Genomic DNA, 115,343 nt, shown 5'->3' with positions numbered 1-115,343 from the left:
CGAGCGCGACTCCCGCCCTGATCTCATCGCGGGCACCGTCCTGCCCAAGATCCCCGTGCTGAGCAAGCGGGCCCAGGAGGCCGACGCCCAGCTGCGCCGCCAGGACTGGGGCGAGCTGGTGTCCAAGGTCGAGAAGCCTGCCCTCTACTCCCCAGCCCGACTGGGCCCGCTGGACAAGCGCATGAACACCGCCGAGTTCTTCGTCCACCACGAGGACGTGCGCCGAGCCCAGGAGACCTGGCACCGCCGTCAGCTGCTGCAGGAGGAGGAGCGGGACCTCTGGGCCGCCCTCAAGCTCATGGGCAAGGCTCTGCTGCGTCCCGAGCAGGATTCCGTCCTGCTGGTGGCCAACGGCTACGGCTCCGTGACCGGGGGCAAGGCCAAGACCACGACGGTGCGCATCGTGCGCGGCACCCCGTCCGAGCTGCTGCTGTGGGCCTTCGGCCGCCGCGAGCAGGCGGAGGTCGCGATCACCGACGAGTGATCCCGCCTCGATCCCCAGCGGCCCCCGACCGGATGGTCGGGGGCCGCTTCCGTGCTGTGCGGCACCTCAGCGCCGGAACGCCGCCCCGGGGTGGGTGCTCGGCAGGTGATCGGCGCCGGTGAGCCTCCCGCGCAGCGTCGAGCCTGGCCGGGCGCCCCCGGGCAGGTGCCCGCGGCGGCGCAGCTCGGGGCTCACGTGCTCAGCGAAGGCCGTCATATCCACGTCGCGCAGGCCGTAGTCGATGTTGAAGCCGTCCACGCCGGCCTCGGCCATCCAGCGCTCGAGCTCCTCGGCGACCGTGGCGCCCGAGCCGATCACGACGGGGCCGCGAGCGCCCAGGCACATGTGCGCAGCCACTTCCCCCACCGTCCAGTCCCGGTCAGGGTCCAGCTCCAGGAAGGACTGCAGCGCTGAGCGGTTGCCCTCGATGGCGCCGTCGCCAGTCAGCTGCGCGACCGCCTGCGCCAAGGGGGTCTGCGGGTCGAACGGCGCCAGGTCGAGCCCGGTCCAGCCCGCGAACAGCGCCAGGGCAGCCTGCCGGTCGGCGAACTGGGCGTAGGATGCCGCGCGCTCGGCCGCCTCCGCGTCGGTGCTGTCGGCGATCACCGTGATCGACATCAGCATGTGCGCAGCATCCGCCCCGCGGCCCTCCCGCTCCAACCCGGCTCGCGCGGCGTCCGTGAGTCGACGGACGGATGCTGTCGAGGTCCCGGAGAAGAACATGGCCTCGGCATGCCGGGCGGCGAAGGCCATCCCGCGCGGCGAGGAGCCCGCCTGGAAGAGGTATGGAGTGCGCTGCGGGCCCGGCGCCACGAGCGCGGGTCCGGGGACGCTGAAGTGCTCGCCCTCATGACCCGCCCCGTGGACGAGGTCCGGGTCGAGATAGATCCCGGACTCGGCGTCGGCGCGCAGCACCCCCGGCTCGAACGTGCCCTCCCACAGCGCGCAGACCACGTCCATGAACTCATCGGCCCGGTCGTAGCGGGCGTCATGGGGCAGCTGGCCTCCGGCGCCGAGGTTGCGCATGGCGGATTCCTGATAGCCGGTCACGATGTTCCAGCCGATGCGCCCGTCCGTGAGGTGGTCCAGGCTCGCGAAGCGGCGCGCCAGCAGATACGGCTGCTCGTAGCTCACCGAGGCCGTCACGCCGAAGCCGAGGGTGGTGGTGGCTGCGGCGAGCGCGCTGACGGCCGTCAGGGGATCCAGCGCCGGGTACTGCATCCCGGAGCGGATGGCGGTGCGCCCGGAGCCGTCGAAGACGTCGTAGACCCCGGCGGCATCGGCCAGGAACAGGGCGTCGAAGCCGGCGCGCTCGAGCATCTGTGCGTGGGCGGTCCAGAACCTCAGGTCCCGGTACTGCTCCGGCTGAGCGCGAGGATGGCGCCACAGCCCCGTGCTCTGGTGGGTGGGGACCATCATGTCCAGCGCTGCCAGGATCATGAGCCACATGCTGGCACAAGCGGAGCCCCCTGTCGGAATCGAACCGACGACCTGCTGTTTACAAGGCAGCTGCTCTGCCGACTGAGCTAAGGAGGCGCGTCCTCTGCTGAAGGACCCTGCCATCCTAGCGGGGAGCACCCGGATGACACGACGGCGCCCGTCGAGCCCTGGGCTCGACGGGCGCCGTGGTCGCGCGGTCCGAGGGGGAATCAGCCTTCGGTGGGCTCCGCCGAGGCAGTCGAGGAGCCCGACGCGGAGGCGGACGCCGACTCCGTGGCCCTGGCCGAAGCCGAGTCCGAGGCCTCGCCGCCGGCGTCGTTCGGGTCCTTGCCCTCGGCGGCGGCCTTGACGGCCTCGGAGAGGCTCGAGCCCTGCTCCCAGACCACGCCGTCGACCATGGCGGTGGGGGTGCCGTTCACGCCGTCGGCCTGCGCCGTGGCGGAGGTGTAGTCGACCATCGGGCGCCAGTCCTGATCGTCCATGGCCTGCTCGATGTCGGCGCCGTGCTTGGAGGCGATCTCGACGATCTCGTCGTCGTCGAGCCCGCCGGTGCCCTGGTGCGTGAACATCTCCTCCTGGAAGGCGAGCGCCTCGTCGGTGCCCACCTGGTTCGCGACCTCGTAGAAGGCGGCCGCGGAGCGGGAGGAGTAGTACGTGGCGTTGTCCAGGTAGTTCACCGTGCGGTACTCGACGGTGGCCTCGCCCGAGTCCACGACCTTCGCGAGGTCCTCCGCGTGGGCCTCCTCGAACTCCGCGCAGTGCACGCAGTCGAAGTCTTGCCAGATCACGATCTGCACGGGCTCATCGGACTCGGCGGCCGTTCCCGGCTCGACGATGCCCTCGGCCTCCGGGGTCTCCGGCGGGGTCTCGGGCGGGTCGCCGGCATCGTCGGCGGAGACCTCGTCCGATTCGGCGGAGTCCTTCGTGATGCCGTCGGCGGTCATCTCGATCCCGCCCCACTGGTTGGCGCTGGCGGGAACGGGCCCGGAATCGGGGATGCGCTGGGAGCGCACCTGCCAGACCACGAGCGCTGCGATCACCAGGATCGCGACCACGAGCAGCGCGATGCCGCCCTGGAGGAGGCGCTTCTGCCGCTGGTCGGCCTGGGCGTGCTTCTCGGCGATCCCCCGGGCCTGAGCCCGGAAGTCGTCCTTGTCCTGGTGGGAGGCCATGGATCCTCTTCTGCGTGAAGGTCGGGGGTGACGGCACCGCGGTGCCCGGGGCGTTTCGCGGGCTCGAGTGGTCTCACGCGCCAGGATAGCGGTGACCGCGCCCGCCTCCGCGATCAGGGACCGTCCAGCCGACGTGCAGACGCCCCGGGGCCGGGCCAGGCGCGGCGACCTAGACTGGATCCAGCAGATCACCCGATGGAGGAGAGTGCACCGTGAGCCAGTCCGCATCCGCGAGCACCGATCAGACATCCACTGGGGACGGGCAGGGCCGGGACTTCATCGTCGTCGCCAACCGCCTGCCGGTGGACCGCGCCGTCGACGAGAACGGCAGCAGCTCCTGGCACCGCTCCCCTGGCGGGCTGGTCTCCGCGCTCGCCCCGGTCATGGCCAGCAACGACGGCGCCTGGGTCGGCTGGGCCGGCAGCCCGGACGAGCAGCTCGAGCCCTTCGACCACGACGTCTTCCACCTGGTCCCGGTCGAGCTCTCCGCCCGGGAGGTCGAGCGCTACTACGAGGGCTTCTCCAACGGCACCCTGTGGCCGCTGTACCACGACGTCATCGCCCCGCCGAGCTACCACCGCACCTGGTGGAACGCGTACAAGGACGTGAACCGGCGCTTCGCCGAGGCCGCCGCAACGGCTGCCTCTGAGGGCGCGACCGTGTGGGTGCAGGACTACCAGCTGCAGCTCGTGCCCAGGATGCTGCGGCAGATGCGTCCCGATCTGACCATCGGGTTCTTCGATCACATCCCGTTCCCGCCGGTCGAGATCTTCGCCCAGCTGCCCTGGCGGCGCTCGGTGCTCGAGGGCCTCACCGGTGCGGATCTGGTCGGCTTCCAGCGCCCCGGCGACGCCCAGAACTTCCAGAACTGCGTCCGCCGGTTCATGGGAGTCTCTTTCCGCCGCGGCGAGGCCGAGATCACCGCGCAGACCACCTCCACCGCCTTCGACTTCACGGGCGCGGACGCCGCGGCCGGTCCGTCGTGGACCCTGAAGGCCGGTCCGTACCCGATCTCGATCGACGTCGAGGGCATCAGGGAGATGGCCGCCCGGAAGGAGACGAAGGAGCGCGCGCGGCAGATCCGCCGCGAGCTCGGCGATCCCGAGACGGTGTTCCTGGGCGTGGACCGCCTGGACTACACCAAGGGCATCCGCCATCGGATCAAGGCCTACGGCGAGCTGCTGGCAGACGGCGATCTCGACGTCGATCACGACATCCTGGTCCAGGTCGCCTCCCCGTCGCGCGAGCGCGTGGAGTCCTACAAGGTGCTGCGCGAGCAGGTCGAGGGCATGGTCGGGCACCTCAACGGCCAGTACGACACCATGGGCCACACCGCGATCCGCTACCTCCACCACGGCTATCCGTTCGAGGAGATGGTCGCGCTCTACCTGGCCACCGACGTCATGCTCGTGACCTCCCTGCGCGATGGGATGAACCTGGTGGCCAAGGAGTTCGTGGCGGCCAAGGCCGACGGCAGCGGACGGCTCGTGCTCTCCGAGTTCACGGGGGCGGCGGATCAGCTCAAGCAGGCGATCCTGGTCAACCCGCACGACATCGACGACCTCAAGCTGCTCATGCTCGCGGCCAAGGCCATGCCGGACGACGAGGCCCGCAAGCGCATGCGCGCCATGCGCCGGCAGGTGCTGACCCACGACGTCGACGCCTGGCAGGAGGCGTTCCTCAACGACCTCGCCGCCCTCCGCCGCCGCAACGACGATGCCCAGGAGTCCTGAGCCCATGTCCTCTCCCGACGACGCCCTCTCTCCTGAGCTTCTCGAGGCCCTGCGGCGTCTGGCGAAGGCGCCCGTCCTGCTGGCCGCCTTCGACTTCGACGGCACCCTGGCCCCCTTCACCGTGGACCCGCAGGACTCCCGGGCGCTGCCCGAGTCCCAGGAGGCGCTCGACCGGCTGGCGGCCATGGAGCGCACTCACGTGGGCATCATCTCCGGGCGGGACCTCGGCTTCCTGCGCTCCGTCGTGAACAAGGACCGCACCAAGCTGCTCAGCGGGTCCCACGGGGCCGAGCTGGACCTGCATCCGCTCGGGCCCGACGCCGGCGACACGGCCATCCGCCTGTCCGGGGAGCAGCTCGTGGCACTCGACCGCGCCGTCGACGCCGTGCGCGAGGTCGTGGACCGGTATCCCGGGGCCAAGGCCGAGCTCAAGCCGGCCGGGGTCTGTCTGCACACCCGTCCCATGGAGGACCAGTCCCTGTCGGATCAGGCGCTGGCCGAGATGCTCGGGCGCTTCGAGGCCCTGGACGGGCTGCGCATCACCCCGGGCCAGCAGGTCATGGAGTGCTCGGTGCTCTCGGCGACCAAGGGCGAGGGCGTCGAGGCGCTGATCCGGGCCACGGGCGCGGATGCGGCGCTGTTCGTGGGCGACGACGTCACCGACGAGGACGGCATGCGGGCGCTGCGCCCCCAGGACGTCGGCCTGAAGGTCGGCGACAAGGAGACGGTCGCGCCGTTCCGCGTGGCCTCCCCCGAGGCCCTGGGGCGGCTGCTGACGCAGTTCGCGCAGCTGCGGGCGGACGCCCTGGGCTGAGCGGATCCGAGATCTGCTCAGCCCTTGACGGCCCCGCCGGTGAGTCCGGCCACGATGTAGCGCTGCAGGAAGAGGAACAGCAGCACGACTGGCAGCGCCGAGAGCACGGCTCCTGCTGTGAAGACTCCCCAGTCCGCCCCGAACTCGACCGAGACGAACTGGTAGAGACCCACCGCGAGCGTGTATTGGCGAGGATCCTGCAGGACGATCTGCGCCAGCAGGAAGTCCGAGAACGACGCGATGAAGGAGAGCATGCCGACGACCACGATGATCGGCGTCACGAGCGGCAGGATCATCCGCCAGTAGATCTGGGCATGGCTCGCCCCATCCAGCGTCGCGGCTTCGTCGAGGTCCCGCGGGATGGTGTTGAAGAACCCGAACATCAGGAACGTGTTCGCTCCCAGAGCCCCGCCCAGGTACACAGCGATCAGGCCGAATCGGGAGTTCAGTCCCAGGACCGGATAGACCTCGGAGATCGCGAACAGGAGCAGGAAGATCGCCACGAAGGCCAGCAGCTGAGGGAACATCTGGATGATGAGCAGGGCCATGAGCCCCTGGCGTCTGCCCCGGAAGCGGAACCGGGAGAACGCATAGGCCGCCGCCGCCCCCATGAGCACCGTGCCGATCGCTGTGATCGTGGAGACCATCATGGAATTGAGGAACCAGCGCGGGAACGGATTCTGCGGATCGGAGAACAGCTGCCTGTAGTTCGCATCGGTGACGGTGGCGAACAGCTGATTCGAGCCCACCAGCGACCCCGAAGCCGACAGCGAGGCGGACAGGGCGTAGACGAGCGGGAACAGCGCGAACACGCACATGACCACGGCGGCGAGATGGCGCCACCAGGCATTCGAGCGTGCACGGGCGCTGCGACGACGACGAGGGGTGCGAGACCCTGCGGTGCTGGCCATGTCAGTTGATCTCCTCGAGAGCCTGGGAGCGACGGAAGGTCAGCAGCGAGATGAGCGCGACCATGAGGAAGATCAGGATCGACAGGGCCGCCGCCAGACCGTAGTCATTGGTGCCGCCCGCGAACGCGATCTTGTAGACGAACGTGATCAGGATGTCCGTCCCGCCGACCCCCGTTGTGGATTCGAGGTCCACGGGCCCGCCGCCGGTGAGCAGGTAGATCACGTTGAAGTTGTTGAAGTTCATGGCGAAGGAGGCGATCAGCAGCGGGCCCACCGCCACCATGAGCATCGGCAGCGTGATCGAGCGGAAGCGACGCACCGGGCCCGCACCGTCGGTCGACGCCGATTCGTAGATCTCGGAGGGGATCGCCTGAAGGGCACCGGAGCAGATCAGGAACATGTACGGGAAGCCCAGCCACAGGTTCACCAGCAGGACCGAGCCTCGCGCCAGCCAGGCGTTCTCCAGCCAGGGCACCCCTGCGCCCCCGAGCAGCACCTGGTTGATCCATCCGTAGTCGGTGTTCAGCAGTCCGGCCCAGATCAGTGCCGAGAGGAACATGGGGAACGCATAGGGAAGGAAGAGGATCGCCCGGTAGAAGCCGCGTCCGCGCAGCTGGGGGTCGTTGAGCAGCATCGCCAGCAGCAGCCCCAGGAAGAAGGTGAGCGCGACCGACAGGATGGCGAAGGCGAAGGTCCACAGCGTCACGGATACGAACGGCCCGCCCAGGATCTCGGGGTCGAAGATCGCCGCGAAGTTCGCGAATCCCACGAACTCCCGCCAGCCCGGACGCAGCTCCTCGCCCGCCTCCGAGACGAACGAGCCCTCACCGGAGTCGCTGTACACCGTGCCGTCCTCGGCGACCATGGAGCCTGTGTCCTCGTCATAGCTCAGCGTCGGCTCCCAGGCATAGGCGGTCCGCCCGTCCTCGGTCCGCAGCGAGCCGTCATCCGGATCACCCGAGACCGGGACGCGAAGCTGCTCCAGGTCCTCCGAGGCCGAGACGACGCCCGCGTAGTCCAGCACCTCGTAGCCATCCGCAGCTGTGACCCTATCCCCGTCCGTCTGGGCAGAGTCCTCAGCAGCCAGCGGCTGATCGGCCGTGCCGATCAGCACCTCCTCGTCCTCGACAGCCGCCAGGGCGAGGTCGCCGTCGTCGCTGCGCAGCACGGTCACAGCACGTTCGGGCGAGCCCTCCACACGCTGCTCGTAGGTGCGGGTCAGCTGTGCGATCGCCTCGTCCTTGGTGCCGTTGTGCCCGTCGCCGTAGTTCGTGAACGCAGTCATGCCCGTGTAGAGGATGACGAAGACCTGGAAGACCACGAGCATCAGCAGCCCGGGGAACAGGTACTTGCCCGGGAGCATCCGCCGGGAGGGGACGAAGTAGATCAGGTCGGCGATGACCAGCGCGAGAACCAGGAAGAGGCAGATCGCCCAGCTGCCGACCGTGGCCGAGGCCACGATCCCATAGAGGCCGAACGCGTTGACCAGCCCCATCAGGGCGAGCTTGACCAGGAATCCGGCGCCGAAGCCCCGGGTGTGGGAGCGTCGCGGGGGCTTCGAATCCAGCTCGGAGCCCATCTCCGGAGCCTTCACCTGCTCAGTCATCAGATCTGCCCCTCGATGCTCTCGATCATGGACTGCCACTGGGGCCCGGGCTCCGCGCGTCCGTCCAGGATGGCGTTCTCCGTGGTGCCCCAGAAGCTCCACACCGCTCCCATGGCCGGGATCGACGGCATGGGCAGCGCCAGCTCGTCGGCGATCCTGGCGTACTCGGTGCGCAGGGGATCGTCGTCCATCGCCTCCACGGCGGTGATGGAGGCAGGAGGCCGCCCTGTGGATTCGTAGAGGGCGGTCTGCGCCTCGGTGGTGGGCAGCCAGTTGGTCACGAAGTCATGTGCGGCGACCGGATTCGCCGCGTGGGCGTTGACGAACAGCGCCTGGACTCCGGCGAACGGCCGAGCGGGCTGGTCACCGGCTGGCGGCACGGGGAGCACGGTGCACCTCATCCCGGCCGCCTCGATCGCCGCGAGCTCCCACGGCCCTCCGATCAGGAAGGGCGACTCTCCGTTGAGGAACGCCTCAGAGGCGATGTCGGGAGTCATCGAGGTCTGCACATCGCCCGCCTCCCCGAGCTCGGCCAGGTAGTCGGCGAAGGCCTCGCCCTCCGAGCCGCCCATGGCCAGTTCGGGCAGGTATTCGCCGTCCTCGGTCCGGAGGAAGACCTCCGCGCCGAATGAGGTCTGCAGCGGGTAGAGGTGGTACGGATCTCCCGAGGTGGGCGATTGGGAGACCGCCAGCGGATAGCTCAGCCCCTGCTCCTGCATCAGCTGCCGGCCGATCCGCCGCAGCTCGTCGAAGGACTCCGGCTGCGCGTCGGTGATCTGATCGTTGCGGATCAGCGCCACGCACTCCACGGCATAGGGCACCCCGTAGGACACCCCGTCGAAGACGACGGCGGTCAGAGCGTTGTCCGTGAAGTCCTGCGCTCGGTCGCCCAGCTCGACCGATGCCACGACGCCGTTCGTGGCCAGCTGTCCGAGACTGTCATGCGGGGAGATGATGATGTCCGGCGCCTGGCCCATGGGCGACTGCGCGATGAAGTCCGAGATCGAGTCGGCGTTGATCTCACGCTGGATGTACTCGACGTTCACGCCCGTCTGCTGCATAAATCCCTCGGCGATGCGCCTCAGGCCGGGGATCTCGTCGTCACCTGCCTGGATCTTCAGCGTTCCTGCACCGAGTCCCAGACCGGCGCCCGATTCGGTGCAGGCGCTCAGCGCCCCGAGAGCACCCAGACCCAGGCCTCCGCCCAGCAGGGCCCGGCGCGTCAGATGTCGGTCAGGACGCTGTCCAGTCGCAGCCCGGTGTCTCGGGTACGGCGTTCGCTCCACAGTGATCTCCGGTCCGATCTGGGACGTTGCATACCCGAATCCAGGCTGCAGGAGCCCCAGGCTAAATGCTCAGCCCACTATGTGACGCGCGACACGCTCAGACCAGGTGATGTGCGCAGCGCCGGCGTCATCTCACCGGCTGCCGCTTGACCAGTAGGCTTTTGTCCCATGACGGAGTCCCCCACCGCCCCGCCCGAGACGCATCGCCACGGGCGCCGCGTATCCATCCAGACCGGCTTCCCCCAGCCCGAGCTGCTGGATCTGCCGTGGCAGGTACCGCTGGCCGAGTGGCCCGAGGACGTCCTGGTGGCCTACCCCCGGGGCATCTCCCGTCACGTCGTGCGCTTCGCCCGGGTGGGCGAGCGCGTCCTGGCCGCCAAGGAGACCACGGCCCGCAATGCCTCGCGGGAGTACGAGGTCCTGCGCCAACTGCGGCACATGGGCACGCCGTCGGTCGTGCCGGTCGCCGTGGTCACCGATCGACGTGCGCCGGACGGCACCGAGCTGCCTGCGGTGCTGCTCACGGAGCATCTGGCCTTCTCCCTGCCCTACCGGGTGCTGTTCTCGGACAATCCGGACGCCGAGATCGCGGACAAGCTCGTGGATGCCCTGGCGCTGCTGCTGGTCCAGCTGCACCTGGCCGGCTTCTACTGGGGGGACGCCTCCCTGTCGAACACCCTCTTCCTGCGCGACGCCGGGGCGTTCGCCGCCTACCTGGTGGATGCCGAGACCGGCGAGCTGCACCCCCGCCTGACCGACGGGCAGCGCCACTACGACCTGGAGCTGGCCACGACCAACGTGGCCGGGGAGCTCATGGACCTGCTGGCGGCCTTCGAGCAGGACCAGGACCCCGCAGACATCCATGAGGACCTGCGCGGCGACGATCAGATCGACCCCGAGGACCGCGGCACGCACTCCGGGCCCGGCTACGAGCCGGCGGCCGCCACCCAGGCGCTGTCGGTGCTGCCCGCGGAGGCCACGGCCTCAGTCCCGGTGGACCCTTTCACCACGGCGCGACGGCTCTCGGAGACCTACGACTCCTTGTGGGAGGAGCTCACCGGAGAGGAGCGCTTCCCTCACGAGCAGAAGTGGCGCGTGGCGGAGCGCGTGCAGCGCCTCCAGGACCTCGGCTTCGATGTGGAGGAGGCCTCCCTGGACACCGACGACGACGGCGTGGTGCGCCTGATCCCCCGCGTGGTCGAGCCGGGGCACCACACCCGGGAGCTGCTGAACCTGACCGGTCTGCACGCCCGGGAGAACCAGGCGCGGCGCATCCTCACGGACATCCGCCAGTTCGGCCGTGCCCTGTACCCGGGGCTTCCCGACGACATGACCGCCAGCCTGTGGAAGCAGGAGGTCTTCTCGCCCATGATGCAGGCGGTCCCCGCGGAGCTGCGCGCCAAGCGCGAGCCCGCCGAGATCGTCCACGAGGTGCTCGAGCACCGCTGGTTCATGTCCGAGCGGCAGAAGTCCGACGTCCCGACCGAGGTCGCCACGAAGGACTACCTGGAGTCGCAGCTGCGGCGCAGGCCCGATGAGCAGATGAGGCTCTGAGGCCTCCCGGATCCGCGGGTGCTCAGTCCTGTCCGAGCTGGCCCAGTAGCGCATCGCGCACCCGCTGCGCCCAGTCGGCGCCGAGCTCCCCTTCCCGCGCCAGACGCGCATAGGCGGAGCCCAGCACGAAGTCGATCACGACCTCCAGATCGAGATCGGAGCGCAGCCGCCCCGCCTCGACCTGCAGCTGCAGCAGCCGGTGCAGCTGCTCGATCCTGGGCCGCACCAGGTGCAATCGCAGGATCCGGGCCACCTCGGAGGTCGGCTGGGACAGCAGTGCGACTGCCGTGCCCGTCCCGAGATCGAGGACCAGCGATCGCACCGCGGCATCGAGAGCCTCGGTCCACTGGCGCTGGGTCCACTGCCCGTCCTGGGGGATCTCCAGGGGCCGCGGTGCGAGGCTGTCGCCGCTGCGCTCCAGGACGTCCTCGACCATGGCCTCGGTATTGGCGTAGCGGCGGTAGATCGAGGTCTTGGCCACCCCGGACTCGGCCGCGACCGATTCGATGGAGACCCGTCCCGGGCCCTCATGCACGAGCAGCGACAGGACTGCCGCGACGATCTTGCGATCCGTCGTGGCAGCGCGCCCCCGCGCCGGCCCTGCCGAGGCCTCCTGCCGCTGCGAGCTCATGCGACCTGCCGCTGGACAGACTCCGCCTCGCCGGGCCCGGCGGTCTCCTGATCTGCGGGCTCGGCATGCCCGATGACATTCTGGAACAGGGTGAGCCCCTCCATGCCCGGCAGGCGGGCGATGTTGGCGTCGAGCTTGCGCATCTCCGCACGCCCCTCCTCGCCCGCGAAGAGGTGGCCCATCACGTGGCGGACCTCCTCATCGCTCATCACGCCGGAGCCCACCGGGCGCCAGGCGCTGCGCAGCGCGAGCCGGGTGATGCGCTGGGCCTTGACGGAGTCACCCAGGCGCTGCCGGGCCTGCGTGGAGTAGAAGGCCACGTGGCGCGACTCCTGACGGGCGATGCGCACGAGCAGCTCCGAGAGCACGGGGTGCTTCTCGATCGCTGCCATCCGCTTGTAGGCCGCCACCGCCGAATACTCGTTCGCCGCTCCCCAGGTCATGTGCGTGGCCACGAAATCATGGCCGATCAGCGTGGACAGCAGCGACTGCTTCAGCGGCTTGAGCGCCTCCGCCCAGCCCAGCTTCACGCGCTTGGCCTTGATCTCGTCGTAGTCCACGACGATTCCGTGCAGCCCCAGCACCTCCGCCAGCGCCTCGCCGTGCCAGAACTCCTCGCGGTTCCACATGGTCATGAACGCGGAGACGTCCTCGTCGTGGTGCGACGGGGTGATCAGCAGATCGCGCAGGTAGCAGACGGTGTGGAACTCGACATCGCACATGTAGCGCAGCACCCGCAGCGACGACTCCGGCAGGGGGTCCCTGCGGAAGCTGTCCATGTCGAGGTCCTCCCACGCGACGCGGTGGGAGGTCTCGGCGAAGCGGTCGATGTCGAATGCCATGCGATCAGTGCCTCTTCCAGTCTTCGATCGGCCAGTGGGAGCGCTTGGCCAGGCGATACAGGGGGATGTCCGGATTCACGGCGGCCGGGTGCCCGACCAGACCGAGCCACGCCGCATCGGCCACGGAGTCGCCGTAGCCGAAGGAGCGGGACAGGTCCAGGCCGTGATCCTGCGCGTAGCGCTTGAGCCACTGGGCCCGGGCCTCATCGACCAGAGGCGGGGTGTCGAGGTAGCCGGTCAGCACGCCGGCACGCACACCCATCCGGGAGGCGACGACCTCGTCGAACAGATCCGCGACCGGTGAGACGAGCAACTCCGGGCTGCCCGTCACGAGCACCGTGCGGTGCCCTGCTGCGCGGTGCTCCTCGAGGCGGGCCAGGGCACCCGGGTTCAGCCGCTCGAGCATCTGCTCGCCCAGGGGGCCGTCGACCGCCTCGCGGATCGAGGACTCCGGGAGGCCTTCATAGCGGCGAAGGAACGAGCGCAGGAACTCGCCGCGATCGCGCCGCTCGGCCTTGAGATAGGTGGGCACGGTGCGCACCATGCCCAGGATGTCGCTCGGAATGCGCGACGGTGCGACCCTGCGCTGCACGGCCAGGTACTGGGAGACCACGGTCGAGTCGAGCACGGTGCCCTCGAGGTCGAACAGCGCCAGGACGTCGGTGCCCGGCTTGAGCTCCCGGCGCGGGCGCTCGGTGCGCTTTCGCCGGGCTGCCGAGGCCCGCGAGTACGCCTTGGTCATCTCCGTGAGGGCAGGCAGGTGGATCTGCTGCCAGTAGGTGCGCCACTCGATGTCGCGGGGGTCGAAGGACGAGTCCTCCGGCGCATCCTGCGGCCGCTGGGCGTTGAGCGCACGCGTGTTGGTGTCGTCGAAGATCATCTCGGTGCGCGTGTAGTTCTGGTAGAGATCCACGTAGGTGCGCAGCGAGCCCAGCCCGGACTGGGCCTTGTGCAGCTGATTCGCCCACTGCAGGGTGCGCTTGGTCGAGGGCAGCAGCTCGTTGAGCCGCCCGCCCAGATCGACCAGCCGCTCGCGCACGGCCAGGGAGCTCTCCACGCCGTTGTTGGCCGGGAACTTCCATTCCGGGACGACCACGGGCTTGCCGTCGGGTCCCTCGACCGGGTGCTCGAGGAAGTACTCGCGGACGTACTCGTACATCTTGTGGAACGGCAGCGGGTTCGAGGCGCCCGTGCAGATCTGGTAGTACCCGGCCCGGGAGCGCTCCCCCTCGGCCTCCCCTCGGTGGCCCTGCAGGGCGAGGGTCACGATCGCGTTGACCACGAAGTCCACCGGGGTCACGTCCAGCACGGAGTCCGGCAGGCCCGGGAACTCGGGCAGCGCGCCCTTGGCGTAGGCCATGATCAGCGGATCGGCGACCTTGTAGCCGTCGATCCAGCCCGGGAAGGGGTGGCGCAGGGAGGACTCGATGATGGCCGGGCGCACGACCGAGAGGCGGTGCCCGTCACCGGCCCACAGGTCCTCGGCCACGCGCTCGCCCATGGCCTTGGTGAAGGTGTAGACGTCGGTCCAGCCCAGCGACTGCGCGCGGGTGCGGCCCAGATCCACCAGGCGCTGGGTGATCCAGCCGGTGCGGCTGGCCTCCGCCGAGCCGGCCACCGACTTGGGGCCCTGCTTGCCCTCGGTGCGGGTCGCGGACTCCACGAACGCGTGCAGCTGCTCCGGGGTCCGAGAGGCCGCCTCGGCCTCGGCGCGCGAGGCGATCGCGTGGTCGAGCTCCAGGCGCCAGTCGACGTCGTGGTCCACGGCCGTCTCCGGGCGCAGGCCCTTGGCGATGCCGCCCACGTAGCAGGTCGAGACGTGGATGACGTGGGGGTCCTGGCCCGAGGCGCGCAGGGCCTCGTAGAGGCTCAGCGCACCGCCCACGTTGGTCTTGAAGGCGTCGTCGATCGGCGGATCGAACGAGACGGTCGAGGCCGAGTGGATCACGACGTCGAACGGCTCGCGGATCTCGCTCAGTGCGGAGAGATCGCCGGAGAGCACATCGGTGCGCTCCTCGAAGATCCGACGGGCCTCGTCGTCGCCGACGGCAGCGCGCCAGTTCTTGAAGACGGGCTTGCGGAAGAGCTGCCCGAGCCGGGTCTGTGCGGTGATCTCGCCCTTGGGTCGGATGACGGCGGTGACGTGCACGTCCGCTCCGGAGGAGAGCAGGCGCTCGAGGACCGCCTGGCCGAGGAAGCCGGTGGCTCCGGTCAGCAGCACGCGCTTGGTGGTGGTCTCGCTCAAGAGGACTCCTTGTGCAGGGGCGGCCTGTCGGCCGCCTCGAGGGGCGCGGCGCCTGCCGCGCGATGTCAGGGACGGGGCTTGGGAGCTACCAGTGTGCCGGACGACGGGGACGTCACAGGCACAGTCGCGGGCCTCGTGATGGGCATCTCAGCTCGGCACGCAGGCCGCCGAGGGCTCACCGGCCGCTGCGCAGCGCCGCCGCCAGCGGCTCGGGCCCGCGCAGGCCGGGGAGGGAGTGGACCGGGGCATCGGCCCGGCTGCTCAGCTGCCGGCGCTCGCGCACCCCCGGGGCCAGGACCTCGAGGGCGCGTCGAGCCCGGCGGGCCGACATCCGCGGCGCCACCAGCGGCGAGTAGCCGATTCCGAGCGCGCGCCTGGCGGGCGCTGCGGCCGAGGCGTCTGCCAGCAGCCGGGTCCGGGCCTCCTCGCGGAAGAACGCGATGTAGTCGTCGGTGCGCTCGAGGGACTCCCGGCACAGCCGGTCGATGACCGGGTGATCGGCCACCTCGCCCAGGCGCTGCAGCAGTGCTGCCGCCGTGGACTCCCGGGACAGCTCGCGGGCCATCTGCCCTGCCACGATCCGCTCGCCGCGCAGGTTCGTCCACACGGAGTCGGTCATCGGATAGACGTGGTCCAGGAGCCGACCCAGGCGGCCGCGGAGGTCGTCGTCCGGCTCGACCTCGGGCGGAGTGGGGGCTCCGTGGGCACGCAGCACGCGCTTGAGGGCATCGGCGATCCAGAACTTCTCGTAGGCCCAGGTGGTCAGGAAGGCGTCGATCCGAGCCTCCTTGGAGGTCCACCCGGCGAACAGGTCGCGCAGCCGGCCGGTGGTCGAGCGCTGCAGGTCCCACAGGTGGCGCACGGCTTCCAGGACGTCGTCATCCAGTCGACGCTGCTCGAACTCCTCCAGCCCGAGATCCGAGGAGAAGGCTCCGCGCTCGCGCCGGAAGAACTCCCGCACGGAGAAGTCCGTGGACAGGACCCCCTGCTGCCCGGGGGTGCTGTAGAGCCTGCCGGAACGGTGCTGGGCCAGGTATCCGAGCGGGGGCTGGGCTGCGGCTGCTGCCAAGGGGACTGCCTCGTCTCTTCTGAATCGCTACGCTCACCGTAGTGTAGCCTGTCCACCATGATGACTGCTCTGATCACCGGCGGAACCTCCGGCATCGGATCTGCGTTCGCGGAGGCGCTGGCGCGCCGCGGATTCAGCCTCGTCCTGGTCGCCCGCGGCGCCGAGCGCCTCGAGTCCACCGCCTCGCGGCTGAGCGCGGAGTACGCGGTCGAGGTCGAGACCCTCGAGGCCGATCTCAGCGACGCCGACGACGTCGCCCGCGTCGCCGAGCGCATCGAGGACCCGCGCGCACCGATCGACATGCTGGTCAACAACGCCGGCTTCTCGGTCAAGCGCACCTACCAGGCCGAGGGCCTGGACCTGCACCACCGCGGCATCGACGTCATGGCCAAGGCCGTCCTGGATCTCTCCTCGGCCGCCGCCCGCGCCATGACCGCCCGCGGCGAGGGGTGGATCCTCAACGTCTCCTCGACCTCCGGCGAGGTCACCATGGGCCCCTACTCCGCGCTCAAGGCCTGGTGCACCACCTACACCGAGTCCCTGGCCGTGGAGCTGGAGGGCACGGGCGTGCGCGTGATGGCGCTGCTGCCCGGCTGGGTGCGCACCGAGTTCCACGCCCGGGCGGGCATCAGCGGCTCCTCCATACCCGACTTCCTCTGGCTGCAGGCCGACGACCTGGTCGAGGAGGCCCTCAAGGACCTGGCCCGCGGCCGCGTGGTGTCGATCCCCACGCTGCGCTACAAGGCGATCATGCTCGGAGCCAAGCTCGCCCCGCGCGCTGTGGTGCGCAAGTGCTCGGGCATGCTGATGGGCTCTCGCGCCAATGAGACTCCGCTGGCCGAGCCCGCGGCCTCCGGCTCCACCTCCCGACGCCGCGCTGGACAGGGGAAGCACGCATGAGCACTCAGGACCACGACCGGCGCGCATCAGAGTCCGAGGCAGGCCAGGCGGCCGAGGAGCCGCAGCATCCCGCCGAGGCCGGGCAGCGCAGCACCCCGTGGGGCGCCGCGCAGGAGCGCGCCAGCCGGGAGGCGCGCGAGCTGCGCCAGCGCCTGGACGGCTGGACGCATCCGGAGCACGAGCCGGTCCTGGAGAGCATCGACTCCCACGGTCAGCGCGAGGAGCGCAGCGACCCCGATCCCGTGGCTCCCCCGGCGGCCTCGGCGCACATCAGCCTCGCCGACTTCACCGGGCAGTCCCGTCGGCGGGCGCGCACGATCGCGCAGACCATCTTCTTCCGGGGTCTGGTCGACCGTGTGGTCCGTCGTCGAGTGGTGCGCGCCCCGGGAGCGGAGCAGCTGAGCGGCGGGTGCGTGGTGGTGTGCAACCACTCGAGCCACCTCGACGCCCCCATGATCATGAGCTCGCTGCCGCCCAACCTGCGCCACGAGGTCGCCACCGGCGTGGCAGCCGACTACTTCTTCACCGCCTGGCACAAGCGGCTGTTCACGCAGCTGGTCTTCAACGCATTCCCCGTCGACCGCAAGGGCAGCGGGGCCAACCGCGGGCTGACCAAGAAGCTGATCGCCGCCGGGATCCCCGTGCTGATCTTCCCCGAGGGCACCCGCTCCAAGGACGGGCGCATGCGCGACTTCAAGATGGGCGCGGCCGCGCTGTCCCAGTCCCTCGAGGTCCCCGTCCTGCCGGTCGCCCTGATCGGCGCCCACGAGGCCATGCCCAAGGGCTCCTCGTGGCCGCGCTGGGGCCGCCCGCCGGTCGTCGTGGCCCTGGGCGAGCCCATGCGGCACCGCCCGAACGAGTCCGTTCCGTCGTTCAACGAGCGGATCCAGGCCACGGTCCGGTCGCTGTACGCGCAGAACCGGCCCCTGATCGACGATCCCGACGCCGCCTGAGCCCGGCAGCAGGGCCCGCCGCGCGCCGCCCCTGACGGACGCGGCAGCGCCCGACGGAGGATGATAGGCACCACACGAGCAGAAGGAGCACGAGCAGCGATGCCGAACGTCAAGCACATGAAGTGGTGGGGCTGGGGAGAAGAGGGCGTCTTCTTCAACTGGCAGAACAAGCCGGCCTTCGCCCCGATCGTGCGCCGGGCCGTGGGCGTCGACCTTCGCCCGCGCGAGGTCGACACGGTCGACTTCGCCACCGCCCGGGTCCCCGAGTCCCGCCTGCCGGACGATCTGCGCTCCGAGCTCATCGCGATCCTCGGCGCCGAGCACACGGTGACCGACGACCACGACCGCGTCGTGCACTGGGCCGGCAAGGCCGTCATGGACATCGTCAAGACGCTGCAGAACCGCTTCGAGCGCCTGCCCGACGTCGTCGTCTACCCGGCGGACGAGCAGCAGGTCGCCGCGGTGACCCGACTGGCCGTCGAGCGCGACCTGGTGCTGATCCCGTTCGGCGGAGGCACCAGCATCTCGCGCAGCCTGCAGCCCCGCCCGGAGGAGACCCGGACGGTCGTCTCCGTGGACCTGGGCCGCATGAACAGGGTCCTCGAGATCGACGAGACCTCCTGCATCGCCCGCATCCAGGCCGGCACGCTGGGCCCGGACATGGAGGAGCAGCTCAACGCCCGCGGCTGGACCCTGGGCCACTTCCCGGACTCCTTCACCCACTCGACCGTCGGCGGCTGGGCGGCCACGCGCTCGTCGGGCATGCAGTCGGACAAGTACGGCGACATCGCGGACATCATCCGCGGCATGGACGTCGTGCGCCCCGGCGGCACCGTGCGGCTGCGCCCGCTGCCCTCCACCTCGACCGGGCCGTCCCTGCGGGAGATGTTCATCGGCTCCGAGGGCCGGCTGGGCATCATCACCGAGCTGTGGGTCCAGGTCCACCGCATCGCCCCCGAGCGCCAGGTCATCGCCTACATGTTCCCCACGTGGGAGCAGGGGCTGACCGGGATCCGGCAGATCAAGGAGGCGGAGATCCCCACGACCTTCGCCCGCATCTCGGATGCCGGCGAGACCGAGTTCTCCCTGGCCACGCAGAAGGCGCCCACCTCCCGGAAGTCGGAGATCGCCGCCAAGGGCCAGGAGGCGCTGTGGGCGTTCATGCGCAAGCGCGGCTGGGACACCCAGGCCATGTGCATCGCCTACGTCTGCTTCGAGGGCGCCAAGGCGGACGTCGCCCGCCACCGCAAGGCGGTCGCCGGCATCGCCAAGTCGAACGGCGCGATCGTGCTGGGCTCCGGACCCGGAGCGCTCTACGACCAGAAGAAGTTCGACACCCCGTACCTGCGCGACTTCCTGCTCGAGCAGCAGATCATCGGCGACGTCTCCGAGACGGCCGCGCCCTGGTCGCGGCTGATCTCGGTGCACAAGGCCGCATACCAGGCCGCCCAGTCCGCCTTCGACGAGCTCGGCGTCAAGGGCTGGATCATGAGCCACATGTCGCACTCGTACCACACGGGGGCCTGCCTCTACTTCACGTTCGCGTTCCCCTTCACCGACGAGAACGTCGACTACGAGTACGCCCTGGTCAAGACGCGGATCCAGCAGGCCTTCATCGACGCCGGCGGCACTCTGTCGCATCACCACGGCGTCGGTGCGGAGCACAGCCCCTGGATGGACCAGGACGTCTCCGAAGAGGGCGTCGAGGTCCTGCGCGGGCTGTTCCGCTCGGCCGATCCCGGCGAGAACTTCAACCCCGGCAAGGTCATCGACTCCCCCGACACCCAGACCCGGGTGCTGGAGCAGCACCGTCAGCAGCAGGGCTGAGCCTCCTGATCGGCTCGCACGGCCCCCGTCGGCAGGCTCTGCCGACGGGGGCCGTTCTGCGTCCGGGCCGCAGCCTCCTCCCGTCGCCGCCGCGCCGCCATCGGAATAAGCCCCGGGCCCTGAGGTGCTGAGACGGGTGGAACCTCTTTCGGGCCCTCGAAGAATCCTGCGGCCCGGATCCTCGATCAAGGAGCACCCCATGGCAGCATCCGCACGCATCCCCGGCATCGACACGCAGTTCCTCCCGCTGAACCTCGGCGGCAACACCTTCGGCTGGACGTCGGACGAGCAGACCTCCTTCGAGGTCCTGGACGGCTTCGTCGCGGCCGGCGGCACCTTCATCGACACCGCAGACATGTACTCGGTCTGGGCCGACGGCCACACCGGCGGCGAGTCCGAGACCGTCCTGGGCCGCTGGCTGGCCGCCCGCGGCAACCGCGAGGACATGCTGATCGCGACCAAGACCGGTCGGCACCCGGAGTTCACCGGCCTGGCCGACGAGACCGTCAAGGCCTCCCTCGAGGCCTCCCTGCAGCGGCTGCAGACCGACCGGATCGACCTGTACTACGCGCACTACGACGACGAGGCGATCGCGATCGCCGACCAGGTCCGCACCTTCCACGATCTCGTGCAGTCCGGCAAGGTCACGGCCTACGGGCTGTCCAACTACTCGCCGCAGCGCATGCGCGAGTTCTTCGAGACCGCCCGCCGCGAGGGCCTCACCGCCCCGGTGGCGATCCAGCCGCAGTACAGCCTGGTCTTCCGCAGGGAGTACGAGCAGGACTACTCCCCCATCGCCCGGGAGTACGGCGCGGCCGTGTTCCCGTACTTCTCGCTGGCCGCGGGCTTCCTCACCGGCAAGTACCGCACGAAGGCCGATCTCGAGGGTGCCCAGCGCGGCGGGATGGCCGAAGGCTACTTCTCCGAGGACGGCCTGCGCGTGGTCGAGGCCGTGGAGCGCATCGCCGCTGCTCGCGGCGTCGAGATGCCCACCGTGGCCCTGGCCTGGCTGCTGGCCCGCGGCATCACCGCCCCGATCGCCTCGGCCTCCCGGGTCGAGCAGCTCCCGGCGCTGATCGCAGCCGCCGAGCTCGAGCTCACGGATGCGGAGGTCACGGCGCTGAACGAGGCCTCCCAGCCCTTCGCCTGATCCCCACCCCTGACCCGCTCCTCGTCCGCGCGGCGTCGGAGCAGGTCAGGGGCTCCAGCACCCTGCACCGACGGCCGGGTGCCGGGCGCGCCCTCACCGGCAGCGATCGGCACCCGGCCGTCGGCATCTCGCCCTCGCGCTGCGCGCTCATCGGGCTTTCATTCCGGTGGGCCATAGTCGAGGGACATCGCGGTCCAGGGACAGCAGGTCCCGCGCATCCTGCGGATCGCCACCGGAGGTGAGAGGCATGACCGCCCATCGGCACAGCAGCAACGCTGCGCCGCGCGCCGTTGTCGTGGGCTCGGGGCCCAACGGCCTCACGGCCGCCGCACTGCTCGCCCGTGAGAGCTGGGAGGTCGACGTCTACGAGGGCGGCGAGCATCCCGGCGGCGCGGCGGTCTCCGCCCCGCTGCTCGGCGAGGGCACGATCGTTGATCTGGGCGCCGCCGGGCACCCCTTCGGCGTCGCCAGCCCGGTGTTCCGGGACCTGCGCCTGGAGCAGCACGGCCTTCAGTGGGTCCGCAGCGCCTATCCCATGGCGCATCCGGCTGAAGGCGCTCCGGCCGCGCTGCTCCACCAGGACCTCGCCTCCACGGCTGAGGGCCTGGGACGCGACGCCCGCGCCTGGCGCGCTCTGCACGCCCCCGTCGTCGAGGGCCTCGACGCCCACCTGAAGAACATCCTGGGGCCCATGCTGCGCTGGCCGAAGCACCCGCTGGCTATGGCGCGCTTCGGGCTGCGCTCTGCGCCCCCTGCCGCTGCGATGGCACGCGCGCTGTTCCGCGACGACGCCGCGCGCACCCTCTTCCTGGGCTCGGCCGCTCATGCGATCACGCCGCTGGGACAGCCGCTCACCGGTGCGTTCGGGACCCTGTTCGGGGCGCTGGGCATGACGCGCGGCTGGCCGGTGGCACGCGGAGGCACCGGCTCGATCGTCGCGGCGCTGCTCAGCGTTCTGGAAGCGCACGGCGGCCGCGTGCATACCGGTCACTGGGTCACCGATCTGCGCGAGCTGCCGCAGTCCGATGCCGTCCTGTTGAACCTCACGCCCTCGCAGGTGCTGCGCCTGAGCGGGCCGGGCGCCGAGGAGATCCCGCCGCGTGTGCGGAATCAGCTGGGCCGGTGGCGCTACGGGGCGGCCGCCCACAAGGTCGACTTCCTCCTCGACGGGCCAGTGCCGTGGAGCGATCCGCGCGTCGCGGAGGCCACCACCGTCCACGTCGCGGGCACCGCTCAGGAGCTGGTGCGCGCGGAGTCCGAGGTCTTCCGGGAACGGCTACCAGAACGACCGTTCGTATTGGTGTGCCAGCAGCAGGCGGCCGATCCGTCGCGCGCGCACGGCCCAGCCGAGGGACGCGTGGTCCTGTGGGCCTATGCCCATGTGCCGGCGGGATACGTGGAGCGGCGCCCCGGTGAGGTCGCCGAGCGCATCGCGTCCCAGATCGAGCGCTTCGCCCCCGGGTTCCGCGACCGCATCCTCGAACGCCGCAGCACGCACCCCGCAGCCCTCGAGCGGTGGAACCCCAACCTCATCGGCGGCGACGTGGCCGGCGGTGCCATGACGGGACTGCAGTCGGTGCTGCGACCGCGCCCGAGCCTCGACCCGTATCGGCTCGCACCGCGGGGACTGTACCTGGCCTCCTCCTCCGCCCCTCCGGGTGCCGGCGTCCACGGCATGCCAGGCGCCTGGGCCGCCCGCGCGGCCATGGCGGATCTCGCACTCTGACCTGCTGCCCTTCCGCCTACATCGCTAGTGAGCCCGAAGAGCCGGCAGACAGAGCCAGGAGGGGCTCTGCAGTGATAACCGCCCTCTCCCTTTGCGCGAGTGGATCCCCAGTTGCGTTGAGGACCCCCATAGCGCAATCAACTATCCACTCGGCGCGGGGAGGAAGAGCCCCGTAGGCCGAGTGGATCCCCAATTGCGCTAAAGGCCCTCATAGTGCAACCAGGTATCCACTCAGCAGGAGGGGGCAAAAAGCATCTGGGCATGCGAAAAGAGGCCGACCGCGACTCGACCCATCCTCACCCTCACGGTGAAGACGAGGAGTCAGCGATCAGCCTCTCTCCGTACAAATAATTGCGGCGGCGACCTACTCTCCCACACCCATCAGAGTGCAGTACCATCGGCGCTGTGAGCCTTAGCTTCCGGGTTCGGGATGGGACCGGGCGTTTCCCTCACGCTATAACCACCGCAAACCTGCCACCACCACACACCGCAGTGCGCGTGGAAACCTGTTCACGAACCTACCACCCACCACCGCCAACCCCGCTAACGGGAACCAGATGGTTGTGGGACAGTGTTGTTCCAAAACCGTACAGTGGACGCGAAACACGCTGCTATTCACACCCCCAAAAGGGCTGCAAGACATGTTGTGTGTGTGAAGATCATCGGCTTATTAGTACTGGTCAGCTCCACGAGTCGTCAGTCCTCGCTACCACATCCAGCCTATCAACCCAGTAGTCTCCTGGGAGCCTCACCCCCACAAAGGAGGAAGGAAATCTCATCTCGAAGCAAGCTTCCCGCTTAGATGCTTTCAGCGGTTATCTCTCCCGAACGTAGCCAATCAGCCATGCACCTGGCGGTACAACTGACATACCAGAGGTTCGTCCGTCCCGGTCCTCTCGTACTAAGGACAGACCTTCTCAAATTTCCAACGCGCGCAGCGGATAGGGACCGAACTGTCTCACGACGTTCTGAACCCAGCTCGCGTGCCGCTTTAATGGGCGAACAGCCCAACCCTTGGGACCAACTCCAGCCCCAGGATGCGACGAGCCGACATCGAGGTGCCAAACCATGCCGTCGATATGGACTCTTGGGCAAGATCAGCCTGTTATCCCCGAGGTACCTTTTATCCGTTGAGCGACGGCCATTCCACAATGTACCGCCGGATCACTAGTCCCGACTTTCGTCCCTGCTCGAGCCGTCACTCTCACAGTCAAGCTCCCTTGTGCACTTGCACTCAACACCTGATTGCCAACCAGGCTGAGGGAACCTTTGGGCGCCTCCGTTACTCTTTAGGAGGCAACCGCCCCAGTTAAACTACCCATCAGGCACTGTCCCTGACCCGGATCACGGGCCGAAGTTAGATATCCAGAGCGACCAGAGTGGTATTTCAACAACGACTCCACGAACACTGGCGTGTCCGCTTCACAGTCTCCCACCTATCCTACACAAGCCGCACCGAACACCAATACCAAACTATAGTAAAGGTCTCGGGGTCTTTCCGTCCTGCTGCGCGTAACGAGCATCTTTACTCGTACTGCAATTTCGCCGAGTTCATGGTTGAGACAGCGGGGAAGTCGTTACTCCATTCGTGCAGGTCGGAACTTACCCGACAAGGAATTTCGCTACCTTAGGATGGTTATAGTTACCACCGCCGTTTACTGGGGCTTAAATTCTCCGCTTCGACTTGCGTCTAACAGGTCCTCTTAACCTTCCAGCACCGGGCAGGAGTCAGTCCGTATACATCGTCTTACGACTTCGCACGGACCTGTGTTTTTGATAAACAGTCGCTTCCCCCTGGTCTCTGCGACCCTTACCCCCTCCACACCGCAAGGGCATGTCAGGGTCCGGGCCCCCCTTCTCCCGAAGTTACGGGGGCATTTTGCCGAGTTCCTTAACCATGATTCTCTCGAACGCCTTAGTATTCTCTACCTGATCACCTGTGTCGGTTTGGGGTACGGGCGGCTAGAACCTCACGTCGATGCTTTTCTCGGCAGCATAGGATCACCGAATCCCCCACCAAAGGGGTCCCATCACGTCTCAAGCTATATGAGCCACGGATTTACCAATGACTCGCCCTACACGCTTAGACCAGGACTACCATCGCCTGGCTCGGCTACCTTCCTGCGTCACACCTGTTAACACGCTTACCTCCCTGGATCAGGTCCCACGCATCCCACCACAACCACACACCACAAAGTGGCGCATGAGAAACGGGTGGAACCGGTGGTTAGTATCCCCAGTTCAGTATGGGCGGTTCTTCGCCGGTACGGGAATATCAACCCGTTGTCCATCGACTACGCCTGTCGGCCTCGCCTTAGGTCCCGACTCACCCGGGGCAGATTAGCTTGACCCCGGAACCCTTGATCATTCGGCGGACGGGTTTCTCACCCGTCATTCGCTACTCATGCCTGCATTCTCACTCGAACAGGCTCCACCACTCGGTCACCCGGCAGCTTCACCACCCGCTCGACGCTCCCCTACCCAACACACACAAAACCATTACAGTCACCACACAGCACCCGAACCACAACACCAAAGGTGTCCCGGCCACGAGTGGTGCACGGAAATGTGCATTGCCACGACTTCGGCGGTGTACTTGAGCCCCGCTACATTATCGGCGCGGAATCACTTGACCAGTGAGCTATTACGCACTCTTTCAAGGATGGCTGCTTCTAAGCCAACCTCCTGGTTGTCTGAGCAACTCCACATCCTTTCCCACTTAGCACACGCTTAGGGGCCTTAGTCGGTGGTCTGGGCTGTTTCCCTTTCGACTATGAAGCTTATCCCCCACAGTCTCACTGCCGTGCTCTCACTTACCAGCATTCGGAGTTTGGTTGACGTCAGTAACCCGTTGGGGCCCATCAGCCATCCAGTAGCTCTACCTCTGGCAAGAAACACACGACGCTGCACCTAAATGCATTTCGGGGAGAACCAGCTATCACGAAGTTTGATTGGCCTTTCACCCCTACCCACAGCTCATCCCCTCCATTTTCAACTGAAGTGGGTTCGGTCCTCCACGCGCTCTTACACGCGCTTCAACCTGGCCATGGGTAGATCACTTCGCTTCGGGTCTAGATCACGCCACTCAACGCCCTATTCAGACTCGCTTTCGCTACGACTACCCCACACGGGTTAACCTCGCGACATGACACTAACTCGCAGGCTCATTCTTCAAAAGGCACGCCGTCACCCCAAAAGGCTCCGACGGCTTGTAGGCACACGGTTTCAGGTACTATTTCACTCCCCTCCCGGGGTGCTTTTCACCTTTCCCTCACGGTACTGGTCCGCTATCGGTCATCAGGTAGTATTCAGGCTTACCAGGTGGTCCTGGCAGATTCACACGAAGTTTCACGGGCTCCGTGCTACTCGGGAAACACCACGCGCGGCAGCAATGATTTCGTCTACGGGACTCACACCCTCTACGGCACACCACTCAAGATGATTCGACTATCACGCTGCACTCACACGACCCAGCCGGCAGACCGGGCACTGATGCTCCCACAACCCCGCCCATGCAACCCCTGCCGGGTATCACACACAGACGGTTTAGCCACTTCCGCTTTCGCTCGCCACTACTCACGGAATCACTGTTGTTTTCTCTTCCTGCGGGTACTGAGATGTTTCACTTCCCCGCGTTCCCCCCTGCACCCTATGTATTCAGATACAGGTCATCGCCCTCACAGACGACGGGGTTTCCCCATTCGGAAATCCTCGGATCACAGCCCGCTTATCGGCTCCCCGAGGCATATCGCAGATTGCCACGTCCTTCATCGGCTCCTGATGCCAAGGCATCCACCGTGCGCCCTTAGTAATCTTCAAACAGACACACAAAAATATTCTCACATAAAGAATAAGATGCTCGCGTCCACTATACAGTTCTCAAACAACACCAGCCGCCCCCCTCACCACACACACCGTGCGCAACTACCTGAAGCAAGCCACAGAACACACACCCAACCACCACACCCCCACCCACAAAGGGACAGGGACCACGGTGACGGGGCCTGTTGTTCCAGGACCCGACAGTGCACCAAACCACCAACCGTCAACAGCACCCACGCACCAAGCAAGCACGCAGACACCAGACAGTGATCAGACACCCACCACAACCCGAAGGTCGCACCGGCTGCCTCGTCCGCTGATATTCCACCCATGAGCACGAACCCACCACCCAGCCCTCGAAACGGGCCAGGTGCAGCGGGTCTCACCAAAACAACCCCCACACCAAGTAAGCGGTGTGCGGGCGGGCCGCCACACGGCGACCAAAGTGAAGCTCCTTAGAAAGGAGGTGATCCAGCCGCACCTTCCGGTACGGCTACCTTGTTACGACTTAGTCCCAATCGCCAGTCCCACCTTCGACGGCTCCCTCCACAAGGGTTGGGCCACCGGCTTCGGGTGTTACCGACTTTCGTGACTTGACGGGCGGTGTGTACAAGGCCCGGGAACGTATTCACCGCAGCGTTGCTGATCTGCGATTACTAGCGACTCCGACTTCATGAGGTCGAGTTGCAGACCTCAATCCGAACTGAGACCGGCTTTTTGGGATTAGCTCCACCTCACAGTATCGCAACCCTTTGTACCGGCCATTGTAGCATGCGTGAAGCCCAAGACATAAGGGGCATGATGATTTGACGTCATCCCCACCTTCCTCCGAGTTGACCCCGGCAGTCTCCCATGAGTCCCCACCATCACGTGCTGGCAACATGGAACGAGGGTTGCGCTCGTTGCGGGACTTAACCCAACATCTCACGACACGAGCTGACGACAACCATGCACCACCTGTATACCGACCCCAAAGGGGAAGAACCATCTCTGGAACGATCCGGTATATGTCAAGCCTTGGTAAGGTTCTTCGCGTTGCATCGAATTAATCCGCATGCTCCGCCGCTTGTGCGGGCCCCCGTCAATTCCTTTGAGTTTTAGCCTTGCGGCCGTACTCCCCAGGCGGGGCACTTAATGCGTTAGCTACGGCGCGGAAAACGTGGAATGTCCCCCACACCTAGTGCCCAACGTTTACGGCATGGACTACCAGGGTATCTAATCCTGTTCGCTCCCCATGCTTTCGCTCCTCAGCGTCAGTAACAGCCCAGAGACCTGCCTTCGCCATCGGTGTTCCTCCTGATATCTGCGCATTCCACCGCTACACCAGGAATTCCAGTCTCCCCTACTGCACTCTAGTCTGCCCGTACCCACTGCACACCCGGGGTTAAGCCCCGGGCTTTCACAGCAGACGCGACAAACCGCCTACGAGCTCTTTACGCCCAATAATTCCGGACAACGCTTGCGCCCTACGTATTACCGCGGCTGCTGGCACGTAGTTAGCCGGCGCTTCTTCTGCAGGTACCGTCACTTGTGGCTTCTTCCCTGCTGAAAGAGGTTTACAACCCGAAGGCCGTCATCCCTCACGCGGCGTCGCTGCATCAGGCTTTCGCCCATTGTGCAATATTCCCCACTGCTGCCTCCCGTAGGAGTCTGGGCCGTGTCTCAGTCCCAGTGTGGCCGGTCACCCTCTCAGGCCGGCTACCCGTCGTCGCCTTGGTGAGCCATTACCTCACCAACAAGCTGATAGGCCGTGAGCCCATCCAAGACCAGTAAACCCTTTCCACACACCACCATGCGGTGACATGTAGCATCCAGTATTAGACCCAGTTTCCCGGGCTTATCCCAGAGTCAAGGGCAGGTTACTCACGTATTACTCACCCGTTCGCCACTCATCCACACCAGCAAGCTGGTGCTTCAGCGTTCGACTTGCATGTGTTAAGCACGCCGCCAGCGTTCGTCCTGAGCCAGGATCAAACTCTCCGTTGAAAAACGAAAAACCATACCTGGCTGGAATCAAAATAAGATCGCCAGCACGTCACGGGAACGAGACGCACTGACGCATCAGCTGATCCAACCAAACAAAAAATTGCTTGAACTGGTATCAACAGACAATTTGGCACACTATCGAGTTCTCAAACAACAGACGATCAACCAGCCCGTTTCACCAGGCCCGCGAAGATCAGTTCCTTGCTGGACCGTGCCGCTGCGTCATCCGCAGCTTCAGCACCCGTCCGAAGCACTCCGCTACATTACCCGTCGCCCTCCCTCAGGTCAACTCGCCGTCTCCGGCGGTTGAACTCTCAGAAATCCTGCGACGCGTTGCATGCAGTCCGTGACAGGAGGCCTTCCGGCTGCTCCGTGCCGTCCGGACTGCCGGAGCGACGAAGAAGAACACTACACACGTCCCCCGCTGCGCGCAAACGAGAAGGGGCCCGCCCCCGCGTTGCGTGCGCGAGGACGGGCTCCTTCCCTGCTCAGTCGGCTGCTGTCTCCGGCACCGAGCCTGCGACGGCCTGTCGCCACTGCGAGCTGCGCGCCCGCCGCCGGCCAGTCAGTTCGTCGGCCGGAGCCAGACCGCACCCAGCGGCGGCAGGTCCAGCACCGCGTGGGCCGGCTGCGCGTACTGGGGCTCATCCACGGCCGTGACCGATCCGTTCACCACGCCCGAGCCGCCGAAGCGGAGGTCGTCCGTGTTCAGGACCTCCTCCCACTGCCCGCCGCGAGGCAGCGGCAGATGGAAGCCGTTGTGGGGCATGCCCGCGAAGTTGACCGCGCAGACCAGCGGCTCGCCGGCGGTGTCCCATCGCACGAACGACATGGTGCAGCCCTGGCTGTCGTTGGCATCCAGCCAGGTGAAGCCCTCCGGCGCGTTGTCCTGCGCCCACAGCGCCGGAGTCTGCTTGTAGATCTCGTTCAGCTCCACGACCAGGCGCTGGATGCCCTGGTGCGGCTCCGTCTCCGCGAGCCACCAGTCCAGCGACTTGTCGTTGTCCCACTCGGCGTCCTGCGCGAACTCGGTGCCCATGAAGATCAGCTGCTTGCCGGGATGCGCCCACATGTACGCGAGGTAGGCCCGGACGTTGGCGAGCTGCTGCCAGCGGTCTCCCGGCATCTTGCGCAGCAGGGAGCCCTTGCCGTAGACGACCTCGTCGTGCGAGATCGGGAGGATGAAGTTCTCGGAGTACGCGTACACCATGGAGAACGTCAGCTTGCCGTGGTGGTAGCTGCGGTTCACAGGGTCCTCGCCCATGTACTCGAGCGAGTCGTGCATCCAGCCCATGTTCCACTTGATGCCGAAGCCCAGACCGTTGCCGCTGGTGGGACGAGTGACTCCCGGGAATGCCGTGGACTCCTCGGCGATCATCACCGTGCCGGGGCTGCGGCGGTAGGCCGTGGCGGTGGCCTCCTGCAGGAACGAGATGGCCTCCAGGTTCTCCCGCCCTCCGAACTGGTTCGGCTCCCACTCGCCGTGCTCGCGCGAGTAGTCCAGGTAGAGCATCGAAGCCACGGCGTCCACGCGCAGGCCGTCGACGTGGAACTCCTCGAGCCAGTACAGGGCGTTGGCCACGAGGAAGTTGCGGACCTCGGTGCGCCCGTAGTCGAAGATCAGAGTGCCCCAGTCCTTGTGCTCGCCGCGGCGGGGATCCGGGTGCTCGTAGAGCGGTGCACCGTCGAAGCGGGCCAGGGCGAAGTCGTCCTTGGGGAAGTGCCCGGGGACCCAGTCGACGAGCACGCCGATGCCGGCCTGGTGGAGGGCGTCGACGAGGTGCTTGAAGTCATCGGGATCGCCGAAGCGCGACGTGGGGGCGTAGTAGCCCGTGACCTGGTAGCCCCACGAGCCGCCGAACGGGTGCTCGGCCACCGGCATGAACTCCACGTGGGTGAACCCGTGGGCCTTGACGTAGTCGACGAGCTCGGTGGCCAGGTCCCGGTAGCTCAGCCCCTGGCGCCACGAGCCGATGTGGACCTCGTAGACGCTCATGGGACCGCTGTGCGGGTCCGTCTGCGCGCGGCGCTCCATCCACTCGTCGTCGCCGAACGTGTATTCGCTGTCGAGGACGCGGGAGCCGGTCAGCGGCGGCACCTCGCTCCAGCGGGCCATGGGGTCCGCCTTGTCCTTCCACTGCCCGCCCGGGCCCATGATGCGGAACTTGTAGATGGCACCGTGGCCGACGCCCGGGACGAAGAGCTCCCAGACGCCGCTGCCGCCGAGCGAGCGCATGGCGTGCTCGGTGCCGTCCCAGCCGTTGAAGTCGCCGATGACGCGCACGGCTCGGGCATTGGGGGCCCAGACGGCGAAGCTCGTGCCGCGGGTCTCGCCGAAGCTCGAGGGCCAGCTGCGCACACGGGCGCCCAGGACCTTCCAGAGCTCCTCGTGCCGGCCCTCGCCGATCAGATGCAGGTCCATCTCGCCCACGGTCGGAGTGCTGCGGTACGGATCGTCGACCTCGAGGCTGTGTCCGCCGTCCCAGGTCACGCGCAGGCGGTAGTCGGGGATGCCGCCGTCCGAGGTCGCGGGGATGCGACCGGTGAAGATGCCGCCCCACTCGTGGCTGAGCAGGTGCACGGAGCCGTCTCCGGTGATCGCCTCGACCTTCTGGGCGAAGCGCCGCAGGGTGCGGACCACGACGGTGCCGTCGTCCTGCGGATGCGCGCCGAGCACGCAGTGCGGATCGTAGTACCGGCCCTCGGCGACAGCCGCCAGGACATCCTCGGAGATGGTGTGGGACACGTGGTGCTCGCTTCCGCTGGTCTCGTCCGTCTCCGCCTGCGGTGCTGCGGCGGGGGGCTCCGGGGCGGAGCCTTCCTGCTGGTCGGGGGTCGGCTCCGCGCCGCCCCGGATGGCCTGATCGGCCTGGTACTGCGAGGGTACGCCCGCAGCAGCCGCGCTCGGGCCCGGCACGACGGCCGAGGTCTCGACCGGTGCACCAGAAGCCTCCGACGCGGTGCCCCCCGTCCCCCGGACATCCGAGGGCTCGTCGGCCGTCTCCTGGTCGCCAGAGAGCGCACCGGCCGCGGCACCGGCTGCGGGGTCGACGGCGGCCGAAGACTGGGAGCCGCCGAGCGCGCTGAGCACGGCCCTGAGCGGGACGTCGACCCAGTCGGGGCGATTGCGCGACTCGTAGACGACCTCGTACATGGCCTTGTCCAGCCACAGCGCCTGGAACAGGGGATCACGGCGCTCCACGATCGTGTGGGTCACGGCGGTCCAGCCCTCGAGCAGCGCCTCGGCGGCCGCCTGACCCCACTGCTCGGTGTCGCGCCCGGACTCGCGCTGCCCGAACGCTGCGGCGTAGTCCAGCGAGCGCAGCATCCCCACGACGTCGCGCAGGGGAAGGTCTGCGGCCGAGCGCTCCGACATCTCGCGCAGCGGCTCGCCCTCGAAATCAAGGATGCGGAAGGCACCGTCGGGACCGCGCAGCACCTGGCCCAGGTGGTAGTCGCCGTGGATGCGCTGCAGCTCGGGCAGCTGCTCGACCTCGCGGGCGCGGGCGATGACCGAGTCCAGCTCCTGCTCCAGCCCGCCCGGACGGTCGCCCATCTGATCGCGGGCCCATTCCAGACGCCCGGACAGCGACTCCAGCAGCGCCTCGCGCCGGGGCCCGAGGGTCTCCTGCGTGCCGAAGGCGGAGGCGAGGTCGCGGTGCATGCGCGCCGTGGCACGGCCGAGCTCGCGGGCCTCCGCGGCGAAGGAGCGGCCTTCGGCGGCGGCCTCGACGGCCAGGCGCCAGGCATCCTGGGCGCCGTCGACGAACTCCGCGGCCACGACCGACTGCCCGACGGCCTGGCGCTGGCCGTCGTCGTCGCCGGTCTCCGGCCAGGTGATCTCGGCCCAGCCCCAGGTCCGTGCCACCACGGAGCAGCCGAGGTCGGTCAGCTCGCGTCCGACCTCGACGTCCGGGTTCTCCCCCTCGCCGAGGATGCGGAAGAACTTGAGGATCAGCGCGTCCTCGCCGGGCTCGACGGGGCGCAGCACCACCGAGGTGTTCGACTGCTCGCCGGCGATCACCTGCACCTGCTCGGCGGCCTTCACGCCCGAGACCGGGGTCAGCGAGTCGTTGGCCGCCCCCGTCATGGCCGCGCGGCGCCCGCCGATCTGCGAGCCCTTGCGCAGCAGGCCCAGCACGGCGTCCAGGAACTCCGGCTGATCGACGGCCTCCCGGACGTGGCGCGTCCCTGCGGAGGTCTCGAAGGAGCCGATCTGCTGGTCGAAGGCCGAGGCGGAGGTCTCCAGCGGCACCTGGACGATGCGCGTCCCGGACGGGGTGCCCGCCCGCAGGAGGTGGATCGCCAGGCCCTCGTCCTCGGGCGAGGCGCCGGCCGGGGACTCGGACAGCGGGATCACCGCGGCCGTCTCGAGGCTCAGCTGCTCGGCATCGCCGTCGAAGGGGAACCAGCGCCGCGAGGGCAGCCAGCCGCGCAGCACCTCCTCGAGGCTGCGCGCCGGGTGCGACGACGGGTTCACGGCGGACATGTCAGGTCTCCTGTGCAGGTGGTGCGGGTGAACGGGCGAGGACGAGCTCAGCCGAGGCTGGTGATGATCGGCATGGACTGCGTGGGCGGCTGAACTCCCGAGGCGTCGGGCGCGCTGCGGACCCTCAGCCAGAAGAAGTCCTGGGAGCCCAGCGTCACCCGGTAGGTGCCGTCGTCGTCGACCTTGCCGAACGGCTCGCCGCCGAAGACCTCGCGCAGGCCGCGCCCGGCGAACTCCGGCAGATCGATCGTGCTGGCGGCCGGGGTGTGCGACAGGTTGAAGATGCACACCAGCGTCTCCGCCTGCTCCTCGTGCCGCTCGTCCTGGGGATGGAACTCCCGGACGAAGGCGAAGACCGACTCGTGCCCGGAGTCCACGGAGCGGAACTCGCCCATGCCGAAGGCCGGGTGCTCGCGGCGCACCAGCAGCATGCGGCGCAGCCAGTGCAGCAGCGACGACGACGAGGCCAGCTGCGCCTCGACGTTCGTCTGCGTGTAGTGGTGCACGAGCGACTGGATCACCGGCAGGTACAGCTTGCCCGGATCCGCCTCCGAGAAGCCGGCATTGCGGTCCGGGGTCCACTGCATGGGCGTTCGGGAGGCGTCGCGGTCATCGAGCCAGATGTTGTCGCCCATGCCGATCTCGTCGCCGTAGTACAGGAATGGGCTGCCCGGCAGCGCGAGCAGCAGCGCATGGATCAGCTCGATCTCGGCCCGCGAGTTGTCCAGCAGCGGGGCGAGACGGCGACGGATGCCGACATTGGCGCGCATGCGCGGATCCGGGGCGTACCAGCCGAGCATCGCCTGGCGCTCCTCCGGGGTGACCATCTCGAGCGTGAGCTCGTCGTGGTTGCGCAGGAACGTGCCCCACTGCGTGCCCTCGGGGATCCGCGGGGTGGTCGCCATGGTGTCGATCAGCGGCTGAGCCCGCTGGTCGCGCAGGGCGTAGAAGATCCGCGGCATGATCGGGAAGTGGAAGCACATGTGGCACTCCGGGGCCTCCGCCGAGCCGAAGTACTCGACGACCTCCTCCGGGGGCTGGTTCGCCTCGGCGATGATCACGCGGCCGGGGTACTCGCGGTCGACCATCTCGCGAAGGGCCACCAGGAAGTCATGGGTGCCGGGGAGGTTCTCGCAGTTGGTGCCCTCCTCCTCCACCAGATACGGGATGGCATCGGCCCGGAAGCCGTCGATGCCCATGTCGAGCCAGAAGCGCACCACATCGTAGACGGCCTCGACGACCTTGGGGTTCTCGAAGTTCAGATCCGGCTGATGCGAGAAGAAGCGGTGCCAGAAGAACTGCCGGCGCACCGGGTCGAAGGTCCAGTTCGACTCCTCGGTGTCCACGAAGATGATCCGCGCCTCGGAGTACAGCTCATCCGTGTCCGACCAGACGTAGAAGTCGCCGTACGGGCCCTCGGGGTCCTCGCGGGAGGCCTGGAACCACTCGTGCTGATCCGAGGTGTGGTTCAGAGGCAGATCCGTGATGACGCGCAGACCGCGGGCGTGGGCCTCGGCGACCAGGCGCTTGAAGTCGGAGACGGTGCCGAACTCGTCGAGCACCGAGTAGTAGTCCGAGATGTCGTAGCCGCCGTCGCGCAGGGGCGATTCGTAGAACGGCGGGATCCAGAGGCAGTCGATGCCGAGCCACTGGAGGTAGTCCAGCCTCTCGATCAGACCCGAGAAGTCTCCCGAGCCGTCGCCGTTGGCATCCGAGAAGGCGCGCACGAGGACCTCGTAGAACACTGCCTTGCGGAACCAGTCCGGATCGTGCGAGATCCCCGGGGCGTTGACTCCGAAGCTGGCCGGGTTGATGGCATTCACGTGCGGTGCATCTCCTGCTGCTGGTTTCGTGCTGCGGAACGGGCCGGGCGCCGCGGCGGGCGCCCGGCCCGGGTAGTGCTCGCGGATCGTCCGCGCTCAGCGCCGGCGACGCACGCTGACGATGTGGACGGGCTCGTAGAACGGGTCCAGGCGGACCCACACGCGATCGCCCCAGGACCAGGACTCTCCCGTGAGCAGCTCATCGGCTGCGAAGGTCCCGTCCTCGGCGCGATCCTGCGGGGCCAGGCGCAGGGCCTCCAGGTCGAGCTCGATGTTCGCGGTGCGCACCGAATGCGGATCGGTGTTCGCCACGACGATCAGCGTGTCCTCGTGCTCCCCGTCCGGCCCCTGGACCGTCTTGGTCTTGGAGAAGCACAGGATGGCGTCGTCGTCGGTGGGGTGCAGGGTCAGGTTCTGCAGGTCCCCGAGGGCCGGGTGCTCGTGGCGCAGCTGGTTGAGGCGGCGCACGTAGGGCGCCAGCGAATCGCCGCGGACCTCCGCGTCCTTGAAGTCGCGCGGGCGGTACTCGAACTTCTCGGAGTCGATCGACTCCTCGGCGCCCGGGCGCTGGACGTTCTCGTAGAGCTCGTAGCCGGCGTACATGCCCCACAGGGGCGAGGCCGTGGCCGCGATCGCCGCGCGGATCTTGAACGCCGGGCGCCCGCCCTCCACGAAATAGGACGTGAGGATGTCCGGGGTGTTCACGAAGAAGTTCGGACGGTACTGGGCGGCGGTCTCCCGGGCGACCTCCTCCAGGTACTCCTCGAGCTCCCACTTGGCGTTGCGCCAGGTGAAGTACGAGTACGACTGCTGGAAGCCGGCCTTGGCCAGGCCCTGCATCATGGCCGGGCGGGTGAAGGCCTCGGCCAGGAAGACGACGCCGTCGTCGATCTTCCGGACCCGATCGAGCAGCCACTCCCAGAACCAGAGCGGCTTGGTGTGCGGATTGTCCACGCGGAAGATCCGCACGCCGTGGGAGATCCACAGCTGCACGATCCGCAGGACCTCCCGGCACAGCCCCTCGGGGTCGTTGTCGAAGTTGATCGGATAGATGTCCTGGTACTTCTTGGGCGGGTTCTCCGCATACGCGATCGTGCCGTCGGCGCGCGTGGTGAACCACTCCGGGTGCTGCTGGACCCAGGGGTGATCCGGGGAGGCCTGCAGCGCGAGGTCCAGGGCGACCTCGAGACCCAGCTCCCGGGCGCGGGCGACGAAGTCGTCGAAGTCCTCGAAGGTCCCCAGATCAGGATGGATGGCGTCGTGGCCGCCGTCCTCGCTGCCGATCGCCCAGGGCGAGCCCGGATCGTTCGGACCCGCGTGCAGGGTGTTGTTCGGCCCCTTGCGGTGCGCGTGCCCGATCGGGTGGATCGGCGGCATGTAGAGGACGTCGAAGCCCATGTCCGCGACGGCGGGCAGGCGCTCGGCCGCGGTGCGGAAGGTGCCCGAGCGGAAGCCGCCCGTGGTCTCATCGCGCACGGCGCCCTCGGAGCGGGGGAAGAACTCGTACCAGGCGCCGCGACCGGCGGCATCGCGCTCGACGCGCAGCGGCAGGGGCTCGGAGCTGGTCACGAGGCTGCGGATCGGCGAGGCGGCGACGATCTCCAGGACCGAGCGGTCCGCGGCGCGGGCGAATCGCTGGCTGGCGGGGATCGAACGATCCTTCAGCTGCTCGGCGATCTCGCCCAGCAGGCGGCGCTGCGACTCGGGGCGCTCGGCCTCCGAGGCGGCGCGCTCGAAGACGACCACGCCCTCGTCCATCATCAACTCGACGTCCTGCCCGACACCGAGCTTGATCTCGGCGGCGTGGCGCCAGGTCTCGTACAGATCGCCCCAGCCCTCGACGGTGAAGCTCCACTCGCCCTCGGCATCGGGGCGGACCCAGCCCTCGTAGCGATCGGTGCCCGGGGCGCTGAGGCTCATGGCAGTGCGCTGGTGCTCCCGGCCCTGCGGGTCACGCAGCACGGCGGTCACGCCGAGGGCGTCGTGGCCCTCGCGGTAGACGGTCGCGGCGATGCGGATGTCCTCGCCGGGCAGGGCGGTGGCGGGACGGCGCCCGCACAGCACGGACGGGGACACGTTCTCGATGGGAATGCGTCCGTAGACGAGACCGGACAGATCGACGGGCTCGACGGCGGCAGCCGGGGCAGCAGGGGCCCCCGCGGCGGACGGCGCGCTCGAGCTGGGCTCGGGAGCGGAGGCGGAGTCTCGGGGCGGCTTGGGCATGCTCTTGGAGGTCACCCCCACACCGTAGTCAGTCCGGCGGTCCATGGTGAAGCAAGTCACGAGCGATTTTCCGGGCGACGGCCCGTATCGCTGCGCAGACAGGGCCGTGGAATCCGAGGGGGCCTCGTCCGGAGCCCTCTGCGGCGCTAGGCTCCGGAGGTGTGAAGGCCATCAGAAGGTTCACCGTCCGGACGTCCCTCCCCGAGTCGATCAGTGCGCTGAGCCGACTGGCCGCCAATCTGCGCTGGTCCTGGCACCGGCCCACCGAGCAGCTCTTCCGGGATCTCGGCCCGGAGGACTGGGAGGCCTCCGGCGGGGATCCCGTCCAGGTCCTGGGCTCGCTGACCCGCGAGGAGATCCAGCAGATCGCCGAGGACGACGAGCTCGTCCGGCGCATCGACGCCCTGGGCCGCGACCTCGAGACCTACCTGAGCGAGCCGCTGTGGTACCAGCGCGAGCACGGTCGCGACGGCGCGCGCTCGATCGCCTACTTCTCCGCCGAGTACGGCATCACCTCCGTGCTGCCGCAGTACTCGGGCGGTCTCGGCATCCTGGCCGGCGATCACCTCAAGACCGCCTCCGACATGGGCGTGCCCGTGGTGGGCGTGGGCCTGCTGTACCAGAACGGCTACTTCAACCAGTCGCTGTCGCGCGACGGGTGGCAGCTCGAGGACTACCCCGTCCTGGACCCGCAGGGCCTGCCCCTCACGCTGCTGCGCGAACCCGACGGCTCCCCTGCGAGGATCTGGTTGCCCATGCCTGACGGCGGGCGGCTGGGCGCCCAGATCTGGCGTGCCGACGTGGGGCGCGTCCCGCTGCTGCTGCTCGACTCCCTAATCACCGAGAACGACGACGTCTTCCGCGCCGTCACGGACCGCCTCTACGGCGGCGGGGGCGAGCACCGCCTCCAGCAGGAGCTGCTGCTGGGCATGGGCGGCATTCGCGCGCTGCGCGAGTTCTCACGGCTCACCGGCGCCCCCGACCCGGAGGTCTTCCACTGCAACGAGGGCCACGCGGGCTTCGCCGGAATCGAGCGCATCGCCGAGCTGATGAGCCCCGGCACCGACGGCGGCGCGGGCATGTCCTGGCTCGAGGCCCTCACCGCGGTGCGCGCCTCGACTGTGTTCACCACGCACACCCCGGTCCCGGCCGGCATCGACCGCTTCGAGCGCGAGATGATCGAGCGCTTCTTCTCCACCGAGCTGGCCGGGCCCGCCCCTCTCGAGGAGATCCTGGCTCTGGGGCGCGAGGACCACGACGGCGGCGACGGCAGCCGGTTCAACATGGCCGTCATGGGCCTGCGCCTGGCCCAGCGGGCCAACGGCGTGGCCAAGCTGCACGGCGCGGTGTCGCGGCAGATGTTCTCCGGGCTGTGGAACGGCTTCGACACCGACGAGGTCCCCATCTCGTCGGTGACCAACGGCGTGCACGTGCCGACCTGGATCGATCCGCGCATGGAGGCCCTGGCCGTGGACCGGTCGCAGCCGGATCTGCGCGCGCGCTGGCGGGCTGTGGCCGAGGTCCCGGACGAGCAGCTGTGGCGCGTGCGCGCCGAGATGCGCGCGGATCTGGTGGCCGATGTCCGTCGTCGCCTGCGCGCGTCGTGGAAGCAGCGCGGCGCCGCTGATGCCGAGCTGAGCTGGACCGACTCGGTGCTCGATCCGGAGGTCCTCACGATCGGCTTCGCCCGACGGGTGCCCACCTACAAGCGCCTGACCCTGATGCTGCGCGATCCGCAGCGCCTCAAGCGCCTGCTGCTGGACCCCGTGCGCCCCGTCCAGCTCGTGATCGCCGGCAAGTCCCACCCTGCCGACGAGATGGGCAAGCGCATGATCCAGGACCTGGTGCGCTTCACCGACGACCCCGAGGTCCGCCACCGCATCGTGTTCCTGCCGAACTACGACATGTCGATGGCGCGCACCCTGTTCCCGGGCTGCGACGTCTGGCTCAACAACCCCCTGCGACCGCTCGAGGCCTGCGGCACCTCCGGGATGAAGGCCGCGATCAACGGCGGGCTCAATCTCTCGGTGCTCGACGGCTGGTGGGACGAGCTCTACGACGGCCAGAACGGCTGGGCGATCCCGACCGCCGACAACCGGGCCTCCGACGATGAGCGGGACAGCATCGAGGCCGCAGCGCTCTACGAGCTGATCGAGAACCACGTGGCGCCCCGGTTCTACAGCGAGATCCACGACGCCGGGGCGGAGCGCGTCCCCCATCAGTGGCTGGCCATGGTGCGCCACACGCTCACCACCCTGGGGCCCAGCGTCTCGGCCACTCGCATGGTCGCGGACTACGTCGAGCAGCTCTACCTGCCGGCCGCCCGGGCCGGCCGCGCCGCCTCCGCGGCCGATCACGCCCAGGCCCGCTCCACGGCGGCCTGGGTCGCCCGGGTCCGCCAGGGCTGGGCGGGCGTGCGGATCGAGCATGTGCGCACCGGGGGGCTGCACTCCGAGCCGCAGATCGGCGATGCCATCGAGGTCACCGCCTACGTCCGTCTCGGCGAGCTGAGCCCCGAGGACGTCCGCGTCGAGGTCGGCTTCGGCCGGGTCTCGGGCAACGATCACATCCACGAGCGCAAGCACCAGGATCTGAGTGAGGTCCAGCGCACCGATTCCGGGGACTGGGCCTTCACCGGATCCTTCACGATCGACCGATCGGGTCCGTTCGGCTACACGGTGCGCGTGCTTCCCGACGGGGACGGGCTGACCACCAGCGCCGAGCTGGGCCTGGTGGTCAGCGCCTGAGACGCTGAGAGCGGCTGAGCACGAGGCGTCCTCGGCTCCGGTGCCGAGGTCTTCAGTCGAGCGACAGCGCGCCCACCGTCATGGCCGGCAGCGCGAGCGCGTCTCCCCCGCGCAGGATGCGCCCGTAGGAGCTGCGCAGCTCGGCGTCGGTCGAGAAGACGAACTCGACGGCGCGCTCAGCAGCCTCCGCCTCTCCCTGCGGCGCATCGGGGCCCTCCGCCTCGGGGTTCGGCGTCTCCAGACGCGCCGCGACCGCGTGGGGGTCGTCCTCGGTGAAGAGGGACTCGGACAGGTGCGGGATCCGGAACTCGATGTCGCGCAAGGTCCCGTTGAGCACCACGAGCCCGGCCACGCCCCCATGGCGGGCGCGCACCAGCATCTGCACGGGGCGGGCTCCCTCCGCCTCCCAGTCCTCGGCCCGCATGAGCCTGCCCTCAGGGGTGAACCACAGGACCCGGATGTCCTCCGGGCGCATCATGTAGTCCTCGGCCTGCAGGGACATGAACCGGCGCCGGACCTGCAGCGCCTCCTTGGTGGCCGCCAGCATGGCCCGCTCTGCGGGAGTGTGCCGCCAGCTCACGTAGCCGATCGGCCCGTCCTGGCAGTACGCGTTGTTGTTGCCGCCCTGGCTGCGCAGCATCTCGTCACCGGCGGTGATCATGGGCACCCCCTGCGAGAGCACCAGCGTGGCCATCAGGTTGCGCGTCGTGCGCGCCCGGGCGCTGCGCACGGTGCCTGAGCGGCTGGGCCCCTCTTCGCCGTGGTTCCACGAGTGGTTGTCGTTCGTGCCGTCACGATTGTCCTCGCGATTGGCCTCGTTGTGCTTGTGGTCGTACGTCGTCAGGTCGTGCAGCGTGAAGCCGTCGTGGGCCGTCACGAAGTTCACCGACGACAGCGGCGTGCGTCCGGAGGCCGCGAAGCGCCCCGGCGAGCCCACGAGCACGTCTGCCATGCGCGAGAGCCCGCCCCCGGGGGCTCCGGCGGACATGGCGCGCTGCTCGGTGAGCCAGAAGTCGCGCACGGTGTCGCGGTAGATGTCGTTCCAGTCGGCCCAGCCGGGAGGGAAGTGCCCCGTCTGCCAGCCGCCCATGCCCACGTCCCAGGGCTCCGAGATCAGCTTGGAGCCGCCGATCGCGGGATCCGCCACGGCGGCGACCAGGAACGGGTGACGGGCGGTGAAGCCGTGCGAGGAGTCCCGGCCCAGCGCAGGTGCCAGATCGAAGCGGAAGCCGTCGACGTGGCAGACCTCGACCCAGTAGCGCAGGGAGTCCAGCGCCATGCGCACGACCTCGGAGCGGGAGAAGTCCAGCGTGTTGCCGCAGCCCGTGACGTCGAGGTAGTTGCCGCTGTCGTCGTGGCGGTACCACTGCCGGTCCCCCAGCCCGCGCCAGCAGTAGGGCTGCTCGCCCATGCCCGCCTCTGCGGTGTGGTTGTAGACGACGTCCAGGATGACCTCGATGCCCGCTGCGTGCAGGTCCTTGACCATCTGCTTGAACTCGTCGATGACCCCCTGCGGTCCGCGCTCCTGCGAGGCGCGGGAGGCGTAGGCCCCGTGCGGGGCGAAGAAGGAGAGCGTGTTGTAGCCCCAGTGGTTGCTCAGCCCGCTGGCCGTGAGATGAGGCTCGTCCAGATGGGCGTGCACCGGCAGCAGCTCGACGGCGGAGATGCCCAGCGAGCTCAGGTGCTCGATCATCACGGGGTGGGCGAGGCCTGCGTACGTTCCGCGCAGCTCCTCCGGAATGCCCGGGTGGTGGATCGTCAGGCCCTTGACATGGGCCTCGTAGATCACGGTGTCGCGCCAGGGGATGTCCGGGGCGAGGTCCCCGGCCCAGTCGAAGGCGTCGTCGATGATCTCGGAGACGTAGCGGCTGCCGTAGGTGTCCGGCTGGGTGACCCCGCGCTGTCCGGGTGCGCGATGGACCTGCCGCAGCCCCCGACCGTGGGGGTCCAGCAGGATCTGCTCGTCCAGCGGGGTGGAGCCGTCGTCGAGCAGCGACGAATCCGCCGCCACGAAGCCGTAGAGGGTCCCCAAGGGCATGGCGGAGCCGCCGCCGACGGCTCCCGGCACCAGGTCGAAGTGGATCCCGCCCTCGATCCGACGCAGCGTGTGGCGGCGCCAGCGGCCACCGGGCACCTGCCAGACCAGATCGAGGCGATCGACTCCGGGCGCCCAGACGGCCACGTTCGTGGCGTTCTCTCCGCCCAGTGCCTGGGAGATCCCGAGCGGACGGGGCCGTGAGCGCGCCGGCCCCGGCGCGGTCGGGCGCCTATGCAGAGTGTGCGGCACGACGGCACGAGGTCTCGTAGAGGGCGATGCCGACCGCCATGGACGCGTTCAGCGACTCCATCTCCGACTGGATCGGGATGGAGACGATCTGATCGCAGTGCTCCGTCATCAGCCGGGAGAGGCCCTTGCCCTCCGAGCCCACGACGATGACCAGGGGCTCCGTGGCCAGGGACAGCCCCGGCAGATCGACCGAGCCGCCGCCGTCGAGCCCGACGACGAAGTACCCGCGGGACTTGGCGTACTCGACCGTGCGGTTGAGGTTGGTGGCCTGGGCCGCGGGGACACGGGCTGCGGCGCCGGCGCTGGTCTTCCAGGCGGTGGCGTTCAGCCCGGTCGAGCGGCGCTCGGGCAGCAGGACGCCGTCGCCGCCGAAGGCCGAGACGCTGCGCATGATCGCACCCAGGTTGCGGGGATCGGTGATGCCGTCCAGGGCGACGAACAGCGGAGCGCGCTCCGCCTCGCGATCGCGCTTCCAGCGCCGCATGGCCTCGTCCAGCAGGTCGTCGGCGGCGCGGTACTCATAGGGCGGCACCTGCAGGGCGATGCCCTGGTGCACGGCGTCCTCGGTCAGGCGGTCGAGCTCGGGGCGGGTGGCCTCCAGCACCGGGATGCCGCGACGGCTGCACAGCGTGAGGATCTCGCGGATGCGGTCATCCGCCTCGATCCGCACCATGATGTAGGCCGCCTTGGCGGGGATCTCGGCGCGCAGGGACTCCAGCACGGAGTTGCGCCCCGTCACGAGGTCCTCGGTCTTGCCCGGTCCGCGGCGGTTGGGACCGCGGCGCTGCCCGCGCTCGCCGGCGCCGGTGGCCGCGCGGTGCTCCGCGGCCTTCTTCTGCTTGTAGGCCTTGTGGTACGGGCGATCCTCCGCGCGCGGGGTGGGGCCCTTGCCCTCGAGCTTCTTGCGGCCGTGGCCGCCGGTGCCCACGGAGGGCCCCTTCTTCTTGGAGCTTCCGCTGCTCCGTCGGGGTGCTGACATGCTGTGCCGCCCATTCATCTCGTGACCGGTCGTGCCGGTCGTGGTCCAGTGCGCAGGCGCTGCGGGCCCATGGGCCGCGCGCCCGCTTCGGTCTTCGGCCGGGAAGCCTCAGCCCAGCGTCCAGGTGGAGCCGCCGGCTCCGTCGGCCACGACGATCCCGGCCTCCGCCAGGGTGTCGCGCAGCCGGTCGGCCTCGGCCCAGTCCTTCTCGGCGCGAGCCGCGGCGCGGCGCTCGAGCAGGTCCTGCACCAGCTGGTCGAGGGCCTCGTGCTCCTGGGCTCCGGCCCCCGCCTCGCCCAGGGCCATCAGTGCGCGCAGACCCAGGATCTCGGTCATCCCGGACACGGCGCGAGCGGCCGCGGCCAGCTCCGAGGCCTGCTCGGTACCCGCGTGCAGAGCGGTGTTGCCGGCCCGCACGCGGTCGTGCAGCACGCCCAGCGCTCGTGGGACGTTGAGGTCGTCGTCCATGACGGCGACGAAGTCCGCGGGGATGTCCGCAGGCTCCCAGTCCAGGTCCGCGCCCGCCGCCGAGGCCGCGACCAGGAAGGCCTCGATGCGCTCCACGGCTGCGGCCGCCTCCTCGAGCGAGGTGGGGCGGTAGTCCAGCACCGAGCGGTAGTGGGCCTGCCCGAGCATGTAGCGCACCACCAGGGGACGGTTCTCGGCGAGCATCTGCTGCGGATCCACGGTGTTGCCCAGGGACTTGGACATCTTCTCGCCCTGGTAGGCCACCAGCCCGTTGTGCAGCCAGAAGTTCGCGAAGCCCCGCCCTGCCGCCGCCGACTGGGCCAGCTCGTTCTCGTGGTGCGGGAAGCGCAGGTCCAGACCGCCGCCGTGGAAGTCGAAGCGATCGCCCAGGTAGCGCCCGGCCATGGCCGAGCACTCCAGGTGCCAGCCGGGGCGGCCGCGGCCCCACGGCGAGTCCCAGGACGCCGTGAGCGGGTCCTGGTCCTTGTGGCCCTTCCACAGCGCGAAGTCCCGGGGATCGCGCTTGCCGCGCGGGTCCGCGTCTGCGGCGTCCTGCATCTCGTCCAGGCGCTGATGGGTCAGCTCCCCGTAGCGGGGCCAGGAGCGGACGTCGAAGTAGACGTCCCCGGAGCCGTCCTGGGCCGGGTAGGCGTGGCCGCGCTCGATCAGCTCGGCGATCAGCTCGTGCATCTGCGGGATGTGCCCGGTGGCGCGCGGCTCGTACGTGGGGCGCCCGATGCCCAGGGCGTCGTAGGCCTGGTGGAAGACGCCCTCGAAGCGATAGGCCAGGGCCCACCAGGGCTCGTTCGGATGGTCTCCGTCGAAACCCGGCTGCTCGGAGGCACGGGCCTTCTCCAGGATCTTGTCGTCGATGTCCGTCACGTTGCGCACGGCCGTGACCTTCAGACCGCGGAAGCGCAGCCAGCGGACGAGGATGTCGAAGACCAGCCCGGAGCGCACGTGCCCGATGTGCGGCCCGCTCTGCACGGTGGCGCCGCAGTAGTACAGGCTCGCCTCCCCCGGCACGACAGGTTCGAAGTCGCGGACGGAGGCTGAGGCGGTGTCGTAGAAGCGCAGTGTCACGCCCGGAAGTCTACCGAGGCCCGGCAGACGGCACGACGAGAGCCGTGGCCATGGCAGCGAGCCCCTCGTCACGTCCGGTGAAGCCCAGCCGGTCCGACGTGGTCGCCGCGACCGAGACGGGGCAGCCTGCGGCGCGGCTGAGCGCCTCCTCAGCCTCCTGTCGTCGCGGCGAGAAGCGCGGCCGCTGCCCGATCAGCTGCACGGCCACGTTGCCCGGCTCGAAGCCGACAGCGCGCACGATCGCCGCGGCCTCCGACAGGATCCGCACGCCCGAGGCTCCGGCCATCTCCGGGCGGTCGGTGCCGAAGTTGGAGCCGAGGTCGCCGCACCCGGCGGCGCTGAAGAGGGCGTCGGCCGCGGCGTGGGCCACGACGTCGCCGTCCGAGTGCCCGGACAGGCCCCGCTCGCCCTCCCACAGCAGGCCGGCCAGGTGCAGCGGCACCAGTCCGTCCGGGCGCTCGGCGCACTCCTGATCGGAGGCGAAGGCGTGGACGTCCACCGAGATGCCGGTGCGCGGGATCATGGTCACGGGCGCTGCTCCTGCTCTGCGTGCTCTGCCTCCGGCCGGGCCTCGAGGCGCTGCCGGCGCTCGGCGAGCACGGCCTCGGCCAGCAGCAGGTCGAGCGGTCGGGTGATCTTGAACGACTCCTCGTGGCCCTGCACGGCGATGACCCGCTCCTGGGACCAGCGCTCGACCAGCGAGGCGTCATCGGTCAGGGAGAGCTCATCCGCGCCCTCGGCGACGGCCTGCTCGTTGACGCGGCGCAGCAGCCTCCAGTCGAAGCCCTGGGGCGTCTGGATGGCGCGCAGCCGAGTGCGGTCCACGGTGCCCGAGAGCCTGTCCTGGGCGTCGATCCGGCGCATGGTGTCCACGACCGGCAGCACGGGGATGACGGCGCGATGCTCGCGCAGCGCAGCGGCCACGTCCCGGAAGACCTGGGCGGGGGTCAGGCAGCGCGCGGCGTCATGGACGAGCACACTGGCCGGGGCGGGGCCCTGGGCCAGGAGATCGAGGGCGGCGCGCACGCTGGCGGCGCGGGTCTGCGCCCCCGTGACGGGCTGCGCGCCCAGCTCGCGGCACACGGCGCTGAGCTGCTCGTCCCCGGCGGGCACGGTCACGACGATCCGCCCGCCCTCGGCGCATACTCCGGAGTCGAGCACCGCCCGCAGGCTGTGCTCGAGGATGGTGCGCCCGGCGAGCTCCACCAGGGCCTTGGGGATGCCGCGGCCCAGGCGCTGCCCCGAGCCCGCTGCGACGACGACGACGGCGCACCCCGTCCCAGAGGAGGGGTGCGCCGTCGTGGGGGCCGTGCGGCCCGAGGACTCCACGGGCTGAGCCTTCAGCCGGCCAGGATGTCGTCGAGGCGCTTCTCGGCCTCTTCCTCGTCGATGTCCTTGGCCAGGGCCAGCTCGGAGGTGAGGATGTGGCGGGCCTTGGTCAGCATGCGCTTCTCACCGGCGGACAGGCCGCGGTCCTTGTCCCGGCGCCAGAGATCGCGCACGACCTCGGCGACCTTCAGGACGTCACCCGATGCCAGCTTCTCCACGTTGGCCTTGTAGCGGCGCGACCAGTTGCTGGCCTCCTCCACGTCATCGGCCTGCAGGACGGCGAAGACCTTCTTGAGGCCCTCCTCATCCACGACGTCTCGCACGCCGACCAGGTCGACGTTCTCCGCCGGTACCTCGATCACGAGGTCACCCTGGGTGACCTTGAGCTTCAGGTACATCTTCTCCTCCCCCTTGATGGTGCGGGTCTTGATCTCCTCGATCAGTGCCGCGCCATGGTGGGGATAGACGACCGTCTCGCCAACCTCGAAAACCATGTATGGTGCCCCTTTCCGCCGGTCGATTCTAGCACGAGGCCCACAGCAGCCTGATCGCCTCCTTCGAGAACCCTTGGAGCGGATGCGGACGATCCGTGCCCAAGCGGATACCATGGCCGGAGCATCACCGACCTGTCTGAGGAGTTCGCGCCGTGACCACTGCCGCCCGCAAGAGGCTTCGCACCATCGGCCTGGGTGCCGCCTTCGCTGCCGCCGCACTGACCACGTCCGGGTGCGCTGCGCTGACCAACGACCAGGAGACGGCATCGCAGTACTCCCCCGCTGACGGCATCGTGGAGCAGCTCGGCGACCTGAGCATCAACAACCTCCTCATCGTCGCCGATTCCGCCGACTCGGACGGCCGCCTGCTGGGCACCCTGGTCAACGAGTCGGACGAGGAGATGTCGGTCGACATCGCCGTCGAGGGCGCCGATCCGATCACCGTGGACGTCCCCCCGAAGGATGAGGTCCGCTTCGAGGACGACGAGAACGAGCAGCTCGTGGTCCCCGCCGGCGCCGAGCCCGGCCTGATGGTGCCCGTGACCATCACCGTCGACGGCGAGACCCTGGAGCACGAGCTGCCCGTGCTCGATCACACCTTCCCGCGCTACGCCGAGTACATCCCCGGCGGTGCGCCGTCGACCCCGGCCAACCCCTCCAACACCCCGGCTCCCGAGGACGAGGAGGAGGGCGGCCACCACTGAGGCCCCCGCACCGGGCCCTGACCGGTCCGGCGCAGCGCAGGCATCGCACACGACGGCGGGGCGGCGACCATCAGGTCGCCGCCCCGCCGTCGCTCTGCCCGCCGCGATGGAGCCGCGGCGGGGGCCTCAGACCTCGAACTTGTAGCCGAGCCCTCGCACCGTCACCAGGTGGCGCGGATCCGAGGGGTCGGGCTCGATCTTGGAGCGCAGCCGCTTGACGTGCACGTCGAGGGTCTTGGTGTCGCCCACGTAGTCGGAGCCCCACACGCGGTCGATGAGCTGTCCTCGGGTCAGCACGCGGCCGGCATTGCGCAGCAGCATCTCCAGAAGCTCGAACTCCTTGAGCGGCATGTTCACCGTCTCGCCCTCGACCGTGACGACGTGGCGCTCGATGTCCATGCGCACGGGTCCGGCCTGCACGGTCGCCGAGACCAGCTCCTCGGGCTCGGAGCGGCGGCGCAGCACGGCGCGGATGCGCGCCACGAGCTCGCGCGACGAGTACGGCTTGGTCACGTAGTCGTCGGCGCCCAGCTCGAGGCCGAGGACCTTGTCGATCTCGGCGTCCTTGGCCGTGAGCATGATGATCGGGACGTTCGAGCGCTGGCGCAGCGCCTTGCAGACCTCGGTGCCGGACAGGCCCGGCAGCATGAGATCGAGCAGGACGAGGTCCGCGCCGGCGCGATCGAACTCCTCCAGCGAGGCCTGGCCGTCGGCCACGACCTCGGGGTCGAATCCCTCCTTGCCCAGGAGGTAGGCCAGGGGCTCGGACAGCGACTCCTCGTCCTCCACGATCAAGATCCGGGTCATGCGGACTCTCCTCCTTCTCGTCGGGCCGTCCCGGCGCGCACGGGGCGACGGCCCCGGCGGCCGGAAGCGGCCTGCTCTGCATCGTTCGCCGCAGCGCCCTCGGCGCCGTCGGCCTGGTCCTCCTGGCCCTGCTTCCCGCCGCCCTGCTCGCTCATCAGCGGGATGCAGAGCGTGAAGGTTGAGCCCTGGCCCTCCTCGGACCAGATGTCCACCCTGCCTCCGTGCTGCTGCATCACGTGCTTGACGATGCTCAGCCCCAGACCGGTGCCTCCGGTCTGACGGGAGCGCGCCGAGTCCACGCGGTAGAACCGCTCGAAGATCCGATCCTGCTCGCTCTGCTGGATGCCCGGGCCCTGGTCCGTCACCGCGATCAGGGCCATGCCGTCTCGCTGGCGCAGCCCCACGCCCACCCGCGTGCCCGGAGGCGAGTAGCGGATGGCGTTGTCGATCAGGTTGCGCACTGCGGTGGTCAGCATGTCGGCGTCGCCGAAGGCCGGAGCATCGACGGAGCCGCCGATCACCAGGCTGATGTCCCGGGACTCCGCCGTCATGCGGTTGCGGTCCACGGCCTCGGCCACCACGCGCCCGAGCTCCACGGGCCCGCCGGAGGTCACGACGTTCTGGCCCTGCAGGCGCGAGAGCTCGATGATGTCCTGCACCAGCAGGGTCAGCCGCTCCGACTCGCGATGCAGCCGGGACGTGAAGTGACGCACGGCGTCCTCGTCCTCGGCGGCGTCCTCGATGGCCTCGGCGAGCAGCCGGATGGCGCCCACCGGGGTCTTCAGCTCATGGGACACGTTGGCCACGAAGTCGCTGCGCACCGACTGGGCCCGGACGATCTCGGTCTGGTCCTCGGCCAGCAGCAGCACGAACTCATCGCCCAGAACGGCCACGCGCACGTCGAGCACGATCACGCCGGTGTTCTCCGCCCCGCGGCCGATCTCGACGCGGCGCTCCTCCGTCACGCCGGAGGCCCGGGCCGCCCGGATCATGCCCAGCAGCTCGTCGCGCACGATCGAATGCCCGCGCACCAGGCCGAAGGCGTAGGCGGCCGGTGAGGCGCGCACGACTCCGTCGACCCCGTCCACGACCACGTAGGCGGGGCCCATGACCGACAGGACGTCCGCGGCGCCGTGCGGCAGCTGGGGCTCGCCGATCTCCGCCGCCTCGATCCTGCGCCGGGAGGTCCCGCGCAGGGCGAAGAGACCGCTGAGTCCGAGCAGCAGTCCGGTCAGCCCCGACAGGAGCGCGAGAAGCAGGGGTTGCACCCTCCCAGAGTAGGGCCACCCCGGGCGCCGACGCGTGCGCCTCGAGGCTGTCGGACGGGCCGACGCCTGGGCGCCACAAGGAGATCACCGGACGTTCTCCCGCCGTTCACCGCAGGCCCGGCAGCGCTGCAGCCGCCGCGCGTAGCCTCGACTCTTCGATCATTGCAGTGAGGCGGGCGTCCTATCCGGGCGCAGGGGCCGCCCGAGGGGAGGCGCAGGATGCGCACGGTGTTCCAGGCGGAGCTCAAGCAGGTGGGCGATGAGCTCGTGGCGATCGCCAGGCTCGTGCGTCAGGCGCTGTCCGAGGCCCGCTCAGCCTTTCTGGAGACCGAGCTCGAGACCGCCCAGGGCGTCATCTCCAACGACGCCCGGATCGACCTGCTGCAGGACGAGCTCGATGAGCGCTCGATCGACATCCTGGCCCGCCAGTCCCCCGTGGCCTCCGACCTGCGCACCCTCGTGGCCGCGCTGCGGATGAGCACCTCGCTCGAGCGCATGGGCGACCTGGCTCGGCACCTGGCTCAGGATGCCCGCCGCCGCTTCCCGGAGGCCGTGATCCCCGAGCGTCTGGCCGACGACTACGCGCGGCTCTTCGAGCTTGACCTGGCCATCCTGGATGGGGTCATCGAGATGCTCGAGACGCGCGACATCTCCCTCTACGAGCGGATCGCCGAGCAGAAGGCGCAGGTCAGCGCCATGCACCGCGGGATCCTCGATGCCATGGGCCGACCGGACTGGGACGCCCCGGTGCACACGACCGTGGATGTCACGCTCTCGGCCCGCTATCTCGAGCGCATGAGCGATCACGGGATCGCCGTGGCCCGCAAGGTCTCGTACCTGGTGACCGGGCAGTGGGGGCCCCCGGCCTGAGCCGGACGGTGCGAGCAGCACCGCACCCAGCGACGACGGGGCCCGGATGCCTGATGGCATCCGGGCCCCGTGCGCTGAAGCGCTGCTGCCGGCCTGCGCCCCGGTGGTCGGGACGCAGGCCTCACCTCACTTCTTGCCCTGGTTCGCGACCGCCTTGATGGACTCGGCCGCAGCCTCCGGGTCCAGGTACTCGCCGCCGGGGGTGATCGGCTTGAAGTTGGCGTCGAGCTCGTAGACCAACGGGATGCCGGTGGGGATGTTCAGGCCGGTGATCTCATCGTCCGAGATGCCGTCCAGGTGCTTGACGAGCGCGCGCAGCGAGTTGCCGTGCGCGGCCAGCAGGACCGTGCGCCCTGCCTTGAGGTCCGGCGTGACCTGGTCCTCCCAGTACGGGAGGAAGCGCTCGAGAACGTCCTTGAGGCACTCGGTGCGCGGGAGGTTCTGGACGTCCTCATAGCGGGGATCGCCGGCCTGCGAGTACTCGTCGCCGTCCTCGATGGGGGGCGGCGGGACGTCGTAGGAGCGGCGCCAGGTCATGAACTGCTCCTCGCCGTACTTCTCGCGGATCTCCGCCTTGTCCTTGCCCTGCAGGGCGCCGTAGTGGCGCTCGTTGAGGCGCCAGGAGCGCTTGACGGGGATCCAGTGGCGATCCGCAGCATCCAGGGCCAGGTTGGCCGTCATGATCGCGCGGCGCAGCAGGGAGGTGTGCACGATGTCCGGGAGCAGACCGCGCTCCTTGAGCAGCTCGCCGCCCCGAGTCGCCTCGCCGCGGCCCTTCTCCGTGAGAGGCACATCCACCCAGCCCGTGAAGAGGTTCTTCTCGTTCCAGTCGGACTGCCCGTGACGGAGCAGGATCAGGTTGTACTTCGCTTCAGTAGCCATGCCCCGAGTATCGCACCTGAGGGACCGACGGGCGAGTGCCGAGCTGACCCGCGACCGGCGTCGTCACCAGGCCGAAGGCCCCGAGGACTCGACGTTGACAGCGGGCTTGACATCCGCCAGGTACACGCCGGAGGCGGTTGCCGCGACCAGCACGAAGATCAGCTGCCCCATCTGCGGGATGCCGCCGGTGAGCAGCGCGATCACCGCGGGAACGGTCATCAGCAGGCTGAAGAGCAGGCAGGCGCCCGTCACCAGCATCCAGAAGGTCCGGGTGCGCTTGAACGCGCGCTGGAACTGGATGGGCTTGGCGGACAGGCAGTGGAGGAACGCCATGGCTGCCAGGACGGTCACCAGCACCATGACGGCGACGTCGACCACCCCGACGGCCAGGAGGATGAGGGAGGTGAGGGACATGGCCACGATCCTACCGGGCGGCGGGCTCGACCACTGCGGCCAGCGCCCGCTCGAGGTCCTCCCAGAGGTCCTCGACGTCCTCGATGCCCACGGACAGGCGCACCAGCGACTCCGGGACCGTGCGCGGCTCCTCGGGGTGGCGGCGACGGCGCTCGACGAGCGACTCGACGCCGCCCAGCGAGGTCGCCGGCACCCACAGGCGCAGGGCCTCGACGACACGATCGGCCGCTGCTGCGTCGCCGTCGACCTCCAGTCCCACGATCGCCCCGAAGCCGCCCTGCAGCTGCTGAGCGGCCCGCTCGTGGCCGGGGTCCTCCGTCAGGCCCGGGTAGCGCACGGCGCGCACGCCGGGCTGCTCGAGCAGGCGACGGGCGATCTCGGCGGCGCTGGCACCCGCGCGCTCGACGCGCAGGGACAGCGTGCGGATCCCCCGCAGGGCCAACCAGGTCTCGAACGGGCCGGGAATGGCGCCGTGGCGGGAGCGATGGGCGTGCAGGCGCTGGCGGAGCTCGGGATCCACGGCGGTGGCCGCTCCCAGGACGACGTCCGAGTGCCCCGCCAGGTACTTGGTGGCCGAGTGCACGACGAGGTCGGCACCCCAGGCCAGCGGACGCTGCAGCAGGGGCGTGGTGAAGGTGCTGTCCACGCAGCTGAGCACACCCAGGCGACGAGTGCCCGCCAGGATCTCCGGGAGGTCGGCGACCTCGAGCATGGGATTGGTGGGCGACTCCAGCAGCACCAGATCTGCGCCCTCGGCGGCGGCCAGCACGGCGTCGGTGTCGGTCACCTCCACGGCATCGACGCGGATCCGACCCTCCTGCTCGGCCTCGCGCACGAGCGTCATGGTGCCCATGTAGACGTGCACCGGCACGACGACCCGGCCGCCCAGCGGCACGAGCGAGAGCACGGCCGAGATCGAGGCCACCCCGGAGGCGAAGGCCAGCGACGGCAGCGGCGAGCCCTCGAGCTGACCCAGCACGGATTCGAAGTCGTCCCAGGTCGGGTTGCTGGCGCGGCCGTACATGCGCTCGCCCGGCACGGGCTCCCCCGCGCCGCGGTAGGTCGAGCTCAGCACGATCGACGGGCCGACGGGAGCATCGCGCTCCGGGGCCGGGCGACCGCCGGCGACCGCGATCGTAGCCGGACGCAGCCGCCCGTGGAGGGTCTCCCCCGAGGGCTGCTGCTCGGCGTTCGGGCGGGGCGCGGCGGAATCCGGAGAAGTCATGGCCTCACCCTATGACGGCCGCGCCCACACGCTTCATGGGGACGGCGCCGATGTCTGCCGCGGCCCCTACAGTGTCCGTGTGACGTTCCAGACCAGCCCAGCGAGCACGCCTGCCGCTCTCATCGCCTTCGAGGGCGGCGACGGCGCCGGCAAGTCCACGCAGCTGCGCCTGCTGGCCGAGTCCCTGCGGGAGCGCGGCGTGCCGGTGCTGCTCACCCGCGAGCCCGGCGGATCGGCCCTGGGCGAGCAGATCCGCTCCCTGGTCCTGGACCCCGAGCACGCGCCGGTGGATCCGCGCACGGAGGCGCTACTGTTCGCCGCTTCGCGCAGCGCCCACGTCCAGCGCACCCTTCTTCCTGCGCTGCGCGAGGGCAGCACGGTCCTGACCGATCGCTACCTCGACTCCTCGGTGGCCTATCAGGGAGCGGCGCGCGAGCTCGGCACGCAGACCGTGCGGGATCTGAACCTGTGGGCGGTCGACGGCCTGCTGCCGGATCTGACCGTGCTGCTCGACGTCCCCGAGGAGACGGGGCGGGCTCGCCGGGCCGAGCGCGCCGCGGATCGCATGGAGCAGGAGCCCGCCCCCTTCCACGAGGAGGTCCGCCAGGCCTTCCTGGAGCTGGCCCGGCAGGCGCCGCAGCGCTATCTCGTGCTGCAGGCCGACGCCCCCGTGGAGGAGCTGGCGGCGCAGATCCGCGAGCGCGTGCTCGACCTGCTGGCCCAGAGGGCCTCCGGAGGGCAGCGATCGTGAGCGTCTGGGACGACCTGGTGGGGCAGGACGCCGTCGTGGATCAGCTCGCCCGGGCTGCTCGTGATGAACAGCCCCCGCACGCCTGGCTCGTGACCGGGCCGCCCGGATCGGGGCGCTCCCACGCCGCTCTCGCGCTGGCGGCCGCGCTGCTGTGCGAGCAGCCGGATCCCGCCGATCGCGGCTGCGGCGAGTGCTCCGCCTGCCGCACCGTCCGCGCCGGCTCGCACGCCGATCTCACACACTTCCGCACCGAGCACAGCGAGATCCGCATCGACGAGGCCCGCGAGCTCGTGGTCAGGGCTCAGGACCGCCCGTCGGTGGGGCGCTGGCGGGTCATGGTGATCGAGGACGCCGACCGCATGGCCGAGCGGACCTCCAACGTCATGCTCAAGGCCATCGAGGAGCCGCCGCCGGGGACCATCTGGCTGCTGTGCGCGCCGAGCCCCAGCGACGTCCTGGTCACCATCCGCTCGCGCTGCCGCCCCGTCACCCTGCGGGTGCCGCCCGTGGAGGCCGTGGCCGAGCTGCTCGAGCGCCGCGACGGCGTGCCGGCGGCCCGCGCACTGGAATGCGCCCGCCTGGCCCAGTCCCACGTGGGCGTGGCGCGCCGGCTGGCCCTGTACGACGACGCCCGCGAGCGCCGTCGTCGGGTCGTCGAGATGCCTCTGCGGCTGGGCGGCGTCTCGGATGCCGTGCGCGAGGCAGGGCGGCTGACGCGCCTGGCCGAGGAGGAGGCGACCGCCGAGTCGGAGGCCCGGGACGAGGAGGAGCGCGCGCACCTGCTGACCTCCATGGGCGCCGCGGAGTCCGGGAAGATGCCGCCCAACGTGCGCAGCGCCCTGCGGCGCCTGGAGGAGGACCAGAAGCGCCGCTCCAAGCGCGTGCGCACGGACACCCTGGACCGCTTCCTGATCGATCTGACCACGTTCTACCGCGATGCCCTCACGCTGCAGCTGCAGACCGGGTCGGAGCTGGTCAACCAGCACATCGCGGACTCGCTGCGCGATCACGCGCTGAACTCCACGCCCGAGGAGTCCCTCGAGCGCATCGACACGATCGCCCGCACGCGCACCAGGATCCGCACCAGCGCCGCCGCCGGACTGGCCTTCGAGGCCATGGCCGTCTCCCTGCTCTGAGGCCCGCCCGTCGGCGCGTCCCGTGCGCGCCGGGCCGGACCACGAACCCGCACCACAGATGGGATGCCCCCCGGATGAGCCACCGCCCCCGCCGCCGGATGCGGCTGGCCGCTGCCCTGGCCGTGTGCGCCCTGGCGCTGAGCGCCTGCACCGATGACGACTCCCCCGCCGGGGGCCAGTCGGCACCCGAGGGCGCTGCGCAGGGCATGGACGAGTTCTACGCCCAGGAGCTCGACTGGGGATCGTGCGAGGACTCCGGCGGGATCTCCGGGTTCTTCGGCGGCGACGACCAGCAGTGCGCGCAGCTCACCGTGCCGGTGGACTACTCCGATCCCGAGGGCGAGACCACCACGGTGGCCATGGCGCGGCTTCCCTCGACCGGGGATGCCCCGGAGGGTGCGCTGGTCGTGAACCCCGGCGGACCGGGCGGCTCCGGGGTGGACCTGATCTCCCAGTCCGGTCCGCTGTTCGGCGACGATCTGCGCGAGGACTACGACATCGTCTCCTTCGACCCTCGCGGCGTCTCCCGCTCGGACGAGATCCAGTGCTTCGACGACGACGCCGCCCTCGACGCATGGCGCTCCCAGCCCTCGCTCACGGGCCAGGACATCACGGCAGAGGATCTGCGCGAGGAGTACAGGGAGCTCGGCGAGGGCTGTGCAGAGCACTCGGGACCTGTGCTGGAGCACATGGACACGGCCTCCGTGGCCAAGGACCTGGACGTCATGCGCGCAGCCCTGGGCCAGGACCGGACCGACTACCTGGGCTTCTCCTACGGCACGCGCATCGGCGCCGAGTACGCCCGGCAGTTCCCGGATCGCGTGGGGCGGTTCGTCCTCGATGGTGCCGTCGATCCGCAGGCCTCGAACTCCGAGGTGGCCATGGGCCAGGCAGTGGGATTCGAGAGCGCGCTGCGGGACTTCATGGAGGACTGCACGCAGAACTCCGCCGACTGCTTCACGGACGGCTCCGCGGACGACGGCATGGAGGAGGTCCAGCAGATCCTGGCCCGCTCCGCGGACGAGGAGATCACCGGGCCCGACGGCCGACGCCTGACCCCCGTCCAGGTGGCCGAGGGCATCATCACGCCGCTGTACAGCACCGCCACCTACCCCAGGCTCAACCAGGCCCTGCGGGACGCCTCGGACGGCGACTACGACGCCCTCCAGGAGCTCTCCGACCTCAACCACGGGCGCCAGGAGGACGGGACGTACCACGGGAACTCGACCGTCGCCTTCAGCGCGGTCAACTGCCTGGACTCGACCGACGACTCGGTCACCGACCAGGACATGGCGGCCCAGCAGCAGGAGCTCACCGAGCGGGCGCCGACCTTCGGCCCCTACCTCGGCTACGCGGAGGCGGCCTGCCAGGGCTGGCCGTACGGACCGGTCGAGGAGGATCCGGACGAGCCGGCGGAGTACTCGGGCGACTCCGAGATCCTGGTCGTGGGCGGGACCGAGGACCCGGCGACCCCGTATGCCTGGTCCGAGGCCCTGACCGAGCAGCTGGGACGGGCCACCCTGCTCACCCGGGAGGGCATGGGCCACGTCTCCTACTCCTCGGGCAACGGGTGCATCGTCGAGGCGGTCGACGCCTATCTCCTCGAGGGCATCCTCCCGGAGGAGGGCACGGTCTGCCGGGACGCCGGCATCTGAGCGGAGGCCGCGCTCAGGAGGCGTGCGAGCGCAGCGGCAGCTCGAGCAGGCCGGGGATGTCGCGGATGGAGTCCACGACCGCGTCGGCACCCGAGGTGCGCAGGGAGTCCTCGCGGTGGGCTCCGGTCAGCACGCCCACGTTGGCGCGGGATCCCGCCCGGCGCCCGGAGAGCATGTCCGCGGCGGTGTCGCCCACGACCATGACCTCGCGGACGTCGGCGAGGTCCAGGGCCAACAGCGCCGTGAGGATCATGTCCGGGTAGGGGCGGCCGCGGCCGGCGTCGGAGGGGCACAGGCTCAGATCGGCCAGACCCATCCAGTCCAGGTGCTCCAGGATCTGGTTCTGGCTGTGGCGGTTGTAGCCGGTGGCCAGCACGACCTTCAGCCCGGACTCCCGCAGCCCCAGGATGACGTCCTCGGCGCCCGGGACGGCAGTGACGGCGTCGGTGCGCAGCAGCTCGTCGAACTGGCGCTCGAACTCGCGGCTGGCCTCGGCGGCGACGGCAGGCTCGTCCTCGAAGAGGTGCTGGAAGACGCGGACCTTGGACTGGCCCAGGGTGTCGCGCACGAAGCCGAGCATGCCCGTGAAGCGCGGCGAGTCCGCGGCGATGCCCAGCTTCTCGAGCGTGCGGGTGAAGGCGCGCTCCATGATCCCGTTGTCCTCGAAGGACGTCCCCGACATGTCGATGAACGCCAGGCGGAGATTGCGGACGATGTCTGGGCGGAGGGTCATCTGCGGTCCTTCAGCGATCGATGCCTGCTCAGCGCGCCGTGCAGCGGCGGTCTCGGAGCAGGAGGGGCCTCGCTCAGCACGAGGGGCTGCAGCGACCATGCTCTCCCCCGGTCCGAGCGCGGTCGCGGATTCGCACCGACGTGAGGGTGAACACACGACGAACACTCATGCATCTCGACCCGGATTCGACGTCCGCACGGATGTGACCGGCCCGCTCGACGGTGCTATGGTGTCATCCGCGCTGTGGCCCGCCGCGGTCCGGTCGCGCCGCCTTAGCTCAGTCGGTAGAGCGATTCACTCGTAATGAATAGGTCGCCGGTTCGATTCCGGCAGGCGGCTCCAGCAGAACCCCCAGGTCCGATCCCGTGAGAACGGGACGGCCTGGGGGTTCTCTCACGACACGAGCCAGCCCGGAGCTCGCGGCAGATCCGATCTCCGAGGCAGCCCCCTGATCACCCCGTCGATCGCAGAGACGAGGGACAGAGCTGCGATGTCTGATGGACATCAACCTGCAAAGACATGCAACACCGGCAACCGAATCCTGGGCATCATCACACTTCAGGCCTAAGTTGAACCCTGGCGCGCCCTGCCCATCACGCGTCTCGCTCTGTCAGACGGACGGAGCTTCTCCCCCCGGAAGCCCGCCACGTCGACAGCTGAGCCCTAGGACGGCAATGATTCTCAGCTCTCCCTCTGCCACGACATCCACGCACAAGGCCTATGACTCCGTCTGGGTCGAGTTCGATTCCATCTGGCTGAAGCCCCGACTCGTCTTCGATGAGCGCACGCGCGACGCGTTCGATGCCTGCGCAGAGATCTGCAACACGGTGATGTGCGAGAGCATGGGAACCGCGCCGTCCGCGCAGCGCCCCCTGGTGCGCTGCGCGCTGCGCACGGACGGACCGGGGTCCTATCTCCTGAGCTTCGAGATCCCGGAAGAAGGCCCTGCGCTTCCGGAGCCGGACACCACCTCGCCCGCAAGGGGTCGCTGGAAGGCCAGAAAGCGCACCCAGGAAGCTCGGACCGCAAGCCAGCAGGACCCTGACCTGCAGCTCAGGCTCCTGTCGGCCACTCGCATCCTCGTGGAGATGCTGCTGGCGGTCGACACCATCTGCTCCACGCCCGCAGGCCAGCTCAGCGTGAACGAGCGGCGATGCAACCACGGGCACTTCGTGGAATTCGTCAACGGCGTCAGGGTCCTGAGGCATATACACCGGAATTCCTGGATGATGCTGTCGCAGCCGAGGATCCAGAAGCTGCTGAGCCGAGCCTTCGCTCCGTTCCAGGATGCCGAGCTCCACACCATGAGCGTGCGAGAGATCCCCCAGGAGGGGAGCCTCGGCGCCAGCTGGGTGGTCACAGCCAACCGTCGCCTGCAAGCTTTCGCGAATGGGGCACTGCTCGAGATGCCCGCTCTTCAGGGCACGATGCTCGGCGCCCAGCAGTTATCGGCCGAGCGCTCCTGAGCGACCCAACCCCGATTCACCCCGCCGTGAGCCGCCCGTCGACCAAGGTCAGCCGGCGGTCGTCGTCCTCCAGCAGCTCGGCCTCGTGCGTGACCAGCACCGTGGCGGTGCCGAAGCGCCGCGTCGCGTCTCGCAGCATCTGCATGACGGAGATCGAGCGCTCGTGATCCAGCGCGGCCGTGGGCTCGTCGACGAGCATCACCGACGGGCTCGACATCAGCGCCCGGCCGATGTTGACCCGCTGCTGCTGACCGCCCGAGAGCTGGTGGGGCCTGCGACCGGCGGCGGCCTCCAGCCCGAGCAGCTCGAACAGCTCGTCGGCGCGCCTGGCCGCCTCCCGGCGCCGGCGCCGATCCTGTCCGCCGATGTGCGCGGTGAGCAGCAGCTGCTCCCGAGCGGTCAGCGAGGCCAGCAGATTGGGCTGCTGGAACACGACGCCCACCCGGGTCCGGCGCATCTCGGCGCGCTGCTCTGGGGTCATCTGCACGACGTCGCGGCCGTCGATCAGCACCTGCCCCGAGCTCGCTCCGACCAGACCGGCCACGACGGACAGCAGGGAGGACTTGCCCGAGCCCGACGGCCCCGTGACCGCGGTGAGGACCCCGGCGGGTGCCTCCATGGAGACGCCGTCGAGGGCGTGGACCAGTTGGGGGCGCCCGTCGTCGCCCTGGCCGTCGGGCCAGCTGAGGCGGACGTCGCGCAGCCGCAGCGCGGCTGAGGAATCGACGCGCTCAGCAGCCTCGGCGGACTGCCAGGGGGCGGGGACGGTGGACAGCACAGTCATGTCGGGCTCCTTCGGAAGCAGAGGGCGGAAAGCAGGCAGGGGCTCAGGCCGCGGACAGCGCGATCTGCGGGTCCACGCGAGCGACCCGGCGCACGGCCAGCAGCGCGGCGGCCAAGCCGAGCAGCAGGATCCCCAGGGCGGGCACCAGGGTGGTGGTCGGCGTGAGGCTGAACGGCACCGCTCCTGTCACCAGGGCGCCGCCGAGGCCGCCGAGCACCAGTCCGAGCGCGGTTCCGCCCAGCAGGACGGCCGCCGACTGGGCCAGCGCATCGCGCAGCACCCAGCCGCGAGAGGCCCCCAGGGCGCGCAGGATCGCGACCTCACGGGTGCGCTGGATGCTCCACACGGTCAGGAACGCGATCACCACGAGCGCGCCGATGCCGTAGAGGAAGGCCTGCATCATCAGCAGGGAGCCGCGCTCCGAGCTGTAGGCGGGCAGTGCCGCGAAGGAGTCGCGCGTGCCGGCGCTCCAGGTGCCTGCGGCCTCGTCCTGATCGGTCATCCGATCCTCGAGCTCGTTGCCGTTCAGGCCGTCGGCGGGGAAGACGGCCAGCGCGCTGCTCTGGCCGTCGCCCATGCGCAGCAGCTGCGCGGAGTCCTCGGTCGAGGTCCACACCACCGGGGAGTGCGAGTACCACTCATCGGCCGCGATGCCGATGACCGTCAGCTTCAGCGCACCCGCGTCCAGCTCGTCGCCGACACCGACGCCCAGCGACTGGGCCGTCTCCTGCGACAGGACGGTCTGCCCGGCCCCCGGACGGGGCCGTCCTTCGAGGATCTCGAGGTCCGGGGCCAGCTCGGTGCCCGGCTGCAGGGCGAGCACGGCAGCCGAAGCCGAGGCGCCGTCGTGCTCGAGCTGAGCGCGCCCGACGTCGAAGCGCTCGGCGGACTCGACGCCCTCGGCGCGGGCCCACGACCCGGCCTGCTGGGCGTCGATGCGGGAATCGCTGTAGGAGGGATCCTCGCCGTCGCTGCCCGCGGCCAGGACGATGCGCAGGGCCTCGAGCGCCTCGAGGGCGGAGGTGGACTGGCGGCCCAGACCGTCGGTCAGGCCGGTGAGCATGACGACGAGCAGCGTGATCATGGCGACCACGGAGCCGATCAGGGCGAAGCGACCGCGCGCGAAGCGCAGATCGCGCAGGGAGAGGAACATGCTGGTCACTCCTGGCGGATGGTTCGAGGGGCCGGGTGGCTTCCCGGCGTTGTGCGATGGCTCCACTGTCCGCCGTGGCAGGTCTCGGGCGCATCGGACGGCGGTGGGGTCCTGAGCACACCGAACGGCGCACCCCGAGATCAGCCGATCGGCTGATGCCCCGTCCGGCAGGATCCGTAGGCTGGAGCGATGACCACCTCCGCCGCCGACCGAGCCCTCGGCCCGGACTCCGACGAGGCCGCTGCGACTCCCGCCGTGCTGCGGGCCATGCGCGTGATCCTGCACGTGAGCTTCGCCGGGCTGCTGGGGCTGGCAGTGGGCCGGTTCCTGATCGGCGCCTCCTGGCCCGGCGCCCTGTGGCCGCTGGCCCTGTCCGTGCTGCTGGGCCTCGCCTATCTGAGCGGCACCGTCACGGAGCATCGGGCCTTCCTCGGCGTCCGTCCCCGTGCGCGCCCGGCCAGCGCGGGCGTGTGGCTGGCGGCGGTGCTCGTGCTGTGGTGCCTGCTTGCTCTGCGCGCACCGGACTTCTCCTGGGTGGTCTTCCCGCTGTTCTTCGTCGTCCAGGCTGTGCTGCCGACGGTGCCGAGCCTGATTGCGGTCGCCGGGCTCACCGCGGTGGTGATCGCCACCCAGGCTCTGCACGCAGGCACGGGGGGCTTCGGCACCGGGCAGGTCATCGGCCCGGTCCTCGGCGCGGTGTTCGCCGTGATCGCGGCCTGGGCCTACCGGGCCCTGTGGCGAGATGCCCAGCGCCACCGCCGTACCGTCGTCGCGCTGCAGGCCGCCAGGGAGGAGCTCGCCCACCGCGAGCACCGCGCGGGGGTGCTCGCCGAGCGCGACCGGCTCTCCCGCGAGATCCACGACACCCTGGCCCAGGGCCTCGCCTCGATCGTGCTGTTCTCCCGCGCCGCCCAGGACTCCTTGGCGCAGGATCGCCCGGACGCCGCCGCCGAGCAGCTGCGAGTCCTGGAGTCGACGGCTTCGGCCGATCTCGCGGAGGCCCGTCGCTTCGTCCAGGGCCTGGCCTCGCCGCGCCTGGCCGCCGGGCTCGAATCGGCCCTGCGCGATCTGGTCGACGGCCTGCAGGGGCGTGCCGAGTCCGCAGGCACCGGCCTGAGCGTCTCCCTGCGGGTCGAGGGAGAGCCCCGGGACCTGGAGCAGGAGACCGAGGCCGTGCTCCTGCGCGCGGCCCAGACCTGCCTGAGCAACGTCGAAACCCATGCTCGCGCCTCCCGCGCGGCCGTCACCCTGGCCTACTGGCCGGAGACAGTGACCCTGGACGTCGTCGACGACGGCGTGGGATTCGACGCCGCAGCGCCGCACAGGCCCGGGCGCGACGGCGGCTACGGCCTGCCCCACCTGCGCCGACGTGCGCGCGAGCTCGGCGGGCAGCTGTCGATCGAGTCACGCCCGGGAGCCGGCACGGCAGCGGCTCTGCAGCTGCCCGCGCGCGTCGCCCGGCCGAGCACACCGCAGCAGCCCTCGGAGGATCGAGACCGGACATGACCCACCCCGCCCCGACGACCGAGACCCCTCTGGGCCTGCTGCTCGTGGACGACCACCCCGTCGTGCGCGCCGGGCTGAAGGCACTGCTCGAGGCCGACGGCACGCTCGCGGTCCTCGCGGAGGCAGGCGACGGGGCCCAAGCCCTGGCCGCCCTCGACGACCAGCCCGTGGACGTCGTGATCATGGACCTGCAGATGCCGACCATGGATGGGCCCACGGCCATCCGCAGGCTCCGCGACCGCGGCGGGCCTCCCGTCCTGGTCCTGACCACCTACGAGACGCAGGCGGACATCGTCTCCGCGCTGGAGGCCGGAGCCACCGGCTATCTGCTCAAGGACTCCCCCGCCGAGCAGCTGCGAGAGGCCGTGCGCCAGACCGCGCAGGGTCGCTCCGTGCTGGCGCCGTCGGTGACCCAGCAGCTCGTGCAGCGGGCGGCTCGCCCGGCGCAGAGCCTCAGCGCACGGGAGATTGAGATTCTGCAGGGACTGGCCACGGGAGCAAGCAACCGCGAGCTGGCAGCGCAGCTCGTGATCTCCGAGGCCACCGTCAAGACGCACCTGCTGCACGTCTACGACAAGCTCGGCGTGGACAACCGGACCGCCGCCGTGCACCGGGCCAGGGAGCAGCGGCTCATCTGAGCCCGAGGGCGCGGGCTGCGGATCAGCACGCAGCCGCTGCAGCTGCATCAGAGCGATGCGTCCGGGCAGCTCGCCTTCGGCGACGGCGCTGCGGCCGTTCGCCTCAGACCGCCCCGTGCTCCTGCACCAGCGTCTCGCCGCGCACGATATGCGCGCCGACGGCCTCGGTGCGCCGCCGCACGGCCTCCAGGCGCTGGGCGCGGGCCGTCTCCGGGTCGACGCCCGGCGTGCGGAAGCGGGCCAGCGCCAGCGCTTCGGCCGCCTGGGCCATGTCATTGCCCGCCCTTGACAGCTCCCGATGGAGGTCATTGAGCCAGCCGCCCTCGGAGCCGGGGATGTCCTGGTCGTTCGTGGGCGCCATCGCCTGCGCGGCCGTGCACAGCGCGCGCACCCGGGGGAGCAGATCGGCCAGCTCGTTGGCCGCGGGGACGGCCGCGGCCTGCAGGCCGGCGTCCTGGATCTGCTCGAGCACCTGGTGAAAGCGATCGAGCCCGCGCCGGAACCGGTCATGGGCGCGACGCCACACGCCCAGACCCAACTGCTTCTCATCGCGGCGCTGTGCCCGATGCTCGCTGAGGAATCCCATAGACCTCCATGATGACACGTCGTCACCATCCGGGACGATGCGATTCCGGCGCCCCACGAACCAGTGGCCCCGCGGTGTGCTTCTCGAGCTCGAGACGCACACCACAGGGCCACTGGAGGCAGAACCTGGCGCCCCGCTTCAGCAGCAGCGGCCCTCCGGGTGGCGCTCCTGCCAGTCCTGCCAGCTGCGCCAGAACTCGCGCTCGGTCATGGGCTTCTCCCCCTCGCACCCGTGGGCGCGGTGGTGCTCCAGATAGCGCTGGTACTTGTCGGCGCCCAGCACACCGTCGGCGAACCGCTTCAACGAGGACACCGCCTCGAGGATCGACGTCATCTGGTCCTCTCCTCCTCTCGTCGTGCCGTGCGATGGCCGCGCTCGTCGTCGGGGTCGTCTCCCGACGACGAGCGCCGCCTCAGTGCCCGTGCCCCGACAGTCCGCCGGGAGTGCGCTGCTCGATCGGGATCTGCTCCCAGCGCTGGGCCAGCTGCTTCTCCGACGGCGTCATGATGAAGCCGGCCGGAGCATAGAACCGTGACTCGACGTACGGGTCCTCGTGCCCGACGGCCTGCCCGCTGAGATCCTGCATGCCGATCTTCCCGTGCGCGCGGTAGTGCTGGATGGTGCGGATGACGGCCATGACCACGACCGTGATCGTCAGCACCACGAACAGGATGGACAGGGTGCCCTGCACGGTCGTGTTGCGCACGACCGCCTCCATCGCCTCCGTCGTCTGCGCGGTGCCGTGGCTCGTCTCGCCATCGGCCAGCGCCTTGCGGAAGGCCGCGTTGTTCGCCCAGTAGCCGATCGCGGGGTTCGAGGAGAAGATCTTCTGCCACGAGCCCGTGACCGTCACGGCGAAGTCGAAGGCCAGCGGGACGATGATGATCCACAGGTAGCCGAAGCGGCCCCGGGAGGCGGCGATCGTCAGGCAGACCGCCAGCGCGATCGCGGCCAGCAGCTGATTGGCGATGCCGAACAGCGGGTAGAAGGTGTTGATGCCGCCCAGCGGGTCGGTGACGCCGAGGATCAGGATCGATCCCCAGCCGGCCACCATGAGCGCCGTGGTCAGCCACGCTCCCAGCCGCCAGTCCGGGTCGCGGAAGCGCGGGATGAAGTTGCCGAGCGAATCGCTGAGCATGAAGCGGGCCACACGGGTGCCGGCGTCGACGGCGGTGAGGATGAACAGCGCCTCGAACATGATCGCGAAGTGGTACCAGAAGCTCATCATGGAGGCTCCGCCGAACCACTGGTTCATGATCCCGGCCAGGCCCACAGCGAGGGTGGGCGCGCCGCCGGTGCGCGAGACGATCGACTCCTCGCCCACGGCGTCTGCCGTGCCCTGGATCTGCTCCGGTGTGACGTCCACACCGGCCAGTCCCAGCGAGTTCACCCAGGCCACGGCACCCTCGACCGTGCCGCCGGTGGCGGCGGGCGAGGAGTTCATGGCGAAGTAGATGCCCCGGTCGATCGAGATCGCAGCGACCAGCGCCATGATCGCCACGAAGGACTCCATGAGCATGCCGCCGTAGCCGATCAGGCGCGTCTGGCGCTCCTTCTCGATCATCTTGGGGGTGGTGCCCGAGGCGATCAGCGCGTGGAACCCGGACAGGGCGCCGCAGGCGATCGTGACGAACAGGAACGGGAACAGCGCGCCGGAGAACACGGGGCCGTCGGTGCGCCCGGCGAACTCCGAGACCGCCGGCACCGAGATCTCCGGACGGACGACGACGATGGCCACCGCCAGCAGGAGGATGGTGCCGACCTTCATGAAGGTCGAGAGGTAGTCGCGCGGGCTCAGCAGCAGCCACACGGGCAGCACGGCTGCCACGAAGCCGTAGATGATCACGAACCACGCCAGCGTCACGCGGTCCAGGGTGAACAGCGCGACGCCCCAGTCGGTGTCGGCGACCCAGCCGCCGCCCACGATCGCGAGCATCAGCAGCGCGAAGCCGACGATGGAGATCTCCAGGACTTTGCCCGGGCGGATGTAGCGCAGGTAGAGGCCCATGAACAGGGCGATCGGGATGGTCATGCCCACCGAGAAGACGCCCCACGGGGACTCGCCCAGAGCGTTGACGACCACCAGGGCCAGGATGGCCACGATGATGATCATGATCACGAGGGTCGCGATGATCGCCGCCCAGCCGCCGACCGGTCCGAGCTCGTCCTTGGCCATCTGGCCCAGGGAGCGGCCGCCGCGGCGCATGGAGAAGAACAGCACCAGGTAGTCCTGGACCGCACCGGCGAGGATCACGCCGACGATAATCCAGATGGTCCCGGGCAGGTAGCCCATCTGGGCGGCCAGCACGGGGCCGACCAGCGGGCCGGCGCCTGCGATCGCGGCGAAGTGGTGGCCGTAGAGCACGCGGCGGTCCGTGGCCAGGTAGTCGCGGCCGTTGGCCTTGTACTCCGCCGGGGTGGCGCGGAAGTCGTCGGGCTGGGCGAGCTTGCGCTCGATGAACTTGGAGTAGAACCGGTAGGCGATGAAGTAGCTGCAGACCGCTGCCAGCACGAACCAGATCGCGTTGACGGTCTCGCCGCGCACGATCGCCAGCATGACCCAGGCCAGTCCGCCCACCAGGGCGATGGCGACCCACAGGGCGATCTTGGCCGGGGTCCACTTGGCCTGCTCGGCCTCGAGGACCTCGGGTTCGACGGCGGCCGGAGGAAGGTCGGTGCGCGGATCCGGGGTGCCGGATCCGCCGGATCCGGGCGGTGTGACGGTGGTGCTCATGGAAGGCTCCTGGTGAGGGAGAGGGGAAGGCGCGGCCTCGACTGGAGGGCCGGGGCCGCGCACTTGTCACCGGGAGTCTAAGCCGAGGTGATCCGCTTCACGGGGCGGGTGCCGCGGGCGGGCCGCCGCCCCGCAGGCGCATCGAGTGGCCGATTTCCCACTGCCAGCTCATCCGGAGGCCAATTCCTCACCGCTAGCCGACGGAAGTGGTGAGGATCCGGCCGCTCGATGAAGGTGCGGTGGGGAATCGGCTTCTCGATGGCCTCGCCGGTCCTCGATCACGGGGTCAGCAGGATCTTGCCGATGTGCGTCCCCGAGTCGAAGTGCTCATGCGCCTGCGCGGCCTGATCGAGCGGGAACTCCCTGTCGACCACAGCGCGGATCTGGCCGGAGGCCACGAGCGGCCAGACGTGCTCGTGGACCTGCGCCATGATCCGAGCCTTCTGATCCGCCGGCCGAGCACGCAGCGTGGTGGCCACGAGATGCTGGCGCTTCACCATGAAGGAGCCCAGATCGATCTCGGCCTTCCGACCGCCCTGCAGCCCGATGATGATCAGCGTCCCGTCCACCGCCAGCGCCTTGAGGTTCGGCTCGAGGTACTTGGCGCCGACGACGTCGAAGATGATCTCCGGTCCGCGGCCATCGGTCAGCTCCTTCACCCGGCCCACGAAGTCCTCCTGGTCGTAGCGGATGGCCTCCGCGCCGAGCTCGCGGACGAACTCGGCCTTGGCCTCGGAGCTCACGGTGGTGATCACGCGCATGCCGATCGAACGTGCGATCTGGATGGCCGCCGTGCCGACGCCGCCCGTGCCGCCGTGCAGCAGCAGCGTCTGCCCGGACCGAGCACCGGCCTCCATCACGAGATTCGACCAGACGGTGGCCAGCACCTCGGGCAGCGCGGCGGCATCCGTCATGGACAGGGCATCCGGCACTGGCAGGACGTTCGCCGCCGGGGCGACGACCTCCTCGGCGTAGCCTCCCGAGTCCACCAGGGCGCAGACTCGGGCCCCGGGCACCAGGACGTCTCCGGACAGAGCGTGCTGCGGGACCTCGCCTCCGACTTCGAGCACGCGGCCGGAGATCTCGAGTCCGTAGATCGCGGAGCCGCCGTCGGGAACCTTGTAATGACCGGTTCTCTGGAGGACGTCGGCCCGGTTGATCCCGGCATGCTCCACGCGGATGCGGATCCCGTCGGCGGTGAGCTCGGGGACGGGCTGATCGGTCACGGTCAGGACCTCGGGTCCTCCGTGGTCGGCTTCGGCGACTGCGCGCATGGTGGGCCTCCTGCTGATCGTCGGGGTGTGTCGTGCCCAGGCTACGGAGGCGGGCAGACGCCCGCCGCGTCGATTCGGCTCCCAGCGCATGCCAGTGGAAGAATGAGCCGATGTGCGGGCGGTGCATGCCGACCCGTCACGGGAAGGTTGTCCGAGCGGCCGAAGGAGACGGTCTTGAAAACCGTTGTGCAGCGACCCTGCACCAAGGGTTCGAATCCCTTACCTTCCGCGCAGAGCAGCTGAGAGCCCCGACCCCCACGGTCGGGGCTCTCGCCGCATCACCTGCGGTAGTTTCATCGCCATGGACCAGACGACGCCCGCCCCCGCCGACAGCCGCTCCCGACGCCACGAGGTGACACTTCGCTTCCTGGCATCGCCCACCGATGAGGGGCATTCCGGGACCGTCGACGCCGGCCGAGTCCTGGAGTGGGTGGACAAGGCCGCCTTCGCCGCGGCCGCCGCCTGGTCGGGCTCCTACTGCGTGACTGCCTACGTGGGCAACATCCACTTCGAGTACCCCGTGCAGGTCGGCGAGATGGTCGAGGTGACCGGCACGGTGCTGACCACGGGCCGGTCCTCCATGCACATCAACACCGTGGTGCGCTCGGGCGATCCCAAGACGGGCGAGCTCGAGGAGCGGGCCCGGTGCCTGACGATCTTCGTGGCCGTCGACGGCAGCGGGAAGTCCACGCCCGTGCCGAGCTTCGAGCCGCGGGGCCTGGAGCAGGAGCTGGCCCGTGACTACGCGCTCTCGCGCATCCCGATCCGCGAGGAGATCACCGCCGAGATCGCCCGCCAGGACTTCAGCGCGGAGGGCACCGGCGAGCGCGAGGTCCTGCGCTTCCTGGCCGCCCCCACCGATGTGAACTGGGGCGGCAAGGTCCACGGCGGCATCGTCATGGAATGGATCGACGAGGCCGCCTACCTCTGCGCGACCCGCTACTGCGGCCGGGACACCGTGGCCGTGTTCTCCGGCGGCATCCGCTTCATGCGCCCCCTGCACATCGGGGATCTGGTCGAGGTCGACGCCCGCCTGATCTACACCGGGACCAAGGGCATGCACATCGCCGTGGAGGTCCGCTCCGGGGATCCGAAGTCCCGCGAGCTGGAGGTCACCACCAACTGCCTGACAGTCATGGTGGCCCGCGACGAGGAGGGCACCTCCGTGCCCGTCCCCGCCTGGGAGCCGGTGACCGAGGCGGATAAGCGGCTGTGGCAGCACGCACGCACGCTGCTCGAGATCCGCAGCCGCGCCCAGGGCAATCGGCTGCCGAATCACCTGCTGGAGGAGTCCGGCGAGTCGACGACGCCCGCCTGAGGCCACGCGGCGCCGGGAGGCTCAGCGCCGCGGCACGACCAGCCGCACGGCCCCGGAGACCAGCGACTCGAGCGGTCCAGGCCCCTCCCCGCCGGCCCGCCACAGCGCGGCGAGCCCCAGCAGCAGGAGCACATGCAGAACGTACAGGTCGGTGAGCTCGGACAGGATCACGTGCAGCGTGTACATGCTCAGCGGCATGGAGCCGGCCGCGAGCACGGGCATCAGCAGGCGGGTGCGCTCCCCTATCGCCAGGCAGATCAGAACGCACACGGCGATGACCGCCGCCGCGATGCCCGAGGTGAAGACCAGGTCGAAGGTCGTCGACGAGTGCGGACCGACCGTGATCAGCCACCACCACGTGGTCGTGGGCGTGGTCCCGTGGCTGCCGATGGTCTGTGCGGCATACGGCGAGCCCCAGGCCAGCGGCGACAGACCGGAGCCGGCACGCTCGAGGGCCTCGTGCCCGCCTGCGGCCAGCAGCAGCTGCGAGCTCACCCAGGCCGCAGCGGCCAGCAGGGCGCCGACGGCCCCTGCCCAGGCGGCCGTGGCGGCGCTGCGCCAGTCGAGCCTGGCCAGGAGCAGCCCCACGAGGAGGTAGCCCATCCACTGCAGCACCGGGTAGTAGCCGGTGAGCAGCACGCCGATGACCAGCTCACCCGGCTGAGCCAGGTGGGAGAGCTCGGGCGCTTCGGCGGCGCGCTGGAGGCCGAGCCCGCCGCGGATCAGGTGGGACGCCACCGGTGAGACCGCCAGCCAGATCACGGTCGTGGCCGCCAGCCATCGGGCCGGAAGCCGCAGGACCAGCGGGGCGAGCAGGAACAGCACCCCGTAGTTCACCAGGACCACCGCGATCGAGCTCGACAGCGATCCCAGCACGAGTCCGAGGATCGCGATCAGCACGCCGCGCACCGCCAGTGAGGCAGCCGCGTCGCGCCAGCGCCCATAGCGCCGCGTGGACAGCTCGACGGAGAACCCAGCCAGCACCGCGAACAGGGCTGCCGCCTTGCCCGCGATCAGACCGACGGGCTGCGGATCACCAGCCGCATCCACCAGGTCCATCGTGTGGGTGGCCATCATCCCGAGCAGGGCGACGGCCCGCGCCAGATCGATGCCGAGCATGCGGGCTCCCGGGTCCGGGCGCGTCGGGGAGCTCGAGGGCTCGGAGGCGATGAGGGGCACGCCCTCACTGTGCCTCACATGCTCGGGTCTCGGCCACGCGAGCCCGTCGCACCGCTAGGATCGACGGTGCGGCGCGCAGGTCGTGGGACCTGCACCGCTGAATGACCCCACACGGGAGCCCGGGCACGGGCTGAGAGGAAGCTGACGCGGCTTCGACCGTCGAACCTGCTCCGGTTCATACCGGCGAAGGAAGTGAGAGCTCGATGCCTTCTGCACCCCTGTCCGCCCCCGCGACCGCATCCTCCGACGGGCGCCCTCCCGCACCGACTCGCCGCGCGATCCGCGGCGGGATCATGGGCAACTACGTCGACCAGTTCGACATCTTCCTGCCCGTGATCGCCCTGGCTCCGGTGTCGGCGCAGCTGTTCGGCGATCATGACATCGTGCGCAATGCCGGCCTGATCTTCGTGGCCACCCTGCTGGGCCGCCCGCTCGGGGCCATGATCTTCGGTCCGATCGCCGACCGCGCGGGCCGGGTGCTCATCACCCAGGTCGCCCTCGCCGGCATCTGCCTCACGACCCTGCTGATCGCCCTGGTCCCCGGGCACGAGGTGCTCGGCGCGGGCACGTTCCTGGCGGTGCTGGCGCTGCGCCTCCTGGGCGGGATCTTCCTGGGCGGGGAGTACACCTCGGCGATCCCGCTGGCCATGGAGTGGGCGCGCCCGCGCTCACGCGGTCGTCTCAGCGGGATGATCATGGCGATGTCGCCGCTGGCCAACGCCAGCATCGCCGCCGTCACCTTCCTCCTCCTGCTGCTGCTGGACGACAGCGAGTACGCCGCCTGGGGCTGGCGGCTGCCGTTCCTGCTCGGCGCCGCCCTGGCCGCTGCCATGCTGATCTACTACCGCCTCATGGTCGAGGAGGCTCCGCAGCGCCGGCGCCCGGCCCGTTCGGCGCACCCGCTGGCGCAGCTCGTCAGGGGCAGCAGCCGCCGGTCGCTGTGGCAGGTCCTCGTGCTGATGACCGGGCTGTGGCTGCTCACCTACATGGCAGTGCCCACCCTGACCGCCCAGCTCTCGCGCATGCCGCAGCTCGAGCCGCAGACCGTCTCCCTCGTCATGCTGGGCGCGACGGCCGTGTCCGCGCTGGCCATGGCCGGGGCGGGGGCGCTGTCCAGTCGGATCGGGCGACGCCGGTTCTTCGTGGGCTTCGGGCTGCTCTGCGCAGCGGTCTCCCCCGTCATCCTCCTGGCGCTGCTGTCCGGGGCCCTCGGAGCCGGCATCGGCACGGTGCTGCTGCTGGCAGCCGCGCTGCAGGTCACGACGGTGACCGGCTACGGGCCGGTGGGCGCCTATCTGACGGAGCGCTTCCCCGACGAGATCCGGGCCAGCGGATACGGGGTGGCCTACAGCATCTCGATCGTGCTGCCCGCGCTCTACCCCTACTACCTGCCGCCGCTGCAGCAGCTGCTCGGGCCGCACGCGGCGATCGCCGCGGTGCTCGCGGTGGGCGGGCTCCTGGTGGCCTTCGGCGGGCTGCTCGGCCCCGAGCCAGATCGGTCGGGTCCGCTGCCCGACTGATCGGCAGATCGCGGCTCACAGGCAACTGCCAGCCGCCTGAGGCCCTCGGCGGCGGGGCCGTGAGCGGGACAGGCGCATGATGTACGCCGTGATCGCACCGCCCTCCCGCGCCGCCGCCTGGCTGCTGGCCGGATCCCCCTCCGCCTCCTACGGCGCCCCGCATCGTCGCCCCGATCGCGACGAGAAGACCCATCCCTGGTGGAAGGTCATGTGCCTGTCCGGCGTGGACTACTTCTCCACCCTGGGCTATCAGCCCGGCATCGCGATCCTGGCCGCCGGGCTGATCTCTCCGCTGGCCACCCTGGTGCTGGTGGCCGTCACACTCTTCGGCGCGCTGCCGGTCTACCGGTGGGTGTCGGTGGCCTCCCCGCACGGCGCCGGCTCCATCCGGATGCTCGAGACGCTGCTGCCGCGCTGGAGCGGCAAGGTGCTGGTCCTGTGCCTGCTCGGCTTCGCGATCACGGACTTCGTCATCACCATGACCCTGTCCTCGGCCGATGCCGCCGTGCACATCGTCGAGAATCCGCACGTGCCAGCCGAGGCGCATCACTGGCAGTTCTGGGTGACCGTCGGGCTGCTCCTGCTGCTGGGCGCGGTGTTCATGGCCGGGTTCTCGGAGGCCATCAGCGTGGCCGTCGTCCTGGTCCCCGTGTACCTGAGCCTCAACGCCGTGGTGCTGGCGGTGGGCTGGTGGCAGATCGCCCGCTCGCAGGAGATCGGATTCGCGCAGTGGTGGCATGCGGCGCTGAGCCAGCACTCCTCGCCCTGGGCGGCGGTCGCCGTGGCTGCACTGGTGTTCCCCAAGCTGGCGCTGGGCCTGTCCGGCTTCGAGACCGGGGTCTCCGTGATGCCCCTGGTGCGCACCTCGCGGGGCCTGCGGGGCCGCGTGGAGGGCACCCGACGACTGCTCACGACCGCTGCGCTGATCATGGCCGGGTTCCTGCTGACCTCGTCGCTGGTGTGCACGATCCTGATCCCGGCCGGGGACTTCGAGCCCGGCGGCGCTGCCAACGGGCGGGCCCTGGCCTACCTGGCGCACAGCCTGCTGGGCGAGACCTTCGGGTCGGTCTACGACCTGTCGACGGTGCTGATCCTGTGGTTCGCGGGCGCCTCGGCGATGGCCGGTCTGCTCAACCTCATCCCGCGCTACCTGCCGCGCTACGGCATGGCGCCCGAGTGGACCCGCGCTCCGCGGCCGCTGGTGCTCACGATCCTGGCTGCCGCCCTGGTCGTCACGGCGGTCTTCCGCGCCGACGTGGATGCGCAGGGCGGGGCCTACGCGACCGGGGTGCTGGTACTGATGCTCTCGGCCTCCTTCGCCTCGACCCTGTCGGCCGGAAAGCGGGGGCACCGACGCGCCGCCCTGGGATTCGCGGCGATCACCGTGGTGATCGCCTACACGACCGCCGACAACATGATCAGCCGCCCCGATGGCCTCCACGTGGCCCTCGTGTTCATCGCGGCCCTGCTGGCGGCGTCGTTCGCCTCCCGGGTCTGGCGGGCCTCGGAGCTGCGGATCCGCAGCATCGATTTCGACGAGACCTCCCAGGACTGGCTGCGCAGCTGCCGCGGCCGCACGGTGCGGCTGATCGCGCACCGGCCGCGCACCCAGCTGGGCGCAGCAGGGGCCCAGGCCCAGCAGCTCCTGCTCAGCGACCCCGACCTGGCCGAAAAGCTGCGCGACGAGCGCGAATGGCATCGCCTTCCCTCGGCCGACGGCGTCCTGTTCGTGGAGGTGACCCTGCGCGATCCATCGGACTTCGAGGACCGGCTGCGCGTGAGCGCCCACGAGATCGACGGCCACCGCGTCCTGCGCGCCGAGGGCTCGTCGGTGCCCACCTGCCTGGCCGGCGTGGCCCTGGCCGTCCGGGACCGGACGGGGCAGCCGTCGCACCTCTACCTCGAGTGGTCCGACGGCTCACCGCTGGTGAACTCCCTGCGCTTCCTGCTCCTCGGTCGCGGTCAGACGGCGACGGCCGTGCACGAGGTCCTGCGCCGGGCTGTGCCGCGCAAGCAGGACCGCCCGTTCGTGCACGTGACGTGAGGCACCGCGCAGAGCCGCTGACACAACTCTCGGAACCTGAAATTTAAAATTCCGGACGCATGCTTCGGCCCTGCATCACTGCCATAGCAGGGAAGTCGTGGCGACACTCTTAAACTCTCAGAGGGGCGCGGTAAAATTTCGCGCATGCAGCCGATCGTCTTCCCCGATGTCCCGTTCGACCATGAGCTGGTCACAGACCTGATCCAGGTGGAGCGGGTCCGCGTGGACTTCCGCACGGAGCACTCCCTGGACCCGCTCACCCTGGAGCTTCGGGGGCTGTTCCAGCACCTGACCAGCATGATGTCCGCACGGATCGAGGGGAATCGGACCACCGTGGCCGAGGCGATCCAGGGCACCCGAACCGCTCGCGTCACTGGCCAGCGAGCAGACGACGCCATCCAGGAGATCCTCCAGCTCGAGGATGCAACGGATCACATCGACAAGCTGGCGCGCGAAGGTCGACTGCGTCTCAACCACCAGCTTGTTCGAGACCTCCATCATCTGGCAGTCGCAGATCTCCAGCGGGAGGGCGATCGGACGCCCGGCGCATACCGGAGGATCCCTGTCGCGATCTCAGGCGCTGAGCATCAGCCTCCCGGCCCGGAAGCCGTTCAAGCAGACATGGACCAGCTCCTGGACTTCGCGCAGTGCGAAGTGCCACCGCAGCAGCAACTCCTGCAGATCGCGCTGGTGCATCACAGGTTCGCCTGGATCCACCCCTTCAGCAATGGGAACGGGCGAGTCTCTCGTCTGCTCACCTACGCCATGCTGGTGAACCAGGGGTACACATCCTCCGCCAGTGCACGTCCCGTGAACCCCACCGCCGTCTTCGGAGCGGATCGGCAGTCGTACTACGAGCATCTCGCTCGCGCCGACAGCCTGGAGCCCGATGATCTCTTTGCCTGGTGCGCCTATGTCATCCACGGCCTGCGCGCTGATCTCAGCACCGTCGTCCAACTGGCCGACCTGGCATTCGTCGTGGACGGAATCATCGTGCCTGCGCTGAGAGCCGCGGTCTCCGCCGCGGTGATCACCTCAGAAGAGGCCGACATCATCGAATACGCCGCGCGCAGAGGGACCTGTCGCGCCGGCGACTTCTCGGAGGTGATCCCCGGAAGCTCTTCGACGCGCAGTCAGCGCCTGCGCAGACTCGTCAGCACCGGACACCTTCAGATCCTCTCGAATCCGCGGCGCTACGCCGTGGACCTGCGCCGGAGCCCGATCACGATCCACGTCGTACGCCGGCTGGACGAGCTCGGGATGCTCCCAGCGATCCTCCGCGATCATGACTGAGGCCCCTCCTTAGCGAAGGGCCCCTGATGGACATCCAGAAGATGCTCGCCAGGGGCCCTCTATCTGCCGGCCTGCTCAGCTCTGCGACAGATCCCGCGACGGGGTGTCCGCCGTGGACGGCCTGCCCACGTAGGCCCCGCGGTACTTGGCCGCCGGGTGGGTGTCGAGCACCTTGGTCTGCCCGGCGCCGTAGACGTTCTCGCGCAGGGTGGGCCCGTCGTAGTCCGTGCGGTAGCGGCCGCGCTTCTGCAGCTCCGGGACCACGTGCTCCACGAAGTCCTCGAACGAGCCCGGGGACACGTGGTAGGCCAGGTTGATCCCGTCCAGCCCGCCCTCGTCGATCCAGGTCTCGAGCTGATCGGCCACGGTCTGCGGCGAGCCCACGACCACATCGCCCATGCCGCCGATCGCGCAGTGGCGGGCGATCTCCTCGCGGGTCCACTGCTTGGCCCCGTCCTGCATGGTGAACGGAGTGAGGAAGGACTGGATGGCCTCGGTCTTGACGTAGTTCAGGACCTCGTCCTCCTGGAACTTGGACAGATCCAGCCCGGACCAGCCGCCGATGATGGCCTGCGAGGCCTCCAGGTTGGCATAGCTCTGGTACTCGCGGTACTTGGCCTGGGCCTTCTCGTCGGTCTCGTCGACCACGACGGAGAGCATCGCGTAGATCTTCACGTCGTTCCGATCGCGCCCCTCGGCCTCGACCTTGTCGCGGATCCGGTCGGTCATGTACCGGGTGAGGTCCGGGCGCAGGGCGCCGATGAACACGGCCTCTGCGTGCTTGCCGGCGAAGGCCTGACCGCGCGAGGACGCCCCGGCCTGGAAGATCAGCGGCGTGCGCTGCGGGCTGGGCTCGGTGAGCGCCGCACCCGGCACCGAGAAGTGCTTGCCCTGGTGCTGGATCGGGTGGACCTTGGCCGGATCGGCGTAGATCCCGCGCTCCACGTCCTTCACGACGGCGTCGTCCTCCCAGGAGCCCTCCCACAGCTTGTAGCAGACGTCGAGGAACTCCTCGGCGAGCTCGTAGCGCTCGTCGTGCTCGATCTGCGTGGGCAGACCCTGGTTCTCGGCGGCCGAGGGCAGGTAGGAGGTCACCACGTTGAAGCCCACGCGCCCGCGGGTCAGATGATCCAGCGTCGCGTACTTGCGGGCCAGCGTGTACGGCTGCTCGTAAGTGACCGCGCTGGTCACGCCGAAGCCGAGGTTCTGGGTCACCGCGGCCATGGCGGAGATCTGCATGAACGGATCGTTGACCGGGACCTGCGCGCCGTCGGCGATCGAGGGGGCGGCCGAGTTGCGGTAGATGTCGTAGATGCCAACCACATCGGCCAGGAACAGGGCGTCGAAGCGGCCCCGCTCGAGCACCTGGGCCAGGTGCGTCCAGTACTCGATCGTGTTGTACTCCGTGGCCCGCGAGCGCGGGTGGCGCCACAGCCCGAAGCTCTGGTGATCCACGCAGGTCATGTCGAAGGCGTTCAGGGAGATCCGCTTGGCCATAGAAGGCTGCTCCTGAGAAGTACAGACCCACGCCCCGTGCGCCGCTCATACCGCGGCCAACCTGCGGGTCCAGCGCGTGCGTGCGCCGTACTTGCCGCACGCGGTCTAGCGAGCGGCCCGATCCTCACCTGGGGCACCCCGCTACGGGAGAGGGTTGCCGTCCGGCCAGCCAGGGCTGTGGGCCGGAACTCTTGATCGTGTGAGCGTCATCACATGCACACCTGAGGCGACAGTGCGAAGCCCGTGCCGCGCGTTGCCCCGCTCGTCCTCCGATTTGCTGTCTCCCCGGACCAGGGCATTGAATGACCCCCGGTTCCCATCCGGAGCGGCCGAGAGACCTGGCTCGTCGACGCCGCAGCAACCAGTGCCGTCCATCCGCGGCACAAGGTGCTAATGCCAGGACCGATGGAGTGATGTGATGATCTCTGCACCCCCGTCCGCCCTGAGCACGGTCGATGCCGCCTCCCTGACCTTCGACCGGGTCGGCAAGTCCTTCCCGTCTTCCGGGGGCCGCCGGCGCGACGTCCTGGCCGATGTCAGCTTCGAGGTCCGCCCCGGGGAGATCGTCTCCGTGCTGGGCCCGTCGGGCTGCGGCAAGTCCACCCTGCTGCGCGCGGTGGCCGGTCTCGGCACCGCCACGGCCGGCCGGGTCCTGATCGACGACGCGCCCGTGCGCGGCCTGGACCCCCGCTGCGCGGTGGGCTTCCAGGAGCCGCGGCTGCTGCCGTGGCGCACCGTGGCCCGCAACGTGGCGCTCGGACTGCCGCGCGGCGTGCGCGGCCTCGAGGCCGAGCAGCGGGTGGCCCACCTGCTCGAGCTGGTCGGGCTGTCCAGGCATGCGGAGGATCGCCCGTCGGAGATCTCCGGAGGCATGGCGCAGCGGGCCTCGCTGGCTCGGGCGCTGGCGCGCAACCCGCAGGTGCTGCTGCTCGACGAGCCGTTCGGCGCGCTCGACGCACTGACGCGCCTGAAGATGCAGGACCTGCTGCTGGAGATCCACGCCGCCGATCCCACGACGGTCCTGCTGGTCACCCACGACGTCGAGGAGGCCCTGGTGCTCTCCGACCGCGTGGTCGTGCTCGGGACGCCGCCGGAGGGCGGGCCGGCGGGCATCCAGGAGATCCTCACGGTCGACTCGCCGCGCCCGCGCCATCGCGATGATCCCGAGCTGACGGGTGCCCGCAGGCACCTGCTCGGCCTGCTGGGCGTGGAGGCATGAGCGGGCTGACGCGTCGTCGCCTGCTGGGCCTGGCCGCCGTCGGGGCCGCCGCCGCGCCCCTGTCCGGGTGCGTCATGGAGGGCGAGGGCCCGGGCCGCGGCATGGCCGCCGGCTCGGACACCGAGATCTACCTGGACTACGCGACCTACAACCCGCTGTCGCTGATCATCCGCGAGAAGGGCTGGCTGGAGACCGTCGCCGCCGAGGGCGGCCAGGAGGTCCACTGGACGTTCTCGGCCGGGTCCAACAAGGCCAACGAGTTCCTGCGCGGCGGGGCGATCGACATCGGCTCGACCGCGGGCTCGGCCGCGCTGCTGGCGCGCACCAACCGCTCCCCCATCCGCGCGATCGACATCTGCTCCCAGCCGGAGTGGGCAGCACTCGTGCGCACCGCGGACTCGCCCCTGCGCTCGGTCGAGGATCTGCGCGGCAGGTCGGTGGCGGCCACCAAGGGCACGGATCCCTACTTCTTCCTGCTGCAGGCGCTATCAGCGGCGGATATGGGCTTCGACGAGACCACCGTGGTCAACCTCCAGCACGCCGACGGCCGCTCCGCCCTGACCAGCGGGCAGGTGGACGCCTGGTCCGGGCTCGACCCGATCATGGCCGGCGCCGAGCAGGACGGGGCGGTGCTGTTCCAGCGCGACCTGGCCTTCAACACCTATTGCTTCCTCAACGCCCGCGAGCTGTTCCTGGAGATCAACCCGCGCGGGGCCCAGATGGTCGTGGACGTCTACGCCCACGCCCGCGCCTGGGCGCTGGAGAACCCCCAGGAGGGCATCGCGATCCTGGCCGAGGCCTCCGAGATCGAGACGACGACGGCCGAGCGGGTCTGGGAGCGCACGCACCTTGACATCGACCCGGTCCCCGGCGACGACCAGCTCGAGGTCCTCGAGCGCATCGCCCCGATCCTCGTGGAGACCGGTGACGTCCCCGACCTGGAGACCGTCCAGAAGGCCATCGACACCATCCTCGACGCGCGGTTCGCGCAGGAGGCCAGCGCCCATCGCGCGGCCGAGATCATCGAAGGGCACAGCGCATGAGCGTCACGACCACCTCCGCACCAGCCTCCGAGGCTCCGGAGCCCGCGGGCTCCGACCGTCCCGGCTCCCAGCGTCCGGACTCGCAGCGCTCGGTCCGCACCCCCGCCCCGCGGGGCTCCATCCTGCGCAGCCCCTGGGCCCGGGTCGGCCTGGGCCTGCTGCTGCCGGTGGCACTGCTCGCGCTGTGGCAGCTGCTGTCCACGAACGGCACGTTCTCCCCGGTGCAGCTGCCGCGTCCCCTGGCGGTCCTGCAGGCCGGTGGCGAGCTGCTGGCCGACGGGGCGCTGTGGACCCACATCGGGATCTCGACCCAGCGCGTGGTCGTCGGATTCGTGATCGGCTCGCTGCTCGGGCTGGCCGTGGGCGCCCTGATCGGGCTCTCCCCCTGGGCCAGCGCCCTGGGCTCGCCGCTGATCGGGGCGCTGCGCGCTGTGCCGTCGCTGGCGTGGGTGCCGCTGCTGCTGCTGTGGATCGGGATCGGCGAGAACTCCAAGGTGACCCTGGTGGCCATCGGCGCGTTCTTCCCCGTGTTCACCACGGTCTCGGCCGCTCTGCGGGAGGTCGACCGCCATCTCGTGGAGGCCGCCCGATCCTTCGGCTTCTCCGGTCTGCGCCTGCTGCTGACCGTCCAGCTGCCGGCGGTCATGCCCTCTGTGATCTCCGGCCTGCGCCTGGCCCTGGCCCAGGCCTGGCTGTTCCTGGTGGCCGCCGAGCTGCTCGGCTCCTCGATGGGCCTGGGCTTCCTGCTCACCGACTCCCAGAACAACGGGCGCACCGACCGCCTGCTGCTGGCCATCGTCCTGCTGGCGATCCTGGGCAAGCTCACCGACGCCCTGCTCGGGCTGTTCGAGCGCTGGGTCCAGGCCCGCTGGGGCGCAGTGCGCCGGACCTGAGACCCTGGAAGCCGTCCTCGACCCGTTCCGAGAACCCGCCCGCAGCCGCGGGCACCCCGCAAGGAGCACCCGTATGAGCGCAACGCAGTCCTACTCCGATCCCCTGGCCCCCACGCCGAATCCCGCGCGGATCTCCGATGAGGCGCGCGTGGCCTTCTGGGCCGAGCAGGCCTCCCGCCTGGACTGGGCGCAGCCGTGGCACACGACGCACCGCTTCGACAAGCCGCAGCGGATCGGCACCGACGACGACGGCAGCCCCACCTACTCGGTACCCGAGATCGCCTGGTTCGAGGGCGGCAAGCTCAACGTCGCCGTCAACTGCGTGGACCGCCATGTGGAGGCCGGGCGCGGCTCGCACGTGGCCCTGCACTTCGAGGGCGAGCCCGGCGACCGCCAGACCTGGACCTACGCCGACCTGCAGAAGGCCGTGGCCCGGGCTGCGAACGCGCTGGAGTCGCTGGGCGTGGTCCAGGGCGACCGCGTGGTGATCTACCTGCCGGTGATCCCGGAGACCGTGATCATCACGCTGGCCTGCGCCCGGATCGGGGCGGTGCACTCACTGGTCTTCGGAGGCTTCTCCGCCGAGGCGCTGCGCTTCCGCGTCGAGGACACCGGCGCCAAGGTCCTGGTCACCACCGACGGGCAGAACCGCCGCGGCAAGGTGGTGCCGGTCAAGGCCCAGGCAGATGAAGCGTGTGCCGGCACCAACGCGATCGAGCACGTGCTCGTGGTGCGCCGGACCTCCCGGCCCGGCAACGCGAAGCTGCCGGCCGGCAAGCGCGGGGCGCGCTCCAAGGACCAGATGGAGCTGCCCTGGACCCAGGGCCGGGACCTGTGGTGGCACGAGCTGCTCGAGTCGGTCTCCGACGTCCACGAGGCGCAGGCCTTCGACGCCGAGACGCCGCTGTTCATCATCTACACCTCCGGGACCACCGGCAGGCCCAAGGGCCTGGTGCACACCATGAGCGGCTACCTGGTCCAGGCCGCCTACACGCACGCGCTGCTCTTCGACCTGCTGCCGGATGCCCCGGACGACCACGGCGTGCTGCGCCCGCAGGAGCTCTCCGCTGTCAACGACCCCGCCAAGGTGGATTCGGCGGTCCACTGGTGCACCGCCGATCTGGCCTGGGTCACCGCGCACACCTACGAGATCTACGGCCCGCTGGTCAACGGCGTCACCGAGGTCATCTACGAGGGCACTCCGAGCACCCCGGACTTCGGCCGGCACTTCGACATCATCGAGCGCTACGGCGTGACGACCTACTACACCGCCCCCACGCTGATCCGCTCGCTCATGGGCGCGTTCCCCAAGGGCCTGCCCAAGGTCTGGAACCTGTCCTCGATCCGCCTGCTGGGCTCGGTGGGCGAGTCCATCAATCCCGAGGCCTGGCGGTGGCTGCGCGAGCAGGTGGGCCGCGGCGAGGTCCCGTTCGTGGACACCTGGTGGCAGTCCGAGACCGGCTCCTGCGTGGCCTCGCCCCGGCCCCACGATCCGCAGTTCGCCCCTTCCGGGACGTTCCCCGAGGGCACCCCGCACACCGCGGCCAAGCCGGGCTGCGCGGTGCGCCCCGTTCCCGGGGTCTCGACCCGCGTGGTGGACGCGGCCGGCGAGGAGGTCGCTGCGGGCGAGCAGGGCCTCGTCGTGGTGGATGCGATCGGGCCGTCCATGGCCCGGACCGTGTGGGGAGACCCGCAGCGCTACCTGAGCTCGTACTGGGCGGAGTACGGCGAGCGCGGCTGGTTCCTGGCCGGCGACGGCGCCCGGCTCGACGAGGAGGGCGATCTCTACATCCTCGGCAGGGTCGACGACGTCATCAACATCTCGGGGCACCGGCTGTCCACGATCGAGATCGAGTCGGCGCTGGTCACGCATCCGCTGGTCGTCGAGGCCGGGACCGCTCCGGTGGCCGATGCGCTGACCGGCCATGCCGTTCTGGCCTGCGTGGTGCTCACCTCGGAAGGCCGTGCCCTGCCCGAGGCCGAGGTCCGCGAGACCCTGCGCGCCCATGTGGCGCAGGAGATCGGCCCGATCGCCAAGCCGCGCGAGGTGATCCCCGTGCCCGATCTGCCCAAGACCCGCTCCGGGAAGATCACCCGGCGCCTGCTCGCCCAGCTCTACGAGGGGCGGCCGCTGGGCGATCGCTCGTCGCTGCAGAACGAGGGGTCGCTCGAGGCGATCGAGCAGATCTTCTCGGCGCGCGGCTGACCCGCACCCACCATCGCCGCCGCGTCGCCCTGCTTGCGGGGCCCCACCCGGCGGCACAGACTCTCCAGCAGGACCCACACCAGGGGCGCGCCCCACGAGGAGGACACATGGCCGAGCACCAGTTCGGATTCCGCACCCGTGCGCTGCACGCAGGCGGGACTCCCGATGCCCAGCACGGGGCCCGCTCCGTGCCGATCTACCAGACCAGCTCGTTCGTGTTCAAGGACGCCGATGACGCCGCCAACCTGTTCGCCCTGCAGAAGTACGGCAACATCTACTCGCGCATCGGCAACCCCACGGTCGCGGCCTTCGAGGAGCGCGTGGCCTCCCTGGAGGGCGGCATCGGCGCCGTGGCCACCGCCTCGGGCATGGCCGCCGAGTTCATCACCTTCGCCGCGCTGTGCGGGCAGGGCGATCACATCGTGGCCTCGTCCCAGCTCTACGGCGGCACGGTCACCCAGCTCGACGTCACCCTGCGCCGCTTCGGCGTGGAGACCACGTTCGTGCAGGGCACCGACCCCGCCGACTTCCGGGCCGCCCTCACGCCGCAGACCAAGGCCGTGTACACCGAGCTGATCGCGAACCCGTCGGGCGAGATCGCCGATCTGGAGGGGCTGGCGGCCGTGGCCCACGAGGCCGGGATCCCGCTGGTCGTGGACGCCACGCTGAACACCCCGTACCTGAACCGGCCCTTCGAGCACGGTGCGGACATCGTGATCCACTCGGCCACCAAGTTCCTGGGCGGGCACGGCTCCACGCTGGGCGGCGTCGTCGTCGAGTCCGGGCGCTTCGACTGGGGCAGCGGGAAGTTCCCTTCCATGACGGAGCCGGTGCCGTCCTACAACGGCGTGAGCTGGTGGGGGAACTTCGGCGAGTACGGCTTCCTGACCAAGCTGCGCTCCGAGCAGCTGCGCGACATCGGCCCGGCCCTGTCCCCGCAGTCGGCCTGGAACCTGCTCCAGGGCGTGGAGACGCTGCCGCAGCGCATCGACGCCCACGTGGCCAACGCCCAGGCCGTCTCCGAGTGGCTGGAATCGGACCCGCGCATCTCCTACGTGAACTACGCGGGGCTGCCCGGGCACCCGCATCACGAGCGCGCGCAGAAGTACCTGCCGCAGGGCCCCGGCTCGGTCTTCGCCTTCGGCGTGGCCGCCACCGCCGAGCTCGACGCCCGCGAGGTGGGCGGCCGGTTCATCGAGGGCCTGCAGCTGGCCTCCCATCTGGCCAACATCGGCGACGCCCGCACCCTGGTGCTGCACCCGGCCTCCACCACGCATCAGCAGCTCACCGCCGAGCAGCTCGTCTCAGGAGGCGTGGGCCCGGACCTCATCCGCATCTCCGTGGGTCTCGAGGACGCCGACGACATCCTGTGGGACCTCGATCAGGCCCTCACCACCGCCACGGGCATCACCCGCGAAGGAGCCTCCGCATGAGCAGCCAGAACCGCACCTGGGTGGGCCCCAGCGCCCCCGAGCGCCTGAACATCCTGCGCTCCACGAAGTCCATCGCGATCGTCGGGATGTCGAACAAGCCCTCGCGCGCGTCATACTTCGTGGCGACTTACCTGCTGTCATCGTCGCCGTACGACGTCTACTTCGTGAACCCCGTGCTCGACGAGGTGCTGGGGCAGAAGGTCTACCCCTCGCTGGCCGACCTGCCCGTGGTCCCGGACCTGGTGGAGGTCTTCCGCAAGGACGCCGACCTGCCCGGCGTGGCCCGGGAGGCCGTGGACATCGGCGCCAAGACGGTGTGGATGCAGCTGGGCTCCTGGAACGAGGAAGCCGCGCGGATCGCCGAGGACGCCGGGCTCAACGCCGTGATGGACCGCTGCGTGAAGATCGAGCACGCCCGCTTCCACGGCGGGCTGCACCTGGCCGGCTTCAACACGGGCGTCATCTCGTCCAAGCGACAGGTCACCGCCTAAGCTGACGCTCCTTCCCCGCCGCGCGCCAGCGTGCCTCCGCGCGCTCTTCGCCTGCGAGAGCGAGGACAAGCACACAGGCGCGCGGCGGCGCTGCTGCAGAATGGGCTCGAGATGAGCGGGATCCTCTCGGCGATCGCGCCGATCTTCCTGATCGTGGGCCTGGGCTATGCGCTGACCCGCGCGGGCGTCTTCCAGCGCGAGCACATGAGCGTGCTGGCCGCCTACGTGGTCAAGGCCGCTCTGCCCGCGCTCGTGTTCGTCAACGTCCACGAGCGCTCGCTGGGCGAGATCCTGAACCCCACGTACCTGCTGGTCTATGCGCTCGCGGGCATGGTCATGGTGGTGCTGGCGCGCGCGTGGTCGCGCTCGCGCTCCATGCCGCCCCAGCGGGCGGCGTCGATGTCCCTGTCCGCCAGCGGCACCAACAACGGGTTCGTGGGCGCTCCCCTGTTCCTGCTGCTGATCCCGGAGTCTGCGGGCCTGGCCATCGGCATGTCCATGCTCGTGGACAACGTGGTGATCATCCCTGTGGCGCTGATCCTGTTCGAGGCCGCCTCCGGCCGCGGCGCTCCCCTAGGGCGCCGGATCGGCGGCATCGTGCGCAGCGTGCTCACGCACCCGCTGATCATCGCGATCGCCGTGGCCCTGGTGATGACCGGTCTGGGCGTGAGCCTGCCCGCCATGCTCGACGACGCCGTCCAGCTGGTCGCGCAGTCGTCGTCCGCGGTAGCGCTGCTGTCCATCGGCGGCATGCTCGTGGGCCTGCAGCTGCGCGGTCAGCTCGCGGATCTCTCGGCCACGGTGATCGCGAAGCTGCTGGTCATGCCGGCGACCGCACTCGGCCTGATCCTGCTGCTTCCCGCGCTCGGGCTGCCCGAGCTGGCCCCGGACCTGGCGGCGGCCGCGCTGCTGACCTGCGCGCTGCCGTCGATGTCGATCGCCGCAGCCCTGGCCGAGCAGCACGGGGAGGGCGAGTTCGGAGCCGCGGCGCTTCTGCTCTCCACGGTGGCCTCGTTCACGACGCTGACCGCCTGGCTCTTCGTGGTCGGCGCCCTGGGCTGGCTGCCCTTCTGACGCGGCGGCAGCCTGAGCCCTGCCGCCGGCCCCTGCCCGATCGCCGTCAGCTCGCGGGCGCGTCCTCGGTGGACTCCGGCGCGGCCTTGTCCTTGGTATCGCCCGAGATCAGGCTCATGCCCAGCGCGATGGCCATTCCGGCGGCGCCCGCGACCTGGAGCTCGATGAGATCCATGAGCACCAGGATCACTGCCGTCGCCGCGCTGACGAGCAGCTGCCGCGACTTCAAGACCGCCACCTGGCGGGTCCACACCTCGCGCGACAGGGTGAGCACCGATCCATAGGGCTTGCGCAGCATCGAGGTCGGCATGCACCACACGCCGGCAGCCAGCATGGGCGCCATGATCACGGAGGGGATGACCAGCTCGTTCCCGAGCAGGGGAGGCAGCAGAGCCACGGCGAGCACGGCGAGCACGGCGATGCAGCCTTGCACTCAGTCCCGCGAGCGCTCCCCAGATCCGGCGGCGCCGGTGCCGAGCGCCAGGGCGATGACGACGACGACAGCAACCCCCGGGTCGAAGACGTTCAGGAGGACCAGACCGAGCGTTGCCGCGCCCGCCACGTACAGCTGCAGCGCCTTGAGCCGCGCGGTCTGCTGGCTCGGTGCCGCTGTGCTCATCCTCTGGGGAGGGCTCAGCACCGTGACCGCCCAGCTCGTGCTCGCCGGGGCCATCCAGCCGGACGGCGGCTTCGACCGCAGCTCGATGCTGGGCCATGCCTGGCTGTGGGATCCCTGGTTCGACGCGTGGGGAATCGTCCTGGTCATCGGCCTGGTCCGCTCCCGTCGGGGCCCGTCCCGGCACCGCTCGACGACGGCGCCGGGGGCGACAGATGAGCTCGCGCGCGATTGACTGGCCCCATGGAGATCCTCAAGCAGTACCCGGTGCTGGACACCGACGACGTCGACGCCGAGGCCGACTTCTGGGCCGCAGTGCTCGGCGGAACTGCCGAGCCGGACTTCCAGAGCGCGGCCGGCGGGTGGCGCACGATCGTGGTGGACGGCCGCGAGGTGCTGGGCATCCAGCTGGCCCCCGATCACGTCCGCCCGCAGTGGCCCGACGGCCCCCAGCACCAGCAGATGCACCTGGACCTCTACATCGCCGACCTCGAGGACGCCCACGCGGAGATCACGGGGCTGGGCGCCGAACTGCTGCAGCCGGCCGAGGATCCCGCCGCCGCGCGCGGATTCCAGGTCTACGCCGATCCCGCCGGCCACCCGTTCTGCCTCTGCTGGGGCTGACACAGCCGTAAGGGAGGCTTGAGCCCCCTCCCGCGCCTACGTACCTAGATGCGCCACGTGATACTCAGGGCGCATTAAGGCACGTAGGCGCGGACAGAAGAGGGCACTACTCGGCGAGAGTGCCGAGTGTCAGTGAGTGTGGTGCGCGTGCCGGGCGATGTGGGACGCGCTTCCGGGTCCCGTCGAGCCCGCACCGGGAACCGCAGAATCCGAGGCGGCGGCTCCGGACGAGGCCCCGGTGAAGGCGCCGATCGCCAGGGCGACCCCGATGCCGAACATGGCCGCCATGGCCGCACTCAGCAGCTCGAGGCCCACGAGTCCCACCAGCACGCCGCCGGCCACCACGAGCTGCAGGGTCTTGAGGCGAGCGAGCCGCTGGGTCCAGACGTCCTGGCCGACCGTCAGCAGCGAGCCGATCTCGCCCTGCGTGTAGGTCGCCGGCACGCACCAGGCGCCGATGACGGCGATCAGCCCGGCCACGATGCTGACCGAGACGAACTCGCTGCTCACCAGCGGCACCATGACAGCGACGACCACCACGATGGCCGGGGTCGCGATCAGCGGTGCTCGAAGCATGAATACATTCAATCGCACACAGATCGCTGCGCCATCCGGATGACCGGTCATGTCAGCTCCCACATAGGGGGACGGCCGACAGCGGGTGCTGTCGGCCGTCCTGAGGCGCTGCGGGAGTCGTTGCAGGTCAGCCCACAGGGACCGGCGCCTTGACCAGGGAGTACAGGTCCTTGGGGTCATCGGGATCGGCGATCAGGTCGATGTGCTGCTGCAGATCGGTGTCCGCCGTGGCGTCGCGGACGCAGCGCAGCGCGGAGAAGTCAGAGATCGCGAAGCCCACGGAGTCGTAGAGCGTGATCTCGTCGTCCGATCTGCGGCCCGGAGCAGCACCGGTGAGGACCTGCCAGAACTCGACGACCGGGAAGTCGGGCTCCATCTGCTGGATCTCGCCCTCGATGCGGGTCTGTGGCGTGAACTCCACGAACACGCTGGCCCGGCGCAGGATGTCCGCCTCGAGCTCCGTCTTGCCGGGGCAGTCGCCGCCCACCGCGTTCAGGTGCACGCCGGGGCGCACCTGATGATCCGAGAGCACCTTGTTCTGCGCCTTGTCGGCGGTGCAGGTGGTGATGATGTCGGCACCCTCGACGGCCTCGTCGACCGAATCGGCCAGGGTGATCCGGAAGCCGAGCGGCTCCAGGTTGCGGCGAAGCTTCTCCATGGCGGCTGGATCGACGTCGTAGACCCGCAGGTCCTCGATGCCGAGCACCGAGCGGAAGCCCAGGGCCTGGAACTCGGACTGGCTTCCGGCGCCGATCAGCGCCATCACCTTGGAGTCCTTGCGCGCCAGCTGACGGGCGAACATGACCGAGTTCGCCGCGGTGCGCAGCGCGGTCAGCAGGGTCATCTCGGCGAAGAACGTGGGGTAGCCGTTGTCGACATCCGAGAGCATCCCGTAGGCGGTCACCGTCTGGTACCCGCGGGCGGGATTCGACGGGTGCCCGTTGACGTACTTGAAGCTGTACGTCTCGAAGTCGGAGGTGGGCATGAGCTCGATGACGCCCACCGGGGTGTGCGTGGCCACGCGCGGGATCTTGTCGAAGCGCTCCCACTTGCGGAAGTCCTCCTCGATGTAGCCGACCATCCTCTCGATGATCGATCCGACGCCCTCGCGCTGGATCCACTGCGCCATAGACGGAACATCCACGAGCTGCGGCATACGGCCTCCTTCTGACGTGTTGAGGAACTGCTGCTGACGAGCTGCTGCACGGTTCGTCGGGTAACCCTTTCCACAGTATGCGCAGAGAAGTGCGCGGATAAGCCGCAATCTGTGTGCAATCTGCTCACTTGAGCCGCAGTCTGCACAGCGACGCGTAGCATTCTGCGCATGACGGAGATCACCGAGCTGGAGCGGCGCCTGATCGCCGAGCTGCGCGCCGACGGCCGAGCCCCCATCGCCGCGCTCGCCGAGCGGCTGGGGGTCTCGCGCACCACGATCAGCCGCAGCATCGAGCGCCTGACGGCCCGCGACGTGATCATCGGCTTCACCGTGCGCACTCGCTCGGCGTCCGACGACGAGGTCCGGGCCATCTCGTTCATCGAGGTCCAGGGCTTCACCACGGACCAGGTCATCGGCTCGCTGCGCGGGCTGCCCGAGATCATGGGCCTGCACACCACGAACGGCGGCTGGGACCTGGTCGCGGAGATCTCCTGCCGGAACCTGCGCGCCTTCGACGACCTGCTGCGCCGGATGCGCTCGATCAAGGGCGTCGTGAACTCGGAGACCTCCCTGCTGCTCAGCTCGGTCGTGCGCTGAGCGGAGCACGCGGCCGCCGGGCGTGGCCGGCATGTCCCGGCTCCGCCCGGCAGCGGCTGGATGCTGAAGCGCTGAGGGTCAGCGGGACCCGTCGGGGTCCCCCGAGGCACCCCCGCGCGGATCCTCCGGCCGGTGCGAGCGCTGGGTGAGCAGCTCCTGACCGGGGCTGGTGCCCACCACGGGATAAGTGCCGGTGTAGCCGTCGCGGGCCGCGGCGATCTCGCGGACGCGATCGCGCACCACGAACCAGCCGATGACCAGGAACGGGATGACGGCCACCATAGCGACCAGCGTGTAGGTGCCCACGGGGTAGTCGAAGGCGATCAGCACCATCACGGCTGCGATGAACGCGATCACGAGCCAGTCGGCGAAGCGGCCGCCCGGGGCCTGGTAGCCAGGGCGGGTGTACTGCCCGAGCTTCACGAGCTGCAGGAACTTCTGGTGCGACATCGCGATCGCGGCCCATGAGGCCATGGTGCCGATCGCGGCGATGTTCAGCACGATCTCGAAGGCCTGGGCGGGGACCCAGAAGTTCAGGGCCACGCCGAACAGCGCCACCACCGCGGTGAGGAGGATGCCGCCCACCGGCACACCGGCCTTGTTCATGGTCCCGGCGAACTTCGGCGCGGAGCCCGCCACCGACATGGAGTGCAGGATGCGACCGGTCGAGTAGATGCCGGCGTTCATGGAGGACATGGCCGCGGTGATCACCACGAGCTGCATGAGCGGACCTGCGGCCTCCACGCCGATCGAGGAGAAGAAGGTCACGAACGGGGACTCGTCGGCGGAGTATGCCGTGTACGGCATGAGCATGCACAGCAGGACCACGGAGCCCACGTAGAAGACCGCGATGCGCAGGATCACGGAGTTGATCGCCCGCGGGATGACCTTCTCTGGATCCTTGGTCTCGCCGGCGGTGGTGCCCACGAGCTCGATGCCGGCGTAGGCGAACACGACGCCCTGCGTGACGATGATGGCCGGGAGGAAGCCGTTCGGGAACAGGCCGCCCTCGCTCGTGATCAGGGAGAAGCCCACCTCGCTGCCCGTGGGGGTCCCGAAGATCACGAAGATGATGCCGATGACCAGGAACAGCAGCAGCGCCCCGACCTTGACCAGGGAGAACCAGAACTCCATCTCGCCGAAGACCTTGACCGAGACGAGGTTCAGAGAGACCACCGCGACGACCACGATCAGCGCCACGACCCACTGCGGGATCTCCCCCAGGAAGGCCATGGACTCGTACTGCCCGAACCAGGCGATGTAGATCGCCAGCGCCGTGGCATCGGCGACCGCCGTCATGGCCCAGTTCAGCCAGTAGAGCCAGCCGGAGACGAAGGCCGAGCGCTCCCCGTAGAACTCGCGGGTGTAGGAGACGAACGAGCCCGAGGACGGACGGTGCAGCACCAGCTCGCCCAGGGCGCGCAGGATCAGATAGCCGAAGAAGCCGCAGACCGCGTACAGGATGAACAGCGACGGGCCGGCGGTCTCGAGCCGCCCGCCGGCGCCCAGGAACAGGCCGGTGCCGATGGCCGAGCCGATCGCGATCATCTGGAGCTGACGCGCCCCGAGGCCCTTGTGGAAACCCTCCTGCTCATAGGCGAAGGGATCATCCGGCTGCTGCACCGGGGCATTGCTCTCGTGCGACATGACTGCCTTCTTCTGCTCAGGCGCCATCGGCCCCAGGCGCCGACAAGCACCACGGGGACGCGGCGGGAGGGCCGGACGGAACAACCGGTGCAGCAGCGACCGTCATCAGCCGAGATATAGCGTACATCACAGCTGAGAACGCGCTGCTCCATGAAGGACAGCCCCTCCCCCGCACGCCGTGCAGGCGCGCTGGAGAGGGGCTGTCGTCGTCGCGGAGGATCAGCGGCCGTCGCCGTCCGGGCCCTCCAGCGGGCGCGGCGCGAGCTCGTCGTCGCGCATGGCCAGCGTGCCGATCGGGATGAGATCGGTGTAGCTGTCTCGGGTCCGGGAGATCTCCATGACGCGATCGCGCACGACGAACCAGCCGATCACCAGGCCGGGCACGACCACGACGACCGCCAGGCCGAGCGTCCAGCTGCCCACGGGGTAGTCGATCGCCATGAGGAAGAGTACCACGACGACGAACCCGACCACGAGCCAGTCGCCGAAGACCCCCAGCGGGCTGCGGAACGACGGGCGCTGGTACAGGCCCTGCTCGGAGAGCTTCACGAACTTCCGGTGCGACATCACGATGGTGACCCAGGCGGCCATCACGCCGACCGCGCCGATGTTCATGACGATCTCGAAGGCCTGCTCCGGCACGAAGATATTCAGGGCCACGCCGATGAACGCCATGACGGCGGTCAGCAGGATGCCGCCGACCGGGACGCCCTGGGCGTTGAGCTTGCCGGCCAGCTTGGGCGCGGAGCCCGCCACGGACATGGAGTGCAGGATGCGACCGGTCGAGTAGATGCCGGCGTTCATGGACGACATGGCCGCGGTGATCACCACGAGCTGCATGAGCGGGCCGGCCGCGCCAACGTTGATCGAGGAGAAGAACGTCACGAACGGGGACTCGTCGCCGGAGTATGCCGTGTACGGCAGCAGCAGGCACAGCAGCAGCACCGAGCCGCAGTAGAAGACGGCGATGCGGAAGACCACCGAGTTCACCGCGCGCGGGATCTCCTTGTGCGGGTCGGCAGCCTCCCCGGCGGTGGTGCCCACGAGCTCGATGCCCGCGTAGGCGAAGACCACGCCGCCGATCATGACCGCAGCCGGCACGACGCCGCTGGGGAGGATGCCGCCGTTCTCGGCGATGAGGGAGAACCCGACGGGCGCCCCGGTCGGCGTTCCGAAGATGACGAAGAAGAGGCCCACCACGAGGAAGAGCACGATGGCCCCGACCTTGATCAGCGAGAACCAGAACTCCATCTCGCCGAAGACCTTCACGGAGACGAGATTCAAGGACACGACCAGGATCACGACCGCGAAGGCGATGGCCCACTGCGGGATCGCGGAGATCCACTCCAGCGGCATGTAGCGGCTGAACCAGCGGAAGTAGAGGGCCAGGGCGGTGGCGTCGGCCACGGCTGTGAAGGACCAGAACATCCAGTAGAGCCAGCCGGAGACGTAGGCCGCCTTCTCGCCGTAGAACTCGCGGGCGTAGGAGACGAACGAGCCGGAGGACGGGCGGTGCAGCACCAGCTCGCCCAGGGAGCGCAGCATGAGGTAGCCGAAGAACCCGCACAGCGCGTAGAGGATGAACAGCGACGGGCCGGCCGTGGCCAGGCGACCACCTGCACCCAGGAACAGACCCGTGCCGATGGCCGAGCCGATCGCGATCATCTGGACCTGGCGACCGCTGAGGGACTTGTGGAAGCCCTCCTGCTCGTGGGCGTAGGCGTCCTGTGGGGCAGGATCGGTGGTGGGGTGTGACATGTGCACCTTCTCAAGGTGAGGAGCAGTGATGCCTCGTCCTCGGGTCATTGTTGAACAAACCGAGACAGTACTCGCTCCGAGACCCATCTGTGACATGAGCCACGAACCTGACTTCACAATATGCACTGAGCGGTAACTCAGGGTTCACCCAGGAATGATCGTCTGGCCTGGTCAGGTGCTCCGGCCGCTCCAGCAGCGGGGCACATCCTCGGCCTCGCAAGGATCCTGCATGTCTGCCCTGAAGCCCTCCCGCGCCTCGTCGCTGTCCGCCGCCGTCGTCGCAGGCGTCGTGGTCACCTCCTCGTTCGTCGTCCCGGCCCAGGCCGTGGAGCCCGCCCCCGACGCCGCTAGCGCCACGGCCACCACCGACCTGCTGTACTTCAACGACTTCCACGGCCGTCTGGACGAGGACCCCGTGGGCTTCGCCGGAGCCATCGAGTCGCAGCGCGGGCCCGAGGACCTCCTGCTCTCGGGCGGGGACAACATCGGCGCCTCGCAGTACACGTCGGCCGCTCAGGACGACAACCCCACGCTGGACATGCTCAACGCGCTCGAGCTGGACGCCTCCGCCGTGGGCAACCACGAGTTCGATCAGGGCCGCGACGACCTCACCGAGCGCGTGGTCGACCGGGCCGAGTTCCCCTACCTGGCCGCCAACGTGCGGGTGGGCTCGGAGACCGGCCCGCTGCTCATGGAGGGCGAGGGCCACGACGGAAATGGCGCCTACGAGCTGTTCGAGCGCGACGGAGTGAGCTTCGCCGTGATCGGTGCGGTCACCCAGGCCACGCCGTCCAAGCTGGCCCCGTCGGCCACGGAGGGCCTGGTCTTCACCGACCCGGTCGCCGAGGTCAACGCGGTGGCCGAGGACCTGGCCGCCTCGGGCGAGGCCGACGTCATCATCGCCGCCTACCACGACGGCTCCGCGAGCCAGACCCAGGCCGAATCGGACCGCTTCTGGACCGAGACCTCCGAGGAGGTCGACGTCATCTTCGGCGGCGACACCCACGCCGAGTACACCGTGAGCGAGGACGTGGACGGCGACGGCACCGACGACCGCGCCTACATGCAGACCGGCTCCTACATGGCGAACCTGGGCAAGGTGGAGGTCACCTACGACGCCGAGGCCGATGACGTCGACCTGGTCCCCACCCTGACCTCCTACGACGAGTTCATCGCGGGCCAGACCCCCGAGCAGCTCGTGGCCTCCTCGCCGCGCACCGCCGAGGTGGACCGCATCGTCGACGAGGCCACCGCCACAGCGGAGCAGATCGGCTCCACGCCTGCCGGGCGGATCACCGGCGACCTCACCACCGCCTTCACCGGCGCCACCCGCGACGACCGCCAGAACGAGTCGGCGCTGGGCAATGCGGTGGCCGAGGGCTTCCGCTCCGCGCTGGCGGAGTCCCACGGCGTGGACATCGGCGTGATCAACCCGGGCGGGCTGCGCAACGAGCTGTACTACGTCGACGACCCGGAGGAGATCATCGACGGCGATGCCGAGGGCGTGGTCACCGAGGCCGAGATCAACAACGTCCTGCCCTTCGCCAACAACCTCAACACGGTCGAGCTGACCGGCGCCCAGTTCGAGAAGGCGCTCGAGCAGCAGTGGCAGCCGGAGGGCTCCTCGCGGGCGTTCCTGCACCTGGGGCTGTCGGACAACGTCCAGTACACGATGGACGAGTCCCGCCCCGCAGGTGATCGCATCACCTCGATCACGATCGACGGCCAGCCGCTCGACCCGGCCGCCACCTACACCGCCGGCTCGGTCTCCTTCCTGCTCGAGGGCGGCGACGGCTTCACGGCCTTCACCGAGGGCGGGGCCAGCACCGACACAGGCCGCATCGACCGCGAGGCCTTCCAGGACTACCTCGGCTCCTTCGACGCTCCTCTGGAGCCCGCGTTCGACCGCCGAGCGGTCAACGTCACCGGCTCCACGACCGAGGGCGGCACCACGACCCTCGAACTCTCCGAGCTGAACATGACCTCGCTGGGAGCGGTGGCCAACGAGACCGTCGAGATCCGGAAGGGCTCGCCGGAGGGCGAGGTCGTGGCCTCCGCCGAGGTCACCGGCGAGCCCGCGAAGGACGCCTCCGGTCAGGTGGGCGGTGCCGCGAGCCTCGAGGTCCAGGTCGCCGATCTGGAGGGCGGGCCCGCCTACCTGGTCGTCTCCCCCGCCGGCACCACTATGCAGCTGCCCGCCGAGCTCTTCGTCGCCAGCGGCCCGGAGCCCTCACCGGAGCCCACCGATCGCCCGACCTTCGGGCACGGCCGCGATCTGGCCGATCAGCGCAAGGCCGACCGCGGGCGCCCCTCCGGCGATCTGCGCGAGTGGGTGCTCGAGCAGCGCGAGCGCCGCTCGGGTCGCTGAGCCGCAGCCGCCTGCCCAGCTCATCTCCCGGGGCCCGTCGGGAACCCCTCCCGACGGGCCCCTCCCCTCTCCGTCCTCACCCCCTGCCCCCATCCTCCGAAGGGAATCCAGAAATGACTGCCCAGAAGACCCCCCAGCATCGCACCGGGCGCCTGCGCTCGGCCGCTCTTCCCCTGGCCGCCCTGCTGGCCATCCCCGCCGGGCTCAGCACGCTGGCGCCGGCGAGCGCCTCACCGGCCGGCGACGAGGTCGTCATCAACGAGGCCTATCTCAGCGGCGGCTCGGCCAACGCGGTCTACTCGCACAAGTTCGTGGAGCTCTACAACCCGACTGATGCGCCCGTGAGCCTGGACGGCTGGTCGCTGCAGTACCGCTCCGCGACCGGAACAGCGGGGACGTCGAACACCGTGCGCCTGTCCGGGACCATCCAGCCCGGCGAGCACTTCCTGGTCAGCGGAGCCTCCAACGGCACCAACGGGGCAGCGCTGCCCGCGGCCGATGTGGAGGCCGGCGGCAGCCTGAACCCGTCGGGCACCCGCGGCACCCTGGTGCTCTCCAACGGCTCCCAGCCCCTGAGCCTGCCGACCGGCTCCGTCGTGGAGGGCACGGCGGGCGCGGAGTCGGTCGTGGACCTGCTGGGCTACGGCGACTCCAACACCTTCGAGTCCGCCGGGGCCACCAGCCCGTCGTCGAATGCGGATCCGCGGTCGATGAACCGCTCGGACGCCGCGGATACCGACGACAACTCCGCCGACTTCTCGCTGTCGAGCCAGGTCACGCCGCAGTCCGGAGACGGATCCGCGACGCCTGAGCCCGAGCCCACGCCGGAGCCCACGCCCGAGCCGACCGAGCCCGGCAAGCAGCTGTCGATCGCCGAGATCCAGGGCGAGGCCGACACGACCCCGTACCAGGGCCAGCAGGTCACCACCCGCGGCGTCGTCACGGCCGCCTACAAGACCGGCGGGCTGAACGGCTACCAGATCCAGACCGAGGGCACCGGAGGCGATCTGGCCGCCGATCACGACGCCTCCGACGGCATCTTCGTCTACGCCCCCGAGGCCCTCGACGCGGCCCAGCTCGGCGATCACGTGGAGGTCACCGGCACAGCGGACGAGTACTACGGCCAGACCCAGATCTCCGTGCCGGCCGGCGGCATCGAGGTGCTCGGCGAGCCCGCCGAGGCCGTGAAGCCCGCCGACGTGGCCTGGCCCGCCGACGAGGAGTCCCGCGAGGACCTCGAGGGCATGCTGCTGCAGCCCAGCGGGGAGTTCACCGTCTCGGACAACTACAGCCTGAACTCCTACGGCGAGATCGGGCTGGCCTCCGGCGAGGGCCCGCTGCGCACACCGACCGACGTGGCCCCGCACGGCTCCGCCGAGGCCGCCGCGGTCGAGGCCGACAATGCCGCCCGCGGCGTCCTGCTCGACGACGGCTCGACGTGGAATTACACGAATCTGGAGCGCTACGGCGATCAGCCGCTGCCCTACCTCGCCCTGGAGAATCCGGTGCGCACGGGCTCGACCGTCAGCTTCGATCAGCCGGTCGTGCTGGGCTACGGCCACGATGCCTGGCGCTTCCAGCCACTCGAGCAGGTCACGGGAGACACCCCCGAAGCCGTGCCCGCCGTGTTCGAGAACGACCGGTCGGAGCATGCCGCCCCGGCCTCCGTGGGCGGCGACTACACGCTGGGCACGTTCAACGTGCTCAACTACTTCACCTCTCTGGGCGAGGACGAGCCCGGCTGCGAGGCCTACTCGGACCGCGCGGGCGATCCCACGACCGCCGACTACTGCGACGTGCGCGGGGCCTACGACCAGGACTCGTTCGCCCAGCAGCAGGAGAAGATCGTCGCGGCGATCAACGGCCTGGACTCCTCGGTGGTCTCGCTCGAGGAGATCGAGAACTCCGCCGCCTTCGGCAAGGACCGCGATCAGGCGCTCTCCGCCCTGGTGGATGCGCTCAACGCCGATGCCGGAGCCGAGAAGTGGGCCTACGTGGCCTCCCCGTCCGAGCTGCCGGCCGCCGAGGACGTCATCCGCACCGGATTCATCTACCAGCCGGGCGAGGTCGAGACCGTGGGTGAGTCCGCGATCCGCGACGACGAGGCGAACTTCGACAATGCCCGTGAGCCGCTGGCCCAGGAGTTCCGCCCGGTGGGCGGCACGGAGGCCGATGACTTCGTGGTGGTCGTGAATCACCTCAAGTCCAAGGGCGGTTCCGGCTCCGGCGACAACGCCGACACCGGCCAGGGCTCCTGGAACGGCGACCGCACCCGCCAGGCCGAGTCCATGCAGGACTTCGCCGAGTCCTTCGCGGAGGAGGCCGACACCGATCGCACGTTCCTGGTGGGCGACTTCAACTCCTACACCCACGAGGACCCCATGCTCGGGCTCTACGAGGACGGGTACGTGAACCTGGCTCCGGAGGGCCAGCACAGCTACTCGTTCGACGGGCAGGCCGGCTCGCTGGACCACGTCCTGGCCTCCCCAGCTGCCGCCGAGGCCGTGACCGGATCGGATATCTGGGAGATCAACGCGAACGAGTCCGTGGGCATGGAGTACTCGCGGGCGAACTACAACGTGGTGGATCTCTACGCCCCGGATCAGTTCCGCGCCTCGGACCACAACCCGGCGCTGGTGGGGATCGAGCTGAGCGGGTCGGAGGAGCCGTCGCCCGAGCCCACTGATCCGACGGACCCGACCGATCCTTCACCGGAGCCCAGCCCTGAACCCACCGATCAGCCGACCTTCGGGCACGGCCGCGATCTGGCCGAGGAGCGCAAGTCCGAGCGCGGCCGCCCGTCCGGCGATCTGCGCGAGTGGGTCCAGCAGCAGCGGGACCGCTTCACCTCGACCCGCTGATCCGCCCAGCCCCTTCTCTCGCACCTGCGTGCGCGGATGCGTCGCCACCCCGCGAACGGCGCATCCGGGCACGCAGGCGCGGGATCGTGCGCGAGTGGGCTGACGAGGGAGGCTCAGTCCAGGATCTGCTGGGCGGCGCGGTCGGCGTCGGCCAGGGTGCGGGCACCCAGCTCGGCCGGGGCATCGGCCTCGGCGGCGATCGCGGTGCCCCACTGCACCGAGGTCAGCTGCAGCCCCAGCACCCACACGCCCTCCTGGACCCGGTCATCCGTGCCGATCGTGCGGTAGGGGATCTCCGAGACGTCCAGGCCCGCACCGGGCATCCGCACGGCGCCGTCGCGGGTGTCCATGGGCTTGGAGCGCACCAGCCCTGCGTCGTGCATGGACTGCAGCAGCGGCGAGATGTTGCGCCGGACCTCGTTGGGCGGGGACATCGCCTCGAGCATGATGCCCGCCCGGTACGGCTCGGCGGCCACCCACGGGGAGCTGGCCTCGAAGCAGCCGCGCTCGTCGTCCACCCGGAACACCGGATCGGGCCCCAGGAAGCGCACCACATCGGCCCGGGCCAGCGCCGCCAGCTGACGGATCCGCAGAGCGGGCGGCCCCGAGCTCAGCCCCTCGGCCAGCGGCGCGAACGTGCGCAGGAGCTCGTCGTGCCAGGAGGCATCGCTCAGCCCCACCTCGGCGATGATCTGCTTGAGCAGGGTGCGCGACCAGTTCATCGACGAGAAGGCCATCTTGGCCGGGTCGTCCTCACCCTGGGCTGAGCCTGCGGCATCGCGGTCCAGCAGATGCACGACGGCGGCCGCATACTCCTCGTGCGAGCCGAAGTCCTCCCCGCGGAACGGCTTGGCCGAGCGCACGGGGTCGAAGCGATCGGGAGCCGGCACCGACGTCTGCACGAGCCGCTCCAGGCGCACCTCCCACGGCAGCCCTTCGGCGGTGTCCTCGGCCAGGCGCTCCTGCGAGTCCTGGGCCCACTCGCGCTCGGCACCCCTGCGGGCGGCCGGTGCGGTGCGCGCGGGCCCGGAGGGGGCGTCGTCGTCGGGAACCCCCAGCGCCCGGTCGAGCTCGACCAGGAAGTCCTCGGCGGGCATGCCCAGGCGATCGGCGTGCACGCGCGCGTACGTGCGGTAGTAGGTGCGGTGGGCATCGCGCTGCACGAGCGGCAGCAGCACGCGCTCGAAGGACAGCGGGCCCTGGCCCCTGAGCTGCTCGATCGTCTCCGGGGTCAGGAAGCGGTGCTCCAGGCTGCGGGCGTAGTAGGAGCCGATCTCCGGCTTGGCGCGGTACGGCGTCCCGCGGCGCGAGCCCGCCACCACGAAGGGCTCCTGGCCGGAGGGCCGGTAGACCAGCCGGTCGGTGCCGTCGTCGGCGGGCTCGAACACGCCGCCGCGGCCCTCGGTGACCTCGGCCAGGACGTCGTGGAAGTTCAGGCCCATGCCGCGCACGAGCACGGTCTCACCCGGTGGCAGCGTGTCCCAGTGGCCGTCGGCCGGGACAACGGGCGGGCGGAAGTCCAGCCCGTTCTGGGCGGCGCCGTCCACGAGCTCCTTCTGCCCCCGGCTCAGGTGCGCGTCCAGGTGGCCCAGGGCGAGCACCACATGATCGGCCAGCAGCTCCTGCTGACCGCCGATCTCCACGGCGTAGCGGTGCCGACCGGTCTCGACCCGGCGCGCGGCCACGGCCTCGTCGCGGTGCACCCTCAGCTCGAGCGTGGGCGGCGCGTCCTCGACCAGCGTGCGGAACACCCATTCGAGATAGGCGCCGTACAGACGCCGCTGCGGGAAGTCCGCAGCCCCCAGCTGCTCCAGCGCCTCCCGGTCCTGCTCGTCCAGCTCCACCGGAAGACCCTGCTCCACGACCGCCCGACGCCAGCCGTCGAAGCTCATCCCGCGCAGCGGCTCCAGCGGCGGCACCTCCAGGGCGCCGTCGGCCGCGATCACGGTGGGGAACAGCGACGGGGTGTTCATCAGGAACCGCGGCGATTGCCGGGTGCGCCACACGTGGCCCGCCCCCGGAGGGAACGGGTCCACGACGTCGACCTTCACCCGCCGCCCCGTGGACGCCGCATGCGCCACGACCCGCTCGAGCGCCGAGAGCCCGCGCGGCCCGCAGCCCACGATGACCACACGGGGCACGGGGCGGGAGCGGGGCTCGTCGTCAGGGGTCTCGGTGGGGTGCATCGGTGGGGTCATGGTCCCAGCATAGGAACTGCGGACCCGGCCTGAGGCCCCGGAGCCGGGCCCTAGGGTGGGGACCATGACCGAGACCCCTGCCGAAGACCCTGTCGACGACCTCCTGTGGCTCGAGGAGATCCACGGCGAGCCCGCTCTCGAGTGGGTGCGCGAGCAGAACGAGCGCAGCGAATCCCTGCTGCTGACCCCGCAGCTCGAGCGCCTCGAGGCCGCCGCGCTCGAGGTCATGGACTCCGATGACCGCATCCCCATGGTCTCCAAGCACGGCGAGCACTACTACGGCTTCTGGCGCGATGCCGAGCATCCGCGCGGGCTGTTCCGCCGCACGACCTGGGAGTCATGGCTCAGCGACGACCCGCAGTGGGACGTGATCCTGGACCTGGACGTGCTGGCCGAGGCCGAGGGCGTCCCCTGGGTCTGGGGCGGTGTGCGGCTGCTGCGCCCCCAGCACACCGAGGGCCAGTGGCGACGCATGCTGATCGCCCTGTCCCCGGACGGCGGCGACGCCCGCCGCTACCGCGAGTTCGATCTGCTCTCGCGCAGGTTCGTCCCCGCCGACGAGGGCGGCTTCGACCTTCCGGCGGCCAAGACCTCGGTCTCCTGGCTCGACGCGCACACGCTCTATGTCGGCACGGACACCGGTCCGGGCTCGACCACGACGTCGTCGTACCCGGCCCAGGTGCGCCGGCTGTCACGCGGGCAGGAGCTGGCCGAGGCGCCCGTCGTGTTCTCGGTGCCCGCCGATCACGTCCAGGCTTGGGTGGGCCGCGATCACACGGAGGGCTTCGAGCGCACCGTGGCCGTGGACGCGATCGACTTCTTCCGCTCGAGGACCTATCTGCTGGATGAGGCTCGCGGCGGTGAGCCGGTGCTGATCGACGTCCCCGAGACCGTCGAGGCCGACCCGCACCGGCAGTGGCTGCTGCTGCGGCCGCAGGAGACCTGGGGCGACTACGCGCCCGGCACGCTGCTGGTGGCCGAGCTCGAGAGCTTCCTGGCCGGCGACCGCTCCCTGACGGTCGTCTTCGCCCCGGATGAGCACACGAGTCTGCAGGGCTGGTCGTGGACCGCCTCGCACCTGGTGCTGCAGCTGCTCTCGGACGTCTCCTCCGAGATCCGCGTGATCGAGCCGGGTACCTGGCGCTCCGAGCCCATGCAGGGAACCGGCGAGCACCGCTCCACGGCGGTGTGGGCCGTCGACGACGAGGACCCCGTGGCCGGCGACGACGTCTGGGTCTCCACGAGCGGCTTCCTGACCCCCACGACGATCCTGCGCGGCACCCTGGAGCAGTCGCTGCCGCGTCCGCTCAAGCAGGCGCCGTCGTTCTTCGACGCCTCCGGGCTGAGCGTCGAGCAGCACTGGGCCGTCTCCGACGACGGAACCCGCATCCCGTACTACCAGGTGGGCCCCTCGGACCTGCCGCTGGACGGCCGCAATCCCACGCTGCTGTCCGGCTACGGCGGCTTCGAGGTCTCGCGCACCCCCGGCTACTCCGGGGTGATCGGGCGGTCGTGGCTCACCCGGAAGGTCGAGGCCTCAGGCGCGGACGGGGCCGCACCCGGCCGCACGGGCGTCTACGTCATCGCGAACATCCGCGGCGGCGGCGAGTACGGACCCTCATGGCACCGGGCTGCCCTGCAGTCGCAGCGCCACCGCGCCTACGAGGACTTCGCCGCCGTGGCCCGCGACCTGCACGAGCGCGGCGTGAGCTCCCCGTCCACGCTGGCATGCGCCGGCGGCTCGAACGGCGGGCTGCTGGTGGGCAACATGCTCACCGCGTATCCGGAGCTCTTCGCGGGCATCTCGTGCGGCGTGCCGTTGCTGGACATGCGCCGCTACACGAGGCTGTCGGCGGGGACGTCGTGGATCGCGGAGTACGGCGATCCGGAGGACCCGGAGCAGTGGCAGTGGCTGCGCACGTTCTCCCCGTATCACCTGGTCGAATCGGGGCGGCAGTACCCGCCGGTGCTGTTCTGGACCGCCACGAGCGACGATCGCGTGGGACCCGTGCAGGCGCGCAAGATGGCCGAGCGGATGCTGCGGCAGGGCCACGAGCGGGTCTGGTTCCACGAGACGCTCGAGGGCGGGCACGCAGGCGCCGGCGACAACCGCCAGGCCGCACGCTCGCACGCGCTGTCCTACGACTTCATGTGGCGAGCGGTGACCGCCACCCTCTGACCCTCCCCTCACCCCCGCCGAGTGGATCCCCAGTTGCGCTATTGGGCCCTATAGCGCAACTGGGGATCCACTCGGCGGGGGTGAGGGGGCACACAGGGAACCGGCCCGGCTGGGGCGAGGATCGGGTCCTCGACCGGCTCAGGACTCGTTGCGGTACCACTCAGGAAGCGGCTCGAGGCCCAGACGGGTCTGGTCTCCGGGCCGGGTGAGGGTCAGCAGCGCGCGCTGCACCACAGGCTCCTGCTCGAGCAGATCTTCGACGGCCTGGACCCGGGCGCGCAGCTCGGACTCCCGGACATCGCCGGTCACGTCCACGGAAGCCACGACGAACAGCCTGTCGGCACCGACCCACTCGGTGTGCAGCAAGCTCACGGACTCGATGTCGGGGTGCTCGAGGAGGATCGAGAGCAGGCGGTTGCGCCCGCGCGGGCTGCCGCCCTCGCCGGTGAGCAGCTGGACATTGCGCCGGATCAGCACGACCGCCACGACCCCCAGCAGCACGCCGACCAGGATGGAGCCCAGGGCATCCCACATCGCGTTGCCGGTGATCTGATGCATGACCATCCCGCCTGCTGCGATCAGCAGGCCGACGAGCGCGGCCGAGTCCTCGGCGAACACCGCACGCAGCATCGAGTCCGAGGTGGTGCGGATGTAGCGCAGCGGGCTGACGCGGCGGGCATGGGAGCCGGAACGGGCCTGGCGCAGCGCCTGCAGGAACGACGTCCCCTCGAGCACGAATGACACGACGAGCACCAGATAGGCCCAGCCGTAGCCGCCGTCCTCGCCCTCGCCGCCCAAGGACTGGATGCCGTGCCAGATCGAGACCCCGGAGCCCACGGCGAACAGGCCGATCGCAGCGAACATCGCCCAGACGTACCCGGCACGGCCGTAGCCCAGCGGGTGGGAGGCATCCGGGGCCCGACGCGAGCGACGCTCGCCCACCAGCAGGAAGATCTCATTGCCCGTGTCGGCCCAGGAGTGGGCAGCCTCCGCGACCATCGAGGCCGATCCGCTCAGCGCGGCGACCGTGGACTTGGCCAGGGCCACCAGCAGGTTGGCCGCGAAAGCCAGGACGACGGTGAACGAGCTGCCGCCGCTGTCCTGCGATCCGGACTGCCCGTGGTGCTCGGACGAGGACGGATGATCAGCTGCTGTGCTCACGCCGATGCTCCTTGTCGGAAGGCCAGATGAGGTCCGCGTCGACGAAAAAACGACCCCCGTGTCGCCACGGGGGTCGTCCTGCCGCCTCTGACGAGGCTGATGCTGCGGAGACGGGGGTGTTGAGTCTCAATACCTCGTCACCACATGTCTCAATACCCCAGCAACACCACCGGACCCACGATGAGACATGACCCGTCGCCGCCAGATCATCACCGCCGTGACCACCGGAACCCTCACCCAAGCCCAAGCAGCACGGGCCTACGGCGTCTCACCCTCGATGGTTTCCAAGCTATTGAGACAGTGGGCCCGCGAAGGCACAGCCGCCTACTACACCAAGCCCTCCACACCCCACGGACACCCCGCAGCCACCCCACCAGCCACGATCCGCGCGATCACCGCCCTGCGCACCGAGCTCACCACCCAAGGCCTCGACGCCGGCCCGGCCACCATCGCCGCGACCCTGGCCACCACCCGACCCGAGCTGCCCATCCCCTCCCGAGCCACGATCGCCCGGATCCTGCAGCGCGAAGGACTCATCACCGCCGAACCCCGCAAGCGTCCCAAGTCCTCGCTGCACCGCTTCGAAGCCGACCTGCCCAACTCCTGCTGGCAATCCGACTTCACCCACACCGCCCTGACCCCACCAGCGCCCCCAGCTCCGGCAACACCACCTCGACCCTCAGCGCAGGCCTGGCGCGAGCACGACGTGGAGATCATCACCTGGCTGGATGACTACTCCCGCATGGCCTTGCACATCTCGGCTCACCAGCGCATCACCGGCGCGATCGTGGTCGAGACCTTCACCGCCACCACCAAGATCTACGGGCCCCCGGCCTCGACCCTGACCGACAACGGGCTGGTCTACACTGCCCGCTACCGCGGCGGAGTCAACGCCTTCGAGAAGCTGCTGCGCTCCCGCAGCATCGAACAGCGCAACGGCCGCGGAGGCCACCCGCAGACCCAGGGCAAAGTCGAGCGCTTCCAGCAGACCCTGAAGAAGTGGCTGGCAGCCCAGCCCCCACCAGCAGACCTGCCGGGCCTGCAGGCCCTGCTCGATCAGTTCCGCGAGATCTACAACACTCAGCGGATCCACTCAGCGAAGAAGACCACCCCGTACGCCGCCTACATCGCCGCACCGAAGGACACCCCAGGGCCCCTGGCACCGGCCACGACCCGGTTCCGCACCGACAAGATCGACGCCACGGGCAAAGTCACGCTGCGCTACGACGGCCAGCTCTTCCACATCGGCATCGGCCGAGCCCACGCCCGAACCCACGTCGTTCTGATCGTTGAGGACCGCGAGATCACCATCGTGGCCAAGGCCACCGGAGAGATCCTCCGCGAGCTCACCCTGGACCCCACGCGGAAGTACCAGCCACAACGAAAAACACCCCGAACCTGAGGGTTCGGGGTGTTTCCGATGTACTGAGACATCACAGCTGCGGAGACGGGGGGATTTGAACCCCCGATCCAGGTTTCCCCGGATCCTTCATTAGCAGTGAAGTCCATTCGGCCGCTCTGGCACGTCTCCATGCTGTCGTGGCAGAGGGTGCACGGCGGCACTCTCCTGATCAAACAGCGAACGACACTCTAATGGCCCCTACGGGCAGGGTCAAAGCGCATGCTCTGACCCTGTCGACGTGCGGCCGCCGACCAGCGCGGAAGCCCTGCCCCCGATGAGGAACGGCGCCGGCTCAGCCGCGCGAGGCCAGCACGAACGGCAGGACGGGCCCGGAGCCGGCTCGGCGCAGCGCACGGGCGGCCACGGTCAGGGTCCATCGGCTGTCCACGAGATCGTCGATCAGCAGCACGGGTTGGCCCTGCAGCTGGTCGAGCCCCTGCTGGATCTGCGGCGTGACGATGAAGCGCTCCCACACAGCCGCCAGCCGATACGCCCCGTTGCCCCCTGAGCCCTGCCGCGGATGCCCCTCCGCCAGCCCGAGCTGCCCGAGCAGCGGCATCCGCCCGGCCTGGGACAGACCTTGGGCGAGCGAGGAGACCAGCTGCGGCCGCGACAGCGACGGCATGGCCACGATGCCGGCCGGACGGCGCTGCCAGTCCCAGGCGGCCAGGACTTCGATCGCCGCCTTGCCCAGGGCGGGATCGACCTGCTGATCGACGGGGCAGCCTTCGGCGTCGTCGTGGAAGATCTCCCGCAGCCGGTTGCCCCAGCCCAGATCGGTCAGGCGCGCGACCGCACGGCCGTTCTCCGCCCGTTCCTCCTCCGGGATCCGGCCCTTGACCTGCACGCCGAGCCGGTCCATGCCGGTGGGCCACTGCGCCCGCGGCTCGATCAGCACCCCGACCTTCTGCAGCGAGGACGTGGCCGCCTGCGAGGCCTCTCCGCTGACGTGATCCGAGTACCAGGGCCCCGCGCAGTTGTCGCACCGTCCGCAGGGCTCCGCGTGGGGGTCGTCGAGCTGCTCGATCAGCATCTGCATGCGGCACCTGGAGCTGTTCTGGTAGTCGAGCATGGCGTTCTGCTCGTCCACCCGGGCTCGGCGGATGCGGTCGTAGCGCTCGGAGTCGTAGTGCCAGGGCTGACCGGTGACCTGCCAGCCGCCCTGCACCTGCTCGACCGCCCCGTCCACGGCCAGGACCTTCAGCAGCAGGGTCAGCGGGGTGCGCTTGATGTCCACGCGCGCCTCCAGCGCCCCCGGCCCCAGCGGCCCGCCGTGCTGCTCGAGCGCGGTGAGCACAGCACCGGCCTTGGCCTCGGTGGGCATGGAGGCCGTGGCGAAGTACTCCCAGATCTCCCGGTCCTCGCTGCCGGGCAGCAGCAGGACATCCGCGCTGTCCGTGGCACGACCGGCACGACCGACCTGCTGGTAGTACGCGACCGGGGACGACGGCGCCCCCAGGTGGATCACGAAGCCCAGATCCGGCTTGTCGAAGCCCATGCCCAGCGCCGAGGTGGCCACGAGCGCCTTGACCCGGTTGTCCTTGAGCTCCTGCTCGAGCTGCTCGCGCTCCGAGGGGTCCGTTCGCCCGGTGTAGGAGCGGACGTCGTGCCCGGCGTCCCGCAGCGCCTGGGTGGTGTCCTCCGCCGCCCCGATCGTCAGGGCGTAGATGATCCCAGAGCCCTGCATCTGCCCCAGGTGCTCGATCAGCCAGGCCAGGCGCACGGTGTTCGACGGCATCCGCAGCACCCCCAGGCGCAGGGAATCGCGGGCCAGCGGGCCCCGCAGCGTCAGCACGGGCTCGCGCTGCGCGTCCACGATCCCCACGCCGAGCTGCTCCTCGACATCGTGCACGACGCGCTCATTGGCCGTGGCGGTGGTGGCCAGCACGGGCACGGTGCTGGGCAGCTGGGCGATCAGGTCACGGATCCGGCGGTAGTCCGGGCGGAAGTCATGGCCCCAGTCCGAGATGCAGTGGGCCTCATCCACCACGAGCAGCCCCATGCGCCGCACGAGATCCGGCAGCTGCTCCTGCCGGAAGCGCGCGTTGTTGAGCCGCTCCGGTGACACGAGCAGGACGTCGATCTCATCCCGGCCCAGCTGCTCGAGGATCTGTCCCCACTCGGTGGCATTGGCGGAGCTGATGGAGGCGGCGCGCACGCCGGCCCGCTCGGCGGCGGCGACCTGGTCGCGCATGAGCGCCAGCAGCGGCGAGACGATCAGCGTGGGGCCTGCCCCGCGGGCGCGCAGCAGCAGGGACGCGATGAAGTAGACGGCGGACTTGCCCCAGCCCGTGCGCTGCACGACCAGAGCCCGACGGGAATCCGCCACCAGCGCGGAGATGGCCTGGAACTGGCCCGGGTGGAAGACGGCATCCGGGCGGCCGGTCAGCGCGCGCAGCAGCTCGAGGGCCTCCGACTCGAGTCCGGAGACGTCATCAGCTGGGCGGAGTTGCTGAGTCATGCCGGAAGTCTCCCGTGCGGCTCCGACAGCACAAGGAGCACAACGTCGCGCTGATGGGCAGGAGAAGGTCCGGGCATGAAAGCGGGCCGGGTCCGGCCCCCCGACCGAACCCGGCCCAGAGCCCGACCGCAGAGACCACTCGGGCTGCTGCAGCTGAGCTCAACCGGCGCGCCGCACCCCCCGATGCTGCGCGCCGACGGACCCGATGGCGGGTTCTCGCGGCGGAGCCGGAGATCCTGCACTGTCGGATCACCCCATACATGGTCCTCTGCACGGGGCCATCCGTGAAATGAGCAGTGAAGCAACCTGACTTCTCATGAATCTTCAATTCATGACGACCAGCCTCTGACCTGGGGGCGGAACTCGCCGCATGATCAGCACCACTCGATTCAGGTGGGCGCAAGTGCGGACAGCTGCGGCCCAACACGTGCAAGCGCAGTCACCAGCCCAGTGCGTCCACGAGCCTCTGCTCGAGCATCGGCGCCGTGGTCCGTCCGAACATGGCCGTGACGTGGTCGAGGTCGCGATAGATCATCACGTTGCCGACCGTGGGGCCGCAGTGCCCGTCGGGGCAGTAGAGATCGGTGAGGTCTACGAGCGGCACCTCGGGATTCTCGTCCGCCCACTGGTCCTCGATCGCCTGGCCGCCCAGCGCCTCGTCCACCGGGTCGCCGCACAGGTGGGAGTCCTCGCCGTAGAGATCGACGCACTCGAACATGTCGCGGCCCCAGCGCGGGTTGTCGCGCACGCTCACGACCGGGATGCCCGCTTCCTGGAAGCCGGCCACGCCCTCGCTCCACTGCGGCACCACGATCTCGCGCTGGTCCTGATCGGGCATCTGGGACCGGGTGCCCTGGGCGATCACGGCATCCGGGTCGAGCTCCAGGACAGCCGCCTCGGCTGCGCGGTTGAAGTCATTGCACTCGGGCGGCAGGGCGTCGTCGTGCCCGGTGTAGCGGCAGCCCGCGTAGACGAAGGTGACCAGGCGCCAGTCGCGGTTCTCGGCCGCGATCTTCAGGGGCTCGGAGAGCTGCTTGGCGTGCGAGTCGCCCAGCAGCACGACGGTGCGCTGCTCCTCTCGCCCATCCCCGGCAGCAGGGTCGTAGACGTAGCACTCGGCGGAGTCATCGAAGCCCTCCGGCTTGGACTCGCAGACCTCACCGCCAGGATCGCCCCACTCGTCGTCGACCTCGGACCACAGGGGCACGGGCCTCAGGTCCGGGGCCTCGGGCGCCCCATCTATGGCAGCGGCCGCACCCGGGTAGTTCTCCGGAGTGACCTCGTAGGAGGCCTGCAGCTCGGACTGCGAGATCGTCCACGCCTGCGCCGCGCTGACCGGCACCGTCACCGCCGCGACGATCGCAGCCAGACGCACGAGCTCCTTGCGTGTGGAGGCTCGGGCGCGGGCCCGCTGCGGGGAGCTGAGCAGCACGACGGCCCTCTCCGTGCCCAGGGTCAGCACGACCGATGCTGCGAAGATCAGCAGGCCGGCGCCCAGCGAGGCCGTCTGCGCGCCCGAGAGCAGCAGCCAGGTGATCATCAGCGGCCAGTGCCAGAGATAGATGCCGTAGGAGCGATCGCCCAGCCAGGTCAGAGCGGACCAGGACAGGGGGACGTGGACTCCACGACGCCCGCCGCCGTCCCGCGAGATCAGCAGCGCGACAGCGCCGAGAGTGGGCATCAGCGCCGCCCAGCCAGGGAAGAGGCCGCTGCCGCCGACCACGAAGCCCGTCAGGACCACGGCCGCGAATCCGCCCCAGCCCAGCACCAGCGAGACCCGTCGCGAAAGCCGCGAGGTGAAGATCAGCGCGGCCAGCGAGCCCAGCGCGAACTCCCACAGCCGCAGCCCGGTGTGGAAGTACGCAGGGCCGGGCTCCATCGGGGTGACGATCACGGAGGCCGTCAGCGAGGCCGCCAGCACGAGGCCGAAAACCCCGATCGCGACCGGGCGGAAGCGACGACCCGTCGCCTTGGACAGCCCCAGCGCCACGGCGATCACCAGCGGCCACAGCACGAAGACCTGCCCCTGCACGGCCAGCGACCACATGTGCTGCACCGGGCTCGAGGCGACCCCGCCGCCAGCGTAGTAATCGACGGAGGCCGCGGCCAGGACCCAGTTCAGCGAGTAGGTGGCCGCGCCGAAGAGCTGCGTCCAGAGGGAATCCCAGCGCGAGGCCGGGTAGAAGGCCAGGATCGCGACCAGCACCGCCAGCAGCGCGATCGCCACGGGGATCAGCAGCCGCACGAACGTGCGCGACCAGTAGCGCACCAGCGCCAGAGGCCTGCCCTCCTCGGCCTTGCGCGCGAAGGACATCGTCAGCAGATACGCCGAGACCACGAAGAAGACGTCGACGCCGCCGGAGACGCCGAAGCCCCACAAGTGGAAGGCCACCACGAGGACGACGGCGAGTCCGCGCAGCCCCTGGATCTCGGGGCGACGAGGCGATGAGGAGGCAGCGGGTCCGGCCGAGGAGACCGGGGCGAGGACTGGCGCAGCGATGGGGATCTCCCAGGGCGTTGTCGAGTGCAGTATCGAGAACGAGTTTACACAAGCGAATACATGCACGGAACAGCAGTTCAGTGTGGTGTTCGCGACACGGTACGCGACCGACCCCAGAGATGCTCGATCGGGAATGCCATGAGGTGCACAGTGCAGGGATGTCCCCCACCACACCTCTACCAGATTCCAGCTCCTCGACCGCTGAGGCGCAGGCGGACCGCGGATTCTTCGGCCATCCCCGACTGCTCGCGCCTCTGTTCTCGGTCGAGCTGTGGGAGCGCTTCTCCTTCTACGGCATGCAGGGCATCGTCCTGCTCTACATGTACTGGCAGGTGGCCGACGGCGGGCTGGGCATCGACTCGGCCGTGGCCACCGGCATCGTGGGCGCCTACGGCGGCACCGTCTACCTGTGCGCCATCCTGGGCGGCTGGGTGGCCGATCACCTGACCGGCTCCGAGCGGGCGATGTTCCTCAGCGGCATCCTCATCATGGCCGGGCACATCTCGCTGGCGCTGATCCCTGCCGTCTGGGGCCTCGGCATCGGCCTGGGGCTCATCGCGATCGGCTCGGGCGGGCTCAAGGCGAACATCACCAACCTGGTGGGCTCGCTCTACACGCGAGAGGACACCCGCCGCGACGGCGGGTTCTCGATCTTCTACATGTCCGTGAACATCGGCGGCCTGCTCGGGCCCCTGCTCACCGGCTGGGCCCAGCGGGAATGGGGCTTCCACCTCGCCTTCGGCCTGGCCGCCGCCGGCATGGCGCTGGGCCTGGGCATCTACGCCTGGAACCGCCGCAGCATGCCGTCGTCGGTCCACGTCGTGCCGGATCCGCTGCCGCGCTCGGCCTACCCCAAGTGGATCGCCATCGCGATCGCAGCCGTCGCGGTGGTCGTGATCGCCGTCGCCAGCGGGCTGCTCACCGCCGCCAATCTGGCCGGAACGATCGTGGCCGTGTGCGTGGTCGCGGCCGTCGCGCTGTTCGCGATCATGCTGACCAGCTCCAAGCTCACCGCGGACGAGCACTCCCGGGTGATCGCCTTCATCCCGCTGTTCATCGGCACGGCGGCGTTCTTCGCGCTGTTCCAGCAGCAGTTCACCGTCATCACGGTCTATGCCGACACGCGACTGGATCTCGACGTGTTCGGCTGGCAGGTCCCGATCCCCTGGGTCCAGTCCTTCAACCCGGCGTTCATCATCCTGCTGGCTCCAGTCTTCGCCTACCTGTGGACCACCTTGGGCAAGCGCCAGCCGGTGACCGCCACCAAGTTCGGCGTGGGGCTGATCCTCATGGGCTCGGCGTTCCTGATCTTCCTCACCCAGGTCTCGGTGGCGGCCGTGTCCGTGTGGTGGATCGCACTGATCATGCTGGTGGCCACCATGGGCGAGCTGATGGTCTCGCCGGTGGGGCTGTCGCTGTCGACCAAGCTCTCGCCGGAGGCCATGCCGGTGCTGATGATCTCCCTGTACTACCTGGCCGTCGCCCTAGGCACCGCGCTGTCCGGCTCGCTGGCCGGGTTCTACAGCGCCGATTCCGAAGCCGTGTACTTCGGCACCCTGGGCGCGATCACGATCGGCATCGGCGTGATCACCCTGGCACTGTCCCGCACGATCACCCGGGGCATGCGCGGCATCCGCTGACGCATCACGCACGACGACGGCGGGGCCAGTGCATCGCGCACCGGCCCCGCCGTCGTCGCGATCCAGACCTCAGGCGAAGCCGGCCCGGATCCTCCGGCGCTCCTCCTGCTCGCGCCCGCGCTGCGCGACCTCCCGGTCGAAGCGCGCCCCCTCCGGAGTCGAGGGCATCACTGCGCAGATGAGCAAGAAGATGAAGCCGGCGATGGGGATCAGTCCGGCGAGCAGCCACAGCCCACTGCGGTTCACGTCGTGCAGGCGACGCACGCACAGCGCCAGCCACGGGATCACATGAATCAGGCTGATCAGCCCCCCGACGGCCAGGAACCCGCGCCCGAAGCCGTTGAGCGACGCAGGGTCCTGGTGCCGCAGCCGCACCAGCTCGCCGCCGCCGAGGGCCCACAGCAGAATCGTGGCCGCGGCCGAGGCGAGCATGCCCCACAGCACGATCCACCAGAACTCGCCGGGCGAGGCCCGCCCGGAGATCCGGCCGAACCGCCTGTAGAAGTTCCGGATCGCGCGGACAGGGCCCACGGACTCCGGGGGCTGGGTCCCGACGCTGCGGGGATCGGACCTGCTCACGGAGCTCCTCCTCGATGCACGGAAGTCTTGAGGACCCCACGCAACCATCGACTCCGGAGCAGCGCCACCGCACGAGGCAGCAGCAGTCCCGATCGTGACGGGATCGTGATGGCCTCGTGAGGCGATCACGGCAGCGGAACCGGAGCGCTCAGCCCCCGATGTTGAACTGCCAGGAGATGCCGAGCGATCGGTCACGGCGCCGTAGATCGCACCCCAGATCTGCTTGCCCAGCGGCATGGTCACGGTGCCGCCGTCGGCGAGGGCGTCGAAGATCGCGGTGAGGCGCTGCTCATCGGAGTCCTCGCCCATCAGCGCCAGGGTGACGTCGTTGCCCTTCACGAACTCGCCCGGGGCCATGCCCTCGACGAAGTCGGAGACGTAGAGGCGGTTCAGGTCGTCGATCTCCAGGGCGCCGTGCATGATCTTGTCGGCGTGCTCGCTGTCGGCCAGGACGGCGCCGAAGTCGGCGAAGGTCGCGAGCTCGGGCGTGCCGCCCAGGACCTCGCCGTAGAACTCGAAGGCCTCGCGGGCGTTGCCGGGGAAGTTGAGGTAGGGGCGCAGGGCTGCGGTCATGGGAGTCCTCCTGGACGACGGGGCCGACGACAGCCGTCGATCCGCTCGCCGGAAGGTTGCCATGCCATCTGCCGACCCGGTGCTCGACGCGCGGCGCGCACAGCTCAGCCCCAGGCAGGCCCCGGCAGCACGACCTGCCCCGTGGAGCGGCCGTCGACATCCAGGACCCGCCCGACCCGCTTGGGGATCTCCGTGATGACCACGGACTCCAGCACCTCGAGGCCCGGGATGCGGGCGGCGATCCGCTGCTCGACCGTCATGATGTCGGCCGGCGAGCGCAGCCACATCATGAAGCTGAAGTTCGCCGGCCCGGTCAGCGACGTGCACAGGCGCAGCGAGCTCATGCTCCGCAGCACGGCTGCTGCGTCCTCGTGCTCGGCGGCGGGCAGCCTGCAGAACCACTCGCACACAACGGGGAAGCCGACGGCGCGATGCGAGGTCTCGCAGCGGATCGTCACGGCTCCGCTGTCCAGGACCTGGCGCAGCTGACGTCGGACCGTGGGCGGATTCAGCCCCGTGGCCGCAGCGATCTGAGCGGCGCTGGCCCGGCCGTCGCGGGCGAGCTCGCGCAGGATCGCCGCGAAATGGGAGGGCGCGCGGCCCGTGTAGGGGCTGCGCTGCCCGGCGGCCTCGCGCAGCCGTCGCTGCTGGTGGGCATCGAGCACGCCCAGCCGCCACTCGGCGGCGATGTGATGCAGCCGCGTGCAGAACGAGGACTCGTAGCGCTGCAGCCCCGGCACCTGATCGAGCTGCGGGTAGACGTGCTCGGTGAGCCACACCAGCGACGGCGTGATCACGGTCAGCATCATGTCCCGACCGCGATGGCAGCGCTCGATGCTGAAGACATCGGGGATCTCCTTCAGCGCCTGGACGGCGGCCGGGCGCTGAGCCGGGTCGCACACGACGTCGTGGAAGGACAGGGTCATGCCGCCGGGGCGCCCCACCGGGTGCCCGCCGATCCAGGCGAGGCCCTCGCGCTCCAGCCGCCCCCAGCGCGAGGCCAGGGCGGCGGGGCTGCGCTCGAGCACCTCCCCCAGGGCTGCCCAGCTCAGCCGGGGTGCGATCTGCAGCGCTTCGATCAGCTGCTGATCGAACTCGTCCAGAATCTCCTCCGAGGTGATCACTCTGCCGATTCTGCACGATCCGATGATCAGTTTCGGCACATTCAGCGTCATGTAATACGAGTCACATCAAAATGATCCTGCTCCCGACGAGCACCGATCCCCGCTGTCCCCGGGGCAGCGCATCACCTCCGGAGGCCCTCATGCCCATGATCTCCCAGGACGACAGCTCCACCGACGTCCTCGCCCTCGCCAACTCCCCACTGCTGTGGCTGTGCGCCCTCGGCGTCTTCCTGGTGATCATCGTCCAGTCGGTGATCTACATGAAGGCCGCGCGCAAGGCCGCCGATGCCGCGGGCATCACCCAGGAGGAGCTGACCGTCTCCTTCCGCACCGGCGCCATCGGCGCGATCGGCCCGTCGCTGGCCGTGGCCATGGTGGCCGTCGCCCTGCTCGCCCTGTTCGGCACGCCCGCCACGCTCGTGCGCATCGGCCTGATCGGCTCAGTGTCCTTCGAGACCGGAGCGGCGAACATCGCCGCGACCTCGGCCGGAGCCCACCTGGGCGGTGCGGACTACACGCAGCAGGTCTACGCGATCGTCTTCTTCGCCATGTCCATGGGCGGTGCCATGTGGATGCTCGCCACGCTGATCTTCACCCCGCTGCTCAAGCGCGGCGAGGCCCGCCTGGCCAAGGTCAATCCCGCCATCATGACCGTGATCCCGGCCGCTGCCCTGCTGGCCGCCTTCATCTCGCTCGGCATGGCCGAGGTCCCCAAGTCCTCGGTGCACATTATCGCGCTGCTGTCCTCCGCCGCCGCCATGGGCCTGATGCTCGCCCTGTCCTCGGCGCTGAAGAAGACCTGGATCCGCGAGTGGGGCCTGGGCATCGCGATCATCGTGGGCCTCGTGGCCGCCTACCTGGCGGTCTCCGCCGGCATGGGTCCGCCGCCCGCGGCCTGAGACCCCCACGCTCTCTCCACCATCTGACCTTCCGGAGCGCTCGGCGATCTGCCCGACGCCCCTCCGGACCTGCACGAGAGGAGACCACCATGTCGGTCTCAGCACAGAGCACCCTGACCCCTGAGCAGTCCGCCGCCGGCATGGCGGAGTTCGATCGCACCACGTCCCGCTGGGGCCGGATCACCATGATCTGCGGCCTGATCCTGTCCCTGGCCGGCCCGTTCTACCTGGTCTTCTTCGCCGACCTCGGCGTGACCGTCACGCAGCTGTCCACCGCCTTCCTGGCCGTGGCCGCCACGTTCTTCATCATCTGGATCATCGAGCCGCTGACCTACTTCCCGATCCTGGGCTCGGCCTCCATGTACCAGGCGTTCATGATCGGCAACATCTCCAACAAGCTTCTGCCGGCTGCGCTCATGGCGCAGTCGCGCATCGGCGCCAAGCCGGGAACCCACCGCGGCAGCCTGTCGGCCCTCATGGCGATCTGCGGCGCCGCCGCCGTGCACCTGGCCTCGCTGCTGGTGTTCGTGGGCATCCTGGGCACGTGGCTGATCAGCATCATCCCGGTCGAGGTCATCGGCGTGATCCGCCTCTACGTCTTTCCGGCCGTGATCGGGGCGGTCATCGTCCAGTCCATCTACTCCATGCGCCAGCTGCGCCCCACCCTCATCGCCTTCGCGGTCGTGCTCGTGGTGCAGTTCGTCGTCATCCCGCTCGTCCCGGCGCTGGCCCTGGCCGGCACCGCGATCTCCGTGATCGCCACGATCATCATCGGATGGTTCCTGCGCGTGCGCCCGGGCTCCGCGATCATCGTGGACGACGAGCAGTCCTGAGACCTTCCGCACAGCACCGAGAGGACATGACATGACCAGCACCTGGACCCTGAGCGACGACCAGCGCACCGAGATGCACGATCTCTACCGCCACCTGCACGCCCATCCCGAGCTGTCCATGCAGGAGCACCGCACGGCGGAGCTGATCGAGGCGGCCCTGTCCGAGCTCGAGATCGAGAGCTTCCGCTGCGGCGGGACCGGCGTGGTCGGCATCCTGCGCAATGGCGACGGCCCCGTGATCGGCTTCCGCGCCGACACCGACGGCCTGCCCATCCAGGAGGACACCGGCGCCGAGTACGCCTCCACGGACACCGGAGCCCTCGAGGACGGCACCGAGGTCCCGGTGATGCACGGCTGCGGCCACGACACCCACATCACCGCGCTGCTGACCGCGGCGCGGGCGCTCGTGCGCATGCGCGAGCAGTGGAGCGGGACCGTCGTGCTGATCTTCCAGCCCGGGGAGGAGACCGCCGCCGGGTCGCGGGCCATGGTCGACGACGGCCTGTGGGACCGCGCCCCCAAGCCCGAGGTGATCTACGGCCAGCACGTGATGCCGGGGATCTCGGGCACGGTGCGCCTGACGGCCGGGCCCGTGATGAGCTACGCCGATTCCTGGCGGGTGACGCTGCACGGACGCCAGTCCCACGGCTCGCAGCCGGAGAACTCGGTGGATCCGATCGTGCTGGGCGCGCACATCGTGACCCGCCTGCAGACGGTGGTCTCGCGCGAGATCTCCGCCCTGCAGTCGGCCGTCGTCACGGTGGGCACCTTCCACGCCGGGCTGAAGGAGAACATCATCCCGGCCACGGCGGAGTTCACGCTGAACATCCGCTCCCTGGACGACAAGGTCCGCGAGCCCGTGCTGGCCGCGGTGCGTCGGATCATCTCGGCGGAGGCCGCGGCCTCCGGGGCGCCCGAGCCGGAGATCGAGGAGCTCTACCGCTTCCCGCGCAACCTCAACGACGTCGACGAGACCGAGGCGCTGCGCGAGCACATGGTGGAGGCCCTGGGCGAGGACAAGATGATCACCGGCAAGCCGTTCATGGGCTCCGAGGACTTCGGCACGCTCGCCGAGTCGATCGGGGTGCCGTCGGTGTTCTGGTTCTTCGGCGGCTTCACCGAGGAGCAGATGGCCGCCGACGACGTCCCGGTCAACCACTCGCCGCAGTTCCTGCCGGTCATGGAGCCCACGCTGAGCACCGGGTACGCCGCGGCGATGACGGCAGTGCTCTCCAAGCTCTCCACGAGCTCCTGACCCCAGCCCCCGCCGAGTGGATTCCCAGTTGCGCTGTTCGCCCTGTCAGCGCAACTGACTATCCACTCGGCGGGGTTGTTCGGGGGCGCGGGTACATCAGCTGCATCACCACGACGACCCCCACGGGCATCAGCAGGAGGCCCGCCAAACCGCTGAAGCCGACCCCGCTGAGGATCACCCCAGCGCTCGCCCCGCCCAGGGCGCCCATCAGATTCATGACCATGTCCGAGGTGCCCTGGATCCGCGAGCGCGTCTCGGGCGTCCCGGCGCTGCTGATCTGCACGGAGCCTGCCACCGTGGAGGCCGACCAGCCGAGGCCCAGCAGGATCAGGCTGGCGATCACCGCGCCTGAGGACTCCGAGCCGAGCAGCGACAGGATCATCGCACCCACCAGCAGGGCCTGGCCCAGCAGCACCGTGGCGCGTGCTCCGATTCGGTCCGCCAGGATCCCGAAGACCGGCGAGAAG

General features: G+C 69.7%; 85 protein-coding genes, 4 tRNA genes, 3 rRNA genes and 3 riboswitches (2 of these 95 cut by a window edge). Of the genes, 42 read left to right on the top strand and 50 right to left on the bottom strand.

Annotation, left to right across the window (positions count from 1 at the left end; genetic code table 11):
* Positions 1-484 carry the 3' portion of a TIGR03085 family metal-binding protein gene (locus JOE55_RS09635; RefSeq protein ID WP_006215596.1) on the top strand. It extends 119 nt beyond the left edge of the window, so the window shows 484 of its 603 coding nt (coding positions 120-603); its start codon lies beyond the left edge, outside the window; it ends in the stop codon at positions 482-484.
* A gap of 66 nt (positions 485-550) precedes the next feature.
* Here the strand turns inward: JOE55_RS09635 and JOE55_RS09630 are convergent, their stop codons facing one another.
* The 3 genes from JOE55_RS09630 to JOE55_RS09620 all read right to left on the bottom strand — a co-directional run bounded on the left by JOE55_RS09630 (position 551) and on the right by JOE55_RS09620 (position 3,096).
* A complete protein-coding gene (locus JOE55_RS09630; protein WP_204782762.1) occupies positions 551-1,924 on the bottom strand; it encodes an NtaA/DmoA family FMN-dependent monooxygenase in 1,374 nt (457 codons plus the stop codon).
* 23 nt (positions 1,925-1,947) lie between these two features.
* A tRNA-Thr gene (locus JOE55_RS09625) sits at positions 1,948-2,020 on the bottom strand.
* Positions 2,021-2,133: 113 nt separating this feature from the next.
* Positions 2,134-3,096: a DsbA family protein gene (locus JOE55_RS09620; RefSeq protein WP_204782761.1), complete on the bottom strand. Its 963-nt coding sequence runs from the start codon at positions 3,094-3,096 to the stop codon at positions 2,134-2,136.
* A 212-nt stretch (positions 3,097-3,308) separates the two neighbouring features.
* Between JOE55_RS09620 and JOE55_RS09615 the strand changes: the two genes are divergently transcribed.
* Positions 3,309-4,829, top strand: coding sequence for a trehalose-6-phosphate synthase (locus JOE55_RS09615; RefSeq protein ID WP_204782760.1), 1,521 nt, complete (start codon positions 3,309-3,311; stop codon positions 4,827-4,829).
* A gap of 4 nt (positions 4,830-4,833) precedes the next feature.
* Positions 4,834-5,643 (top strand): trehalose-phosphatase, encoded by an 810-nt coding sequence (otsB, locus tag JOE55_RS09610; RefSeq protein ID WP_204782759.1) that lies wholly within the window; start codon positions 4,834-4,836, stop codon positions 5,641-5,643.
* A gap of 17 nt (positions 5,644-5,660) precedes the next feature.
* Here otsB and JOE55_RS09605 read toward each other — a convergent pair whose 3' ends face one another.
* Genes JOE55_RS09605 through JOE55_RS09595 form a run of 3 tightly spaced genes read right to left on the bottom strand, consistent with a single transcriptional unit; the run spans position 5,661 to position 9,446 of the window.
* The gene (locus JOE55_RS09605; RefSeq protein ID WP_061711689.1) at positions 5,661-6,554 is read right to left on the bottom strand and encodes a sugar ABC transporter permease; all 894 of its coding nucleotides are present in this window, start codon (positions 6,552-6,554) and stop codon (positions 5,661-5,663) included.
* 1 nt (position 6,555) lies between these two features.
* Positions 6,556-8,160 (bottom strand): ABC transporter permease subunit, encoded by a 1,605-nt coding sequence (locus JOE55_RS09600; protein WP_231861193.1) that lies wholly within the window; start codon positions 8,158-8,160, stop codon positions 6,556-6,558.
* On the bottom strand, positions 8,160-9,446 hold the full coding sequence (locus JOE55_RS09595; RefSeq protein ID WP_204782758.1) for an extracellular solute-binding protein: 1,287 nt from the start codon (positions 9,444-9,446) through the stop codon (positions 8,160-8,162). Before JOE55_RS09595 ends, JOE55_RS09600 begins: the two co-directional genes overlap by 1 nt.
* A gap of 168 nt (positions 9,447-9,614) precedes the next feature.
* On the opposite strand from JOE55_RS09595, the gene JOE55_RS09590 reads away from it, so the two are divergent.
* Positions 9,615-11,000, top strand: a complete 1,386-nt coding sequence (locus JOE55_RS09590) for a DUF4032 domain-containing protein (RefSeq protein WP_204782757.1) — start codon at positions 9,615-9,617, stop codon at positions 10,998-11,000.
* 22 nt (positions 11,001-11,022) lie between these two features.
* Here the strand turns inward: JOE55_RS09590 and JOE55_RS09585 are convergent, their stop codons facing one another.
* The 4 genes from JOE55_RS09585 to JOE55_RS09570 all read right to left on the bottom strand — a co-directional run bounded on the left by JOE55_RS09585 (position 11,023) and on the right by JOE55_RS09570 (position 15,787).
* Positions 11,023-11,631 (bottom strand): TetR/AcrR family transcriptional regulator, encoded by a 609-nt coding sequence (locus JOE55_RS09585; RefSeq protein WP_006215605.1) that lies wholly within the window; start codon positions 11,629-11,631, stop codon positions 11,023-11,025.
* Positions 11,628-12,473, bottom strand: coding sequence for a ferritin family protein (locus JOE55_RS09580; protein WP_204782756.1), 846 nt, complete (start codon positions 12,471-12,473; stop codon positions 11,628-11,630). Before JOE55_RS09580 ends, JOE55_RS09585 begins: the two co-directional genes overlap by 4 nt.
* Positions 12,474-12,477: 4 nt before the next feature.
* Positions 12,478-14,718 carry an HAD-IB family hydrolase gene (locus JOE55_RS09575; RefSeq protein WP_204782755.1) on the bottom strand — a complete coding sequence of 747 codons (2,241 nt, stop codon included), beginning with the start codon at positions 14,716-14,718 and terminating at the stop codon, positions 12,478-12,480.
* 175 nt (positions 14,719-14,893) lie between these two features.
* Positions 14,894-15,787 (bottom strand): hypothetical protein, encoded by an 894-nt coding sequence (locus JOE55_RS09570; protein ID WP_204782754.1) that lies wholly within the window; start codon positions 15,785-15,787, stop codon positions 14,894-14,896.
* Positions 15,788-15,844: 57 nt separating this feature from the next.
* On the opposite strand from JOE55_RS09570, the gene JOE55_RS09565 reads away from it, so the two are divergent.
* From JOE55_RS09565 to JOE55_RS09545, 5 genes are all read left to right on the top strand, one after another.
* On the top strand, positions 15,845-16,687 hold the full coding sequence (locus tag JOE55_RS09565) for an SDR family NAD(P)-dependent oxidoreductase (protein ID WP_006215609.1): 843 nt from the start codon (positions 15,845-15,847) through the stop codon (positions 16,685-16,687).
* Positions 16,684-17,640: a lysophospholipid acyltransferase family protein gene (locus tag JOE55_RS09560; RefSeq protein WP_204782753.1), complete on the top strand. Its 957-nt coding sequence runs from the start codon at positions 16,684-16,686 to the stop codon at positions 17,638-17,640. Before JOE55_RS09565 ends, JOE55_RS09560 begins: the two co-directional genes overlap by 4 nt.
* Before the next feature lie 99 nt (positions 17,641-17,739).
* Positions 17,740-19,467: an FAD-binding oxidoreductase gene (locus JOE55_RS09555; protein WP_204782752.1), complete on the top strand. Its 1,728-nt coding sequence runs from the start codon at positions 17,740-17,742 to the stop codon at positions 19,465-19,467.
* Positions 19,468-19,666: 199 nt separating this feature from the next.
* A complete protein-coding gene (locus tag JOE55_RS09550; RefSeq protein ID WP_204782751.1) occupies positions 19,667-20,617 on the top strand; it encodes an aldo/keto reductase in 951 nt (316 codons plus the stop codon).
* Positions 20,618-20,864: 247 nt separating this feature from the next.
* Complete coding sequence (locus JOE55_RS09545) at positions 20,865-22,343, top strand: phytoene desaturase family protein (RefSeq protein WP_204782750.1); 1,479 nt, start codon at positions 20,865-20,867, stop codon at positions 22,341-22,343.
* Positions 22,344-22,694: 351 nt separating this feature from the next.
* On the opposite strand, the gene rrf is transcribed toward JOE55_RS09545, so the two are convergent.
* The 6 genes from rrf to JOE55_RS09515 form a co-directional block, all read right to left on the bottom strand.
* Positions 22,695-22,811 (bottom strand): 5S ribosomal RNA (gene rrf / locus JOE55_RS09540).
* 182 nt (positions 22,812-22,993) lie between these two features.
* Positions 22,994-26,162, bottom strand: a 23S ribosomal RNA gene (locus JOE55_RS09535).
* A 462-nt stretch (positions 26,163-26,624) separates the two neighbouring features.
* Positions 26,625-28,151, bottom strand: a 16S ribosomal RNA gene (locus JOE55_RS09530).
* The 16S, 23S and 5S rRNA genes sit together here, the layout of an rRNA operon.
* Positions 28,152-28,716: 565 nt before the next feature.
* Entirely contained in the window at positions 28,717-32,640 is a 3,924-nt protein-coding gene (glgB, locus tag JOE55_RS09525) for a 1,4-alpha-glucan branching protein GlgB (protein ID WP_204782749.1), read from the bottom strand.
* Positions 32,641-32,687: 47 nt separating this feature from the next.
* A complete protein-coding gene (gene treS / locus JOE55_RS09520; RefSeq protein ID WP_204782748.1) occupies positions 32,688-34,463 on the bottom strand; it encodes a maltose alpha-D-glucosyltransferase in 1,776 nt (591 codons plus the stop codon).
* Positions 34,464-34,559: 96 nt separating this feature from the next.
* The gene (locus JOE55_RS09515; RefSeq protein ID WP_239547371.1) at positions 34,560-36,686 is read right to left on the bottom strand and encodes an alpha-1,4-glucan--maltose-1-phosphate maltosyltransferase; all 2,127 of its coding nucleotides are present in this window, start codon (positions 36,684-36,686) and stop codon (positions 34,560-34,562) included.
* A gap of 161 nt (positions 36,687-36,847) precedes the next feature.
* Here JOE55_RS09515 and glgP point away from each other — a divergent pair, with 161 nt between their 5' ends.
* Complete coding sequence (gene glgP / locus JOE55_RS09510; protein ID WP_204782746.1) at positions 36,848-39,433, top strand: alpha-glucan family phosphorylase; 2,586 nt, start codon at positions 36,848-36,850, stop codon at positions 39,431-39,433.
* 52 nt (positions 39,434-39,485) lie between these two features.
* On the opposite strand, the gene glgX is transcribed toward glgP, so the two are convergent.
* From glgX to JOE55_RS09480, 6 genes are all read right to left on the bottom strand, one after another.
* On the bottom strand, positions 39,486-41,720 hold the full coding sequence (glgX, locus tag JOE55_RS09505) for a glycogen debranching protein GlgX (RefSeq protein WP_338125468.1): 2,235 nt from the start codon (positions 41,718-41,720) through the stop codon (positions 39,486-39,488).
* On the bottom strand, positions 41,701-42,699 hold the full coding sequence (gene rlmB, locus JOE55_RS09500) for a 23S rRNA (guanosine(2251)-2'-O)-methyltransferase RlmB (protein ID WP_204782745.1): 999 nt from the start codon (positions 42,697-42,699) through the stop codon (positions 41,701-41,703). The genes glgX and rlmB overlap by 20 nt, the downstream gene beginning before the upstream one ends.
* Before the next feature lie 108 nt (positions 42,700-42,807).
* A complete protein-coding gene (gene cysS, locus JOE55_RS09495; protein WP_204782744.1) occupies positions 42,808-44,250 on the bottom strand; it encodes a cysteine--tRNA ligase in 1,443 nt (480 codons plus the stop codon).
* A gap of 10 nt (positions 44,251-44,260) precedes the next feature.
* A complete protein-coding gene (gene ispF, locus JOE55_RS09490) occupies positions 44,261-44,773 on the bottom strand; it encodes a 2-C-methyl-D-erythritol 2,4-cyclodiphosphate synthase (RefSeq protein ID WP_204783269.1) in 513 nt (170 codons plus the stop codon).
* A 2-nt stretch (positions 44,774-44,775) separates the two neighbouring features.
* Complete coding sequence (gene ispD / locus JOE55_RS09485; RefSeq protein WP_061711124.1) at positions 44,776-45,579, bottom strand: 2-C-methyl-D-erythritol 4-phosphate cytidylyltransferase; 804 nt, start codon at positions 45,577-45,579, stop codon at positions 44,776-44,778.
* 11 nt (positions 45,580-45,590) lie between these two features.
* Complete coding sequence (locus JOE55_RS09480) at positions 45,591-46,073, bottom strand: CarD family transcriptional regulator (protein WP_006214662.1); 483 nt, start codon at positions 46,071-46,073, stop codon at positions 45,591-45,593.
* A 152-nt stretch (positions 46,074-46,225) separates the two neighbouring features.
* Here JOE55_RS09480 and JOE55_RS09475 point away from each other — a divergent pair, with 152 nt between their 5' ends.
* Positions 46,226-46,777 carry a hypothetical protein gene (locus JOE55_RS09475; protein ID WP_204782743.1) on the top strand — a complete coding sequence of 184 codons (552 nt, stop codon included), beginning with the start codon at positions 46,226-46,228 and terminating at the stop codon, positions 46,775-46,777.
* A 126-nt stretch (positions 46,778-46,903) separates the two neighbouring features.
* Here JOE55_RS09475 and JOE55_RS09470 read toward each other — a convergent pair whose 3' ends face one another.
* Together JOE55_RS09470 and JOE55_RS09465 are read right to left on the bottom strand one after the other, a co-directional pair.
* Positions 46,904-47,584: a response regulator transcription factor gene (locus tag JOE55_RS09470; RefSeq protein WP_006214664.1), complete on the bottom strand. Its 681-nt coding sequence runs from the start codon at positions 47,582-47,584 to the stop codon at positions 46,904-46,906.
* Positions 47,581-48,852, bottom strand: a complete 1,272-nt coding sequence (locus JOE55_RS09465) for an ATP-binding protein (RefSeq protein WP_204782742.1) — start codon at positions 48,850-48,852, stop codon at positions 47,581-47,583. Before JOE55_RS09465 ends, JOE55_RS09470 begins: the two co-directional genes overlap by 4 nt.
* Positions 48,853-49,071: 219 nt before the next feature.
* On the opposite strand from JOE55_RS09465, the gene phoU reads away from it, so the two are divergent.
* Positions 49,072-49,722: a phosphate signaling complex protein PhoU gene (phoU, locus tag JOE55_RS09460; RefSeq protein WP_204782741.1), complete on the top strand. Its 651-nt coding sequence runs from the start codon at positions 49,072-49,074 to the stop codon at positions 49,720-49,722.
* 126 nt (positions 49,723-49,848) lie between these two features.
* On the opposite strand, the gene JOE55_RS09455 is transcribed toward phoU, so the two are convergent.
* The 3 genes from JOE55_RS09455 to JOE55_RS09445 all read right to left on the bottom strand — a co-directional run bounded on the left by JOE55_RS09455 (position 49,849) and on the right by JOE55_RS09445 (position 52,243).
* On the bottom strand, positions 49,849-50,604 hold the full coding sequence (locus JOE55_RS09455; RefSeq protein ID WP_024289131.1) for a phosphoglyceromutase: 756 nt from the start codon (positions 50,602-50,604) through the stop codon (positions 49,849-49,851).
* Between the two features lie 63 nt (positions 50,605-50,667).
* On the bottom strand, positions 50,668-51,018 hold the full coding sequence (locus JOE55_RS09450) for a DUF2516 family protein (RefSeq protein ID WP_006214668.1): 351 nt from the start codon (positions 51,016-51,018) through the stop codon (positions 50,668-50,670).
* Positions 51,019-51,028: 10 nt separating this feature from the next.
* Positions 51,029-52,243 (bottom strand): trans-sulfuration enzyme family protein, encoded by a 1,215-nt coding sequence (locus tag JOE55_RS09445; protein WP_239546588.1) that lies wholly within the window; start codon positions 52,241-52,243, stop codon positions 51,029-51,031.
* Here JOE55_RS09445 and tmk point away from each other — a divergent pair.
* The 3 genes from tmk (at position 52,242) to JOE55_RS09430 (ending at position 55,785) form a co-directional block, all read left to right on the top strand.
* Positions 52,242-52,994 carry a dTMP kinase gene (gene tmk / locus JOE55_RS09440; protein ID WP_204782740.1) on the top strand — a complete coding sequence of 251 codons (753 nt, stop codon included), beginning with the start codon at positions 52,242-52,244 and terminating at the stop codon, positions 52,992-52,994. The genes JOE55_RS09445 and tmk overlap by 2 nt on opposite strands.
* Positions 52,991-54,130, top strand: a complete 1,140-nt coding sequence (locus JOE55_RS09435) for a DNA polymerase III subunit delta' (protein WP_204782739.1) — start codon at positions 52,991-52,993, stop codon at positions 54,128-54,130. Before tmk ends, JOE55_RS09435 begins: the two co-directional genes overlap by 4 nt.
* A 74-nt stretch (positions 54,131-54,204) precedes the next feature.
* A complete protein-coding gene (locus JOE55_RS09430) occupies positions 54,205-55,785 on the top strand; it encodes an alpha/beta hydrolase (RefSeq protein WP_204782738.1) in 1,581 nt (526 codons plus the stop codon).
* A 13-nt stretch (positions 55,786-55,798) separates the two neighbouring features.
* Here the strand turns inward: JOE55_RS09430 and JOE55_RS09425 are convergent, their stop codons facing one another.
* Positions 55,799-56,518, bottom strand: a complete 720-nt coding sequence (locus JOE55_RS09425; RefSeq protein ID WP_006214673.1) for an HAD-IA family hydrolase — start codon at positions 56,516-56,518, stop codon at positions 55,799-55,801.
* Between the two features lie 266 nt (positions 56,519-56,784).
* Here JOE55_RS09425 and JOE55_RS09420 point away from each other — a divergent pair.
* Positions 56,785-56,860, top strand: a tRNA-Thr gene (locus JOE55_RS09420).
* A gap of 332 nt (positions 56,861-57,192) precedes the next feature.
* On the top strand, positions 57,193-57,984 hold the full coding sequence (locus tag JOE55_RS09415) for a hypothetical protein (RefSeq protein WP_006214674.1): 792 nt from the start codon (positions 57,193-57,195) through the stop codon (positions 57,982-57,984).
* A gap of 16 nt (positions 57,985-58,000) precedes the next feature.
* On the opposite strand, the gene JOE55_RS09410 is transcribed toward JOE55_RS09415, so the two are convergent.
* Positions 58,001-58,768 carry an ABC transporter ATP-binding protein gene (locus JOE55_RS09410; protein WP_204782737.1) on the bottom strand — a complete coding sequence of 256 codons (768 nt, stop codon included), beginning with the start codon at positions 58,766-58,768 and terminating at the stop codon, positions 58,001-58,003.
* A 43-nt stretch (positions 58,769-58,811) separates the two neighbouring features.
* Positions 58,812-59,921, bottom strand: coding sequence for an ABC transporter permease (locus JOE55_RS09405; protein ID WP_204782736.1), 1,110 nt, complete (start codon positions 59,919-59,921; stop codon positions 58,812-58,814).
* Positions 59,922-60,110: 189 nt separating this feature from the next.
* Between JOE55_RS09405 and JOE55_RS09400 the strand changes: the two genes are divergently transcribed.
* Positions 60,111-61,427 (top strand): sensor histidine kinase, encoded by a 1,317-nt coding sequence (locus tag JOE55_RS09400; protein ID WP_204782735.1) that lies wholly within the window; start codon positions 60,111-60,113, stop codon positions 61,425-61,427.
* Positions 61,424-62,065 (top strand): response regulator, encoded by a 642-nt coding sequence (locus JOE55_RS09395; RefSeq protein WP_204782734.1) that lies wholly within the window; start codon positions 61,424-61,426, stop codon positions 62,063-62,065. The genes JOE55_RS09400 and JOE55_RS09395 overlap by 4 nt, the downstream gene beginning before the upstream one ends.
* Before the next feature lie 103 nt (positions 62,066-62,168).
* Here the strand turns inward: JOE55_RS09395 and JOE55_RS09390 are convergent, their stop codons facing one another.
* The 4 genes from JOE55_RS09390 to JOE55_RS09375 all read right to left on the bottom strand — a co-directional run bounded on the left by JOE55_RS09390 (position 62,169) and on the right by JOE55_RS09375 (position 66,659).
* Complete coding sequence (locus tag JOE55_RS09390; protein WP_204782733.1) at positions 62,169-62,651, bottom strand: hypothetical protein; 483 nt, start codon at positions 62,649-62,651, stop codon at positions 62,169-62,171.
* Positions 62,652-62,789: 138 nt separating this feature from the next.
* A complete protein-coding gene (locus JOE55_RS09385; protein WP_204782732.1) occupies positions 62,790-62,984 on the bottom strand; it encodes a YbdD/YjiX family protein in 195 nt (64 codons plus the stop codon).
* A gap of 79 nt (positions 62,985-63,063) precedes the next feature.
* Entirely contained in the window at positions 63,064-65,385 is a 2,322-nt protein-coding gene (locus tag JOE55_RS09380) for a carbon starvation CstA family protein (RefSeq protein ID WP_204782731.1), read from the bottom strand.
* A gap of 278 nt (positions 65,386-65,663) precedes the next feature.
* A complete protein-coding gene (locus JOE55_RS09375) occupies positions 65,664-66,659 on the bottom strand; it encodes an NAD(P)H-quinone oxidoreductase (protein ID WP_204782730.1) in 996 nt (331 codons plus the stop codon).
* A 141-nt stretch (positions 66,660-66,800) separates the two neighbouring features.
* Here JOE55_RS09375 and JOE55_RS09370 point away from each other — a divergent pair.
* Both JOE55_RS09370 and JOE55_RS09365 read left to right on the top strand, forming a co-directional pair.
* Positions 66,801-66,888 (top strand) — tRNA-Ser (locus JOE55_RS09370).
* Positions 66,889-66,960: 72 nt separating this feature from the next.
* A complete protein-coding gene (locus JOE55_RS09365) occupies positions 66,961-67,977 on the top strand; it encodes an acyl-CoA thioesterase (protein ID WP_204782729.1) in 1,017 nt (338 codons plus the stop codon).
* A gap of 21 nt (positions 67,978-67,998) precedes the next feature.
* On the opposite strand, the gene JOE55_RS09360 is transcribed toward JOE55_RS09365, so the two are convergent.
* On the bottom strand, positions 67,999-69,156 hold the full coding sequence (locus JOE55_RS09360; RefSeq protein WP_204782728.1) for a heparan-alpha-glucosaminide N-acetyltransferase domain-containing protein: 1,158 nt from the start codon (positions 69,154-69,156) through the stop codon (positions 67,999-68,001).
* A gap of 101 nt (positions 69,157-69,257) precedes the next feature.
* A riboswitch (TPP riboswitch) is annotated at positions 69,258-69,365 on the top strand.
* Between JOE55_RS09360 and JOE55_RS09355 the strand changes: the two genes are divergently transcribed.
* The 3 genes from JOE55_RS09355 (at position 69,360) to JOE55_RS09345 (ending at position 74,013) form a co-directional block, all read left to right on the top strand.
* Positions 69,360-70,676: an MFS transporter gene (locus tag JOE55_RS09355; RefSeq protein ID WP_204782727.1), complete on the top strand. Its 1,317-nt coding sequence runs from the start codon at positions 69,360-69,362 to the stop codon at positions 70,674-70,676. It overlaps the preceding riboswitch by 6 nt.
* Positions 70,677-70,755: 79 nt before the next feature.
* The gene (locus JOE55_RS09350; RefSeq protein ID WP_204783267.1) at positions 70,756-72,720 is read left to right on the top strand and encodes an APC family permease; all 1,965 of its coding nucleotides are present in this window, start codon (positions 70,756-70,758) and stop codon (positions 72,718-72,720) included.
* A gap of 333 nt (positions 72,721-73,053) precedes the next feature.
* Positions 73,054-74,013 (top strand): Fic family protein, encoded by a 960-nt coding sequence (locus JOE55_RS09345; protein ID WP_204782726.1) that lies wholly within the window; start codon positions 73,054-73,056, stop codon positions 74,011-74,013.
* Positions 74,014-74,088: 75 nt separating this feature from the next.
* On the opposite strand, the gene JOE55_RS09340 is transcribed toward JOE55_RS09345, so the two are convergent.
* Positions 74,089-75,510: an LLM class flavin-dependent oxidoreductase gene (locus JOE55_RS09340; protein ID WP_204782725.1), complete on the bottom strand. Its 1,422-nt coding sequence runs from the start codon at positions 75,508-75,510 to the stop codon at positions 74,089-74,091.
* An 82-nt stretch (positions 75,511-75,592) separates the two neighbouring features.
* A riboswitch (SAM riboswitch) is annotated at positions 75,593-75,707 on the bottom strand.
* 116 nt (positions 75,708-75,823) lie between these two features.
* A riboswitch (SAM riboswitch) is annotated at positions 75,824-75,930 on the top strand.
* Between JOE55_RS09340 and JOE55_RS09335 the strand changes: the two genes are divergently transcribed.
* From JOE55_RS09335 to JOE55_RS09305, 7 genes are all read left to right on the top strand, one after another.
* Positions 75,929-76,729 (top strand): ABC transporter ATP-binding protein, encoded by an 801-nt coding sequence (locus JOE55_RS09335; RefSeq protein ID WP_029643390.1) that lies wholly within the window; start codon positions 75,929-75,931, stop codon positions 76,727-76,729. Its footprint overlaps the riboswitch before it by 2 nt.
* Positions 76,726-77,772 carry an aliphatic sulfonate ABC transporter substrate-binding protein gene (locus tag JOE55_RS09330; protein ID WP_204782724.1) on the top strand — a complete coding sequence of 349 codons (1,047 nt, stop codon included), beginning with the start codon at positions 76,726-76,728 and terminating at the stop codon, positions 77,770-77,772. The genes JOE55_RS09335 and JOE55_RS09330 overlap by 4 nt, the downstream gene beginning before the upstream one ends.
* Positions 77,769-78,665 carry an ABC transporter permease gene (locus JOE55_RS09325; protein WP_204782723.1) on the top strand — a complete coding sequence of 299 codons (897 nt, stop codon included), beginning with the start codon at positions 77,769-77,771 and terminating at the stop codon, positions 78,663-78,665. Before JOE55_RS09330 ends, JOE55_RS09325 begins: the two co-directional genes overlap by 4 nt.
* Before the next feature lie 73 nt (positions 78,666-78,738).
* Positions 78,739-80,871 (top strand): AMP-binding protein, encoded by a 2,133-nt coding sequence (locus JOE55_RS09320; RefSeq protein WP_204782722.1) that lies wholly within the window; start codon positions 78,739-78,741, stop codon positions 80,869-80,871.
* A gap of 107 nt (positions 80,872-80,978) precedes the next feature.
* Positions 80,979-82,304: an O-acetylhomoserine aminocarboxypropyltransferase/cysteine synthase family protein gene (locus tag JOE55_RS09315; protein ID WP_204782721.1), complete on the top strand. Its 1,326-nt coding sequence runs from the start codon at positions 80,979-80,981 to the stop codon at positions 82,302-82,304.
* Positions 82,301-82,795 (top strand): CoA-binding protein, encoded by a 495-nt coding sequence (locus JOE55_RS09310; protein ID WP_006214693.1) that lies wholly within the window; start codon positions 82,301-82,303, stop codon positions 82,793-82,795. Before JOE55_RS09315 ends, JOE55_RS09310 begins: the two co-directional genes overlap by 4 nt.
* A 111-nt stretch (positions 82,796-82,906) precedes the next feature.
* On the top strand, positions 82,907-83,869 hold the full coding sequence (locus JOE55_RS09305; protein ID WP_204782720.1) for an AEC family transporter: 963 nt from the start codon (positions 82,907-82,909) through the stop codon (positions 83,867-83,869).
* A gap of 46 nt (positions 83,870-83,915) precedes the next feature.
* Here the strand turns inward: JOE55_RS09305 and JOE55_RS09300 are convergent, their stop codons facing one another.
* A complete protein-coding gene (locus tag JOE55_RS09300) occupies positions 83,916-84,284 on the bottom strand; it encodes a hypothetical protein (RefSeq protein ID WP_204783313.1) in 369 nt (122 codons plus the stop codon).
* An 18-nt stretch (positions 84,285-84,302) separates the two neighbouring features.
* Positions 84,303-84,488, bottom strand: coding sequence for a hypothetical protein (locus JOE55_RS13170; RefSeq protein ID WP_239546586.1), 186 nt, complete (start codon positions 84,486-84,488; stop codon positions 84,303-84,305).
* 22 nt (positions 84,489-84,510) lie between these two features.
* Between JOE55_RS13170 and JOE55_RS13165 the strand changes: the two genes are divergently transcribed.
* Positions 84,511-84,720 carry a hypothetical protein gene (locus JOE55_RS13165; RefSeq protein ID WP_239546584.1) on the top strand — a complete coding sequence of 70 codons (210 nt, stop codon included), beginning with the start codon at positions 84,511-84,513 and terminating at the stop codon, positions 84,718-84,720.
* 8 nt (positions 84,721-84,728) lie between these two features.
* A complete protein-coding gene (locus tag JOE55_RS09290) occupies positions 84,729-85,109 on the top strand; it encodes a VOC family protein (protein WP_058870733.1) in 381 nt (126 codons plus the stop codon).
* A 129-nt stretch (positions 85,110-85,238) separates the two neighbouring features.
* Here JOE55_RS09290 and JOE55_RS09285 read toward each other — a convergent pair whose 3' ends face one another.
* Positions 85,239-85,685, bottom strand: a complete 447-nt coding sequence (locus tag JOE55_RS09285) for a hypothetical protein (RefSeq protein ID WP_058870734.1) — start codon at positions 85,683-85,685, stop codon at positions 85,239-85,241.
* Positions 85,686-85,812: 127 nt separating this feature from the next.
* Positions 85,813-86,841, bottom strand: coding sequence for an ornithine cyclodeaminase (locus JOE55_RS09280; RefSeq protein ID WP_204782719.1), 1,029 nt, complete (start codon positions 86,839-86,841; stop codon positions 85,813-85,815).
* A gap of 168 nt (positions 86,842-87,009) precedes the next feature.
* Here JOE55_RS09280 and JOE55_RS09275 point away from each other — a divergent pair, with 168 nt between their 5' ends.
* Positions 87,010-87,438, top strand: a complete 429-nt coding sequence (locus tag JOE55_RS09275) for an Lrp/AsnC family transcriptional regulator (RefSeq protein WP_024289162.1) — start codon at positions 87,010-87,012, stop codon at positions 87,436-87,438.
* A 78-nt stretch (positions 87,439-87,516) separates the two neighbouring features.
* Here JOE55_RS09275 and JOE55_RS09270 read toward each other — a convergent pair whose 3' ends face one another.
* Both JOE55_RS09270 and JOE55_RS09265 read right to left on the bottom strand, forming a co-directional pair.
* The gene (locus JOE55_RS09270) at positions 87,517-89,085 is read right to left on the bottom strand and encodes an amino acid permease (RefSeq protein ID WP_239546582.1); all 1,569 of its coding nucleotides are present in this window, start codon (positions 89,083-89,085) and stop codon (positions 87,517-87,519) included.
* Positions 89,086-89,304: 219 nt separating this feature from the next.
* Entirely contained in the window at positions 89,305-90,843 is a 1,539-nt protein-coding gene (locus tag JOE55_RS09265) for an amino acid permease (protein WP_204782718.1), read from the bottom strand.
* Between the two features lie 229 nt (positions 90,844-91,072).
* On the opposite strand from JOE55_RS09265, the gene JOE55_RS09260 reads away from it, so the two are divergent.
* Positions 91,073-93,211 (top strand): bifunctional metallophosphatase/5'-nucleotidase, encoded by a 2,139-nt coding sequence (locus JOE55_RS09260; protein ID WP_204782717.1) that lies wholly within the window; start codon positions 91,073-91,075, stop codon positions 93,209-93,211.
* Between the two features lie 113 nt (positions 93,212-93,324).
* Complete coding sequence (locus JOE55_RS09255; RefSeq protein WP_204782716.1) at positions 93,325-96,072, top strand: ExeM/NucH family extracellular endonuclease; 2,748 nt, start codon at positions 93,325-93,327, stop codon at positions 96,070-96,072.
* Between the two features lie 113 nt (positions 96,073-96,185).
* Here the strand turns inward: JOE55_RS09255 and JOE55_RS09250 are convergent, their stop codons facing one another.
* The gene (locus JOE55_RS09250) at positions 96,186-98,270 is read right to left on the bottom strand and encodes an FAD/NAD(P)-binding protein (RefSeq protein WP_239546580.1); all 2,085 of its coding nucleotides are present in this window, start codon (positions 98,268-98,270) and stop codon (positions 96,186-96,188) included.
* Positions 98,271-98,334: 64 nt separating this feature from the next.
* Here JOE55_RS09250 and JOE55_RS09245 point away from each other — a divergent pair, with 64 nt between their 5' ends.
* Positions 98,335-100,449 (top strand): prolyl oligopeptidase family serine peptidase, encoded by a 2,115-nt coding sequence (locus JOE55_RS09245; protein WP_204782715.1) that lies wholly within the window; start codon positions 98,335-98,337, stop codon positions 100,447-100,449.
* A 138-nt stretch (positions 100,450-100,587) separates the two neighbouring features.
* Here JOE55_RS09245 and JOE55_RS09240 read toward each other — a convergent pair whose 3' ends face one another.
* Positions 100,588-101,610 (bottom strand): cation diffusion facilitator family transporter, encoded by a 1,023-nt coding sequence (locus JOE55_RS09240; RefSeq protein ID WP_204782714.1) that lies wholly within the window; start codon positions 101,608-101,610, stop codon positions 100,588-100,590.
* A 187-nt stretch (positions 101,611-101,797) separates the two neighbouring features.
* On the opposite strand from JOE55_RS09240, the gene JOE55_RS09235 reads away from it, so the two are divergent.
* The gene (locus tag JOE55_RS09235; RefSeq protein WP_204781793.1) at positions 101,798-103,012 is read left to right on the top strand and encodes an integrase core domain-containing protein; all 1,215 of its coding nucleotides are present in this window, start codon (positions 101,798-101,800) and stop codon (positions 103,010-103,012) included.
* A gap of 40 nt (positions 103,013-103,052) precedes the next feature.
* Here JOE55_RS09235 and JOE55_RS09230 read toward each other — a convergent pair.
* The 3 genes from JOE55_RS09230 to JOE55_RS09220 form a co-directional block, all read right to left on the bottom strand.
* Positions 103,053-103,141, bottom strand: a tRNA-Ser gene (locus JOE55_RS09230).
* Between the two features lie 163 nt (positions 103,142-103,304).
* Positions 103,305-105,473: a RecQ family ATP-dependent DNA helicase gene (locus JOE55_RS09225; protein WP_204782713.1), complete on the bottom strand. Its 2,169-nt coding sequence runs from the start codon at positions 105,471-105,473 to the stop codon at positions 103,305-103,307.
* A 439-nt stretch (positions 105,474-105,912) separates the two neighbouring features.
* A complete protein-coding gene (locus tag JOE55_RS09220) occupies positions 105,913-108,039 on the bottom strand; it encodes an acyltransferase family protein (protein ID WP_204782712.1) in 2,127 nt (708 codons plus the stop codon).
* A gap of 92 nt (positions 108,040-108,131) precedes the next feature.
* Here JOE55_RS09220 and JOE55_RS09215 point away from each other — a divergent pair, with 92 nt between their 5' ends.
* Complete coding sequence (locus JOE55_RS09215) at positions 108,132-109,613, top strand: peptide MFS transporter (protein WP_204782711.1); 1,482 nt, start codon at positions 108,132-108,134, stop codon at positions 109,611-109,613.
* Between the two features lie 69 nt (positions 109,614-109,682).
* Here JOE55_RS09215 and JOE55_RS13160 read toward each other — a convergent pair whose 3' ends face one another.
* Positions 109,683-110,765, bottom strand: coding sequence for a DUF805 domain-containing protein (locus JOE55_RS13160; RefSeq protein WP_239546578.1), 1,083 nt, complete (start codon positions 110,763-110,765; stop codon positions 109,683-109,685).
* A gap of 104 nt (positions 110,766-110,869) precedes the next feature.
* Positions 110,870-111,889 carry an AsnC family transcriptional regulator gene (locus JOE55_RS09200; RefSeq protein WP_204782709.1) on the bottom strand — a complete coding sequence of 340 codons (1,020 nt, stop codon included), beginning with the start codon at positions 111,887-111,889 and terminating at the stop codon, positions 110,870-110,872.
* 140 nt (positions 111,890-112,029) lie between these two features.
* On the opposite strand from JOE55_RS09200, the gene JOE55_RS09195 reads away from it, so the two are divergent.
* The 3 genes from JOE55_RS09195 (at position 112,030) to JOE55_RS09185 (ending at position 114,876) form a co-directional block, all read left to right on the top strand.
* The gene (locus JOE55_RS09195) at positions 112,030-112,788 is read left to right on the top strand and encodes a DUF5058 family protein (protein WP_204782708.1); all 759 of its coding nucleotides are present in this window, start codon (positions 112,030-112,032) and stop codon (positions 112,786-112,788) included.
* An 89-nt stretch (positions 112,789-112,877) separates the two neighbouring features.
* Positions 112,878-113,621 (top strand): hypothetical protein, encoded by a 744-nt coding sequence (locus JOE55_RS09190; RefSeq protein WP_204782707.1) that lies wholly within the window; start codon positions 112,878-112,880, stop codon positions 113,619-113,621.
* A 31-nt stretch (positions 113,622-113,652) separates the two neighbouring features.
* Complete coding sequence (locus JOE55_RS09185; RefSeq protein ID WP_204782706.1) at positions 113,653-114,876, top strand: amidohydrolase; 1,224 nt, start codon at positions 113,653-113,655, stop codon at positions 114,874-114,876.
* 58 nt (positions 114,877-114,934) lie between these two features.
* Here the strand turns inward: JOE55_RS09185 and JOE55_RS09180 are convergent, their stop codons facing one another.
* Positions 114,935-115,343 carry the end of an MFS transporter gene (locus JOE55_RS09180; RefSeq protein WP_204782705.1) on the bottom strand. Its footprint extends 845 nt past the window's final position, so the window shows 409 of its 1,254 coding nt (coding positions 846-1,254); the start codon falls outside the window, past its right edge — the gene reads right to left on this strand; its stop codon occupies positions 114,935-114,937.

The organism is Kocuria palustris (genome assembly GCF_016907795.1).
Classification (GTDB): Bacteria; Actinomycetota; Actinomycetes; order Actinomycetales; family Micrococcaceae; genus Kocuria; species Kocuria palustris.
The sequence above is the reverse complement of the archived record's forward strand: the minus strand, read 5'-3'. Positions and strand labels throughout refer to the sequence as shown.

Excerpts from the sequence above, each read along its gene's own strand:
- JOE55_RS09630 (WP_204782762.1), bottom strand. The coding sequence starts at position 1,924 with ATGATCCTGGCAGCGCTGGACATGATGGTCCCCACCCACCAGAGCACG.
- JOE55_RS09620 (WP_204782761.1), bottom strand. The coding sequence starts at position 3,096 with ATGGCCTCCCACCAGGACAAGGACGACTTCCGGGCTCAGGCCCGGGGG.
- otsB (WP_204782759.1), top strand. The coding sequence starts at position 4,834 with ATGTCCTCTCCCGACGACGCCCTCTCTCCTGAGCTTCTCGAGGCCCTG.
- JOE55_RS09605 (WP_061711689.1), bottom strand. The coding sequence starts at position 6,554 with ATGGCCAGCACCGCAGGGTCTCGCACCCCTCGTCGTCGTCGCAGCGCC.
- JOE55_RS09600 (WP_231861193.1), bottom strand. The coding sequence starts at position 8,160 with ATGACTGAGCAGGTGAAGGCTCCGGAGATGGGCTCCGAGCTGGATTCG.
- JOE55_RS09590 (WP_204782757.1), top strand. The coding sequence starts at position 9,615 with ATGACGGAGTCCCCCACCGCCCCGCCCGAGACGCATCGCCACGGGCGC.
- JOE55_RS09585 (WP_006215605.1), bottom strand. The coding sequence starts at position 11,631 with ATGAGCTCGCAGCGGCAGGAGGCCTCGGCAGGGCCGGCGCGGGGGCGC.
- JOE55_RS09580 (WP_204782756.1), bottom strand. The coding sequence starts at position 12,473 with ATGGCATTCGACATCGACCGCTTCGCCGAGACCTCCCACCGCGTCGCG.
- JOE55_RS09565 (WP_006215609.1), top strand. The coding sequence starts at position 15,845 with ATGATGACTGCTCTGATCACCGGCGGAACCTCCGGCATCGGATCTGCG.
- JOE55_RS09560 (WP_204782753.1), top strand. The coding sequence starts at position 16,684 with ATGAGCACTCAGGACCACGACCGGCGCGCATCAGAGTCCGAGGCAGGC.
- JOE55_RS09555 (WP_204782752.1), top strand. The coding sequence starts at position 17,740 with ATGCCGAACGTCAAGCACATGAAGTGGTGGGGCTGGGGAGAAGAGGGC.
- JOE55_RS09550 (WP_204782751.1), top strand. The coding sequence starts at position 19,667 with ATGGCAGCATCCGCACGCATCCCCGGCATCGACACGCAGTTCCTCCCG.
- JOE55_RS09545 (WP_204782750.1), top strand. The coding sequence starts at position 20,865 with ATGACCGCCCATCGGCACAGCAGCAACGCTGCGCCGCGCGCCGTTGTC.
- glgB (WP_204782749.1), bottom strand. The coding sequence starts at position 32,640 with ATGTCCGCCGTGAACCCGTCGTCGCACCCGGCGCGCAGCCTCGAGGAG.
- JOE55_RS09515 (WP_239547371.1), bottom strand. The coding sequence starts at position 36,686 with ATGCCCAAGCCGCCCCGAGACTCCGCCTCCGCTCCCGAGCCCAGCTCG.
- rlmB (WP_204782745.1), bottom strand. The coding sequence starts at position 42,699 with ATGTCAGCACCCCGACGGAGCAGCGGAAGCTCCAAGAAGAAGGGGCCC.
- ispF (WP_204783269.1), bottom strand. The coding sequence starts at position 44,773 with ATGATCCCGCGCACCGGCATCTCGGTGGACGTCCACGCCTTCGCCTCC.
- JOE55_RS09480 (WP_006214662.1), bottom strand. The coding sequence starts at position 46,073 with ATGGTTTTCGAGGTTGGCGAGACGGTCGTCTATCCCCACCATGGCGCG.
- JOE55_RS09470 (WP_006214664.1), bottom strand. The coding sequence starts at position 47,584 with ATGACCCGGATCTTGATCGTGGAGGACGAGGAGTCGCTGTCCGAGCCC.
- phoU (WP_204782741.1), top strand. The coding sequence starts at position 49,072 with ATGCGCACGGTGTTCCAGGCGGAGCTCAAGCAGGTGGGCGATGAGCTC.
- JOE55_RS09455 (WP_024289131.1), bottom strand. The coding sequence starts at position 50,604 with ATGGCTACTGAAGCGAAGTACAACCTGATCCTGCTCCGTCACGGGCAG.
- JOE55_RS09450 (WP_006214668.1), bottom strand. The coding sequence starts at position 51,018 with ATGTCCCTCACCTCCCTCATCCTCCTGGCCGTCGGGGTGGTCGACGTC.
- tmk (WP_204782740.1), top strand. The coding sequence starts at position 52,242 with ATGGCCTCACCCTATGACGGCCGCGCCCACACGCTTCATGGGGACGGC.
- JOE55_RS09445 (WP_239546588.1), bottom strand. The coding sequence starts at position 52,243 with ATGACTTCTCCGGATTCCGCCGCGCCCCGCCCGAACGCCGAGCAGCAG.
- JOE55_RS09430 (WP_204782738.1), top strand. The coding sequence starts at position 54,205 with ATGAGCCACCGCCCCCGCCGCCGGATGCGGCTGGCCGCTGCCCTGGCC.
- JOE55_RS09425 (WP_006214673.1), bottom strand. The coding sequence starts at position 56,518 with ATGACCCTCCGCCCAGACATCGTCCGCAATCTCCGCCTGGCGTTCATC.
- JOE55_RS09415 (WP_006214674.1), top strand. The coding sequence starts at position 57,193 with ATGATTCTCAGCTCTCCCTCTGCCACGACATCCACGCACAAGGCCTAT.
- JOE55_RS09410 (WP_204782737.1), bottom strand. The coding sequence starts at position 58,768 with ATGACTGTGCTGTCCACCGTCCCCGCCCCCTGGCAGTCCGCCGAGGCT.
- JOE55_RS09405 (WP_204782736.1), bottom strand. The coding sequence starts at position 59,921 with ATGTTCCTCTCCCTGCGCGATCTGCGCTTCGCGCGCGGTCGCTTCGCC.
- JOE55_RS09400 (WP_204782735.1), top strand. The coding sequence starts at position 60,111 with ATGACCACCTCCGCCGCCGACCGAGCCCTCGGCCCGGACTCCGACGAG.
- JOE55_RS09395 (WP_204782734.1), top strand. The coding sequence starts at position 61,424 with ATGACCCACCCCGCCCCGACGACCGAGACCCCTCTGGGCCTGCTGCTC.
- JOE55_RS09390 (WP_204782733.1), bottom strand. The coding sequence starts at position 62,651 with ATGGGATTCCTCAGCGAGCATCGGGCACAGCGCCGCGATGAGAAGCAG.
- JOE55_RS09385 (WP_204782732.1), bottom strand. The coding sequence starts at position 62,984 with ATGACGTCGATCCTCGAGGCGGTGTCCTCGTTGAAGCGGTTCGCCGAC.
- JOE55_RS09380 (WP_204782731.1), bottom strand. The coding sequence starts at position 65,385 with ATGAGCACCACCGTCACACCGCCCGGATCCGGCGGATCCGGCACCCCG.
- JOE55_RS09375 (WP_204782730.1), bottom strand. The coding sequence starts at position 66,659 with ATGCGCGCAGTCGCCGAAGCCGACCACGGAGGACCCGAGGTCCTGACC.
- JOE55_RS09365 (WP_204782729.1), top strand. The coding sequence starts at position 66,961 with ATGGACCAGACGACGCCCGCCCCCGCCGACAGCCGCTCCCGACGCCAC.
- JOE55_RS09355 (WP_204782727.1), top strand. The coding sequence starts at position 69,360 with ATGCCTTCTGCACCCCTGTCCGCCCCCGCGACCGCATCCTCCGACGGG.
- JOE55_RS09350 (WP_204783267.1), top strand. The coding sequence starts at position 70,756 with ATGTACGCCGTGATCGCACCGCCCTCCCGCGCCGCCGCCTGGCTGCTG.
- JOE55_RS09340 (WP_204782725.1), bottom strand. The coding sequence starts at position 75,510 with ATGGCCAAGCGGATCTCCCTGAACGCCTTCGACATGACCTGCGTGGAT.
- JOE55_RS09335 (WP_029643390.1), top strand. The coding sequence starts at position 75,929 with ATGATCTCTGCACCCCCGTCCGCCCTGAGCACGGTCGATGCCGCCTCC.
- JOE55_RS09330 (WP_204782724.1), top strand. The coding sequence starts at position 76,726 with ATGAGCGGGCTGACGCGTCGTCGCCTGCTGGGCCTGGCCGCCGTCGGG.
- JOE55_RS09325 (WP_204782723.1), top strand. The coding sequence starts at position 77,769 with ATGAGCGTCACGACCACCTCCGCACCAGCCTCCGAGGCTCCGGAGCCC.
- JOE55_RS09320 (WP_204782722.1), top strand. The coding sequence starts at position 78,739 with ATGAGCGCAACGCAGTCCTACTCCGATCCCCTGGCCCCCACGCCGAAT.
- JOE55_RS09315 (WP_204782721.1), top strand. The coding sequence starts at position 80,979 with ATGGCCGAGCACCAGTTCGGATTCCGCACCCGTGCGCTGCACGCAGGC.
- JOE55_RS09310 (WP_006214693.1), top strand. The coding sequence starts at position 82,301 with ATGAGCAGCCAGAACCGCACCTGGGTGGGCCCCAGCGCCCCCGAGCGC.
- JOE55_RS09305 (WP_204782720.1), top strand. The coding sequence starts at position 82,907 with ATGAGCGGGATCCTCTCGGCGATCGCGCCGATCTTCCTGATCGTGGGC.
- JOE55_RS13170 (WP_239546586.1), bottom strand. The coding sequence starts at position 84,488 with ATGAGCACAGCGGCACCGAGCCAGCAGACCGCGCGGCTCAAGGCGCTG.
- JOE55_RS09290 (WP_058870733.1), top strand. The coding sequence starts at position 84,729 with ATGGAGATCCTCAAGCAGTACCCGGTGCTGGACACCGACGACGTCGAC.
- JOE55_RS09285 (WP_058870734.1), bottom strand. The coding sequence starts at position 85,685 with ATGCTTCGAGCACCGCTGATCGCGACCCCGGCCATCGTGGTGGTCGTC.
- JOE55_RS09280 (WP_204782719.1), bottom strand. The coding sequence starts at position 86,841 with ATGCCGCAGCTCGTGGATGTTCCGTCTATGGCGCAGTGGATCCAGCGC.
- JOE55_RS09275 (WP_024289162.1), top strand. The coding sequence starts at position 87,010 with ATGACGGAGATCACCGAGCTGGAGCGGCGCCTGATCGCCGAGCTGCGC.
- JOE55_RS09270 (WP_239546582.1), bottom strand. The coding sequence starts at position 89,085 with ATGTCGCACGAGAGCAATGCCCCGGTGCAGCAGCCGGATGATCCCTTC.
- JOE55_RS09265 (WP_204782718.1), bottom strand. The coding sequence starts at position 90,843 with ATGTCACACCCCACCACCGATCCTGCCCCACAGGACGCCTACGCCCAC.
- JOE55_RS09260 (WP_204782717.1), top strand. The coding sequence starts at position 91,073 with ATGTCTGCCCTGAAGCCCTCCCGCGCCTCGTCGCTGTCCGCCGCCGTC.
- JOE55_RS09255 (WP_204782716.1), top strand. The coding sequence starts at position 93,325 with ATGACTGCCCAGAAGACCCCCCAGCATCGCACCGGGCGCCTGCGCTCG.
- JOE55_RS09250 (WP_239546580.1), bottom strand. The coding sequence starts at position 98,270 with ATGACCCCACCGATGCACCCCACCGAGACCCCTGACGACGAGCCCCGC.
- JOE55_RS09245 (WP_204782715.1), top strand. The coding sequence starts at position 98,335 with ATGACCGAGACCCCTGCCGAAGACCCTGTCGACGACCTCCTGTGGCTC.
- JOE55_RS09235 (WP_204781793.1), top strand. The coding sequence starts at position 101,798 with ATGACCCGTCGCCGCCAGATCATCACCGCCGTGACCACCGGAACCCTC.
- JOE55_RS09225 (WP_204782713.1), bottom strand. The coding sequence starts at position 105,473 with ATGACTCAGCAACTCCGCCCAGCTGATGACGTCTCCGGACTCGAGTCG.
- JOE55_RS09215 (WP_204782711.1), top strand. The coding sequence starts at position 108,132 with ATGTCCCCCACCACACCTCTACCAGATTCCAGCTCCTCGACCGCTGAG.
- JOE55_RS13160 (WP_239546578.1), bottom strand. The coding sequence starts at position 110,765 with ATGACCGCAGCCCTGCGCCCCTACCTCAACTTCCCCGGCAACGCCCGC.
- JOE55_RS09195 (WP_204782708.1), top strand. The coding sequence starts at position 112,030 with ATGCCCATGATCTCCCAGGACGACAGCTCCACCGACGTCCTCGCCCTC.
- JOE55_RS09190 (WP_204782707.1), top strand. The coding sequence starts at position 112,878 with ATGTCGGTCTCAGCACAGAGCACCCTGACCCCTGAGCAGTCCGCCGCC.
- JOE55_RS09185 (WP_204782706.1), top strand. The coding sequence starts at position 113,653 with ATGACCAGCACCTGGACCCTGAGCGACGACCAGCGCACCGAGATGCAC.